The following is a 115,343-nucleotide window of genomic DNA, read 5'->3' as shown; positions in this document are numbered from 1 at the left end:
CATCAAACCTTCGGTACATCATTTATGGTAACCTAAGATACTAAGTTTCTAAGATAAAAAAACTGCTAGCTTCTTAATACAATATTCAAATTCAAAAAACTTAGAATCTTAGCAGCTCAGAAACTTAGCATCTTTTTTAACGCAACCTTTTTCCTGTTAAAGCATCTGATAATAAAACAACCTAACATTTCACTAACCATGAAGAAACTGACTTTTATTATCTATACAATTTGTCTGGCATTTTTTTCGTGTAGCAATGATGATAGTGTTGACAGAGAAAGAGATTATCAAAATTTAGGAAAGATGTATCGCGAAATACTTTCGCTTTCTAAAGTTAATTCAGAGCTTTGCAAAGATTCTGATGAATGGGACTTTACTGCAATTGGTTCTAAAGCATGTGGCGGATCTGCAGGTTATATTGCTTATTCAAAAAAAATCGACAAGACTGAATTTCTCGCTAAGACAAAAGCATATACAGATGCGGAGGCTGCTTTTAATAAAAAATGGAGCGTAGTATCAACTTGCGATGTTGTTGCACCTCCTGCAGGAGTTGAATGTGTCGACGGAAAACCTAAACTTTCTTATATCACAGTATCTGAAAAATAATTTCATCCAGTGAAACCTAAAGCAGTAAAACAATAAATTCTAAAAAAGAAACTTAGTAACTTAGCAACTTAGAATCTTAGTTACTTAAAAAGAATGCCAACAAAATCTAAATTTAAAGAATGGTTTGATCGTTACAAATATGCTGAATTAGCAAGTACAAGTGCCGCACTTACTGCTTCTTTATTTAGTAAAATTTATAATGGGTTAACAACAGCCTATATTATAACTTTTTCAGAATATTTGGCTTTTTACAGTGTCATTTTTATTTCAGCTTATAAAAAACTTGCAAAGCAAAATAAAGCACTAAAAAAAGTAACAGCTTCTAAGGAAATTCTTTTACTGTTGAAAAATTTAGTCTTAGAGTTTGGCTATCCGGCATTTTTAGACTTTTTGGTAATTCGTCCTTTTTGCATGTACTGGATGCCCATTTTATTTGGGAATTATTTTTTTGGAATTATTTTTGGAAAGATAGCAGCCGATTTATGTTTTTACTTTTTTACTATTGTCAATTATGAGCTTATCAAAAAGGGAGAGAATTAAATGTCAAATTCAATCTTAAACTCAGCACCCCTGTTCTTACCTTCACTGGCAGCACTTAAAGTCCCTTTATTTCTTTCAATAATTTTCTTGCATAAATAAAGTCCTATTCCCGTTGAAGATTCATTTGCAGTTCCTAACCGGCTCATTTTGGTGAATTTTTTAAACAATTCTTCAATCTGATTTTTATCAAAACCAATTCCTTTATCTATCACTGTAAATATCAATTTTGAGTCTTCCTTATAGATTCTGGCCTTAATTTCACTGTCAAAATAAGAAAATTTCACCGCATTGCTTATTAGATTGACCATTACCTGAATCAATAAACCTTCATCAATTTTAAGAACTGCCGATTCCGTTTCTAAACTCAGACTTAATTTAATATTCTTATCAATTAAACGCTGCTCTACCTGCTCATTAATAAAAGGTAAAATATTAGGGAATATTATTTCCCGGGGTTCCTGATTAAATTTTGCAACCTGATCTTGTTCTTTTAGCAGTTTTATAAAATTCTCGATATAGCGAAATTGCAAATTGGTAGATTCACAAATTAAATCGGCTAAATGTTTAATTGATTCTGAAGGATTTTCGCTAAGAATCAATTTTGCCAGTCCTTGTGGGTTTCCTGCGAAATTTTTCAAATCATGCGAAAGCATATAAATCAAATCTTGTTTTTCGTTTATAAAACTTTCTGCTTCATATATCGATTCCTGAATATTACACATTAACAAACCTGCCTCATCAGTATATTCAGTAGGCAAAACAGAAAGTTTTCTGCTACTTCTATAATCATCTAATGCTTTTGAAGCTTTTGAAATAGGTTTTATCAATTGATTCAATACCAATAGCGTTATTGCAGTCGCCAACAAAGTCATTGCTAAAGAAAAAATCAAAATAGATGTAGGTGAAACATTATGCGAGTAAAATAGCACAAAAAACAAAATTCCGATTAAAGGAATGTGAATACCTATGAAGGCAACAAACAGAAATTTGAATGCATAACTTTTTTTCAGAAAGTTTATTTGTGAAAGATTGTGATACAAATTCATAAAAACATAACAAAAACGACTGGTTAGAAATGTAGAATTTAGGGATAATACTAAAAACAAAGTTAGCTTTTAAACTTAATTAAACTAATAAATTCAACAATTTGATAAAATATTTTAAAATTTAAATTTATAAAAGTTTACAAACCCTTATTTTTGCGCTATGGGAAGAAAAAATACAGACAAAGTTGTCTTTCATCAAATCCAGGTTCTTGATGCTGGAGCAAAAGGAGTATCAGTAGCTAAGGCTCCAGACGGAAAAGTAATATTTATTCCGAATGTAGTGCCGGGTGATGTAGTTGACGTACAAACTTTCAAAAAAAGAAAAGCCTACTATGAAGGCAAAGCCGTAAAATTTCACGAATTATCAGAACATCGCATTGAACCAATTTGCGAACATTTTGGCGTTTGTGGAGGATGTAAATGGCAAAATATGAAATACAGCCAACAGTTGTATTACAAACAAAATGAAGTAAAAAACCACTTACAGCGTATAGGAAAGGTGGAGCTTCCTGAATTCGAAACTATTTTGGGCTCAGAAAAACAATTTTTCTATAGAAATAAAATGGAATTTTCGTTTTCTAACAGCCGTTGGTTAACCGAAAAAGAAATTGGAAGCACTGAGGATTTAGGTAACCGAAATGCTTTAGGATTTCATATTCCGAAAATGTGGGATAAAATTCTTGACATTAAAAAATGTCATTTACAGGAAGATCCTTCAAATGCTATCAGAAACGAAATCAGAGATTTTGCTAACGAACATAATTTAGCGTTTTTTAACCCTAGAGAGCAATCAGGTTTACTTCGAACTTTCATGATTCGTACTGCTTCAACTGGTGAAATCATGGTTCTGATTCAGTTTTTTGAAAATGACAAGAAAAATCGCGAATTGATTTTAGATCATCTTTACGAGAAATTTCCACAAATTACATCATTGCAATATGTTGTAAATTCAAAACAAAACGACACCATCTACGATCAGGATATTAAACTATATAAAGGCAGAGATTACATTCTTGAAGAAATGGAAGGTTTAAAATTCAGTATCAATGCTAAATCTTTTTACCAGACCAATTCTGACCAGGCTTATGAATTGTACAAAATAACACGTGACTTTGCCGGACTTACAGGTAATGAAACGGTGTACGATTTATATACAGGAACAGGAACAATTGCTCAATTCGTATCTAAAAAAGCAAAAAAAGTAATTGGTGTAGAAAGTGTTCCTGAAGCTATTTTAGATGCTAAAGCAAACGCAGAACGCAATAATATTACCAATTGCGAGTTTTTTGTTGGAGACATGAAAGTAGTATTCAATGAAAGTTTCATTGCACAACACGGAAAACCGGATGTTATCATTACAGATCCGCCAAGAGATGGTATGCATGCAGCTGTTATTGATCAAATCCTTAAAATTGCACCTAAAAAAGTAGTATACGTAAGTTGCAACTCAGCTACACAAGCGAGAGACCTTGCTTTAATGGATGAAAAATATAAAGTTACCCGCGTTCGACCAGTTGATATGTTTCCGCAGACGCACCATGTTGAAAATGTTGTACTTTTAGAACTTAGATAACACTATTTATAAATGAAAAAAATAATTTCTCTTTTATTAGTCTTTACTTTTGGCTTGTCGAGTTGCGAGAAAGATGATATTTGTGATCCAGATACTCCAACAACTCCGCGTTTAGTATTTACATTTTATAAAATCAATAGTCCGAGCGAGCTTCAAAATGTAACTGATTTAATGGTTATTGGTGAAGGTGAAGAGGCCGGAATTATTTTTAATGAAACTGCAACGGATACAACAAAGTATTTAGCTAACGGAAGTACTATTTCTATTCCGTTAAAAACAAATGCACTTTCAACAACTTATACTTTTGTTTTAGATTCGCAAAATGATAATCCTGCTGCCATAAACACTGATGCTATAAAAATCAATTATACGCATAATGATGTATATGTTTCCAGAGCTTGTGGTTTTAAAACCACATTTACGCTAGATCCGCTCTCAACAAGTCCTCCCTTAAGCGTTCCTTTTGTTCAAAGTGATACAGACGGCAACGGACTTTGGATGCAGGAAGTTTTTGTAATAAATCCTAACATTGAAAACGAAAATGAAACACACATTAAAGTATTTTTTTAGTAGTTGTTTATTGTTTTCAATGGTTTTGGTTCAGGCCCAGGAAACATCAACTACAACAGTAACAAAAGAAGCTGTTCCCGCTAAACCGAAAACGGAAAGCATTAAACCAGAACTTCAGGAAACCGTTAAGCCAGATAGTATAAAAACAGATCGCTACGGCCTTCGTGTTGGAGTTGATTTGTATAAATTGACACGTGGTCTTTATGACAAAGATTATAAAGGAATCGAAATTACTGGAGACTTTCGTTTAACTAAAAAATACTACATTGCTGCAGAGCTTGGATTTGAGGATAAAACGACAGACGACGACAGATTAAATTCGACTGCGACAGGAACTTATATTAAAGGAGGTTTTGACTACAATTTGTATCAAAACTGGCTTGACATGGAAAACTTAATCACAATAGGTTTACGAGGAGGTTTTAGTACTTTTAGTCAGGATTTAAACAGTTATAAAATCTATAATTCAAATCCATATTGGGGAGAACAGCCAGCAATTATTGCTGACAAAAAGTATAATGGCCTTACAGCCGGATGGATTGAAGTTGCTATGGGAATAAAAGCGCAAGTTTTTAATAACGTGTTTGTAGGTTTTGGCATTCAACTAAAAATGTTGGTTGCCAATACAAAACCAGATGGTTTCGACAATCTTTATATACCTGGTTTCAATAGAACTTATGACGGAAGTTTCGGAATCGGGTTTAATTATACCGTTTCTTATTTCATTCCAATTTATAAGAAGAAAACAGTTATTCCTGTAATCAAAAAAGAAACTCCTAAAAAGTAATTTTTACAGATAAAACAAAAGCCCCGGATTCATGAATTCGGGGCTTTTTTTATGTTATTTTATTAAATTATGACAACTGGAATTGAACCGCAGCATTTGAATGAATCAAAGTCGTATCAAAAATCGGAACAGAAAGATCTCCTGGCAAAATTACTAATGGAATTTCAGTACAGCCTAAAATTATTCCTTCAGCACCATTTTCAATTAATTGATTGGCAATTTCTAAATAACGTTTTTTAGTTTCCGCTGTTACAAGTCCTCTTCCTAATTCCTCAAAAATTGTAGTGTGAATAAAATCTTTATCTTCCTGGCTTTGCGGAATTATAGCTTCTATTCCCCTTGCTTCCAACTTATCTGTAAAGAAATCGAGTTCCATTGTAAACTTAGTTCCTAACAATCCTACTTTTCTGATTTCCTGTTTCTGAATTTCAACAGCTGTAGCCGTTGCAATATGAATAAGAGGCAAGTCAATAGCTTCTTCCAACCGATCTGCAATAAGATGCATGGTATTAGCACACAAAACAATCGCTTCTGCCCCGCCTGATTTTAAGAATTGACAAGCTTTAAAAAGCATTTCAAAAGTCGAATCCCAATTATTGGTTTCGTTATTCTTTTTTATATCAGAATAATTGAACGAATAAATCAAACATTCTGAGAAGTTCAATCCTCCCATTTTTTCATTTATTCCTTCATTTATAAGTTTGTAATAATCTGCAGTAGAAACCCAGCTAATACCGCCTATAAGTCCAATTTTCCTCATATAAAATAATTAATTACCCAATTTCTCTAATTCCTTTTATAAAAATCCATTTCATGAAAAGCTTCTCGCCATCTTTAGTTTTTACCGCCTGAAATTTAGGGGCAATCAAAGTGGCAACAATAAAAGCCGTCATCGGAATCCAGATTCCGGTTAATTGTGTATAGTTTGCAATTACAAATCGTCCTGCGATAAATAAAATCGCGAAACATCCTAATTGATATAAAAATCCTCTTACTTGTAGTTTTGTCATTTTTTTTAAAGTTGCTAAGGTTCTGAGGTACTAAGGGACTAAGTATTTATTCTCTGAACTTTAATTGTTTTATTGTAAATTCTAATTCTAAAAATTCTAAGACACAAAACTAAAAACCTTAACACCTTAGTATCTTAGTATCTCAGAACCTTAAACTTGAAATTTCGTCCTCTTGCTTCCTTCGTACATTTCGTATTTTACCAAACGTGCTTCTAAACTTGCGTTAAAAAGCTTGATTTTTCTTGAAGGTTTTAGTCCAACAAATTTCAAGGCTTCAAGATTTGCTGTGATAAACCAGGCGTTTGTCCCCGGATAGCTTTTCTTTAAAGTATCTCCAATGTTTTTATAGAATTCCTCCATATGAATATCCAAACGCTCATCGTATGGCGGATTGAAAACCATATGCAGTTTTCCTTCGACTGCTTTTTCAGTGTCAAAAAAGTTATCTTCTGAAATTGTAACGTAATCTTCTAAATTCGCGTTTCTGATATTATCCTTAGCTTTGTTTACAGCACTTGGCGCTTTATCAAAACCTTTTATCGTATAATGAAATTCCTTTGTTTTTTTCATCAAACTGTTTACAATCTGATCAAATAAATCATTGTCCCAGTCTTTCCATTTTTCGAAAGCAAACTCTTTTCTGTTGATGTTTGCCGGAATGTTACAAGCAATCATAGCTGCTTCTGCTAAAAATGTTCCAGATCCGCACATTGGGTCTAAAAAGTGACTTTGACCTTCCCAGCCTGACAACAACAGAATTCCTGCTGCTAAAACTTCGTTGATCGGCGCTATATTTGTAGCCGTTCTGTAACCACGTTGGTGCAATGAATTCCCTGAAGTATCCAATGCAACCGAAACCTGATCTTTATCAATATGAACGTTGATTCTTAAGTCTGGAAAAGCTTTATCAATGCTCGGACGCTGACCTGTTCTTTCTCTAAACTGATCCACAATCGCATCTTTACATTTCTGAGAAACAAACTCAGAGTGATTAAAATAAGTCGAATGCACTGTTGCATCAATTACAAAAGTTTGGTTGGCATTTAGCAATTTAGACCAGTTTACACCTGAAATTCCTTTGTATAATGCCTGCTCGTTGTTTGCTCTGAACGAGTAAATTGGTTTTAAAACTTTAAGTGCCGTACGCAATGATAAATTGGCTTTGTACATAAAACCTTTATCGCCTTTAAAGCTTACCATTCTCACTCCTTTTTCGACATCCTGAGCACCAAGATCACGTAATTCTTTTTCTAATATTTCTTCAAAACCAAAAAAACATTTGGCTATCATTCTAAAATTTTCTTCCATCTTTATTTTTGTTTAAAAAAACAACTCCAATCGCAAATGCATATTACCAATTATATAGGTATCCTTGCGAAATAGTTATTTTTCGGCAAAAATACACTAAATTTGCGGTACTTTGAATTAATTGAAATAGAATAAATGTCTGAAGCACCAAACTCATCAACACCAAATCAGGAGCGTAACACCGAAAACTGGTTCTCTTCATGGTTTGATACTCCGTATTATCACATTCTTTATAAAGACCGAAATTACCGTGAGGCTCAGATTTTTATGGATAATCTTACTCATTACCTAAATCTTCCTGAAAAGGCTAAGGTATTGGATTTAGCGTGTGGAAAAGGACGTCACTCTATTTATTTAAACCAGCTTGGCTTTGATGTTTTAGGCGCCGATTTGTCTGAAAACAGCATTACAGAAGCCAGCAAAAACAGCAACGAAACACTGCATTTCAAAGTGCACGATATGCGTGAGCCATTCGAAGAAAAATTCGATGCTATTTTTAATTTGTTTACCAGTTTTGGTTATTTCGAAAATGATGATGACAATTTGACGACTTTAAAAGCGATCAAAGAGAGTTTATCTGAATATGGTTTTGCCGTAATTGATTTTATGAATGTGGCTCAGGTAATCGAAACTTTGGTTCCCGAAGAAGTAAAAACTGTTGAGGGAATCGATTTTAAAATCAAAAGATATCTTGAAGACGGACATATTTTTAAAGAAATTGATTTTGAAGATCAAGGACATAAATATCATTTTACCGAAAAAGTAAAAGCTTTAACGTTAAAAAATTTTGAAGAATTAATGGCCGAAGCCGGAATTTTTCTTTTGGATATTTTTGGAGATTACAAACTCAAAAAATTCCATAAAACCGAAAGTGAACGATTAATCATGATTTTTAAATAAATTGGTGAATCGTTTAATTGTTTAACCGTTTAAACGCTAAGCAAAAAAACAATTAACCGATTAAACAAATCAACGATTACACAAAATAACAAATGAACTATTTACTACCCTTATTTTCTGTACTTTTAGGTTATGCTGTGGCTTTATTTATAAAACCAAAAAACAAAACCAATCTAAAATTATTGCTTGCTTTTAGCGGTTCATTTTTATTATCGTTAACCGTAATGCATTTGTTGCCTGAAGTTTACGAATCTCACAATCACAATATTGGTTTATTCATAATGGTCGGGATTTTATTCCAGATCATCCTTGAATTTTTCTCAAAAGGAGCCGAACACGGACACGTTCACGGGCACGCACAAATGTCACAGATTCCCTGGTTACTTTTTATCAGTTTGTGTATTCACGCCTTTTTAGAAGGTTTTCCGGTAAGTCATCATCATGGTTTAGCACTCGGAATCGCGATTCATCACTTGCCAATTGCCGTGATTTTAACCACGTTTTTCATCAATGCCAATCTCAACAAAAAAGCGATTTTTGCTTTCATGCTGACTTTCGCCATTATGACGCCGCTTGGTACAATCGCATCCGAATATTTACCCATTTTAAACGCATATTACACTGAAATAACAGCCGTTGTCATCGGAATCCTATTCCATATTTCATCGACTATTATTTTTGAAAGCAGTGAAGGACATAAATTCAATGTTGCCAAAGTTTCCATGATCGTTCTCGGAATTCTATTGGCATTCGTATTATAATTAGGGCGTGCCCAAATTCACAAAAGGCGCTTTTTAACAGACCGCTTATGTGCGCCTTTCGCAAATCTGGTCGGGCTATCCAGTCCGCCGCGGCGGATTCCTCCTATCCCTCACGCAAAAAAACTTCATACTTAAAAAATACCTAACAGGTTTTAAAAACCTGTTAGGATAGTACAAAAATTATCTAATTGACTAATTTTCTAATTATCTAATTTACCTGGCTCTATTCTTTTCTTCTTGATTTCCTAAAGTACGCTCGCTCACATTAATTTTTTTGTTTCCAAAATTGTAAACTATAGATAATCGTGCAAATCGGTTGCTTTCATTTTGAGTATACACTTGTTTAACACCATTTACAATCGAAACATCATCTTTTAAATACGACGTATTAAAAATATCATTTACTAAAAATGCAATCTGCATGGTTTTGTTTAACAAATCTTGTTTAAAACCAATATTCAAACTTGAGGTATATCCTGTTTCATACAAACCGCTTTTATAAGGTGTAGTATAATTAAAATCTATTTGTAATTTACTCGTTTTGCCAAGTGAAAATGTATTGTTGGTCGAAAAATCGACTTCAAGACCATTTACTGGTGTGGCGTTAATATCTTTTATGAATTTAATATTTGAGCCTAAAAAATACAAAGAGTTCTCGCTCTCCCACCAATCTGCAAATGTGGCTGAATACGTTTCTCCAATTCCATAATTAAGGCCTTTAAAGTAATTCTCTCTCGATACCACCTGTGTCAATGTTTCTGGATTTGCAGTAAAAATGACGCCATATCCATCTGATACTGAATTCAAATAAATACTGGTTCTCAATATTTTTTTATACGAATGTACAAACTCAAAATTGTCACTAAAAGAAGGTTTTAAAAACGGATTTCCTTCTGAATAACTGTTACTGCTGATATAAATTCGAAACGGATTTAACAGAGAAAAAGTTGGTCTTTTAATTCTCCTTCCATAATTAAAACTAAAACTATTGTTTTCATTTTTCTGGTAAGAAGTATAAAAAGTTGGAAATAATTTAAAATAATTATTTACAGTTTCCTGATTTAAAGTTTTTGAAAACCCATTTGTCTGTGTATTTTCTAATCGTAGTCCTGCTTGAAAATTCCATTTTTCATTGATTTTTTTATCTGCACTAATATAAACCGCCTGATTATTTTCGGTATATTCAAATTGATTTGATTGATTTGTGTCTAATACCGGAGTTCCTGTAATGGTATTGAAAAAAACCACATCGCTATTGCTTTTTGTAAAACTCATTTTTGCTCCATAAGATAAATTTAATGCTTGAAGCGGATGTTCCATATCAGCCTTGAAACTCAAATTATTAATATCCTGATTCGAAATATTTCGTCCCGACTGATTTATATCAACAAAAGTACCATCTGATGCATAATTGTTTGCTATAAAATCTCTGTCGAATTTCGAATCATAATCAAAATAATCCACATCAAAAGACAATTTTCGGTTTAGAGAATCCAGTTTTGTAATCAAATGTAGATTATAGGTGTGATTACCCGTTTTTCGGTCTAAAAAGCTCTCATTAATTACATAACTTTCTAATTGATTTTGAGTATTAAACTGATCTATTCTAATATCTGAGTCAAAATCAGGATTGCTTTTATCTTTTAAAAATTGAAAACCAATGCTTGTTTTTTCTGAAAAATCATAATCCAAAGCTACTTTTCCAGATAGGTTATCTTCATTTAATTTCGTTACTGCCTTCATTTTCGAAGGTCCTTCAACAAAGTACATATCAAGACCTTCCTTAATATTTCTATAACCTGTTTTTGCATTGATACTGGCTGAAACCCTAAACTTGTTTTTATTGTAAAAGAAATTATTCCTTAAAGCATAAATCCCATATTTATTCTGGTCATACGAAGCTGTGGTTGTATTTTTCCAGGAATTACGAGCTCCTTTTTTCATAATAATATTGATCAGTCCGCCAGTTCCTTCGGCTTCATATTTTGATGAAGGGTTACTTATAATTTCAATATTTTTAATATCACTTGCCGAAATTGATTTCAGGAAATTATTAAGTTCTTCACCCGTTAATTCAATCATTCTTCCGTCAATCATAACACGAGAAGTCCCCTTTCCTAATATGTTAATAGCATTATTTTGTACTACAACGCCTGGCGCTGTATTTATAGCACTCAAAGCATCTCCGCCAACGTTTGTTACATTATTTTCAAGATTATAAACCAAACGATCTGTTTTTTGCTCAATCGTATTTTTTCCGGATTGAATGACAACTTCTCCCAGATTGGTAACATTTTCTTTTAAAATAATCAACCCTAAGTAGGTATCTTTTTCAATTGTAATTTCCCTCTCAAATTCAGAATATCCTTGTGCACTAATTTTTACTTTATAGAATCCTTTGTGCAGGATCATCTCAAAACTGCCATCTTCCTTTGTTGTAGCTCCATTTATAATTTTTCCTTCTTGATTTAAGATTACGACATCTGTCCAGGCTACCGGTGTTTTTTCATCGGCAATTTTCCCATTTAATTTAAAGGATGTTTGTGCTAAACAAAAGAGAGGCAATAGTAAAAAAATAAAGAGGTTAACTTTTTTCATAATTTCTAATTTTAACTTGTTCGATTAATTTGAAGCAAAGTTGTCTTAGAAATTTTGAGAAGGCGACCGACAAAAAAAAGTCGAACCAATTTCTATTTAGGAAATCAGTTCGACTTTATTTAGCATGGCGTACGACTTTTTACAAAACCTTTATTATGAAGCGTTTCGGTATGCTGTAGGCGTTAAATTAGTATATTTTTTAAAAGATGTATTAAAAGACGATTTTGAATTAAAACCTACTTCATAGAGAATTTCTAAAACTGTAAGATCCTTTTTTAAGGGATTTTTCAAAATACCCATGGCTTTTTGAATGCGATATTCGTTTACAAAATCAAAAAAATGCTGATCTATATGATGATTAATCAAAATGGATAAATCACGAACCGGAATATCTATTTGATTTGAGAGTTCCTGAATTGTAAGCGACGGATCAAGAAAAGGTTCTTTCTCGGCCATATATTTTTTTAATGCCGAAATCTGAGTTGTAATTAAATCGTTTTGAAGCTCCTTTGTTTCAACAGCACTTTCATTTTCCTTAGGAAGAATATCTCTTGTTAATTGTAATTTAGAATTTATACCTCTAAAAAGTTCAGGATCATTCAATGCTTTTAACACAAACCAGCAAGTTGCTACTAAGGCTAAAAATTGCATGATTACATTTGCCCAAATCCATAGTACTTCAAAATCAGTAAATCTTAAAATATTCTTAGCTATTGATAAATAATACAAACTAAAAAACACAGTCGATATTTGAAACAGCCACTTAAAAATAGAAGTCTTAGGATTAGTATAATTTTCCCGATATATTTCTTTATACTTTTTTAAAACTAAAAATACTCCAATGCTATACAATACAATTTGCAAAGCCAATATCAACTGCAAAAAGTAAAATTCAGGCATTTGACTGCGCTGCTCATAAAACTGCATTTTATCTACATCATTAAAAAAATAGATGCTGCTTATAAAAACTGCATTTAAAAATACAAACGGAATTGCATGAAGCAAATGCTTGGTTCTTAATCGAAAATCAGCAAAACAAACGGAGATTATATACAGATAGAAAATAGGAAGTACCAAAGCACAAGTAGTCCATCTGAAAAATTCTAAATTAAGATAATCTTTAATGAAAGCTTCACTCATAAAAATTCCAATATCATCAACTACAAAAAATAGTAAATAAGAAGCAAATAGTCTATTTGCTAATTTATTTTGGGTTTTTACAGTGAATAAAAAGAATGCCAGCAATAATGAAACAAAAACTGACATCCGGCCCATAACACTCAAAAAGCTATCTATATCCATTTATTTTTTTGATTACTGATTTATTATACTGCATTTCTATAAGCTGTAGGCGTGAGATTTGTATATTTTTTAAAAGAAGTATTGAATGAGGATTTTGAATTAAAACCAACTTCATATAAAATTTCTAAAACGGTAAGCTCACTTTTAGACTCATCTTTTAAAATATTCATTGCTTTTTGGATTCGATATTCATTTACAAAATCAAAAAAGTGCTGATCCATTTTATGATTAATCAAAACGGATAAATCCCGGACCGGGATATCAATTTGATTTGCCAATTCCTGAATCGTAAGCGACGGATCCAGAAAAGGTTCTTTCTCAGCCATATATTGTTTCAATGTCAAGATTTGAGTATCAACAACTTCATCCTGATGTTCTTTTACTTCAATTGGATTTTCATTTTTTTGGGGAAGAATGTCTTTCGTTAGCTTTAATTTAGAATTAATTCCTCTAAAAAGTTCCGGATGATTTAGTGCTTTCATTACAAACCAGCATATTACACACAACGCCATAATTACCATAAAAACATTGCCCCAAAGAAAAGTCTCTCTTGATGCTGTATAACGCAATAAGTTTTTTGAAGCGGTAATACAATGCATCACTACAAAAACACAATTCATCTGAAAAAGCCATTTATAAGTCGAAGTACTGGGATTCGTATAATTTTCGAGATAAATTTTTCGGTATTTCCTCAAAATTAAAAAAACGCTGATAATATAAAACCAATATTGAATTTCAATTAAAATTTGGAAAAAGTAAATTTCAGGCATTTGGCTATAATTAACCAAAAAATGCTCTTTTTCAATACCTGATTTCAAATAAAACCTTGGCATTAAAACTAAATTCATCACGACAAAAGGAAGTGTGTATATCAGATGCTTCCATTTTAATCGAAAGTCAGAATAACACACCGCTAAAACATACAAATAAATCAAAGGCATTTCCAGTAAGCATGTTGTACTTCTCAAAATCTCAAAATCTACATATTCCTCTGGAAAAGAATAAGCTAAAAGTCCACTGAAATCAATTCCTGAAAAAATAATAAAGCAGGCAAATAATCGATTGGCTAATTTATTTTCCGTTTTTACTGTAAGTAAAAAAAGTGCCAACAGTAATGAAACAAAGACAGCAATCCGAGCAATGCCATCTAAAAAGCCTAATTTATCCATTCCTTCTTTTGATTATTCAACAAATATAATATTTTAGTTGTTTTAAAAAGGTTTTAAAAATTGCAATAAAAATGAGTATTTTTGGGCTATTCTATAACTACGAAAAATGACCTTTACAAAAACTACAGAACAAGCATCAAAATACGAACATTTAGAAAAAATGTCAGTTCATGAACTGCTTACCAATATCAATAATGAAGACAAAACTGTTCCAAATGCAGTTGAAAAAGCGATACCACAAATTGAAGCTTTAGTGGCTCAGGTTGTGGCTAAATTAAAACTAGGTGGACGAATATTTTACATCGGAGCGGGAACTTCAGGTCGTTTAGGCGTTGTTGATGCTTCAGAATGCCCTCCTACTTTTGGCGTTCCATTTGATTTGGTAAACGGAATCATTGCCGGTGGAGATACTGCAATTCGTCGTGCAGTAGAAAACGCAGAAGACAATGCAACACAAGCCTGGATCGATTTACAAGCAAATAATATTGGTGCAAATGATGTTGTAATTGGTATTGCCGCCTCAGGAACTACTCCATATGTTATTGGAGGTTTAGAAACTTGCAATCAAAATAATATCCTTACGGGATGCATCACTAATAATGCTGGAAGCCCATTGGCTTTGACGGCGCAATTTCCAATTGAAGTTGTGGTTGGGCCAGAATTCGTTACCGGAAGCTCCAGAATGAAAGCCGGAACAGCTCAGAAATTAGTTTTAAATATGATTTCGACTGCAGCGATGATTCAACTTGGAAAAGTGAAAGGAAACAAAATGGTCGATATGCAGTTGAGTAACATCAAATTGGTTGATCGTGGCGTGAAAATGATTATGGGAGAAATTCCTGTCTCTTATGAAGAGGCTTCGGAATTGTTGAAAAAATACGGCAGTGTGAGAAATGCTGTGGATAATTATAACGCTTAAAAAAGTTTTACCGCTGTCAAACGCGGGCTGATTTAACCACAAAGTCCGCACAGGTTTTTCGCAAAGTTCACTAAGCTTTAACTTAAAAACAAGTTTTTCAAGATCGCAAAGTTGTTGTCTGTTAATCTTTGTCAAAGGTTTAAACTTTGACAAAGATTAACCCAGCTTGAAACCTGAAACTTGAAAAACTTGAAACTTGAAACAAAAAAAATGGCAACAAATAAAGAATTATTAGGAAAAGGAATTAAGTATTTATCAGGTTCGTTGCCTCTACTATTTATTGGTCCTTCGTTGATTTATAATGCTTTTATGAATCAGCATACGAATTGGCATTATTTGGTTTTGGGAATTGGGATTGTCGCTTGTTTAAGTGCTATGTTTTTGATTTTCTATGGATTGAAAATCATTATGAAAGGTTTGTTTAACGACTAATTTGTATCTTTACTAAAATTCACAATTATGGATATTCAAGCAGAAATAAACTGGATTCATCAAGAAATTGATAAAGTAAAAGACCCTTCTTTTGTAGAAAAGTTAAAACATCTTCTACAATCAATCAACAATGTTACAGTTGATTCAGATGCATCTTATAATTTAGATATCGAAAATGCTTTAGAAAACATTAAAAAAGGAAATTTTCATACTGAAGAAGAAGCTAAAGAAATTGCTAAAAAATGGGGAAGAAAATAATTTGGTCAAAAGATGCTTTAGATCAATTAGAAGACATTCATTTTTATATTTTCTTTGAAAGTAAATCTATTACAATAGCAGATAAAGTAGTTAATACCATTTTTGAAAGCACTGAAATACTAAAAACACAACCTGAAATTTACAAACTCGATAAACAAAAAACTAACAATGATGGAAGTTTTAGAGTTTATAGTGTTTATGATTATAGCATTTCCTATCAAATAAATAACGATTCAATCTACATTCTTCGCGTACGTCACAACGCTCGAAAATCTAAAAAACATTCATGGAAGGTATAATTCATATTCAGAAAACATTCGAGAAAGTCATTTATATTGACAAAAAAATAAACAATCGGGAGTTTGAGGATTGTGTTTTTAAGAACTGTGATTTTTCAAACAGCAATTTTGCCTATAATACTTTTTTAGACTGCGAATTTATTGACTGTAATTTGTCGATGACCAGTTTGGCAGGCACAAATTTGAAGAATGTTACTTTTAAAAACTGTAAACTTTTAGGAATTGCTTTTAACGAATGTGATGACTTTTTATTTCAGGTTTACTTTGAAGAAACAGCCTTAGATTACGCCATTTTCTCCAACAAAAAAATGCCAAAAACCAAATTCATAAATTGTTCTGTACGAGAAGTTACTTTTATAGGAACCAATTTAACAAGTTCGGTTTTTGATAATTGTGATTTGGACGGCGCTATTTTTAATGAAACCCAATTAGCAGCTGTTGATTTTAGAACGGCTTACAATTATAAAATTGATCCCGAATTTAATCCGATGCGAAAAGCACAATTTTCAAATCAGGGAATTGTGGGACTATTAGATAAGTATGACATTAAAATTGTATAAATATGGAAGCTACTGAATCCTATTTAGAAAGCGTTAAAAAGCAGTTTTTATACTATAAAATGCTAGGCGAAAAAGCAATGGATCAATTAGAACCCGAACAGCTTTTTGTGGCAATAAACGAAGACACCAATAGTATTGCAACCATCATAAAACACATTTCCGGCAATATGTTATCGCGTTGGACAGATTTTTTAACTTCTGACGGAGAAAAAGAATGGCGCAATCGTGATGCTGAATTCGAGAATGATTTACAATCAAAAGAAGAAGTTCTTGAAGTTTGGAATAAAGGCTGGGATGTATTTATTAATACATTAAATAGCCTAAAAGCAGAACAGCTTTCAGATATTATTTATATCCGAAATGAAGGCCATACTGTCATTGAAGCTATAAATCGTCAATTGGCACATTATCCGTATCATGTTGGACAAATCGTTTTCTATGCCAAGCAATTGAAAAATAGTGATTGGGAAAGTTTATCAATTCCGAAGAATAAATCCGGAAATTACAATGCCGAAAAGTTTGCCAAAGAAAAAGAAATCAAGAACTTTACAGATGATGAATTAAAAAGACTGAAATGATAGAATTTCATGCATATTTTGGCGGTCTTTGGTGGTGGATTCTGATTCGGTTTTGCAGAACAAAATTAGCTGATGAACAAGCTGATAAAAATCGGAGACGGAATTTATATTTTTTGAGTTTTCTTAATATTCTAATCGCCTTTATTATAACAATATTTCTTGTTTACCCGAGATTCTTCTAGCCCCGATGGGAGGGAAAATCCTTTTGTGCCGGGGTTCGGCACAAAAGATTTGGAAGGACAGCGGGAAACAGCTCCTAAAAAAACAACTTATTTAAAAATGAAAAAAATTATATTCCTTTTACCGTTAATCACATTATTCTCCTGCTATAACGCGGAACACAATTGCAAAGACTTTAAAAACGGAAAGTTCAAATTTGAGTTTGAAGTAAATGGTGTTAAAAAAACAACCGTCTTTGAACGAAAAGATAATATCGAAATCGAGACTTTTGATGGAAAAACGGATACCTCAACAGTACGCTGGGTAAGTGATTGTGAGTATGTTTTGCAGAAGAAACATCCAAAAAACATGGCTGAGGAAAAAGCAATCAGCATGAAGATTTTAACCACTTCTAAAGATTCTTATACTTTTGAATTCGGAATGGTGGGTTCTGAAGAAAAGCAGCGCGGTACAGTTACCAAAATAGACTGATCGTTTATTGAATTAAATAAAATACGTTTTAAAAATGGAAATACTTTTTAATCCTGACGCCTGGATCGCTTTATTGACACTAACTTTTCTTGAAATTGTTTTAGGAATTGACAATATCATTTTTATATCGATTGTAACCGGTAAATTACCCGAAGAAGATCGCAAAAAGGCAACACGAATTGGTTTATTTCTGGCTATGTTTATGCGTATCGGACTTCTAATGGGAATTTCGTATTTGATTGCCATGAAAGCCACCATATTCAGTATTCATTGGGGCTGGTTTGAAGGCGATTTTACAGGTCAGGCTTTGATTTTATTCTTAGGGGGATTATTCTTAATTTATAAAAGTACCAAAGAAATAAGCGAAAAAGTAGATCATCACGGTGAAGAAGAAAAAACGATTAAAGAGGCTGCAAAGAAATCTTTTTCAAATGTTATTGTTCAGATATTGTTGATTGATTTAATTTTTTCTGTCGACTCAATACTAACTGCAGTAGGTATGACAAATGGCGTTCATGGCGCTTTAACGATAATGATTACGGCGGTTATTATTTCTGTTTTAATTATGATGTTATTTGCCGTTCCTGTTGGGAATTTTGTCAATAAAAACCCGTCGATTCAAATATTAGGGCTTTCCTTTTTAATACTTATCGGATTCATGTTAATTACTGAAAGTATGCATTTGTCAGATGCGACACTTGCCGGTGAACATATTGGAGCAGTTCCAAAAGGTTATTTGTACTTTGCTATTACATTTTCACTTGCCGTTGAGTTTGTTAATATGCGAATTCGAAAAAAACAATCACAAAACTAAAAACAGCAAAGTTAGATTCTGCCACAAAGGCACAAAGACACTAAGATTATTAAACTTTGTGGCTTTGTGCCTTTGTGGCTATAAAAAATTAACGTGTTTCTTTTACATTTCTATTTTAAAATAGTATTTTAGAACCTAAATCTCACGCATGAAAAATACCATATCACATAGAGTTGCTGACTTTTTAAAGGACTTCCCTCCTTTTAGTTTTTTACACAAAATGGATTTAGAAAAGCTATCAGAACAAATTTCGATTATCTACAAAGATAAAGATGCTGTTATTTTTGCTGAAAACGAAAAAACACATGATTCTTTTTATGTTGTTCATAAAGGTGCCGTGGCTTTAAAGAAAAACTCCAAAAACACTGTTTTGGACATGTGCGATGAAGGAGATATTTTTGGATTACGCCCGCTTTTGGCGCAGGAAAATTATATTATGGAAGCTGTAGCGCATGAAGAAAGTATTTTATATGCCATTCCGATTGCTGTTTTCAAACCTTATGCATTAGAGAATAGAACAGTTGGTAATTTTCTGATTGAGAGTTATGCTTCAAACACAAAAAATCCTTATTCTGATATCCATAAAGATAAATTATATGGCGATGATTTGGCGCATGACACGATGCAGTCAGACACTAATTCCTTTGATTTAACCCCTATAAAATATTCAAAAAAAATTGTTACTTGTTCGCCATCAACTACCGCGAAAGATGTAGCCAAAATCATGAACAAGAAGAAGGTTGGAGCCATATTAATTGTTGATGAAATGCTTCCGATTGGTATTTTGACTGATAAAGATTTGCGCAATAAAATCGTAACCGGAGAATACTCGATTATGACATCGGCCGAAACCATTATGACGAAACCGGTTATTACTTATCCGAAGAAAATGACCGTTACGGAGGCTCAAATGGCGATGATGAAAAGTAATATTAGTCATTTGTGTTTGACGAAAGACGGCACTATAAATACAAAAGCAGTTGGAATTCTATCCAAACATGATGTAATGGTTGCGTTAGGAAATAATCCTGCAGTTCTGATTAAAGCTTTAAAAAGAGCAAAAAAGATCAAGGAGATTAAACCCATCCGAAACAGAATTATGCAATTGCTTCAGGGATATTTAGATCAAAATATTCCAATGACATTGATTTCTAAAATCATAACCGAATTAAATGAAGCCTGTACAACACGTGTTATTGAAATGTGTATTGAAAAAATGAGCAGTCCCCCACCGGTAAAGTTTGCATGGCTGGCCCTTGGAAGCCAGGGACGAAGTGAGCAAATGCTGCATACTGATCAGGATAATGCAATTGTTTATGAAAATGTTTCTGAAGTTTTTAGGGATGAAACCCGAATATACTTTTTGAAATTTGCCGGCCTTGTCAACAAAGGACTTTTTGAAATTGGTTATGATTATTGCCCGGCAGAAATGATGGCTTCGAACCCAAAATGGTGTATGAGCCTTGATGAATGGAAAAGTCAGGTTCATCATTGGATTACAAATCCGGGGAAAAATGAAGTTTTACTATCATTCATATTTTTTGATTATAGCGTAACTTATGGCGACACGGAGATCGCGAGTCAGCTTTCTGATTCTATTTTTGAAGATGTAAAGGCAAATCCTATTTTTTATGTTCATTTGGTTAGTGGTGCTTTACAAAGTCCGTCACCAACAGGCTTTTTCAGGCAATTTCTAGTAGAACAGGACGGCGCCAACAAAGACAATTTCGATATCAAACGAAGAGCTTTGATGCCTCTGACAGACGCTGCACGTGTCTTGATTCTATCTCATTCTGTTAAAGGAATCAGTAACACAGCGGAACGTTTTGAAAAATTAGCCGAACTGGAACCTACTAATAGTGAATTGTATTTATCCTGTTCCTATTCTTTTAAGGCCCTATTGAAATTCAGAACAAAACAAGGGCTCTTACACCATGATTCAGGGCAATTTATTGCCTTAGAATCTTTATCTAAAATGGAAAAAATAAAGCTCAAAAGAACTTTTAAAACCATAAAAGAGCTTCAGGAATTAATAAGCGTAAGATTTAATGTTTCAAACGTAGTATAATTATGAGCTTACTCAATTTTTGGAAAAAAGAAGAAAATCTGTTCGATGAAAATATCTCGATTGAAGACACTCGTTTTGTAGTTTTAGATACTGAAACGACAGGCTTTGATTATGAAAATGACAGGATCTTATGCATTGGAGCACTTGTTTTACAAAACGGAGTTATTTCGGTTCAAAATAGTCTTGAGGTCTATATTGAGCAAGCTCATTATGATAAATCAACAGCTCAGATTCATGGCATCTTAAAAGCATTTATTCTGAAACGCCCTAGTGAAATAGAGGCTTTACAGCAATTTTTAGCTTTTTTAGGAGATTCTATTATTATCGCTCATCACACTATTTTTGATGTTACCATGATCAACAAGGCTTTACAGCGGAATGGCTTACCTGAATTGAAAAACCATAGATTAGACACCGCTTTTTTGTATAAAAAAACCTTAATAAAATCTCATTTGTTTGAAAGAAAAGATCATTACACGTTAGACGATCTTGCAGACAAATTTGATATTTCTAAAAAAGACAGGCATACCGCTTTAGGAGATGCTTACATAACTGCAATTGCTTTCTTAAAAATTGTAAAAAAACTGAGAGAAAAAAAAGCCGTTAACCTTAATTCATTATTTAAATAATGAAAACTGTTTCTTAAGATTTATTTGTGAGGCTTAAATTTACATTTAGACTACAAAATTTACTTTTTAGTAATACATACCTTATTATTTGTTAGCAATTTTAAAAGATTAGCATAACATGCATTTTGTTTTTGAGAGATAGCTTTGCTCTAATCAAAAAAAACAAAAAACAGTTATGAAACTTAATTTTTTCAAATCAATTGCGTTGTTAGGTATTACAGGTCTTTCTGTAATTAGTTGTCAAAATGATGACAAAGATTCTTCAAAAGATGTTAATGCTGACATTGACTTTACATCACATTCAAAAGTACCTGCTTTTGTTTATCCAATGACGGGGTTCGAAAGCCTAAAAATCAGTACCCTTATTACGAGTGCAGATGTATTGCCTGGTTCTCCTTCATTTGTTTACGGAGCTCAGCCTGACGGAGCCGGACTTATGAAAGACCCAAGTGGAGAAGGTTATATTTTGATTACGAATCATGAAATTTTACAATCTGTTTCAAGAGTTTATCTTGACAAAACATTCAAACCTGTAAAAGGAGATTACTTAGTTGACGGAATTGGCGGATTGACACGTTTGTGTTCTGCAACTTTGGCAACTCCGGCAGTACACGGATTTGGTCCACTTTTCTTAACAGCTGGAGAAAGCGGTCAGGAAAGTATGGTACACGGGATTAATCCTTTAGGTTCATCAGCAGATAAAAGCAAAACAGACAGGGTTTTACCAGCACTAGGGAAAGCAAGTATGGAAAATGCGGTTCCACTTCCAAAAGAAACATATCCGGGGAAAACTGTTATTCTTATTGGAGAAGATCAATCCTATGCAACTTCACACGCAAGTGCTGGACAATTAATTATGTATATGAGTACGGTTGGAGATTTATCTAATGGAAAATTATACGCTTTAAAAAGAACAGACGGAAATCAAGTAGAAACAACTATGAAATTGAACAATTCATATCCTGTTTCATTTGTTGAAATTCCAGATGCCAAAAATTTAACTGGTGCTGTTATTAATACAACTGTAAATTCTTTAGGAGCAATTCGTTTTTCAAGAGTTGAAGATGTTGATTACAGAAAAGGAAGTGCAAGCAATAATAGAGAAATTTACTTCACTGCTACAGGACAAGCAAGTTCAAATGCACCTGTTGAAGGTTACACCATGTGGGGACGCGTTTACAGATTAAAAATGGATGCTAATGATCCTCTTAAAGGGACATTAGAATTAGCTGTAGAAGGAGATAGTACTCCGGGAACAGGAATTATCAATCCAGATAATTTATGTGTAACTGAGAACTACGTTTATATTCAGGAAGATGGTGACAGTTATTATGCTGACGCTAAACACGATTCTTACATTTGGCAATTTAATATCGGTACAAAACAAAATAAGCCATGGTTAAACATGAACCATAAAAGAACGGATACTGCTTGGAATACTTTATATAACCAAACTGGTGAAATGAGATTAGGAAGCTGGGAATTTGGAGCGATGCAGGATATTTCAGATATCATTGGTGTTCCAGATACATTCACAGTAAATATTCACCCACACACCTGGCAAACTGATGCGTTTAAAAATGCTGATGGTTCTGGAATTAACACTAATAAAGAAGGTGGTCAAACTGTAATTATTAGAAACGTACAACGATAATAATTCAGCCAAAATAACATTAAAACAACCCTTATTTATCAATAAGGGTTGTTTCTATTACAATCTATTATGAAATTAAAGCACTTTACTTTTCTGTTTTTAACGCTTTGTTTTTTCTTTTCATGTCAAAAAAATGAAGCTTCAAAAACAACTATTAAACAAGATTTGCTTATTGATTTAACTAAGCTAAATAATGAAATTATTCAGCTTGAAGAGTTGGCAAAGAGCAATTCATCACAAAAAGAAATTTTAACTCAATTTAAGAAGTCTCGATTAGCTTATAAAAAAGTCGAATGGGCTATTGAATATTTTATTCCGGAAACTGCCCGATTTATGAATGGGCCAGCATTGGATGAAATGGAATTAGAAGAGAATAAATCTTTTGAACCTCATGGTTTTCAGGTTATCGAAGAAATGATTTATCCAGAATATCAAATCGAAAATAAGGAAAATATCATTAGAGAACTACATATTTTTCAATCGAATATTAAGCAGATCTCAACCACTTTTGAAGTAATAACGATAAGTGATGATTATATTCTGGATGCGATACAGCAAAATGTTTTCAGAGTTATATCGTTAGGAATTACAGGTTTTGATAGTCCAATTTTGCAATCTTCGATTTTAGAAGCTGGAGAAAGTTTAATTGTGATTCCTGAATCTTTAGAAAAAATCAATTCTAAGAACAAATCATTATTCGACATAAAAAAATTGACACAAAAAGCACAAGCGTACTGTATCGAAAACAATAATTTCAATGCCTTTAACAGAGCATTTTTTATAACTGAATTTTTAAATCCGATATCGAAGAAAATTAAAGCTTTTCAGAAAGAAGAAAATATTAAAAATGTAAAGAAAAACAGTCCGTTAAAGCCAGTTATAGAAACTTTATTTGACAAAGATGCATTTGATGTAAATGGCTTTGTTCTTTCAGATAAATATAATTTTACTCCAGATAAATCCCTTTTAGGAGAAAAATTGTTTTACGACAAAACTCTTTCTAAAAATAATGACAGAAGCTGTGCGACATGCCATCACCCTGAAAAGGCATTTACAGACGGTTTAAAAACGAATGTTTCCTTAACCGGATCCAATCTGGCAAGAAACACTCCTACCCTAACTTACGCTTCATTGCAGAATGCGCAGTTTTGGGATATGCGCCAATTAGATTTAGAAAAACAAAGTGTTGATGTAATTCAGAACAAAGACGAAATGCATGGTTCTATGGAAAATATTCATGCTAAAATCTTAGTAGATCAAGAATATAAAAAACTATTTAAAAAAGCTTTCCCGAAAACTACAAAAACAGAAGCCTGGCAAATTCAAAATGCTATTGCAAGTTACGTGCGGTCTTTGAATACTTTTGACTCTAGATTCGATCTTTATATGAGAGGAGAAAAAAGCACTCTGAATGATCAGGAAATTGAAGGAATGAATCTCTTTATGGGAAAAGCGAAATGTGCAACTTGTCATTTCACGCCAATATTTAATGGAACTGTTCCTCCAAGTTATTCTAAAACCGAGCATGAAGTTATAGGAACTCCGAACGAAGCATCAGGCAAAAAAATTAGTCCTGATTTAGGGAGATATTTATACAACAAAATGCCACAATTGGTTGGTGCGTTCAAAACACCAACAGTTAGAAATATAGCTGTAACTGCTCCATACATGCATAACGGAGTTTTTAAAACGTTAGAAGAAGTTGTTTCCTTTTACAATAAAGGAGGTGGACAAGGTTTAGGTTATCAAGTAGAAAATCAAACACTTCCTTTTGACAAATTGATTTTAACTGTAAAAGAGGAAAAAGCTCTTGTGGCTTTTATGAAAGCTTTGACCGATAAAAAATATCAGTAAAACCAAATAAATCCCAATCAAAAATGCCCAAATTTAAATTCGGGCATTTTTGATTTTAATCTACAAATATTCGATAGGGAAATACATTTGAAGATTTATTTTTGAGATTTTTCAAAAAGCTATCACATAAATAATTCCACTCGTTTTCTGACAAATGCTTGATTTCTTCAGAGTTTCTGGCAAGAAAAATGTCCACCGTTCGGCTAAAACCGGCTTTTACCGATATTTCTTTTCGCGTTCCTTTTTCTATTTTAATATTTGAAATTGAGTTTTTAAAATGATTAAATCCAAATGCTTTAATATCAGCAAAAGTCACGATTCTTCCTCTTGTTAACAGTGCATTTCTGTAAGCTAAAATTCGATCTTTATTATTCTGTTTGTTTAAACCTCCAACAGTATTTGTCATTAATGTAAGTGTCTGACTTATAAAAAATAAATCATCCTTTGAATCTAAAATAGTTCCCGCTTTAATATCATTTCCTTCTTCTGCACAAGTTGACCAATAGCTTATTGTAAATGACTTACCAACGGTTTCATCATTTCTGGGCTTTATCATTAAATAAGGATCATTATTTTTAGAAAAACTATTCTCTTTAACTTGCTGATGAATAGAAGACAGCAATTGATTTATTTGGTTCAAAGAGCTATTCATAAAATCTTTTCCTAGACCAGAAAATGCTGAACTTTCATCTTTTAGCAAATCAAGTACATTTTGCAGGAGTTCGGAAGCACTCCTTGAATCAAATCGTGAAACTCCTCCTGTTCTTAAAACAGCGTTTCCTTCTTCAATAACGTCAGCCTTGAACTCTTTTATTTCATAATGAATATTTAATGAATCAACTACTGAATCTACATCTAGATAAATCTCATTATCTGTATCAAGCGAAACATAAGATAAAAAAGTATCAAATGTTTTACCAGTAGAACGATATTTTTTATTAATTACCGGAAAACAGTTCACAGTAAATGAGATATTATCTATGATTTCAGGAACAAGTGACTCCGGAAAAATCATTTTTATCCAAATAACTTTACTGTCATTATTTGCAGTTATTTTTTTTAAATGAGCATATTCAGAACTATATCCGGTTATTTCTTTATACTTTAAAATACCTTTTAATGTATAAAAATTATCAAAATAAAACTCATTCACCTCCTGCATTATTTCACTTAACTGGCTATAATTACGATTAATAATGTTTTCTACATTCAGTTTGTTTATCGATACATTATATCCCTCTTCAACTTTAATCTCGATATCATCATAAAAACATTTCATTTGTTTTAAGTAGTAATGAAATATTTCTTTTTGATGTGTATTTTTAATATCAATGTAAAGCATTAAATCTTCTATTTCTGCTACATTGGCTTTAAGCTCGATTCCTAAAATAACTTCACCCGAAGGTAAAGTAGTACTATAATCACGAACAACATCTTTATAAAAAAGATTTGAAATTTCGTATAGATTTCTCTCATAAGCAATATACTTAACTTCACAAGCTGACAACTTAACTTCCAAAGTTGGTGATAGGGTAATTTCTTTTGTAATTGGTACTAACGGATTATAAATATTATGAATCCTTTTATTTACCCTCATTTGATTGTAGAACGAAACTTTGAGATTATTTTCAATAGGCAAAGCATGCAAAATTGCTCTTGCAGGTTTGGCTCCCGAAGCTACCTCTGGGAACATGATTTCTAAAACTTTTTCCACAATGCGAGTTTTAGAATCTTCTAATTCATGTGCTACTTTTTCTAATTCGTATGATAGTGCATTCAGCATCATGGCGACTACAGGATCGAAAGACTCAATTTCTAAATCTGAAAAACCCCAAGCTCTTGCCGCTCTCTTTAATACTCTGTCTTTAATTCGTTCTTGTCTCATAGTTCACTTCCTGATTTTCAATTTCTTTATCTTTTATTAAAAAAATCACTTTCTTTATTGTATAAATAAATCCTGTTTTTATCTAAGTTTTTTTTGGAAAATATTCCACAAGAATCAGGTTTTCGCAACACTTTCTTTGCAGCATAATGGTCTCTTTTTAAAAGTATTGTAAAGGCTGAATTTGATTTTACTCTCATATTAAAATATCCAAGGCTATCCGTATGAGTGACATTATCATTAATGTTTATATAAACATTTTTAAGAGGTTTTTCTGTATCATAATCATACACATACCCCTGGAAATTATTATTCGAACAACTATACAATAATAGGATCAAGAAAATGAATTTGATTTTCATTTTGACATAACATTTAATTTAATTCGATCCAATTATTGAAGAATTTTGCATCGCCAAAAGTCAATTCTTTAGTTACTAATTCTAATGTTATTTTCATTGGTACTTCTGTTGTACTTGTAAATTGTTCATCGTAACTGATGCAATATGCTTTCTCAAACGTTAGTTCTTTCATTTTGCTTAAAGCATCTCTCCTATAAAAAACGATTTTACCATCTTTAGTTAAATCTCCGCTTAACATCCATGACAAAAAAAGACTGTTTTGGGTCGCTTCAATTATCATTTTAATAATCCCACCCTTTGCGTTTCCTGTTGGTTTACTTGCTGTATCTATATCTTGTTTAAAACTGATATTAAATTCAAGAACATTATACTCTTCTCCGTCAATATGTAATTTTGATAAAAAACTCATTTTATTTTATTTTTTAGATTATTAAAAAATATGTTTAGAAATAGTAATTCTGCAGTAATGAAATACTCCTAAAAAACAAAAAGGAAGCCCGATTGATGGACTTCCTTTGCTAATTTAAAATTTAATAAAAGCCCTAAATATTATACCCAAGCATTATCAAACTCACCTCCACCCATCGAAATCTTACGAGCAGAAATCATAAAAGTCTCCGTTAACGGATTCTCACTGTTATGATCAAAATTCTCCTTGTATTTCACCATATAAGCCTCTGTAAATTTGAGTTCTTTCAAAGTAGCATTAGAATCACGTTTGATGAATTTCACTGATCCATCCTTTCTTTCAAAGTTGTTAGTCATCCATTCAAATAATTCCGTGCTACCTGTTGACTCTACTTCGATCATAATTCTTCCTCCACGTGTAACTGTAGATGGGCGACCTGAAGCATCTGTTTCCTGAGCTAAATCATAACTTACCTGTAATACTTTGTAGTCCTTTCCGGCTACTGTCAATGATGTTAAAAACGACATAATAAAAATTTTAATTATTAATCTATTTATTTATATCGTAAATATATAAAATAATTCCTACTTATATCACAAGTTTATAAATATTAACTTACAAAATATGCCGTCGCCGTCAATAATGATTTAATGAAGTAAAATCTATTTTATTTATAAGATAGTGGCCCAACAAAAAAATAACCTCTGAAATTAAAGTCCCTATTAGTGCTTTTGATTATACCTTCAATTATTATATCGACTTTCTTTTTTGCTCTGCTTACTTCATCAACAATAAATACAGTTTCAGATAATTCCACTTTTAATTCATTTACTTTAATTCGTCTTTCATGTAGAAATAAAGACTCTTTCATCGTTTTGGAGATTATCTCTTTCAACGTATTTTCATTAATTAATAAATCAAAATCAATCTCCCAAATTTTAGACCCATAGGTTTCATCAAACTTGCATTCTCCAAAGGTTGTTGTAGCCAGCAATATAATCTGCTGCGCTATCGAATGCTCAATAGACGTTTTTTCTATTTCTTTTTTTTGAATAATATCATTAAAATTGATTGGTAGTTTATAAAAAGCTCCTTTCATTTTTCTTTTTTAAATGTAAATCAACCTATTTACTTGTCCCTTTTTATTTGTTTCCATTACTCTTGAAACCTTTTTCCTCCTAACAATATAAAGTTTAACTTTAGGAGTTAGTCGTAAAAATTTCTCCCGATATAAAATATCTCCAATAAATCGCGTTCCTTTTTTCTCATCGACTATTACGAAATAACTTATTCCTTTTTTAATCTGAAGTGCATTTATATCTCCCGCAAAAATTTGAATGTTTTGTACTCCATTCTGAAAGGTATAAGTAAGTTCTTCGTTATTTAGTTTCCTATATTTAGTAATCTCAAAACTTTCTATCTTTTCTATAAAAGGTTCAAAAGGAATATTTTCGAAAAGAAAATTTTTGGGGCCTAAAAAATTTAATCCCAAAAAACTCCACAAACCTTTTTTTACTTTTTGCTCTTTAAAAAAATAAGTATCACGTGTGACTTTATAAACTTCCTTTTCATTGGTTTTATCATCAGTTACAATCATTTGATAGATCGGAATTTCAATCTCTACAGGAACTTCTGTTTTACCTAAATTTGTTTTTAAATTTACAGTTCCTATTTCCAGTTCTGAAATAGTAATACTGATTGTATGTTGTTTTAAAGCTGAATCGGTCTTCACAATCACTTCTCCTTCTCCACTTCCTGCATAAAAAACAGAGCCATTGTTTTCTGTCAGCCCTAAGGATAGATTCAATTCTGGAATTGGCATATATCTATTTTTAAAATGAATTAACTATTAAACACTAATATTCAAGCAACCCTTAACGGTTTTGAACTTTATAGAGCTTCAAACAGTTCAAATAACTTTTAATATTTCGATTATCATCTCCATTTGGATTAAATTCATAATCTTTTTTGAGAGTAAAGAATTTTATAGTATTAATATCATTAGATATCATTTTTTTCACATCTCTACTTCTAAGTTGTATGACTGCAGTTCCATCACAATTCACTATGAAAGAATTTTTTAAAATATACATTTCCCCATTTTTAAAATAAAGTTCTAATGGTTGTTTTTGTTTAACGCATACATTATATGTGAAGATTTTAAAGAATAAAAAGATCTTTCTCTTCCTTTTACCTAATTGAAATACTGCATACTCGAAATCTTCATTATAGACACGCAATAAAATTGGTCTCGCACTAGCAAATTTTTTCCCATTCAGTAATAATTCATTTTGTGAAATGGAACATTTTGAAGTATCTACCGTATTTACTTTCTGCGCAAAAAGTGAAAATGAACTAGAAAACAACACAACTAAAAGTAAATTTTTAAAGGCCTTCATGAATTTGAGTTATTTGGTTTTGATCAATCAAAAGATTAATATTTGGTAAAAAAGGAAACACAAAAAATGTGCTTCCTTTCACATTATTAAAGGTCTACTTTTGTTCGTAATCGGTATCCCATTCCGTTCCCTCATCTCCTTTATGACCATCCATTTTTATAAGGAAATTTTTGGCGGGAAAATAGGGTTTCATATGAATATCCATGTAAATTCTATCTTTTTGAATTGGATCCTGTTCGAATCTTCTAATCTCAAAATTTTCAATTAATTTATCCGGACCTGTAATTCCATCAAGGAAACTTACAATTTGATTCATAATCTCTTTACGAGTTTTGGCTGTAAAATTTTCAAATGCTCTACGATTCAGAAAATCCATTAATACTTTTGTCACATAATCAAAAACACGAACAACAGAATAAGTCTGAAGACCTAAATTGTCGCCATTGAACAATGTTTTAGCTGAAAAAGCCATTACTTTTCCGTATTCATTTACCATTGGAACTAAACCGAGATTTTCAAGATTTGCAATTTCACTTTTCTTAAGATCAAATTTTACTCCATCAACTTCATTTATTCCTCCAAACTTTTTACCCGCAGTAACCTGAGACATTAATGTTTTGTATATTTTTCCTGCCAACGCTCCTGATGGTGCAACATGTAAATCTTCATTTTCACCAATTTGATCAAATCTTCCACGGCCCACTAACCAGTTACAAGTCATAATTACATTTGAACGGTAAGCATCACCACCAGTTAATGAAGCTCCATCAAACATTTCAATTACATCATCCGGTTCATCAAGATGCTCAAAATCGGTAACTAACATTACTTTATTTTCATGCGCAATTTTAGCCCACTTTTCTATCACTTTATTAGATCCTAAATATCCAGGAATAACTAATATTCCGTAGTTATTCTTAAGATCTAAACGATCATAATTATCTACCAATTCTGAGTGAATTGCATCAATGAAACGAGTGTTGTCTAAATCTTTTAATTGTTCTAAATCTGCATTTACAATTGTAACATTTTTAACTTTATCCGTTTCTGTATTTTTGAAAAACAATGCTACAGTTCTATAAGAACCTTCAATTTCTCTCGTATCTTCAACTGCTTTGGCAAGATTCTTTTTTAACAAAGCTTCTGATTCTTTGCATTTATCCTCGCATTGAGCGACCATATCTGTCAGGGCTTCATTATTGCTTAAAACTGCTGACCATAATTCTAAAGTCTTTTTAAGAGTTTCTCTTTCTTTACATTTATTAAGTTCTCCCAGAAAAATTTTTCTTCTTGCTTTTCTTTCAGGATTAAGGTTTTGAATGCCTTCAATCGCCATTTCCAATAAATCAAAACCACCGAATTTAGCCAGTTTTTCAACATTTTTTTCAATTGAACTTCCTGCTTGTTTACGTTCTAAAACTGCAGTATCTAAACTGTCGTTTTTAATTGCTTCTTTATTCGACATATTATATCCTTTTATTTATTTTCTTTTAATTCATTAATTAACGTTGCAAGACTATCTAATAAAGCTTTTTTAGCATCTGGGTCTTCTAGAGCTCCTTTCAAAATTTTATTTGCTTTTAACTGACGAATAATTTTTTGATATTGATCTTTTTCCGTTTCTAAATCAGATAAAAAATTGCTTTGAGCAGTTATCCCCTTTACGCCAAAATCTCCTAAATTTTTAAATTTTAAGGCCTCTACTTTTGTAGTTCCATCTGCAGTTTCAAAATTTACTTTTACTTCCGGCTTAAAATGTTCAAAAGCTTTTTCAACATTTGTTATACCTTCAACCAATTCTGGTTTAATAGGCGAATCGACTGTTAATTTTTGAGCAACTAATGTTCTGTTTTGAGGGATTGCGCTGATTGCTTCATCTGCATCTAGTTTTACTTCATTGCCTCCAATTCCATAATTTGATAACATAATTTTTAATTATTTAATTATTACTATTACTCTTTACTCTTCTAGTTATTGATTCTGATAAATTTGACGACAGACATCTAAATCCCGGCTTACTTTTTCTAATTCTTCTTTATAAGTTTTAGCAGACTGATTCAAACTGTCAATTAAATTTGAATTGTGTGTGAGACTTCTGATCTGCTTTTTATAATCAATAATATTTTTGTATGCTAAAATGATGTTGTTATAAAGTCTCTTATTTTCCGTTGTATCTTTTGGAATCTTCTGATAAATATTGGCTACCATAACATTGGCAAGACGCTGTTGAAAATCATTATCTACTTTTGGAGAGTTAATTGAATCGATTGTCATTCTAACGCTGTCAATTTTTATCGAAAAATTAGTTTGATAATCGTATTCTCTTTTCATCATTTCATTTTCCGCTTTCAACATTTTATTTTCAGCCAAAGGCATATAAAAATTGAAGGAAACAGCCATTAGCATTACTGAAAAAGTGATTATAAATGCTACTAAAAAAGCTATGAAGGCTTTTTGACGTTCTTTTTTGTTTAATACTTCCATAATTAATATTTGATTTATAATTAATCTTTCATGAAGAAACCATGTCTTTTCGGATTGTGAACGATATCTTTTTTCTCTGTTTCTGCAACAAACAATTCTATGTTTTCTTTCTTCTTTCCGATATAATCTAGTTTGCTTAATGTTTCAAAAAGCTTCTCAATTTTAGAAAGAAAATTCATTGTCAGCGTTGCCGTTTGATCTATATGAACATGATCATATCCTGTATTGATAAGAGTTGTAAAAAGTATTTCCAAATCGCCCTGTGAAAGATCACACCACTCTGCAAAATAATTTAGAAGCTCCTCTTTTCCTGCTCCAGACTTAGAATCGATAAAATTCTTCATCACCCTGGCGAATGAAACGACAACGCTCAACATTGAGGCAGGATGTTCATGTAATGAAAACCAGCGGAACTGTGTCAGGCAATTACCCAAATAATAGCCGGCGCTGTCTGCTAATTGCATTACTGTTTGAGGTAAAATCCCATTTTGTTGGCTTCGGTTGATTTTTTGAGAAATCTGTACCGAATAAATTTCTATCTGACCAAAAGAGCGCGCGATCTGCGCCTGCATATCAACTAATTTTGGATGACAAGCAACTGTTATCGATGGTGGAATATAATTTTCATCCAAAGCTGTAGTATCGCCAATCAACACTTTTCCAATTGCCAAATAATATCCACCATAACCTATTCCAGATCTAAACTCTTCGGCTTTTATTAGATGTAGTTTATATTCTGGCTGAGTGTACGGATATCGTGGCGGAACCTCATCTGGATCAGGCTCTCCAAACGGAATCCGTTTCTTCGAATTAACTGATATACAAGCCAACAAAACTAATTGTTCTCCTTCTTTTATCTCATACGTTTCTTCCGGATAAGGAACCTGCAGATCCAACGTATCCGTATTACTTCTACTGATTTCGATTCGTGAACCATTTGGAGTAATGGCATGACATTCTTCCACACGAACGCGAAGCAATTTATGATTATCGATTCCCAAGGTAATTTTTGTCGATTCCTTATTCTGATTTCCAGAATCCAACAGTCCATAACTCATCGGAGTAGCACGGATTCCAATTGCATCATTTACCAATTCAGAAACATTGTCCTGCATTGCCAAAAAATGGCTTTTATTGATCTTCATCCCATCAATCCAGTTTACGGGAAAATGATTTAGTTTTTCTATCATATTTTTTTACTTCTTATAATAATTGTTTAGTTTATTCCATAGCGAAATGCCTCATGTAATTTGATTACATAAGGTTTTTAAGCTTAGTTAGAAGCAGTGCTTATAGTTAGCTTAAGTTGTTTTTGGAAAGTGTTTTATGTGGTATTGTGGAAATATTGATTTCTTTTGTTCTACGAAATCTTCTGCAGAAGTGAGTGAACCGCTCCCTAGAATAATATAAATAAATCGTAAAATATTTTACATTCACACTCAAGATACGCGTTGGCATAAGATTTTTATTTTATATCTTCTTGCTTTGATTGAATTAAATCCCACTGATTATTCTTCTTTAATTGATAAATCATTTTATTTATTTTACAACATCCAACAGGATTCACAGTTATAAGTATTTTCTCTTCTAGATTAATCTTAAAAGGGAAAAGACCATTTTTAAGCGGGAAACTATCATCTTCAAAAAACTCTCCTTGCTTATTTTGAAAAAAATACGAAAATAATATACCTCCATTTCCTCCTATATCCCATATATAAGCAAAATCTTCCAGTCCATCAAAATTATAATCTGCTATTATAAAATTATGATGATTTTCAAGGCCTTCTTCTATGCTTTTTTCCTTTTTAAAGTACGAAATCGCATCACATGGTACATCATTAAATGATAACCATGAACTAGGTTCAAAACGAATCTCTTGAATTTTGGAAGGATTATTTTTTTGAGTTATTATTATTTTTGCTATCAATGGATTTAAATTCTTTTCCTGATTTTCAAAATCAGTTCCTATTATTTTAAAATTAAACTTGGATGAGAGACCATTCATTTCACATATTAACCCTTTAGTGATTTCTTTTTGTTCGCATTTCCTTTTTTTAATCTTATTTAATTTTAGCTTATTCACATACATATCTCTTTGGTAATTATCTAAAATCCATTCAGAAATTCCTTTTTCCTGGTCTATCCATTTAAATCTATAATAAGAAGCTTCTTTTTTATCTAAATATAAATAAGTAATCCCATCTTTTTCCTTTACATGATCAATTTTAAAATCTGAATCCTCCATAGGAGTTTCATTATGTATTGTAGAACTAGTGGCTGTAATTGATTTTGGGATATCAGCACAATACAAGTACTCGTTATTTTCTTTCTCCACAAATAACCATGTTCCAGAATATTGTTTGAAATCTTTTAATTTTATATTAATACTATTTCTTTCATTTAATACATTATCTTTTTTATCTTGAGAATTACATGAACTTAAAGTAAGTACAGATGTTAGTACGAATACAATTATTGAACTTCTCATATTTTAATTTTTTCTAATTTGTGTTACTGTATAAAAATTACCATTATAAACAGTTTTCCCTTTTAGTGAGTTGTCTGAAGTATCTAAATATAGGCGATTATTTTCACTAGTTCCCTTTTTCTCAAAACTAGTACCGACGTCATAAAATGAATAATAAATTTTTCCATCATCACATCCCCTACTAATTATTATAATAAAGTGGTCAGTTGAATGATCAACATTATTATTAATTTTATAATTTAAATCATGATCTACACCAACCTGAACAGGATTTCCTTTATCCAATTCAGAATCTAAATAATCGACAGCTTTTTTAGAAACTTCTTTATCTACAATTAATTTTGTATGTGTTTCATTTTCAATTGCAGTTTGAAACAATCTTGAAAGTGAGGTAGCTTTTAGTCCATTTTTTATTAATATATCATCACAAGTTTTTTTACAAGCTTTATCTTGTAAAGCTTTGTTTCCCCACTTTGAATCATATTGACTCTGCCATTTAACCTTATCAGTAAGGTCAATATGTTTCTTTTTACACGATTTACAATTTTCAGTATCTTGTGATATATTATCATCATTACAGCAATTGTAACCAAACTCTTTAAGAAAGCCTTTCTTTATATATAAATTTGTCATTCCAGCGAGTTCTTCTTTTAAACATCTTTCATATTCTTTTAATGCTCCATCCATTGTTTGAGTTGGTTGTCCATATCGTCCAGGTGGCAAACTTGCCCACTCATAACTTCCATATTTCTCAAGAGCTTCCTTAATTTCATTTTTAATTATTAAATCTAGACTTCCTTTTCTTTTGTGCTTCAAAATTATTACGCACAATTTATCTTGTGATTCATTTTTAAAATCTTTTATATTATATCTTTTTATATAGTCATGATCCTGTTCATAAACTCCGGCTTTTTTATTATTAAGGTCAAGCTTTTCCCCATTTAACCAATAATAGCTATATCCCATAATTTGATAAGCTCCTGCAGCTGATGAGTAGTAATTACCTGAATGTATTATTTTTTGTGGATGATTACTCATGTCAGAAAAACTTCCACCACCAAATTGTTTTGTATATCCATTTTCTCCCTGAGTTCCCTCGCCTTTTCTTAACATTCTCATAAATGCTCGAACACGAGCCTCAGCCACACAAATTCCATTTTTATTATCTTTCTTACTTCCCCAAACGCCTCCCACATTAACCGTCATATAACTGTTAATCTTTTCAATAAACGGATCTTTCCAGATTTCTTTTTTCACAGAAACTTTCTGCTCATGATAATCATGAACTTTATTGTCCGATTTTGCAATTCCTTTTTCTTCTTTTTTAGAAGGGCCTTTTTTCTCCGCAGGAGTTTGCTTTTTAGGAGCTTCTGGTTTATAATCAGGATTGGGGACATTTGCATTTTTACTTGGTACTCGTTTTGAAATTTTTTCAAAGATTTCGGCAGTTACATAGTATTCATGAAATTCTCCTTCGTTTTTGTCGCCTTTAGCTAATTTCGCATTTGCCAGCCAGGCATGACTAGGATTTAGATAAAATTTAGCATAAGCTATTCCGTTTAAAATGTCGCTTTTTTTAGTTTCGATCTTTACATTAGTTGTGTTTTGTTTCGTTTTATCTCCATCGTCTTCCCATAAAGTCACTTTTACAGGCAACAATTCCATATCTACACAATGTACTTTGGCAATTATCCAATCTCCATATGCAAATGATCTTGCAGGTTTATTATAATTATTATCTAATAAATCAACATGTAATATTTTTCCTTGTGTGGCTTTTTCTGTTTTTATATCAAGAACAGCTTTTTCGCCATTTGCCTCGACCAGCATTCGTATTCCTTTTCTGGTCAGGCTTTTTTGAGAAAAAGTATAAGGTACCGTTATTCCTGTCTTGTTATTTTCAGATCTTTTTGACCATGAACTTCCGTTAAATGTCCAAATACTCCATTTAATTTGCTCATCAGATAAACTTTGAAATTGTGATGGATTCAATAAAGCAGAATTAAAGGCTCCAAAAAAATCATTAATTGAGTAATATTCTTTTACACCTACTACAGGATTGGCTTTTCCAAATATTTTTAATTTTGCCATAATCTTATTAATTGTTTAAAAGCAGATCAAATCTTCTTCTAATTCATCAGGATTTAATAATGGATTGATTTGTTTTAATACATCACGATCTGCATTTTTTGTTTGTTGCTTGCCTACTTCGGCTTTTTGCCCGTGCTTGGTAATTTCTATGCAGTCAGAACCGCCAATTGGACAGGTCGCTTTACTATTTTCTACAAGTATTTTGCCTTGATTACTCAATGTTATTTTTTCATAAAAATTACTCCATTTTGTTATTACAGCCTGACACGGTTTATAACTATTGCCTGTTGGCTGAAGCTTGCAATTGCCAAAAGTATTTTTCTCCAATGTTTGCCCTAGATCTTTTGTACTTGCAATCAATTTTTTATCTGCACCCTTATCGTTTGCAAAATGTTTCTTTTGCGATTTAATCTGCAAAATATCAGTTTGAGGTTTTTCGCTAAACTTGCATTTGCAGGTAGCGCCGTGTACAACAACATATTTTTCGCTCATAATTTTTAAAGCTTTATTTCTATACTATACGTGATATTGCTGAATCTAAAATGATTTTACCTTCGTCCAAATTTCTAACACTAATGTTGATCTGTCTAGATACCGCCATTTCCATATTACATTCTAACTCTATCTTTTCAATGATGTAATTATTGGGATTCAAAATGTAATCTGCGCTATAACTTCCATGTCTAAATTCATCCTCAAGTTCTCCTTTCTGCATTACTTCTATCTGATTCAACTCATTTAAATACGGATTGACTGATTGTGTAATCAAAAATTCGATATCTTCAACTTCCGCAATTGCAGGAAAATACAATTTCTTTTCAGTTTCAAATTTTCTTGTGTATACTGTATGTATCCCGTTAAAAAAGACTCTTAAAAACCAATTACCAGCCATAAAATCAATTAGAGATTTATCGTCGGCTATTGCATCTTCAATATTTTTAGCCAGCATTTCGAATATTTTTCCGCCAAACGACTCTTTAATATCTTCTTTTTGGTTTCCCCATCTTTCTTTTAGTTTATCGTAACTATTTAAGTCGATCCACTTTCCGTATTTATTTACTACTATTCTTAACGGATATAAAAGTTGCGCAGTTTTCTCGGCTACTATATAAACTTTATTATCTACAGGTTTTCCATCAATTAATAATTCAGAAATTTTATCTACCTCAATAAAATGATAATCATCTTGTTTGGTATCAGGCCTTAATCTTCTCAAACTAAAATTCTGCTCTAAGCTTTGTATCACTTCTCCTTTCTTAATGGTATACATAACCAAATATTTATGATTGAGTTCAAAAGGGCGAAAAGGCAATATAAAATCCTCACTTATAAAGAGAACTTGATGTCTTTTATTTTCTTCCATTATTTGCCACAATTAAAAGGTTTAAGTCGTTTATTAAATCAATTTTTAAGGCATCTCACTTTCGGATTTTATCAGGAGAATATTGATTTTGAAAATTATAAATTGAACTACTTATTTTAATTATTTTATATTTCTATCTTGAATTTCAGATTCCTTTAGTTCGTCAATTTTTCTCTGTTCTGCACCTTCGTTTAATGTTTCAATACCATAAACTTTTTGATCTATTTTTTTCTCTTTTTTATTCTTTTCATTTTTTTCTATCTCACGCTGACATATCACTACCGAATTTTCAGTAATACCATTTATCCCCACATAATAACCAGCATCTACATACTTTGTTTTTTCATACCATTTAGGCTGTAGATAAAAAACCCAATTATAATTTTGACCATCAGACTGTGTTAATTCTATTATATCATTTTGATTATATCTATTATAACCTGTAATTGTCAAATAAAATAAACGCCCAAAATCAACTTTCAAAGGAGCTTGGGTTCTAATTGAAGCGTACTCTTCATTACTTTCTTCTTTCCTTATTAATAATGTTATCAATAATATATCTTCCATCTCTGTACCTTCAATTGGCTTATAAGAAGCTTTTGGTGTCCATGTAATAAATTTTCGAGGCGGTATCTGCATCATATAATTAAACACCACATAAACTCCAGTTGGCACAATAAAAATTATAAAATGTGAGCACATTAAAAAAGTAAGTTCAATACCGTTTAAAGCTGTGTAAATTATAATGAATAGTAAACTCGAATAAAGCATGATAAGCAACGAAAACAACAATTCAATGCCGACCGATTTCATATTAAACTCTTCAAAATACCATCGATACAGCCAAACATGTAGTATCCCAAATAAGCCCGAAGTTATCTGATAAAATAAAAATTCATCGGAAAGTTCATTGAACAATTTATTATAACCTAAAAAGGCGACTAAAGCATAAATAAGTACGAACGAGAAAATATAGATGTAAAATTTCTTCTTATATGTTATAGCAAAATCTTTTACTTTATCACTGAAAAACATGGTAAGTATCACACTCAAAGCAATAATTACTACTAAAAATACAATGAGCCTAATATCTATAAGCCCTACTAAATGCTTCTTTATCATTTTATATTCTTGTTGTATAACCCAACACTGGCTGTTTACTAAAATTGAAATCTTCTGTTTCTTTGTTCATTAATAAAACTGTTTTAACTTCAACTTCCATCGGAAAAAAGTGTTCATAAAAGCAGTCTATAAACTGTTTGACTTTTCCATTATGAATATAACTTTCAAATGTTTGGTTTATAATTGGGCCTATCTGTATTGTAACATTCATAGAATAATCCATGTAATTATTTCCACATATAAAATCGACTCCCACCCTGTTTTCTCCTAAATATATCTGTTCGCTTTCATCGCTATATTCTTTAAAAGTAGTTGTCGTGTAACTCACTTTTTCTTCCATTATACTTGCCAGACAACGACAAGACAAATCAATATCTCCCACAATCTGATACGCATAAGGCAAAACCTGAATGAACTTTGATACTAATATCGATGGATAATTTTGTGACAAACCCCAAAAATCATAAAAGAAATCAAGTGGTTTACTGCCATTCAGTTTATATAGAAAATCCCTTTCTACACTTTCCACCTTTGTTCTGTAATGAAAAATCTCATTCTCGAACGGCGCAAAAAACTTACGAGCTTCTAATTCTTGTTTTTTCTGATGTTTATGTTCCCTGATCATCTGATCGACAGATTTATCAGTATTATTCTCTGTCAAACTGTGCACAAATCCTTCAGGAAGCATGTCATACAAACCATCTCTAGATAATTCTATATTCAAATATTCTCTTTTTTCATAATTCTCATCTTGAATATTCGCTCCAATAATATCACTACGATATGCTCTTGAGAATTGACCAAGATTAGAAATCGTGAAATCTTCAGAAATTATATCTCCATTATTAATGAGCTCATTGGCAACAATCTCTGCCCTGATGTCATAAGGGATATTCTTAACTTCCTCTACTAGCTCTTCAAGACTTTTTTTACTTTTTCTTTGCATCTTCATTAATCCTTCCTGCTCCTATATATCGTAATTGAAAATATTCATCATTAAAATTGTAGATCCCTAATCCCTTGTCTGTACAGGCCAAAATGCGATCGTTATGTAAATACAGGCCAACATCTGAAATAGGATGATCTTTATCATATCTAAAAAAAACCAAATCCCCTTCTGTCAAAAAAGTTCTTCCGGTGAAAATCTGAATCGATTTTGATTTCCACATTCCTGCAGGATCTTTTGGAAGCGTAACTTTGTAAACATCACTGTACAGAGATTGCAAAAAATAAGAACAGTCAATTCCTTTTTTAGAAAAACTTTTCTCTTTATAAGGTGTATTAATCCACAGATCTATATAATTATACAATTTATAATCTTTGATTTTGCTTGGTATCACGGCTAATACAATCGAGTATTTTTCTTTCAGAGCTAAAATAGCATCACTGAGATTCTCTGAATTATCATTTACAATTGTTCTATTTTTTAATCCTGTCTCTTCCATTTGAGCATCCTTTTTTAATAATTCTAAAGAATAATCATATTTAAATGGAATTTGAGCTATGTACTTTTTATTACTGCATGCGAGCAACAAGTACATTGCCGGCATCAATAAAATTAACTGCCTCATAAAAATTTTGTTTAATTATTTTATTTGTCTTAAAAATGGCTGGCGCAAAATTTTGCTTGTGGATTTTTATCTAAAGCTAATTGCGAAGTGGTATTTTTTTAGCTTAGGACCTTAAACCATTATGTAAACATAATATTACAAACGTAATAAAATTTTCTACAAAATCATAACAATAAAAATAAATTTTATAGTATTTATTTTACAATAATAAAATAAATAAATCTATTTTTGTAATTAAATTCTTAATTAAATTTAAAAAATGAATGGAAAGAATATAGATATTAGAGTTGTTTTCTTCTTTGTTGCTTTACTGCTAATCGGAATAATTTCATTTATAATTCAGTTTTTCAATCATGTCGATTGTGAAGATGCCAAATACTATATTTTTTCAGATCAGTCAAAAAGTGAAGAACCTATCGAATTTTATGACAAAACCCCAAATGCAAAATCATGGAAATGGGATTTTGGAGATGGATCATCTCCTGATAAAAGACGGCATACCTTTCATACCTACAAGGCACCAGGGAACTATTTTATTACGCTCACAATAAATGGAGAATGTGTTCATACATATGAGCTCATTTTGAAGGATAAATATGAAATTGACAAGCTCGCTACGCCACAAATTATTGCTTCTAAAATTATAACTGTTGGACAACCTACCTATTTTAATTCTATTTCAGAAGATGCCAAAACGTGGGAATGGGCATTTGGAGAAAACAGAGGAATTGATGAAACTTCAGCAAATCCAGTATATACGTTCTCCACGCCAGGTGAAAAAACCATTACATTAGTCGTAAATGGTAATTTTAGAAGTGTTGCGAAAAAAATAATTTATGTTCATCCAAAAGTGATAAAAAAGACTAATCCGCTCGATATAACCTCTTATATATATGAAAAAAAAGCTGATGCATTTTACTTGCCAAGAGGGACGGTAAAAAAAGATCCGCTTGAAGATATGTTGCAATATGTGCCCGTCGCCCCAAAAACTAAAACTCAAAAAGATAGCATTGTTGCAATTAAAAAAGCACCTAAAATATCAGAAGACCAATTTGAAATTTTATTAAATAAAGTGGCAGAAGGCAGTAAAGTAAAAGATGATTTCACAGAATATTTATGTGATGATTTAGATATTCCAATTGTGAAAAATGATACCGATTTATTGACTTTCGCGCAATTGTGTTCTGCTATTAAGGGGAAAAAAATCAAGATTGAGTCTATTCGATTAAACAAGGACAAACAGAATAATTGTATTAAGGGTTTAAACATCAATTATAAAGTAAAAAAATACATGATCTGGGTAAAAGATTAAATTATATGGAAGCAGAAAAAAACATATTTAGTGCCGAATTAGTGAGTGCATTTGAAATTGCAAAAAAAATAGCGAAAGCCAATTTAAATAAATATTACTCAGCCTCGCATCTCTTAAAAGCAATTTTGAGCCGAGATCTTTCTCTTTTGAAACGATTGGAAACAATGGGCAAAGATGTCTATTATCTTGATGAATGGGCGGAAGTACGCATGGAAGAAGAGCCAAAAACAACTCCGGTTTTTGATATAGAACCAAGCCATAGTATTGATCAAATTATCAATGAAGCCGAATCAATAAGAGAAATTCTAAATGAAGATGAAATAAGTCTTTATGCGATTATTATTGCTTTAAGTTCACCGGGAGTAGGTTTTAATTTTGATCAGATGAAAACGTATCCAATTTCCAGAAATGAATTATTAGAAGGCCAAGCAAGTATTCTACAAGAAGCAAATTTCTTAAAACAAGAAATAAAAAAAGGCTTTTTAAGTAAATATTGCATTCATAAAAACATTGAGAATAAGCCAAACAAAATTAATGCTGTTGGCAGGGAAATAGAGTTAAACGTGATAAAAGAGATTTTGTGCCGTTTCTCTAAACCAAATGTATTATTAATTGGCGAAAGCGGGGTTGGAAAATCAATCATAATTGAAACTTTGGTTCAAAATGTTATTTCTAATCAAATACCTGACATTTTAAATAAAGTTCAGCTCTTTGAATTGGATTTATCTTCTTTAATTGTTGGTGCATCATACAAGGGTGAGATCGAGGATAGGTTAAAAAACTGTATTCAGGAACTCAAACAATTTCCGAAAGCAATTCTTATTATTGAAGAAATCCATACTTTATTAGATAAAAATGGAATCGATTCTGGCATTTCAAATGTCCTGAAAGGAGAATTAGCAAAGGGATTAAATATTATCGCTACTTCGACTATTGCAGAATACACCAAGCAAATTCAAAAAATTTATGGACTTTCAGGTATGTTTGAAATTGTAAAATTAGAGGAATCCAATGATACAACTTTATTCCGAATGATTCGTGAATCGATTAAAAGTTATCAAGAACATCATAAAATAAAAATTGATGATGAGACCATTTCAGAATCTATAAGATTATCACGAAGGTATTTAAAAGAAAAAAGCCTTCCTGAATCTGCTATTAATTTGATTGATCATACAATGTCAGTTTTAAAAACTTCTGGAGAGACTTTCTTAAAGGAAAAACAATCTCTTTTAAATAAATTAATGCTTTTAAAGCAAAATGAACTAATTTTATCTGAAGAACAATTAATTAAAGAAGCAAAGTGGTTTCTGACAGATTTGATTAATAAGACATCATTTTTATTGATTTGGGAAGACGAATTAGAAAATACCTATAAATCATCAGAATCTTTATTTACACATATTGAAAACTTAATCAGTACCATTGAAAAAAAGGCTCTAGACAAACGCGTTCATATCGAAGGTTTTGATTTATCTATTGTAATTTCAAATAAAACAGGTATACCAGTTGGAAAGCTAAAAAAAGATGAAAAATCAAAGTTAAATAATATTGAAGAAGTTTTAAGCCAAAGAGTCGTTGGCCAGGATCATTGTATAGCCACGGTTGCAGGTTCTATTTTAGAATCAAGATCAGGATTAAGTAAAGCTGGACAACCAATCGCCTCATTCTTTTTCTTAGGCCCAACGGGAACTGGAAAAACAGAATTAGCTAAAAGTCTGGCAGAATTTCTCTTTCAGGATGAAAATGCTATCATACGTTTTGATATGTCTGAATTTAAAGAAGAACATTCGGCTGCATTACTCCTTGGTGCGCCCCCAGGGTATGTGGGTTATATCGAGGGAAGCGTTATTGTAAATAAGATCAGAGAGAAGCCTTACTCGATTGTATTATTCGACGAAATTGAAAAAGCACATCCTTCTGTTTTTGACGTTTTTCTTCAAATTATGGATGAAGGAAAACTACATGACAGACTGGGAAAAGAAGGAGATTTTTCGAATGCAATTATCCTTTTTACTTCGAATATTGGAGCTGATCATATAGTTAAAACTTACAGTAAAGGTGAGATTCCAACATCAACTTCTTTAATAGAAATCATGGCGAATTATTTCAGACCAGAATTCTTAGGCCGTTTGACGGAAATTGTACCTTTCGTCCCTATCGCTAAGGAGAATGCTCTGAAAATCTTCGAAATTCATCTTAAAAAAGAATTTACAGACTTGCTTAGCAACATTAATTTAGAAGTTGAAATTCCAATAGATATTAAACTTTATTTAGCTCAAAATGGCTATAATGCACAATATGGAGCACGCCCTATAAAAAGTATCATAAGAAGTCATTTAAGAAGACCGTTAGCTAAGAAAATCATTTCAGGAGAAGTTAAAGATGGAGATAAAATGATCGTTACAATTGAAAATGACACAATAAAGTGGATTAAAAAAGACGTTTTATCTGAGCAATAAATTTTAAAAAAGCGCTAAGAAATTCTCTTAGCGCTTTTGTTTTATTATTCTAAAACGAGTCCTATTTGTCCATCATCATCTAATTCGGTTTCTACTGAATCATCATCTGAAATTTCTGGTGGTTCTGGGACTTCTTCCACTGGTTCTTCGTATGGTAAAGGTTCTAATAAATTAACTTGTTTTAACTTATCGGCTGTTAATTGATTTCCTAAAGCTTTAAAACCTTTTACGGCTATAAAATCTTCTACATCTATATGTAAATCTTCTTTTTGAACTCCTTTTACTTTGGCAAAAACCAATTGTGCCAACGGACGATAATCTGTCGATACAATTTCTAATTGCGAATTTGGATGATCTGTAATGAAACTTTCTTCTTTTCCTTCACTTTCAACCAAGAAACGTTTTAAGAAATAACGTTCTTTTTCTCCATCATAATAAATTGCCGAAATTGGTTTCTTTGGATTCCATTTTTCCAACACAATCATATCTTCATCAAAGTGAGTCGATAATTCCGGAATTATAACTTTCAGTTTTCCTGTTTGATTGATGATTAAGATTTTATCACTTGGCTTAAATTCTCCAAGCAATTCACCTCTTGCATCAACGTTTAATCGTTTTACAGTATCATCAAACCAAACTTTTCTTGGTAATAAAGTCGAAATTCCTTTCTCTTTTAATTCGATTTTCTTGATTGGATATTTAGTAACTAAATTTCCTTTTGAAGCACGTCCTTTAATGGCCAACTTGGCAAAATCAATATCAAATTTCAACTTTTTGATTGTACCAACCTGACGTAATAAAATGGTAATTACCTCCGCTTCTCCATTTGGATTATGTGAAAAATAAACTACTTGCGAACCAGCCGTTTCATTTGTTAAATCGTATGGCTTATCACGCGTTACACCTGTAACATTGAAACGTTTAATATACGAAGGACCTGATTTACCATCACGATAAATCATATTGTAAATCGTACGCTTATCGCTCTTATCGAAAATCGCAACGTGTATAATATCTTTGCCTACAAATGTCTTGGCGTCGACTTTAGTAATAATCATTTTACCATCTCGCAAGAACACAATTACATCATCAATATCAGAACAGTCGGTAAGATATTCATCTTTTTTCAAGCTGGTTCCTACGAAACCTTCTTCGCGATTTACGTAAAGTTTTGTATTTCTTAAAACTACTTTTGTAGCCTCAACATTATCAAAAACACGAAGTTCTGTCTGACGTTCACGACCTTTTCCGTATTTCTCTTTTAATTTTGTGAAATAAGCAATAGCAAAATCTGTTAGATTCGCCAAATTATGCTCGACTTCTTTCATTTCCTCTTCTAATTTCGAAATAAAATCATCTGCTTTGTCAGAGTCAAAACGAGTGATACGAATCATCGGAATCTGAGTCAATCTTTGTAAATCATCGTCGTTGATTTCTCTGACAAATGATTTTTTGAAAGGCTCAAATCGGTCGTATAAATATTTATAAAGTGACTCTCTATCAGAATACAATTTGAAATCAATGTACATTTCTTCACGAATGAAGATTTTCTCTAAAGTCGAAAAATGCCATTTATTTTTTAATTCTTCTAACTGAATTTCTAATTCCTGACGAAGCAAATCAACTGTTCTGTGCGTCGAAATTTTCAACATCTCAGAAACCCCAATAAATAATGGCTTATTATCTTCAATAACACAACCTAAAGGCGCTACAGATGTCTCACAAGCCGTAAAAGCAAATAATGCATCAATTGTTTTATCTGGAGAAACTCCCGGAAATAAATGAATTAAAATCTCTACGTCAGCCGCAGTATTGTCTTCAATTTTCTTGATTTTGATTTTACCTTTATCATTGGCTTTCAAAATACTGTCAATTAAAGTCGTTGTATTGGTCGAAAACGGAATTTGCGTTATCACCAGTGTATTTTTATCTAATTGTGCAATTTTAGCACGGACACGTACACGTCCGCCACGAAGTCCGTCATTATAATTTGACACATCGGCAATACCTTGTGTCATGAAATCAGGATACAATGTAAAAGGTTTTCCTTTTAAAATTTTAACAGAAGCATCTATTAATTCATTGAAATTATGTGGTAAAACTTTAGTCGAAAGTCCAACTGCAATACCTTCTGCTCCTTGTGCTAACAGCAATGGAAACTTTACAGGAAGATTGTTAGGTTCTGCGCGACGACCATCATAAGAAACTCCCCAATCGGTGATTTTTGGCGAATATAAAACCTCTAAAGCAAATTTAGATAACCGTGCCTCGATATAACGGGAAGCTGCCGCTCCATCGCCTGTTAAGATATTTCCCCAGTTTCCCTGGCAGTCAATTAATAAATCTTTTTGACCTATTTGTACCATGGCATCACCAATACTCGCATCTCCGTGTGGGTGATACTGCATGGTGTGACCTACTACATTGGCAACTTTATTATAACGACCATCATCCAATTCTTTTAAAGAGTGCATAATACGACGCTGAACCGGTTTAAAACCATCTTCGATCGCCGGAACTGCACGTTCCAGAATTACATACGAAGCATAATCCAAAAACCAGTCTTTGTACATACCGGTTACCTTTGTAATTACGTCTTCGCCTTCTTCTTCCTGATTTTCGTAAAAATGCTGTCCCTCAAAATGTTTAGCATCTACATTGATAATTTCTTCAGATTCATCTCCTTCTTGATTTTCATCAATCGGATTTTCATCTGAATTATTTTCGTCGTCGTTTGGAATTATATTATCGTCTTCTTCGTCTTTCATTTTATATGCTGAATTATTTCAGTATTTATATGTATAACTTTATATTATTTAGTCAACTATTTTCTTCTTTGCTTTTAAGCTATCTAAAAATAATATTTCTTTTTTCTCCAATTCTTCGGTATCAACAAAATATTTGATTCCTTCTTTTTTCAAAAAAACTTTTAAATCATCTTTACAATAATCCCAATTTTCTTTCAAATTATTTGAGCTGCTTGATGTTCCACATGTAAAACAAAGTTCAATATGAGCAATTATTTTATTTTTGTTATTATAAAAAAGTATCAAATTTCTGGGCATATAGCATGAAGAATATGGGGCAACATCCCCTTCATTTTTACAATGATTTTTTATTAAATCAAATAATTCTTTGATTTTTGGCTTCTTCAATAATGTTATTTTCTCATTAATCATTGAAGTATCAAAATCAATTTTATTGTTTCTAATAATTTCTTCCCTATGCCTCAGTGTATCCCAAGATAATCTGTCTGGATAAGAAAATATTTCTACCTTTTGAATTTGTTCAAGCTCGAAATCAATATTATCCGAATAATCTATTATTTGGTCAACTTCAACATTTCCCTCAGAATCTTTATTCTTATTACACGAAATTAAACCTAACATTATGATCAAAAACAGTATTCTCTTCATATAGTTATTCAATTTCTAATTATAAAAGCATAAATTTCAAAAACCGCAATCAGAGGATGCGTTTTTTTAATGTTAATTTTTTAAATAACAACATCCTCAACCGCATCCAATTCCACCTTCAAATTCTTTATAATAAACTCTTGTCTATCCGGCGTATTTTTCCCCATATAAAAAGACAATAGCTGCTCGATTGAAGTGTTTTTATCCATCATAATTGGGTCAAGGCGAATCGTTTCTCCAATAAAATTCTTGAACTCATCTGGCGAAATCTCTCCCAAACCTTTAAATCGGGTAATTTCTGGTTTTGGTTTTAGTTTTTCGATCGCATCTTTTCTTTCTTCTTCAGAATAACAATAAATGGTTTCTTTTTTGTTTCGAACCCTGAAAAGTGGCGTTTGTAAAATATACAAATGCCCTTCTTTAATTAATTCCGGGAAAAATTGCAAAAAGAATGTAATTAACAACAAACGAATGTGCATACCATCGACATCGGCATCGGTTGCGATTACGATGTTATTATATCTTAATTTTTCTAAACCATCTTCTATATCTAAAGCGGCTTGAAGTAAATTAAATTCTTCGTTTTCATATACGATTTTCTTCGTCATTCCGTAGGAATTCAAAGGCTTACCGCGCAAACTAAAAACGGCTTGTGTATTTACGTCACGCGACTTTGTAATCGATCCGGAAGCCGAATCTCCCTCGGTAATAAAAAGGGTACTTTCTAAGTTTCTGGGATTCTTAGTATCTGGAAGATGCGCACGGCAATCTCTTAGTTTTTTATTGTGAAGATTGGCTTTTTTAGCACGATCTGTTGCCAGTTTTCTAATTCCTGATAATTCTTTACGCTCTCTTTCAGCCTGTAGAATTTTTCGCAATAAAGCTTCAGCAGTCTGCGGATTTTTATGTAAATAATTGTCTAGTTTATTTTTTACAAAATCATTTACAAAAGTACGGACTGAAACTGCTGGTGTTCCATCATCTGACCCCATATCCGTAGAACCCAGTTTTGTTTTGGTCTGAGATTCAAAAACCGGTTCCATTACTTTAATACTGATTGCGCTCACGATCGATTTACGAACGTCTGATGCCTCAAAATTTTTGTTATAAAACTCACGAATGGTTTTTACAAGCGCTTCTCTGTAAGCAGCTAAGTGCGTTCCGCCTTGTGTCGTATTTTGTCCGTTTACAAAAGAGTGATATTCTTCGCTGTATTGTGTTTTACTGTGCGTTAAAGCGATTTCAATATCATGATCTTTCAGGTGAATGATTGGATATTCTAAATCTTCTTCGCTGATGGTTTCTTCTAATAAATCACGAAGACCATTTTCAGAAATATACTTTTCTCCATTAAAAATAATTGTTAAACCATTGTTTAAGTAACAATAATTTTTAACCATTTTAATGACATATTCCATACGGAATTTATAGTTTTTGAAAATAGTTTCGTCTGGCGTAAAAGTTACTTTTGTTCCTTTTCGCTTTGTCGTTTCGATTACATCTTCTTCTAAAACTAAATTTCCACCTGAAAATTCAGCTGCTTTTTGTTTATCATCACGAACTGATTCTACACGAAAATAATTGGACAAAGCATTTACCGCCTTTGTTCCGACACCGTTCAAACCAACTGATTTCTGGAAAGCTTTAGAATCGTACTTTCCACCCGTGTTCATTTTAGAAACTACATCGACTACTTTTCCTAACGGTATTCCACGTCCGTAATCACGAACCGAAACCGTTTTGTCTTTGATAGTCACTTCAATAGTTTTCCCTGAGCCCATTACGAACTCATCGATACAGTTGTCTAAAACCTCTTTTAAAAGAATATAAATACCGTCATCCGGTGAAGATCCATCTCCCAATTTCCCGATATACATTCCAGGACGCATACGAATATGTTCCTTCCAATCGAGTGATCGTATATTATCTTCGTTATATTGATTTTGCTCTAGCATAAATGAATTGGATTTTTGGCTAATGTACCATTTCTACACAAAAAATAAAAGCGTATTTATTTTTTGTTATGAATAATAACAGCTTTGAATTCTATTTAAATTGATTTTAAAAAAATACAAGCTTTAAAAGTAGAAAAAATCAGTTCTAAAACAAAAAATTACGACTTGATTCCGAGTACTTCTTTTGCCAAAGCAATCATTTCGGGAGTTCCCGTATTTTTGTTTTTTTCATCAGAGAGTTTTACAACGCCTTGCCAATGTGTATTATCTGGTTTTGTATCGGTTAATTTAATAACCATATTCATAGAAGGAAGTCCCACATCATTGGTAAAATTGGTTCCGATGCCAAATGACATTTTGATTTTGTCTTTACAGAAATCAGCTATCGTTTTTACTTTTTCAAAATTTAGCGAATCTGAAAAAACAATAATCTTAGATTTTGGATCTATTCCCATTTTCGTATAGTGCATGATCACTTTTTGGGCAAATTCAATCGGATCGCCGCTATCATGTCGCACGCCGTCAAAAAGTTTGGAATATTTTTTATCAAATTGATTGAAGAAAATTTCAGTCGTGTAAGTATCTGTCAGCGCGATTCCGAGGTCGCCGCCGTACACTTGCGTCCAATGTTCCAGGCTCATTAAATTTGCCATTTTAAAACCATATTGCGCCGCATGAAACATAAACCATTCGTGTGCGTGTGTACCTAAAGGTCTTTTATTATTGACCATGGCAAAATGTACATTGCTTGTACCAATAAAACTTTGGGAGCCATAAGTATTTAAAGTTTCGTTCACCAAAACATGGACATCATAAGAATGGCGGCGTCTTGTGCCGAATTCTAAAATAGAAACTCCAATTTTATTATAATTGTCAATTTTGTTTTTCGTCAGTTCTTTTATCGCTTCATCATTCAAACGAATTAAATGATTTGATTTATAAAAAAGTTCAGAAATTAAGGCCATTAAAGGTACTTCCCATAAAATTGTTCGGTACCAAAAACCTTCTATTGTGACTTTTATTTCAGAACCTTCCTGCGAAATATGAACTTCAGACGGATCATAACTATATCCTTGCAAAAAATCTAAATAAGTGGGATCGAGATAAGGACAATGATGTGATAAATAATGTTTTTCGTCTTTTGTTAATCGTAAATCGGCCATTGCATCTACCGATTTCCGAAGTAAATCTGAAAAACCAGCTGGAAAAATGTGTTTACCACGATTAATGAAACCATAACGAACCTTTGCCTTAGGAAAAAGCCTGATTACAGCATGCTGCATCGTAAATTTATAGAAATCATTATCTAAGATTGATTTCAAAAAAGTTGTTTCCATAAGCCAGTTCTCTTTCATTTTTCAGTGAATGCTAATATACGCCAATTTCACAAAATAATAAAATTGTCTGAGCAAAGATGTGAAGACGATTTATTTCGAAACTACTTTAAAAGAAGCAATACTATTGGTATCCAGAAAAAATGTGATATAATCTCCTATCGTATTGTCAAACGTAATTTGAAATTCCAAACCTCCTCTTTTTTCTTTTGCATTCACAACTCTAACAGCCTGATTTCTTTTGTTCAAATAAAAAAACTGACTAGATTTTGAAATATTTTTTATCTGAAATGTGATTTTCTGACCTTTATTAACTTCAATAATTCCAGATTCAGGAGCAATAATTTTATTATCTCCGGCTATTGTTTTATTATAAATTAAAGGTCCGTCTAGAAAATCATCTTTACTTAATCTATGGCCTAAATAAGAGCCAGAATCCGGAAAATGTTTTGCAAAAAAGTAATCGGGTTCCGTATCGAAATAAGCAGGTTCAAAATCTTTTACCATTCTGCCTTTAGAATTATCATAATAACCTTGCCCCCAGGTAACGTCAACCAAACGCCATTTCCCATCAATTAAAACGGTATTCCAGGCATGATTTGAGGTGGTGTTTTTTCGCCCAATGTCTGCCAGTCTGATTTTGGAATCGCCACGAATAATTTCCGCTTTTATTCCAACTAAGGCTGCCAAATGCTGGTATAAAAGTGTGAACCCTTCGCATACAGCTTTCTGAGATTTGAATGTTTTTTGAAGCATATTATCATTCAATTCTTGTATTTTTCTCTGCTTTTCAGCCTCATTGCGATAAGAAAAGCTTTGTGTTCTTGGAGGATTTAGGTAAGCATTAAAATCATATTTAATATTGAAGGCTATCCAACTGTAAATAGCCCTCGCTTTGTCATAATCTGAATTAAAATCTTTATCGATTCTCTGCGCTAGTTCTTCTGTGGAATCAAAACTTTTTGGATACTTTAAAACAGCCTTATCCACAGCGCTATATTTTTGCGCGTGAGAATACTGGAGGAAAAATAAACTCAAAAAAAGGAACAGAAAAAAAATCTTTTTTATTTTCATGGGATTAGAAACATTCTTTAATAAGGTTTCTGAGTTCTTTATCTAACTCAGCATTTGTGATTTTATTTTGATTTAAATCAAAATTGGCATTAAACGCAGGCAATGAAAAAGTCGCTTTTATATCTGCGCCATATCGCGGCAAAGCGTTACGTCCGATTTCTAAAACAGAAGCACCTCCTCTTGAGCCCGGTGAAGTCGCTAATAACAACATAGGCTTTTGCTGGAAAACTTCTTTCGCAATTCGGGAGCACCAATCGAATAGATTTTTGAATGCTGCCGAATAGTTATTGTTATTCTCTGCCAGAGAAACTACTAAAATATCTGCACTTCCCAGTTTAGCAAGAAATGCTTTTGCAAGATCGTGCTGTCCCACTTCTTTTTCAAGATCAACGCTGAATAATGGCATTGCAAAATCATTTAAATCCAATACTTCAACTTCTGCATTTTCAAATAAACCTGCTGCGTATGTTGCCAAATGTTTATTGATTGACTGCGTACTGTTACTTCCTCCAAAGGCTATTATTTTCATGGTTTCTCTTTTTGTAATGTTACTTCTATTGGTTCTTTTTTTGGTTTGTCGATTTCATAAATCTCTTTAGCAATTTCGACTGAATATTCGTTTGGATAGATTTTCCCTCCGTAAGATTTTGCGTAAACTTTTGTAAATTCTGCTCCAAAATACAGAATTATTGCCGAATAATAGACCCAAACCAAAATAATAATTACAGATCCCGCTGCACCATAAACCGAGGCAACCGTGGAGCTTCCTAAATAAAAGCCGATGGCAAACTTACCAATCATAAAAAGGAGAGCTGTAACTCCTGATCCTATAAAAGCATCCTTCCATCTTATTTTCCCATCAGGCAATGTTCTAAAAATAATCGCAAAGAGAGTTGTAATACTCGCTAGCACAATAACTATATTAACCACATAAAATAAATAAACGGTACTCTCCGGAAAATATACTTTTAAGCGCGAACTAAGCAAGTCTAAAGTTGTACTTATAAAAAGACTGACCAGCATTAAAAATCCAACCGAAGCAATCATAGAAAATGACATTAAACGATTTTGAATAAATTTCTTAACCCCTTTATCTGGTTTTGCACGTAATCCCCAAATAAAATTTATAGAACTTTGTATTTCTGCAAAAACTCCAGACGCTCCAATTAATAGCATAACAACTCCGAATACGGTTGCAAAAACATTATCACCTGATAATTGCACATTTTTTATCGCTTCCTGAATCTGACTCGCCGCGCCGTTGCCTACCAAGCCATTAATTTGCCCGTACAATTCTCCTGTCACAGCTTCTTCTCCAAAAAAGAAACCACAAATTGTAATGATAATAATTAATAAAGGCGGTAGCGCAAATATGGTATAATAAGCCAATGCAGCACTTAGCTTAATAGCATTATCATCGTTAAATTCTAAAAAGGTATTTTTTAGAAGAAACCAAGACTTGGCGAATATGTTTTTAATTCTCATTTACTATATTTTTGATATTCCCTCAAATTTAAGAATTAGTCAAAAATTTTGAATTGTTGCTTTTTGAGCAAATCTTATATTTTTACCATGTTGTTTTTACTCACTTTCATTTTGAAACTTTTGTATATTCGCGATCTACGCCCAAGTTTTTAATTTTTAATATACTTTTGAACTCTTTTCTTGTTGGCTTCATCAAATAGGAAAGCGAATCTAACATTTTCCCTTTTATGGCCGTAACAGAGTCTAATTTCAGCAAGTCTTCTGGTTGATATATGCTCTTAAATCTAAGAACATTGTTTTCTAATGAAACTATTTCAGTCTCCCAAAAAATAGAATCCCTTGTACTTATAACCAAATTTCCGTCAATACGTTTTGCCTTTTGATTATATGATAATCTATATAATACGTCCGTATTTTTTTGAGACAATTCTATAGAATCACCGACTACTTTTATATCAAATTTCTCTTTAGTGTCCTTGGTAATTAATTTTCCATCAACAAGATTATATTCAGATTTTAAAGAATCCATTTTTTTTCTGTGAACCTTAAATTTATAAAAATATTCCCTTAAAATTCTGTCATCATCAATTCTTAAAAAAGTAGAATCTTGAGTCATATACAATCCTTTAAATTTAGAAGGAAAAATATTCAATTCAGAATCATTAATAGGCTGAGGGCTCTCAAAATAAAATGAAAAACTTCCATAAGGTTCGGCTGCTGCTTCTGCTTTTTTACAGGAATTTGATATCATTATTACAATCAGAATTATAAATATCTTTTTCATAGCCGTTCTTATTGATAATGACAAAAAATCCCTTTATCATAAACCGTCCATAAACTTGCTTTTTGATTTGCGGCTTTCAGAGCGCTATTTGCCCAAGTATTGCAAGTATAAAAAAGACTATAACTTCCTTTTGCTTCATAAAAAGCATCTTTTTTACCGTAGCTGTAACCTTGAATCCATTCTGGTCTTGTTGGATTATTGAAGCTTTCAGAAATATAAGAAACTAGTTTTTGATAGTTTTCCTTTGAAATCAGAATGCGTTTGCAATTTTCGTTTTCTGCAAGTCCTTTGTAGAATGACGTATGCATTGCTGATGAACTTACTCCAAAGATTGCTTTTAAAGCTGTACTGGCTTTTAAATCGGACCATTCTGGTGTATGCAAATAAAAACCTTTATCGCCCCAACCGAAAGCTATTAATGTTGCCAATGAATCTTTGGATTGTGTCTGGCTGAATTGTATTTCTTTTCGCCAATCTTTAATTTCATTTGCAACCGGAACAACAATATCTGTATGAACTCCGTTGGAGAGAATGTAAATCGGAATTGCTTCTTTTTCATCCACTTGTGCAATATCTGAGTTTACTGTAATTTTTGAAATCAGATACATGGAAATTAAATAAAGAATAAGGAAAGTAATAATTCCGAGCATTGTCCAGCCGAGAAATTTGAAAGATTTTTTAAGCATATTGGTTGGTTGTTTTTGGATTAATAAATTAGGTTATTTTGTTGTAACCAATTTTTGAGCCAAAAATTAATTCAGGAAAAATATTGAAGAGTAAAGCAGAGAAATGGCACGCGGATGAGACGGATTCGCTAAAGCGAAAACACGGATTTAGACGGATTTTTTATTTTATTTTCTCTCGCAGATTTAGCAGATTTTTTAAAACAAAAAAAACTGCTGAATTTCTCCAGCAGTTTTAGTCTATTTTCTTTATTCTTTATTCTATTCTCTAAAATCTATACGTTAAAACGGAAGTGCATTACATCACCATCCTTAACAATATATTCTTTTCCTTCCACTTTGAATTTTCCTGCTTCTTTTGCTTTTGCTTCAGAACCATATTGAACGTAATCTTCATATGAGATAACTTCTGCACGGATGAAACCTTTTTCGAAATCAGTGTGGATAACTCCAGCCGCCTGAGGCGCAGTTGCTCCAATGTTGATGGTCCAGGCACGAACTTCTTTTACACCAGCAGTAAAATACGTCTGTTGTTTTAATAATTTGTAAGCTGCACGAATTAAAACTGATGCTCCAGGCTCAGTTAATCCCATATCTTCAAGGAAAACCTGACGCTCTTCATAGCTTTCTAATTCTGTAATATCAGCCTCTGCTCCTACTGAAAGGATAATTACTTCAGCATCTTCGTCTTTAACTAATTCACGAACCTGATCTACATATTTGTTTCCGTTTACTGCTGAATTTTCATCAACATTACAAACGTATAATACTGGCTTAGCAGTAATTAACTGGAAAGATTCCATTAAAACTTCTTCGTCATTACCTTGAGGAGTAATAGTACGAGCTGATTTCGCTTGTAATAATGCCTCTCTGATTCTGTCTAAAAGTGCTTTCTCCGTTTGCGCTTCTTTATTTCCGGTTTTAGCAGCACGATTTACTTTCTCTAAACGTTTTTCAACCGTTTCTAAATCTTTTAGCTGTAATTCGATATCGATTGTTTCTTTGTCACGAATGGGGTTTACATTTCCGTCAACGTGAACGATATTGTCATTATCAAAACAACGCAAAACGTGAATGATAGCGTTACACTCTCTAATGTTTCCTAAAAACTGGTTTCCAAGACCTTCACCTTTACTTGCTCCTTTTACCAAACCTGCGATATCAACGATATCAACTGTTGCCATTTGTACGCGTTCTGGTTTTACTAATTCTTCTAATTTGTTGATTCTTGGATCCGGAACGTTTACAACACCAATATTAGGTTCGATTGTACAAAACGGAAAGTTTGCACTTTGCGCTTTTGCATTAGATAAACAATTAAATAATGTTGATTTTCCAACATTTGGTAATCCTACAATTCCTGCTTTCATCTGTTGTTTCTGTTTATTTTTATTTTGATCCTGAAGTTCTCAGGGTTACAGTGATACTACTCTTCTTTAAATTATAAAAGAGTCGTTTTTACTGACTTATATTTTGTATCTCATTTTTTGTTTCTGCCAAAATGATATTTTTTGGCTTTAAAATTTTGCAAATATAAGATTTAATAGCTCGTAAGTGAAGTAAAAATGACGATTAATGTATTTTAAAACATCTTCTTAAAAAAAATTAAACTTTTTATTAAGTTTTTGTTAAAAAATACTACTTTTATCAAATAACAAACAAACAATAAACCAAAATTAAACCAAACCATGAAAAAGATTGTATTATTATTATTTCTACTAAATACGGCATTTCTTTTTGCTCAAAAAGAAATATCGGGAGTTGTAAAAGATAAAACGGGAACTCCACTGCCAGGTGTCAATATTGTCGAAAAAGGAACTACAAATGGAGTTTCTACAGATTTTGAAGGGGGATTTAAAATAAAAGTAAAAGAAGGCGCAAAATTGGTTTTTAGTTACGTTGGATTTTCGAATGTCGAAAAAACAGCAACAGATAAAATGGAAATCAATCTGGACGAAAGCGGCGGACAGGTTTTAAATGATGTTGTCGTTGTGGGTTCGAGAAATACTAAAAGAACTGTTGTAAATTCTGCTGTTCCAATTGATGTTATAAATGTAAAAGATGTTACAACACAAAGTGGAAAATTAGAAATCAACGAGCTTTTACAATATGTCGCCCCATCGTTTAATGCCAACAAACAATCTGGTTCTGATGGAGCCGATCACGTTGACCCTGCTTCATTAAGAGGTATGGGACCTGATCAGACTTTAGTTTTGATCAACGGAAAAAGAAGACACCAATCTTCTTTAATCAATTTATTTGGAACACGTGGACGTGGAAATACAGGAACCGATTTGAATGCGATTCCAGCGGCTTCTATTAAAAGAATTGAAATTTTGAGAGATGGTGCTGCCGCACAATACGGTTCTGATGCTATTGCAGGGGTTATTAATATTGTAACTAATGACAACGTAAATGAACTTACAGGTTCTATAACTTATGGCGTTTTCAATACCAATGCAAAAGGCGATTTCTTACCGGGCACTCCAAATACAAAAGGATTTAGATTAGATCAGGATGGTAACGGAAATTCTTACGGAAAAGACCAGGATTTTGACGGAGGGTCTGTAAAAATAGCAGCCAATTACGGTACATCAATTGGAAGTAAAGGTGGTTATGTAAACGTTACCGGTGAGTTTTTAAACAAAAACAAAACTTTAAGACCTAGCTATGATTTTAGAAAAGGTTTTGGTGATGCTGAAATTCAAGGTGTGAACTTATTTGCTAATATAGCTATTCCGATTTCTGATAAAACAGAATTTTATGCTTTTGGCGGCAGTAACTTTAGAAATACCGACGCCTACGCCTTTACAAGAAATGACGGAGAGAGAGTTGTAGAAGAAATTTACCCAGGTGGTTATACACCAAGAATTACCTCAAAAATAAATGACAATTCGATTGCAGCCGGAATTAGAACAGAAACTTCTGGCGGATGGAAATTAGATTTTAGCAATACTTTAGGGCAAAATAAATTTCAATACGATATTAAAGGAACTTTAAATGCGTCTCTTGAAGAAAATTCTCCAACAGAATTTGATGCAGGAGGACATAGTTTATTGCAAAATACAACCAATTTTGACGTTTCAAAAAACTATACTGATGTAATGAGCGGTTTTAATATCGCTTTTGGAACAGAATTTAGAGTAGAGCAATTCAAAATATTTGCAGGTGAAGAAGGTTCCTACACTACTTACGACACTAACGGGCAGCCAATTACAGACCCAACAACTCAAAGTGCCCCAATTGATCCTATTTCTGGAGAGCCAAGACCTGGAAGCTCTCAGGGTTTCCCTGGATACAGCCCTGCAAATGAGGTAAACGAAAGCCGTAATAACTTCTCTTTATATACAGACGCAGAGCTAGATGTTACTGAAGGTTTTATGGTAAGTGGAGCTGTTCGTTTTGAAAACTACAGCGATTTTGGAAGTACTTTAAACGGAAAATTAGCTTCAAGAGTTAAACTTAGTGACCAAATTAACGCTAGAGGATCTATCAGTACTGGCTTCCGTGCACCTTCATTAGCTCAAATTTATTATAATTTACGTTTCACCAACTTTAATGCAAGTGGTGCAACTGAAGTGCTTTTAGCTCCAAACGACAGTCCTGTAACAAGAGCTTTTGGAATTGAAAAATTAAACGAAGAAAAAGCAGTAAATGCTTCTTTGGGTTTAACTGGTACTTTTGGAGATTTTACAGCAACTGTTGATGGCTATTACATTAAAGTAAAAGATCGTATCGTTCTTACAGGATATTTTGATGCGAGCAGTTTAAATCTTGGTGTTTCTGAAGCTCAATTTTTTGCCAATGGTGTTGATACTAGTACACATGGTTTAGATTTAGTTTTCTCATGGAAAAAAACATATGATTTTGGAAATATTGGAGCAACTTTAGTTGGAAACATCAATGATATGAAAATCGATGAAGTTAAAAATGGTAATTTAGATGCAGATACTTTCTTTGGAAAACGTGAAAAAGCATTCTTATTAGCTTCTGCTCCTGACAGCAAATTTGGTTTAAACCTGACTTACTCGAAAAACAAATTTGATGGAGGCTTAGCTTTTACTCGTTTCAGCAAAGTAGTTTTGGTTGATTATGCTGATGAGGATGATGTTTACAACCCAAGATTGGTAACTGATTTAACATTAGGTTACAGAATTAACAAAAATCTAAAATTGAGTATTGGTAGCAATAACTTATTCAACGTATATCCAACGAAACAAGATGAACAAGGTAATACAGAAGCCGGAGGTTACTGGGATGCCGTTCAAATGGGTTTCAGCGGTGCTTATTACTACGCTAGACTTGGATTTAATTTCTAATCAAAATTTTAAAACACATAGAATCGTAGATCTTCTCTCTTTTATCGAATTAGTATAGGTAAGAACTTATTTCGCATAGTTCTATTCTATGATTTAAAAGTGAAATGCGTTCTTTAGATCGCTAATCTATTCTTCTATGTGTTTCGAAAAAAACTATAAAAACAAAAAAATCCTGAGTGTTGAACTCAGGATTTTTTATTGTTTTCTTTAAAAATTTACAGCTTAAATTCTAATGAAGATATAATTCCTTTTTCTTCCTCAGTAGCAGTAAATCCAGATATATCCCAATACTTGGTTAAAATTTTATTCTGTTTATTAAAAAGAGTTTTCTCTTTAAAAACATCACTTTCTTTATAAGTAAAATTTTGTCTATTGAAATTGGTTGTGATAAAATTATTCCGAACCTGAATATTTTTTTTGGCCTGATCTTTTAAAATCAGATCATATGCGATTTCTTCATTCGCACTCAGTAAATAATAATCTTCGCCATCAATTCTATAAGTTACCTTAACTTGTGATCTGGTAATATTCTTTGACCCCACTTTTGTTTGTTCTTCAATTTGGGCAAGATTTCCGGGTGCAATAAGAATACTAAATTCTACAATTAACTTTTTTACAGGATCATAAATAATCTCAAAAGTATCCAAAGCTCTTTTAGATTTATCCAAAGGCGTAACCGACGTTATATAATAATCTTTATTATTTGGATGTCCTTTTGTTGTGAACTCGTATTCTTTCTTTGTTTTTGAATCAAGAAGAGGATCAAAATATTTTAAATTTGAATAATTCTCCATGATATTATTCAAATTATATCCCATTAAATCGGCACTAACATCTGTTTCCAACAATCCGTAAGACCTATTTTGTTCTACTAATAAGGTTGTAGTTGCCTTTTTTTGGCTTCCTTCAAATTGAAAATTTACCAATCCGTCATTATAATAAGAGTATTTATTATCTAACATAAAAAACTCTCTTACATATACTTTTAATCTATAAGCACTAGCTAGTTTTTCCCTTGAATTAGAAACAATTTTTTGAAGATTTTTTTCCGGTTTTTCTTTTGAAACAACAATTTCCTCTAGTTTATTGTTGTTATTTTTAAGATAAACTACAAATAGATCTGGTTTTAAGGGCCCCCAACGAAGTGTCACTGTTTCATAGTTGGTCTCCGAAACCTGAAGACTAGAGGCGCCGTTCAATTCAAAAGTTACCTTTCCGTCCTGATTACTTATTAATGTCTGTTTCGTTTTCATGATAAACACTATTGCATTTTCTATCGGTAATTGTGTTTCAATATCTTTTATGACAATAGAATATTCCGCTTTTTGAGCAAAAGCAGTAGTGTTAACGAAAATAATTAATAATAGTAGTAATCCTCTCATAGGCAATTCTTAAAATATTATCATCAAATTAACAAAATAAATAATTAAGTAACAGTAAACTACCTCAAAAAAATCAAAAAAAACTTATATTAATAAATAAAAAAAAATCCTGAGTAACTAAACTCAGGATTTTGTTATATAAAATTTTTAATAAACCCTAAAATAAACAGGAAAGCAAACAAGAACAGTATTAATTCATTAAAGTCAATCCAATAATAAAATAGGCTATAAATTTTCGTTTCGTAATTGTTATCCTTATCTTCTAAAACTTTTATTTTTTCGTTTACTTCAAAATTAGTTACTAATCTTAAATCTCCTTGATCACATTTTATTGTATCATTATTTTTGTAATATTCAATTTCAGGAATTTCTCGTCCAATTAATACTGAACCGCGAGCACCTGTAGAGTGACTTTTAACTACTTTATATAATCCAGTTACTTTTCCATCATAAAAATAATAATTATCAAGATTAGTAACCTTCAAATAAATAAACACAATATAGACAAGAAGGAAAGCGATAGTTTTGGCATTATTCCTAATAAACGCTTTACGTTTATTCACCATGTAAAAACGCTTGTCTATTCAACAAGGTTTCTTCATCTTCTACGTGATTATCATCTGGCACACAACAATCCACAGGACATACTGCAGCACATTGAGGTTCGTCATGGAAACCCTTACACTCTGTACATTTTCCAGGTACAATGTAATACACTTCGTCAGAAATTGGAGTTTGAGCATCTTCTGCATCCACTTCAGTTCCGTCAGGTAAAATCACTTTTCCTTTAAGACTAGTTCCATCTTTGTATCTCCAATCATCAGCACCTTCATAAATTGCTGTATTTGGGCACTCTGGTTCACAAGCCCCACAATTGATGCATTCGTCTGTTATAATTATTGCCATTTTTTTCTTAGTTACGAGTTAAAAGTTACAAGTTCAGAAATAATAATGCGAAGATTTTATTCTGCTTTGTCTTATAACTTAATATAGCTTATTTTTGTGCAAAATTACAATCAAAACTATTCATAAACAAACATTATGACATTAGAAACAAAAAAAAGTGTTTTTGTTGAATTAGGAAAATTTCTGAAACAATTTTCCGAAAACGATACAATTCGAAAATCGGATGTTCTGCATAACGATTTATTTTTTGATGATTTCGAAAAGCTGATCTATTTATCGCAATCTCATAATGGTTGGTACACGCCTGAACAAGTGTATTTTGCAATAAAATCCTGGGCAGACGCTTTAACCGAAGAAAATCTTGATAAATGGATTTCAAATTACCGGACCGAGTTTTCTCAAAACAATGAAAACGAAAAAAATGTGGCGCTGATTTTAGCCGGAAATATTCCGTTAGTAGGTTTTCATGATTTTTTATCGGTTTTAATAACAGGAAACAAAGCTTTAATTAAAACATCATCAAACGATCAGCATCTATTGCCATTTTTAGCCAAATATTTAATTGCTGTTGATGAAAATTTAAACGATAAAATCACTTTCGTGGAAGGCAAACTGGAAAACTTTGATGCCGTAATTGCCACTGGTAGTAACAATACATCTCGATATTTCGAATACTATTTCAAAGACAAACCTTCGATTATTCGTAAAAACAGAAATTCGGCAGCTGTTTTAAATGGAAAAGAAAGTAAAGAAGAATTAGAAGCTTTAGGCGAAGATATTTTCCGTTATTTCGGATTAGGATGTCGTAATGTTTCAAAGATTTTTATTCCGAAAGGGTATTCTTTTGATGCCTTTTTCGAAGCTATTTTCAAATATCAGGATGTTATTCATTATGAAAAATACGCTAATAATTACGACTACAACAAAGCCGTATTTTTAATGAGCAATTTCAAATTATTGGATAATGGATTTTTGACTATAAAAGAAGATTCAAGCTACGCCTCACCTATTTCGAGTGTTTTTTATGAATTTTATGAAAATATCGAAGATTTACAGACTCGCCTTAAGGCTGATTCTGAACAAATTCAATGTATTGTTAGCAACGATTTAATCAAAAATAGCATCCCATTCGGCCAAACGCAAAATCCGCAATTGTGGGATTACGCAGATAACGTAGATACTATAACGTTTTTGTTAACAACAAAGTAAAAATATGTTTAATTATTTCGAATAATTTATCGCTTTTTCAGCTCCTATTGCCGAAATTTGCATCTTTAAAATTTTCGACTATTAACAAGAACCATGAAAAAACACAACTACAGCGCAGGTCCAAGTATTTTACCTCAGGAAGTTTTTGAGAAAGCATCAAAAGCAGTTTTAAACTTTAATGATTCAGGATTATCAATCCTTGAAATTTCACACCGAAGCAAAGATTTCGTTGCTGTTATGGATGAAGCTCGCTCCCTTGCTTTAGAGTTATTAGGACTTCAGGGAAAAGGATATCAGGCATTATTTTTACAAGGTGGTGCAAGTACAGCATTCTTAATGGCTCCGTACAACTTAATGAAAGAGAACGGAAAAGCAGCTTATTTAGATTCAGGTACATGGGCAACTGCTGCGATAAAGGAAGCTAAGAATTTTGGAGAAACTGTAGTAGTAGCTTCTTCAAAAGAAGAAAATTACAACCATATTCCAAAAGGATACGCAATACCAAGTGATGCTGATTATTTTCACTGCACAAGTAACAATACCATTTTTGGAACTCAAATGAAAGAATTCCCTGCAACCAATGTTCCTGTTGTTTGCGACATGAGTTCTGATATCTTTTCACGCGAATTAGATTTCTCAAAATTTGATTTAATCTATGCCGGAGCTCAAAAAAATATGGGACCTGCAGGAACTACTTTGGTAGTGGTTAAAGAAGAAATTTTAGAGAAAAGCGGAAGAACAATTCCAAGTATGTTAGATTACGCTAAACATATCAAAGCAGAAAGTATGTACAATACACCACCTGTTTTTGCTGTTTACGTTTCATTACTAACATTACAATGGATCAAAAGTAAAGGTGGAATTGCAGCGGTTGAGAAATTAAACGACGCAAAAGCAGATTTACTTTATAATGAAATCGACAGAAACCCATTATTCAAAGGTGCTGCAGCGGTTGAAGATCGTTCAAACATGAATGTTACTTTCTTATTAAACAACGCTGACCATACAGCAACTTTTGATGCTTTATGGAAAGAAGCAGGAATTTCAGGATTGCCTGGACACCGTTCTGTTGGTGGTTACAGAGCTTCTATTTACAACGCTATGCCTATCGAAAGTGTTCAGGTTTTAGTGGATGTAATGAAAGCTTTGGAGTCTAAGGTTTAATCGTTTTATACGTTTAATCGTTAATTTGTTTAACTGTTTAATCGTAAAAATGCTTCCTTTAAAATATCAAAAAAGAAAAAATTATAATAGTTGGTTCGTCGATTAAACAATCAACCAAATAAACAAAATATACACAATGAAAGTATTAGCGAATGATGGAATTTCAAAAAGTGGAATTCTGGCTTTAGAAAAAGGTGGATTTGAAGTTATAACTACAAAAGTAGCTCAGGAACAAGTAGCTAATTTTGTGAATGAAAACAATGTAGACGTAGTTTTAGTTCGTAGCGCAACTAAAGTTCGTAAAGATATTATTGACGCTTGTCCTGGTCTTAAAATTATTGGACGTGGTGGTGTTGGTATGGATAATATCGATGTTGATTATGCTAAAAGCAAAGGAATCCACGTAATTAACACACCTGCTTCATCATCAGAATCTGTTGCTGAGTTGGTATTTGGACACTTGTTTTCTGGTGTTCGTTTTTTACACGATTCTAACAGAAATATGCCTCTTGAAGGAGATTCAAACTTTGACGGTTTGAAAAAAGCTTATGCAAACGGAACTGAATTAAGAGGAAAAACTCTTGGTATCGTTGGTATCGGTCGTATTGGACAAGCTACTGCAAAAATGGCGCTTGGTTTAGGTATGAAAGTTATCGCCGCAGATAGTTTTATCCCTCAGGTTGACGTAAAAGTAGAATTCTTTGACGGACAATCTATAACTACAACAATCGTTTCTCAATCATTAGAATCTTTATTTAAAGAAGCTGATTTCATCACATTGCACGTTCCTGCTCAGGATGGTTACATCATTGGTGAGAAAGAATTAGCAATTATGAAAGACGGTGTTGGAATCGTAAACTGTGCTCGTGGTGGTGTTATTGACGAAGTTGCTTTAGTAAAAGCTTTAGATTCGGGAAAAGTTGCTTTTGCAGGTCTGGACGTTTTTGAAAGCGAACCGAAACCAGAAATGGCCATTTTAATGCATACTAAAATCTCTTTGACTCCTCATATTGGAGCTGCAACTGGAGAGGCACAAGACAGAATTGGTACTGAATTAGCATCACAAATTATTTCTTTGTTGAGTTAATTAATTATAATTAAATTATTTAGAAGGGATTTATTAACATCGTTTAATAAATCCCTTTCTTTTTTTGATTAAATTTGAGTTTAAATCTAATCTAAATTCTTTAAATCATGTTTGAACAATTAACACAATTAGTACAACAATACGGAGGCGATGCTGTTGTAAACAACACTGCTGTCCCAAATGAGCATAATGAAGCCGTAATTGGTGAGACTAGTAATTCAATATTCGCAGGCTTGCAAAAAATTGCTGCAGAAGGCGGTGCAGAACAATTGGCAGGCTTATTTAACGGAACATCATCAATCGACAGTTCTAATCCGGTTGTGCAGCAACTAACACAACAAGTGAGTGGAAACCTTGGTGAAAAATTTGGATTAAGCAGCGAGGCGTCTTCAGGAGTTGCAGCAAGCATGATTCCACAAATTCTAAGCTCCCTGGTAAATAAAGCAAAAGACCCAAATGACAGCAGTTTTAATATTTCAGATATTATAAGCTCAATTTCCGGCAACAGCGGACAGGCATCCAGCATTATGGACACCATTTCAAAATACGGAACTCAATTTGGTTTAGATCAAAACGCTGATGGAAAACTGGATGTAGCTGATGTTATGGTAGTTGCTAAAACTAAAGGTGGTATAGCTGGTTTTATTGGGAAAATCTTTGGAAGTAAATAAGCAAAGGAGGTTCTAAGATACTAAGGTTCTGAGTTTTCTCAACTTTATAAATATAAAAAGCTGTTAGAAACAGCTTTTTTTTTATGTCTTTAAAAAACCTTAACAACCTAGTATCTCAGAACCTTAGAACCTTTTCCAAAATTTATTCGTAAATTTAAGGTTCAAAAGTAGATCATGAAAAAGATAATTTACATATTGATCTTAATTATTATCGTCGCATGTTCTACGGCTTCGAAAAGTAATGCAGTTGCTTCAACTTCATCTAAATCAAATTCGGGAGTAAATGATACTGTTCGAATTGCAAATGATTCTTTAGAATACGAAGTTATTATAATAGATGTCGGTTTTAATACCTGGCTGGCTTCGCGGGCATATCCAAGAAATTATCATGCTTTGTCTTATCTTGAGCAAAAAAATTATTTGTACGTAACCGAATGGAATAATCGTGTGCTGCAACCACAACGTTTCGATCCAAATTTATACGAAATGTCAATTGATTATAGACCTGACATTCATTATGGTTACGAAGTAAATTACTTGATTTACAACTATATGATTTATTTTCAAAATACTTACAAACAAAAGCTTTGGGGGTATGTTCCATCCAGATAATGTTGCTATATTTGTAATCGTTTTAAATAAAGCATGGATAAATTAAAGAAACGTTGGGGTATTACCTCAAATGTACAAGCCATAATTATACTAATCGTTTTTGCCATCACAGGATCGGCATCTGCGTGGTTGTCTAAACCTTTTTGTGTTTGGCTAGGCATCACCAAAGAAGATTTTGGCGGTTGGTTTACTTTAATTCGTTTGTTAATTATCTTCCCTATTTATCAGGTTCTATTAGTTGCTATTGGAACCATTTTTGGTCAATTCCGCTTCTTTTGGAACTTCGAAAAGAAAATGCTCAAAAATATGGGGCTAGGATTTCTTTTCAAAAACTAAATTTCCTTACTGCTTTTCTGAAAATAGTAAGTATAAATCCACGTAAGTGTAAAAGAGGGAATCACATCTGTAAACGGAACTATCTCTTCGACGAAAGTCAAAATACTCGCCACTTTTCCTACTCTTCCTTTGTACATTCTGGTCATGATAAATGCGGCAATTGGCGCCCAAATTACATCTGAAAACTCACCAATTAAAGGAATACTGAAAGAAATCATTCCAATTCCATCCAAAAGCAAACCTAAAAGGAGTTTTCTCATTTTATCTTCTTCGTTTATTACTTCTAAATCTTGCATTTTCAATTCAATTAGAGATTATTCGAATTTAAAAAGAAATTGGCAAAGTAATTTATTTCTAATGCCTGTTTTTTTCTTTAATTACCACTTATTCAATTTTCAAGCCAATTTTATTTTTCAAATTAGAATTTGGAATTTATCCTTAAACTTAGGGATTGGAATTTGATTCTAATCAGAATCTTTGTTTCTTTGTAGAAACAGTTTCAAAAATGATACACGCAAAAAATATACATAAATTCTACGATCAGCTTGAAGTTTTAAAAGGAGTTGATCTACATATTAAAAAGGGTGAAATTGTTTCTATAGTTGGCGCTTCTGGTGCCGGAAAAACAACTTTATTACAGATTTTAGGAACTTTAGATAAACCGTCAAAATCTGAAACCGAAACTACATTAACTATTAATGGTGAAAATATTTTAGGACTGAATGATAAAACATTATCTAAATTCAGAAATTTAAATTTAGGTTTCATTTTTCAGTTTCACCAGCTTTTACCTGAATTTACAGCCTTGGAAAACGTATGTATTCCGGCTTATATTGCTGGTAAAAAACCATCTGAAACAGAAGCTGAAGCCAAAAAATTATTGACTTTTTTAGGATTATCACATCGTATCAATCATAAACCAAACGAACTTTCAGGCGGAGAACAACAACGTGTTGCTGTTGCGAGAGCTTTAATCAATAAACCTGATGTTATTTTTGCTGATGAACCTTCTGGGAATTTAGACACACATTCTGCAGAAAATTTGCATCAGTTATTTTTCCAGCTTCGTGATGAGTTCGGACAAACCTTTGTGATCGTAACACACAATGAAGAATTAGCTAATATGGCTGATAGAAAATTGATAATGTCTGACGGGCAAATTCTTTCTTAATGATTTTAATTTTAATCAGTTGGATTTACATTTTATTTACAACCATAAATCTGGGATTTGGTTTTGATAAAATTTTAGGTTTAAAAAACAATAATTTTGTAATCACATCCATTCTTGGATTATTTTCAGCAACTATTATTACCTCCATTTGGGCTATTTTTGGCAGGATTAATATTGAATTTCATGCCTTCTTATTACTACTTAATGTTATTTTATTACTTAGATTTCGAAATCAAATTGTTCAAACCTATAAATCATTTCTACTAGAAATCTACGATTTACAAAATATTCTAAAAGTATTTTTAGCGCTTATTTCTTTTTTGATAATCGCACAATGCGCCTCAATTCCCTATGTGATAGATAATGAATCCTATTACATTCAGACTATAAAATGGCTTAATGAATATGGTTTTGTAAAAGGACTTGTAAACCTGCATTTATTTTACGGTCAAATGAGTGGCTGGCATATTGCCCAAAGTGCTTTTAATTTTTCCTTTTTATATCAAAATTTCAATGACTTAAGTGGCTTTTGCTTATTGTTGGGAAATATTTTCGCTATTCAAAAATTAAATGAGTTTTACAAAAATGGAAACAAAAATTTCATCTTAACCGGGCTATTACCTGTCTTTAATATTTTTTTCTTTCAATTTATTAGTGCACCATCACCAGACATCCCTGTGTATATTTTCTCCTTTATTCTCTTTTTCTATTTCTTAGAGAACTTTAAAAAAATAACTGTCGAGAACTTTTATTTAATAATGATATTAGTTTTGTTTTTGCTTTACATTAAAAATACAACCTTAACTTTTTCCATTATTCCTATTATATTGATACTTCTTCATTTTCATTTTTTGTCTAAGAAGCTTTTAATACCGGTTATTTTAGCCACCTTAATACTTTCCCTTTTTGTCATAAAAAACATGATTGTATGCGGGGCACCAATTTTCCCGTCAAAAATAGGAGATTCTTTCTCAACAAATTATGCAATCCCTAATTCGATGGCTCATTTTTACTATGACCAAATCAAATATTATGGCTTTTTTGTTGATATGGACCAATACAATTCTATGTCAGTTTTTGATTTATTCAAAAAATGGATTTCAATGCCAAAGCTAAATGGTATATTCAACAAACTAAGTATTTTATTAATTTTGGCTGTGCCCTTCTTCATTTTTAAATTTCAAAATAAAAAAGCATTATGGATGCTGTATTTCATTATGCTACTACAGCTTTTTTTACTTTTTATAACGTCACCACAATATCGATTTTTCATGAATTTCATATTGTTCTTCTCTTTGTTTTGTTTTATTTCTATTGTTCAGGATAAAAAAATAATCAATTCATTATTAGTGCTTACGCTTATACCAACTATCGTTGTTTTATTTTTACCAATAAATTTAAATCAGTTTTCCAATCATAAATTTATGCTTGAAATCAGTAATTTTTCGGTCAAAAATCTTGTTTCGCCTTATCAAAATACTAAGAATAGCACCGCTTTTGAAACCATTCAGCTTGAAAATCTAAAATATAATTCACCTGTAAAAAATGATTTTTTCTGGGCGAATGGAAATGGTAAACTGCCTTGTGTAAATAAGGAGCAGTTGGAGTATTTTAAAGAATATTTTCATATTATTCCGCAAATGCGCACAAACGATCTAAAAGATGGATTCTATGCAAAAAAGATAGCTAAAAATGAATAAAGCAGAACTCAAAGAATTTCTCGACGAAAAAGTCATTCAATACAATAATCAGGATTTTATTGAGAGTGATCCTGTACAGATTCCTCATTTGTTTACTCAAAAAGAGGATATTGAAATTGCCGGTTTTTTAAGCGCAACAATTGCCTGGGGAAATCGAAAAATGATCATTAAAAACTCGCACCAAATGATGGAATTAATGGGTGACACACCATATGATTTTGTCATGTCGCATTCTGATGAAGATTTAGAAAGATTGGAAAACTTCGTACATCGTACTTTCAACGGAAAAGATTTAGGCGGATTTATAAAAGGATTACAGCATATTTATAAAAATCACAATGGTCTGGAAGCAGTATTTGCAAAAAATCAGGAAGAAAATAGTTTACAGAAAAGCATACATGAATTCAAAAAAATCTTCTTCGAAATTGATCATTTACCTCGAACACAAAAACATATTTCAGATCCGCTAAACAATTCAGCAGCAAAAAGAATTAACATGTATTTACGCTGGATGGTGCGTCAGGACACAAAAGGTGTTGATTTAGGCATTTGGAAAACCATTTCTCCATCTTCTTTATCTTGTCCACTTGACGTCCATTCTGGAAATGTAGCCCGAAAATTAGGTATCCTTTCAAGAAAACAAAATGATGGAAAAGCTTTAGCTGAATTGGATTTTAAGCTTCGCGAAATGGATTCAAAAGATCCCGTAAAATATGATTTTGCACTTTTCGGATTAGGCGTATTTGAAGGCTTTTAAGCTGTAAATCAGACCATATTATTCGAATTTCTCGCTTTTTTTTCGTAATATTACGATATAAAAGCTGCTTATATGGAATATGTTATCCACAACATTAAACATTACTATGTAATTCCGTTTTTTTTAGTTTTAGCTTTAGCGCTTGTTATTTTTCTATTATTGAATAGAATCTATTATCAATATAATTTACCTCACAGATATCATGTTACACTTGAATCACAGCGATTTTTAACTGAAATCACATTATCAAACTATGATAAAAATACGATTAAACAAAAAATAGCCGAATTTAAATCTCAGATTCCAATTCATAAAACATGGTGCAAAGAGATACTCGTAGAGGATCTTATCAAAATAAAAAACAATCTGAAAGGTAAAACAGCCAAAAACATTCTCATAATTTATAAAGCATTAGATTTAAACCATTATTCGGCCAGTTTAATTCGGGACTTTAGAAAATATAAAAAATACGAAGGAATCCGTCATTTTCAGGCTTTAGGTTATAAACCTGGGGTTTCACTTTTACAAAAATACCTATTTCATCCTAACAAGGTGATTCGCTCTAATGTAAATGTTGCTTATTTAGCCCTCTCAAAAGGTGATTGGAAGGCAGTTGGTAAAGTTCCCATTAAACGTTCCATCATTGCTACAATAAAAGTAATGGATGTTTTACACAAAGAAAAAATTCCGCAGCCAATACATCTGGATCTTTGGATTCAGTCTCAAGATCCAATGGTTTTAAAATTAGCGGTCATGACGATGGTTTTTTACAATTATAGAAATAAATCAGCCGAAATAATAAAATTGCTTTATCATGAAAATATAGTCTTGAAAATAGATGTAATTACAGCTGTGCAGGATCTTTTTTTAGAAGAAGCCGAGGATGATTTATTGTTTTTGTTTCCTAATGAACAACTAGTAATTCAGCTGGAAATGTTGGAGGCTCTCGGCGTTATAGGTTCTGAAAAAACAGTAGCTTTTTTAAAAAATGAAATTCCAAAACAAGAAATAAAGGATATTAAATTGAGAATGGTTTGTTCCTTAAACAATTTAGATCCTGTAGGTTTAGATTTATTAGGAAATCAGGATGCTGACACACAAAAAATGATTAATCACACTAGAAAGTTAGCATTATGATATATGAGTTTTTATCTTATCTGGTTCGCATTTATGATATTTTTGTCGCGTCTTTTTCTCTTGCCTACATACTGTTTTATATTTTTTTAGCCATATTATCGTATTTGGCCATTATTAAACATTTAAAAGAACAAAAATATCTGGAAGAAGAGGTTCTCCTTCGTTCTAACCACATCTGGGGTGTGTCGGTGGTAGCACCAGCCTTTAATGAGGGAGTAAATATTGTATACAATGTAAAATCATTGCTTTCCTTAACTTATCCAAAATTCGAAATTATCATTGTAAATGATGGAAGTACTGATGATACACTTGATAAATTAATTACCGAATTTGATTTGGTTAAAATTGACTTTTATTATCAGGAAAAAATTGTAACCCAACCCGTAAAAGGGCATTACAGATCTAAAAACCCTGTATATTCAAAATTACTGGTTGTTGACAAAGTAAACGGAAAAAGTAAGGCTGATGCCTCCAACGCAGGAATAAACACCTCGCAATATCAGTTGTTTTTGTGTACTGATGTCGATTGTATTTTAAAAAGTGATACGATCTTAAAATTGGCAAAACCCTTCATGGAAAACGAAACGAGAGTTATTGCAACCGGTGCAGGAATTCGGATTTCGAACTCCTGTGAAATAAAAGAAGGCTTTTTATTTAAAGTTCATTATCCAAGAGAATGGTATCCCTGTTTTCAGGAATTAGAATATGTTCGTTCTTTTATATTTGGGCGAATGGCATGGAGTCAAATAAACGGGCTTCTTCTTGTGTCTGGCGGATTAGGCATGTTTGATAAAGATATTGTTATAAAAGCAGGTGGCTATTGGCATAAATCATTAGGGGAAGATATGGAGCTCGTAACCCGAATGCGAAAATACATGCATGATACCAATGAAAAATTTTTGATTAAATATATTCCGGAGTCTCTTTGCTGGACAGAAGTTCCGAGTACTAAAACGGTTTTTTTAAGACAACGAATACGCTGGGCAAGAGGATTAGTTCAAACGCTTTATTTGCATCGAAAAATGTTTTTAAATCCAAAATACGGACGAACAGCTTTTCTGGTTTTGCCTTTTTTTTTCACTTTTGAATTTTTAGTTCCAATAATTGAACTTCTGGGCATCTTAACTTTAATCTTCAGTTTTATATTTGGAACTACAGATTTTCAATATCTTTTAATAATTACTACAATAATTTATCTGTTTTATCTTTCGATAACAATAATATCTATTTTGATTGACGAGATATTATATAAAAGTTACGCCCATTATAAAGAATTGATTACACTGATCGGAATGGCAATTATTGAACCTATAGCTTATCATCCTATTAATGTTTATGCCTCATTGAAGGGATATTGGTATTTCTTTGCTCAAAAAGAACAAAAATGGGGCATCATGGTTCGTAAAGGCTATGAAAAGCCCACTAAAAAATAATTTAAAGATGAAAAATATTAAAATAACATACTTGGCTAAGCTGTTTTTTTGTCTGTTTTTATTTTTTAACAACACTATAGAAGCGCAAAAAAAAATGGATACAGACAGTCTTTTAACTGTTATTATCAAAGACATGAAAGCAAGCAAACCAAATTATAAGCTAAACATTCAGAGAGCATTGCTGGGAAAAAAATTAGCCCCGGATTATCTTGATTTTCATTTAGTTTTAGGTCGAAATTATGATTTGACAAAAGTAAAAGACAGCGCACGATACTATTATAATTATGTGATTGATAAAAATCCTGTTTATGAAGATGCTTTTCACTATTTGCTTAATCTGGATATTGAAGAAAAAAAATATGATGAAGGCTTGGTCTTGGTAAACAAAGCCATCGAATTATATCCAGACAGCAGGACTTTCAGGCTTAAAAGAATTGGTATTTACTCCTTGCAAAATGATACAACAAATGAGGAAAAATACCTGAAATCGATTAGGGCAAAATTTCCCGATGATCCTGAAATTGAGCAACTATTATTTGAACTCTATTCTAAAATAAACTTTGACAGAGTTGGTGCTTACTATAATATCACGACAATTGATCGCGACGGAGTTGGGCCCTGGCATTTTGTAAGTACTGATTATGTAAGACAGCGTTCCTGGGGAAGTTTGATTGGCAGGGTCAATTATGCCCGAAGGTTATCTTCAAATGCTGTTATGTCAAGCGGTTTACAGTTTGAAGCAGAATCTTACCTTTTTGCTAAAAAGAACAACTATCATTACATTGATGTGGCCTTTAGTAAGGATGATGCTTTTCCAGAATGGAGATTTGGTTATTCTTATTTTCACACCTTCAAAAAGGGCTGGGAAGCCGATTTGGGAGCCCGTTACATCGTCATGCAGGATAATAGTGACTTAAAAACACTAAATGTTGGTGTTGGAAAATATTTTGGTTCTTACTGGGTCAACTTACGATCTTATATTCAAAAAGACGGAACTTCATTTACCGCAACTTCCCGATATTATTTTAAAACAAAATATGACTATGTTACGCTTATTGCTGGTTACGGAACTTCGCCAGACGACAGGACAAGATCTGCAGAATATGATACCAGAATGTCTTTACGTTCTTATCGTTTAAGTGCAGGCTTTTTTAAATTGATTAAAAGCCACTATATTTTAGGAATTCTAATTACAGATAATGAACAGGAATACACGGCAGATAAATTTCAAACCGAACTTGATTTTGCGTTTTTATTGCAATACAAATTTTAAATATTATGAAAAAAAGGCATTACATCTGTTTAGTTCAACTCTTTTCTTTCTTAATCAGCTTTACGATCATGGCACAATCTAAAATCATTATATCAAACAAAAACAGCATTATTTTAAAGTCTGAAAATGCCGAAAGCGCTGCTTTACTTTTGAAAAAATATCTGGATAAAGCATTTATAAAACCATTTGGAGAGATCTCTGGAAATAGTAGCGACGATTCATCTGCCATAATCTTAGAAATATCAGATCAGGAAAAACTAAAAGCAAACGAATTTATCATCAAAAGTGATTCAAAATCTATCTATTTAATAGCACAAAACTCCAAATATCTTCGTTACGCGGTTTACACCTTACTTGAAATTTGGGAGTTTCGAAAATTTACTGCCACTGAAACCTATATTCCAAAAGTGGAACATCTGACATTTTCGAAAAATTTCAAGAAAACCTATCAGCCAGCATTCGATTACAGAGCCCTTTTTTATCCCGATAGTTATGATGAAGATTTTAGAGACTGGCACAAACTCGATTGGCAGGTAGATGATTTTGGCATATGGGGACATTCGTTTAGTGTCCTGGTTCCGGCAAAAGAATATTTCAAAAATAATCCCAAACTTTTTGCTTTGTACGAAGGAAAAAGAAATGGAGAATCTTTGTGTATGAGCAATGATACTGTCGTGGATTTGGTGGAAAAAAAAATGACTAAAATTATTGCCGACACCCCCAATGCCCAATTTTATTCGGTTAGCCAGAATGATGATGTGGTGTATTGTGAATGTGCTGAATGCAAAAAATTGAATGACAAATATGGTGGGCCTCAGGGATCTTTTTATTATTTCTTAAATAAAATAGCAAAACATTTTCCAAAAACAAAAATCACCACGCTAGCCTATTTACACACGCTAAAACCGCCTGTAAATTTAAAAATAGATGCTAACATTTATACTATTTTTTGTCCGATTGAATTAAATCGCGGAAAAGCAATTACAGCTCAAAATTCGGCTTCATTTATAAAAATGCTGGAAAACTGGAGTGTAATCTCTCCACATTTATTTCTTTGGGATTATACGGTTCAGTTTTCTAATTATATGTCGCCGTTTCCCAATTTCGAACCTTTTCAGAGCAACTATCAACTCTTTAAAAAAAATAAGGTAAAGGGTATGTTTGTGCAGGGGTACGCTGATATTCCCGGGGATTTTTCAGAATTAAGACAATATCTTCTGGCCAAATTACTGTGGGATACTGATATTGATATTAAAGCTGTTACTGCAGATTTTTTGAGAGGTTTTTATGGAAAAGCAGCACCATTTGTTGGAAATTATTTAACTCTTTTATCTGAAAATCAAAACAAAAGCAATACCTATTTAGATATTTATTCAGGACCCGTACAGGCCAGAAATACTTTTTTGACTCCTGAAGCGATGGATCAATATGATAAATTACTCGAGAAAGCATCGATCGCAGTTGAAGACGACAACACGCTAAATCTCAGAATTCAAAAATTACGTTTAGCGTTGGAGTTTGTTTATTTCGAGCAATCTAAATTTTACGGAAAAAACCAACATGGAATGTTTATCGTAAATGATAAAGGAGAAAAAGAAGTAAAAAAAGGTTTAACAGAAAGAGTTTTGAAATTCACAAAGTCCTGCAATGAATTTGGAATTTATGAATTAAGTGAAGGTGGACTTTCACCAGATAACTATTACAAAGAATGGTTGGAAATTTGCAAAAACACTACAACACATTTAGGTGAGGATTTAAAAGTGAGTTTTATAACACCGCCGTCAGATGATTTTAAGGGAAAAGGAGTCGTTGGTTTAGTTGACGGAAACAAAGGCTATAAAGACTTCAATATCAACTGGATTGGGTGGTATAAAACGGAACCTTCTCTTGAAATCGAAACAAAAAAACTAGATTTTAATACGTTGAAATTAAATTTTCTGGAAGATCAGAGGCATTGGATTTTTACACCGAAAAAAATATTGATTTATGGTTATGAGAATCAAAAATGGGTGCTTTTAGAAGAAAAAACTTGTGATAATTTAACTGAAAATGACCAAATTACAACAAAATCATGGGAAATTATAAATCAAAAATTTAGTAGCTTTATAAAAATCAAAATACTTATTAAACCCCAAACTGAACTACCTAGCTGGAGGAAACGAAAAAATAAAAAACCTATGCTAATGATGGACGAAATTGAGTTATATAAAAAATAAAAGCCAACATGGATAGCAGCGAAAAAAAAATTCTGATTATCGATAATGATGAAATGACTATCGAAATTCTTAAATTTATTCTGAAAAAAGAAGGGTATAATGTAAGTATTGCCAATGATGGGGTTAGTGCATTGGAACGGATTCCGATCATAATGCCTGACTTAGTTATTACTACCATAATTATTCCACTAAAATCGGGGATGCAAATTATTAGTGAGATCAAACAAAATTTCAAAAATATTAAGGTTATTGCGCTTTCTTCACTTGGCGAAGAAGAAAGCACTGTTGAAGAAGCTTTTGAATTGGGTGTTGATGATTTTATAGCAAAACCTTTTAATCCAAATGAGCTTTTATTGCGAATAAAACGATTTTTATAGCAATTTAAAGCCTAATTTTGAGAAATACGAATGCCCCAAACTGTTGTAATTTCTAAGAAACATCAATTTTTCAGCTATTTATAGCTATCTTTGCACAAAATTTAATGCAAATGAGCACTTTCGAAAAATTCAATCTTCCAAAATCAGTACAAAAAGCAATCGACGAATTAGGCTTTGTTACGCCTACTCCTATTCAGGAAAAATCTTTTTCAGTGATTATGTCTGGCCGAGATATGATGGGAATTGCACAAACCGGAACCGGTAAAACATTTGCTTATTTATTACCTCTTTTAAAGTTATACAAATTTACCCCAACGAATACACCTAAAATTGTAATTCTGGTTCCTACACGTGAACTAGTTGTTCAGGTTGTAGATGAAATCGAGAAATTGACCAAATACATGTCGGTTAGTACGCTTGGTATTTTTGGTGGTGTAAACATAAATACACAGAAAAAAGCCGTTTACGAAGGAGTGGATATTTTGGTAGGAACACCAGGTAGAATGATGGATTTGGCTTTAGATGCTGTAGTTCGTTTTGATGAAACTCAGAAATTAGTTATCGATGAGTTTGATGAAATGCTGAATCTTGGTTTCCGCACACAATTGACGGCGCTTTTGGCAATGATGAAAACAAAACGTCAAAACATCTTATTCTCTGCAACCATGACTGATGAAGTTGATGCTGTTTTGAATGACTTTTTTGATTTCCCGGAAGAAGTTACCCTTGCCGCTTCAGGAACTCCACTTGAAAATATTACTCAGATTACATATAACGTTCCAAATTTCAATACGAAAGTAAACTTGCTGAAACATCTATTAGAAACAAACGAAAGCATGGAACGTGTTTTGGTTTTTGTGAATAATAAAAAGATTTCGGATATGCTTCACACGCGTATCGAGGAAGATTTTGAAGGTCAGTTTGGGGTAATTCACTCTAACAAATCTCAAAATTACCGTTTGAGCACCATGGCTGAATTCCAGGAAGGAAATCTTCGTGGATTGATTACTACTGATATTATGGCGAGAGGTTTGGATATTTCGAATATCTCTCACGTAATTAACTTCGAGCTTCCTGAGTTTCCTGAATTATACATGCACAGAATTGGTCGTACAGGTCGTGCAGATGCTACAGGAACTGCCATTAGTTTTATCACACCTCGTGAAGAAGAATTTAAAGTGGAAGTAGAAGTTTTAATGAATCAGGAATTAGAAATAGCAGAATTCCCTGAAGAAGTTGAAATTTCGGCCAAATTAATTGAACCTGAAAAAGACAAACAGCCTATTAAGTTTTTAATGAAAAAAGTGAAACTTGATGGCGATGGTGCTTTCCATGATAAAGCAAAAAAGAACAAGAAAGTCAACCTTGGAGGACCTTCTAAAACGAAAAAGAAAACACACGGATCTGTCAATCGAAATATGTTAAAAACGAGAGACAAGAAGAGAAAAGATAAAGATAAATAAGATATAAAATCCCAATAAAAAAATTCCAAATTCCAAACTTAGTAAAGATGGGAATTTGGAATTTTTTATTTAAAATATAGTGTGAATTAAGAGGCCAATACTATTCAAAATAAAAATACTCAACCAAAGCCAGGTTTTTTGATATTTACCAAATTGCAAATAATCTTTTACCTCTCTCATATTCAAAAACCTGAATACAACAATCATAAATGATAAAATAATAATCAAGGCAGCAAAATAAGCTAAATTAATCTGTTCATTTATCTTAAAAGAGATGAACAAACTATTTAACAAATTCAAAAAACTTAATAGTAAGAACGCTTGAGGGAATATCCATGCAGCAATACTTTTTCTAATTAAACCAATTCCTCCTAAAAGTAATAATGTCCAACAAAAAACATTAAAGAGTAGTACATTTTTCTGTGGAATTCCACTTCCAACCATTTTATAGGATTGAAAAGATAGTTCTTTCCAATTGGTCATTAAAAGTTGTAAATCAATTAAAATAAAGACAATTGAACAGATAATCAAAAGAAATCCTAAAGCTCTTGTAACTTTTTCTAAACTGATCATATACTTTACTTAGTAAACACAAGCCCAACTGGCGAACACAATTCAATTCTTTTTCCTGTATCCGTAAGTTTTCCGGTTGCTTTATCTCTTTTAAAGATTACGATATTATTAGTGTATTGATGCCCTACTAATAGATAATTTCCTGTTGGGTCAATTGCAAAATCTCTTGGGCCTTTTCCTAAAGTACTTTGTTGTTCTACTAATTCAATAGTTCCGTTTTTTAGAATTTTATAAACTGTGATATTGTTCGCATCTACTCTGTCGGTTACATACAAAAACTTTCCGTCAGGTGATATTTTGATTGCCGCCGCACCGGTTCCGCCTTTGAAATCTTTTGCCAGAATACTTGTTTCTGCAATCTTTTTTAGGTTTCCGCTTTTATCGTAACTAAAAGTCGTAAGCGTTGCATCTAATTCCTGAATTAGATATACAAATTTACCATCTTTACTAAATGTCAAATGTCTAGGTCCGCTTCCTGGCTTTACATCAACACTTCCTTTTAAGGTTAGTATTTCGTTTTTAGAATGCGGATTGTATTTATAAATAAACACTTTGTCCAAACCTAAGTCATTAGATAAAACAAATTTTTTGTCCGGAGAAAAAACCACCATATGTACATGCGCTTTTTCCTGACGCGCTGCGTTAGGTCCTTTTCCTTCATGCTGAATAACCTGCTGCACTGTAGTAATACTTCCATTTGTCTGTTTCTTAAAAACAACAATATTACCACCAGAATAATTGGCCACAATAACGTTTTTATCATCATTGATCAAGTGACAAGGGTCGGCACCTAAGGCATCATTTTGATTTAAAAAGTTAACCTTTCCTAATTTTGCATTGTATCCAAAAGCACTTACTGTACTCTGATTTCCGTTTTCGTTTACTACATATATAAATTTATTATCTGGCGAAACCGATAAATAACTTGGGCTGATAATACCTTCCGAAGAATTTTTAAACTTAAACTCACCAGAAGAAGCATCGAATTCATAAATATAGATTCCGTTGCTCTGACAAGTATTAGTATAAGTGCCGATTAATAAATTAAATTTATTCTGAGCCTGAGTTGTAAAAGCTAACGCTGAAAAAAGCAGTATATATAATCCTTTCATAGTTTTTTGAGGTTTTTTGAATATGCTAAAATACTCAATAATATCATTAGAAATTACATTTTTAGTTACAAATGAATTATCAAAAGTTACATTTTTCAAATCTCATTGTGCCATTTTAAACCATACAAAAAATATATGCCAATTTAAATTTTCACTATGCTTATAATCTCTTATATTACTTATATGGTTTAACTAAAAATTTGTATTTTTGACCAGTATCTACAAAACGTAGTGAAATAAATCGAAGCCGGAATGCATTTTAAACACCCCGAAATTCTATACTTTCTGTTTTTATTGATTGTTCCAATTTTGGTGCATTTGTTTCAATTACGACGTTTTAAAACTTCTTATTTTACAAACGTCAAATTCTTAAAAGAACTTGCTGTTCAGACGCGTAAAAGTTCTAAAATTAAAAAAAGATTATTATTAGCTACCCGATTATTATTGTTGACTTGCGTTATAGTGGCTTTTGCTCAGCCTTTTTTCGAAGCCAAAGACAGTAAAAATGCCTCAAACGAAATGTATATCGTTCTGGATAATTCTTTCAGTATGCAGGCCAAAGGTAAAAAAGGGGAACTATTAAAACGTGCCGTTCAGGAATTATTAGAAAACACACCGGAAACAGCCCAGTTTTCATTATTAACCAACACTGAAAATTACTGGAATACTGATATAAAATCTTCAAAAAGTGCTTTACAGAATTTAAAATACAGTGCCACACCTTTCGAACTTTCTTCGATAATGGCAAAAATCAAAGCGCATAAATCGGCGCATAAAAAAGATATTGTTATTATTACGGATGCCGTAGGTTTAGCCGAAAAAGACATAAAAAATATCGATTCTGAAGAAAATCCTTATTTTATAGTTCCGGAAGCAGAACAAAAAAACAATGTTGCTATTGATAGTGTATTCATTAATCAGACTTTAGAAAATTTTTATGAAATCGGAATTAATTTATCAGCTTATGGTGATGATTTCAAACCCATTTCAATGGCCTTGTACAATCAAAATAAACTGATTGCCAAAACTATTATTAATTTCGACAAGAAGAAAAAAGAAATCAATTTTACCATTCCAAAAGAAGCTTTCCATGGATATGTAACTATTGAAGATAATGGCCTGACATACGATAACAAACTATATTTCAGCATTTCAAAAGCTAAAAAAACAAACGTTATCAGCATTGGAGACCCTGAAAAAAGTAATTTCTTATCGAGAATTTACACTTCAGCTGAATTCAATTACCATAATTACTCCATCAGCAGTTTAGATTACAATAGTCTTGAAGAACAAAATACTATTATTCTAAATGAATTAATTGAAGTTCCACAAGCACTGCAAACTACTTTAAAAGCATTTGTCTCGAAAGGCGGAAATTTAGTTGTAATTCCTTCTGAAAAAACTTCTGTTTCTAATCTTAATTCTTTTCTTGGAAATTTTGGGAAAGTTCAGTTTGGAAATCTTGAATCTAAAAGCAAGTTAATTACGAAAATTAACTTTGATCATCCTTTATTTTCTGGTGTTTTCGAAAACAAAATCACTAATTTTCAATATCCAAAAACAAATAGCTCGTTTGCTGTTTCAAGTCCGTATCCTGTGGTTTTATCTTATGAAGATCAAAGTGTATTTGTAACTGCGATTCAAAATCCGGTTTCAGGAATTACTGTTTTTTCAGGACCTATAAATGCAGAGAATTCAAACTTTCAGCAATCACCCTTGATTGTACCTCTTTTTTATAAAATGGGACAGAACAATCAAAAAACGGGTGTAAATGCGTTAACAATCGGCAATAATCAACCTTATTTTGTGGATGTTTTATTGACAAAAGATGCCATTTTGGAAGTGAAAGGAAACGAAGATTCTTTCATCCCGATTCAACAGATTTTAAACAATAAAGTAAAATTAACTTTCAACGACTTTCCTGATACGGCCGGAAATTATACTGTTTTTGATAAAAAAGAATCGATTGAAAACCTGAGTTTCAATTACAAACGAAGTGAAAGTGATTTGAGTCAGGTAAATACAAATGCTGTTTCCGATTTTAAAACTGCCGATACAATTTCGACCATATTTAACACCTTACAAACTGAACGAACTGACAGCCAAATTTGGAAATGGTTTGTTATCTTTGCACTGTTATTTTTAGCATTAGAAATGGCAATTATCAAATTTGTAAAGTAAAGCTTAGATTTCTTTAAAGCTTTTTACTTTTTACAAAAATCATTTTACGATTTAAGTACAAAATAAATTTATCTACATATGAAAATAATCATCAGAAGCGCCAAAATTATCGATTCAAAAAGTCCGTTTCATAACCAGACTGTTGATCTTTTAATTGCAGATGGTTTAATAGAAAAAATTGGAACTTCCATTCTTGATATTGAGGATACAACCGAAGTGAAATTTGATAATTTACACGTTTCTCAAGGTTGGTTTGACAGCAGTGTTTCATTTGGAGAACCAGGCTATGAAGACAGAGAGACTATTGCAAACGGTTTAAACGTCGCTGCAAAAAGCGGTTTTACAGGCGTGGCTTTACAACCCAACTCCTTCCCTGTTATCGACAATCAATCGCAGGTAAATTTTGTAAAAAATAAAGCAAACGGTTTTGCTACAGAACTTTTTCCAATTGGAGCTTTAACCAAAGCAAGTGAAGGAAAAGATATGGCTGAATTGTTTGATATGAAGAAATCCGGGGCAATCGCATTTGGAGATTATAATAAAAGTCTTGATAACGCCAATCTTTTAAAAATTGCTTTACAATATGTTCAGGATTTTGATGGTTTGGTAATTGCTTATTCGCAAGATGCAAACATTAAAGGAAATGGCGTTGCCAATGAAGGAATTGTTTCGACAAAACTAGGTTTGAAAGGAATTCCGAATTTAGCCGAAGAATTGCAAGTGGCCCGAAACTTATTTTTATTAGAATATGCTGGAGGAAAACTTCATATTCCGACAATTTCTACAGCAAAATCAGTTGAATTAATTAAAGAAGCTAAAGCCAGAGGATTACAAGTTACCTGTAGTGTAGCTGTACATCATTTAGTTTTAACCGACGAAAAACTTGAAGGTTTTGATACCAGATATAAAGTAACTCCACCATTAAGAACTGAAGTCGACAGAACTGCTCTTATAAAGGCTGTTCTTGACGGAACAATCGACATGATTACTTCAGATCACAATCCGATTGATATTGAGTTCAAGAAAATGGAATTTGATATCGCTAAAAACGGGACAATTGGTTTAGAAAGTGCTTTTGGAGCTTTGTTAACTGTTTTACCTTTAGAAACGGTTATTGAAAAACTAACCTTAGGAAAAGCGGTTTTCGGAATCGAAAACAATTCAATTGCTGAAGGTTCTAAAGCTAATTTTACTTTCTTTACACCTGAAGGAAAATCGACTTTTACGAAAGAAAATATTCTTTCAAAATCTAAAAATTCTGCCTTTTTAGGAACTGAAATCAAAGGTTTAGTTTATGGAATTTTAAATCAAAATAAACTTGTTACCATAAAATAATTAAAATGAATAATTCAATACAAGAGGGAAAATCAATCGCAATAACCAGTTACATTTTGATCATTGGTGTTTTAATTGCGATGTCGATGAACTCTGAAAATAAAAATAGTTTCGCCTCTTTTCATATCCGTCAGGCTTTAGGTTTGTCTTTGACTTTTATTTCTTTTGGAGCTATTATCAGCAACTTTGATAGTTTTATGATTACTTTCCCGATGTGGATCTGTATTTCAATTTTATGGACTTACGGAATTTTTAGTGCTATTCAGGGACAAACAAGACCGATTCCGTTGGTTGGAAATCTTTTTCAGAAATGGTTTAAATCTATCGGATAGTAAAATTCCAATCTTTTTAAATTGCTTCGCCTGTTCGCTAACGCTCAGGTCCAAATTCCAACAATTCACAACTTACCATTCACAATTAAAAATATGAATCTATCTTTAGAATATAAAATACAGGAGCCAAAAGTTATATTAGATAAAAATCCGGTTTTAATTTTATTACACGGATACGGAAGCAACGAAGCTGATTTATTCTCGTTTGCGACTGAACTTCCGGATAATTATTACATTATTTCAGCCAGAGCGCCTTATGATTTACAATACGGAGCTTACGCCTGGTATGCAATCAATTTTGATGCTGATCAGAATAAATTTTCAGATAACGAACAAGCCAAAACTTCACGCGATTTAATTGCGAAATTCATTGACGAATTAGTGGCTAATTATCCAATTGATGCTAATGATGTTACTTTGATTGGTTTCAGTCAAGGTTCTATTTTGAGTTATTCCGTTGCACTTTCTTATCCTGAAAAGGTTCAGAGAGTAGTGGCGATGAGTGGTTACTTTAATGCTGAAATCATAAAAGACGGCTTCGAGAAAAACGACTTTAAAAATCTGAAAATATTTGCTTCACACGGAACTGTAGATCAGGTTATTCCCGTAGATTGGGCAAGGAAAACGCCAGCTGCTTTAGAAAATTTAAATATTCCTATTACTTATAAAGAATATCCTGTGGGACACGGAGTTGCACCTCAAAATTTCTTCGACTTTAAGAATTGGCTGACGTCGTAGTTTACAGTTATAGTCGCAGCTTATAATAATCTAAATCCTTAAAAAATGAGCATTACAAAACTTGAAAATCCGGCATTAGTCTTAATCGATATTCAAAAAGGATTTAATGATGTTTCTTATTGGAATGGCGATCGCAATAATATAAATGCAGAACAAAAAGCTGGTGAACTTCTGGAAATCTGGAGAGCTAAAAAGCTACCTATTTTCCATATTCAACATTGCTCCTCTAATCCGAATTCCATTTTAAACGAAACAAATCCCGGAAACGAATTCCAGGATGTTGTAAAACCGATTGCAGGTGAAACCATCATCAAAAAGAACGTAAACAGTGCTTTTATAGGAACAAATTTAAAAGAGCTACTTGATGATGCAAAAATTACAAATCTTGTGATTGTAGGCTTAACAACAGATCATTGTGTTTCTACAACTACCAGAATGGCTGGAAATTTTGGTTATTCGACGTATTTAGTTGCTGATGCAACGGCAACTTTTAATAAAAAAGGCATAAACGGAGAAGATTTTTCTGCAGAAACAATTCATCAAACCGCTTTAGCAAGTTTAAATGAAGAATTTGCGCAGGTTGTTACTTCTGATTTTATAAAAGAAATAGTTTAATGGAAACTCCTTTAAATATAAAAGGCGAGAATTATTTCTCGCCTTTTTGTATTATATGTAAAGAATGGTTTTTAACTTTTAGAATTGCTATTCTCCTGTATAAATAATCTTCTCTCCTTTTTTCAAAACATAACCTTTCCAGGGAATCAATTGCAAATCATCTTTAATCCAGGAATCGCCTTCTGATTTCCTTACCAGTATAATAGATTCCTTTTGAGTATCTAAGAAAAGTTCCGCTTTATCTCCGTCAAAAATTACGTACGCCACTGTTGTGTATGTTTTTCCGTCTTCAACATGAGATAATTTAGTACTGTTTTCGAAAATTCGGATGCATTCTTTTTTAAGAAGCGACCATGTATAACCTGCGGACGCCTTACATCCATGTTCATCAGAATCTCCTCCAACTACTGAAATCGAAGAGTCAGTTTCTTCTTTTACAGCTTTTGTAGTTTCTTGTAAAGGTTTCTTTTCTTCAGAAACTTTTTTGGCACAAGAAAATGAAAGACCAATAATAATCGAAAATAAAAATATCTTTTTCATAAATCCTATTTTTTAAAAGTGGCAGTAAAAAATAGCATTCTAAATACTATTTTTGATACAACCAGCTTTGATTAACTTCAAAAGTAATATTATCATCGTTATCAACAAAATATTTTAACAAGACTTCTCCCCATAATTCTCCATTACTGTAATCTGCAATGATCCATCTGTGGTTTAGAATTTTTATTTTATTGATGATAAATTTGTTCGGACCAATTTTATCCTGACCTGTATAAGGATTCCCGTTTGGATTAGCATTTAGATCCAATAATTTCTCGGTTACAACTGGAATTAATTTTTCATATAAAATTACTTTTCCACCAGAAGCACTGTTATCAAAGTAATTCTGTGCATTTTCATTGTGTTCTAAAGAAAAATAATTAGCATTCGTTAATTCAGTTTTTACTAAATTTATACTATCTCTAAGCTTCTTAGTTGTTTTATCGTATCGTTCCTGTCCAAATTTTACTTCTCTGCTGTAAAACATATAAGTAAAAATATTCATTAATATCGCGAGGATAAAAAGGTAAAGCATTAAGGATTTTTTCATTTTGTGTATTATATTAAATTGTAATTTCTAAGTTATCATACGCCAGGAAGACGTTTTCAGGAAGTTGTTTTTGTACTTCTTCGTGAAATCCTAAAACATGGCTAATGTGCGTTAAATAAGCTTTCTCTGGTTTGACTAAATTTATAAAATCAAGTGCTTCCTGCAAATTAAAATGCGTATCATGAGGTTCGACACGCAAAGCGTTTACCACTAAAACTTTCAGGTTTTTTAATTTTTCAACTTCCACCTCGTCAATTGTTTTAACATCTGTTAAATAGGCAAAGTCATCAATACGATAACCAAAAACCTGTAAATCGCCGTGCATTACGTTAACCGGAATTGCCCTTTTATCTCCCACAGCAAACGGTTCGTTATTTACAACCTCGATCGTTTTAACGCTTGGGGCTCCCGGATATTTGTTTACGGTTTCAAAAACATATTCAAAACGACGTTTTAGATTGTCGATTACACGTTCGTGTCCGTAAACCGGGATTTCTCCCTGACGGAAATTAAACGGACGAATGTCATCTAAACCAGCCGTGTGATCTGCATGTTCGTGCGTAAAAAGAATGGCGTCGAGTTTTCGACAGCCGCATGAAAGCATTTGCTGCCTAAAATCAGGTCCACAATCGATTACATAGGAGTGCTCGTTCCATGTAATCCAGATGGATACACGAAGCCTTTTGTCCTTAGCATCAGTGCTTTTACAAACGGGATGATCGACCCCAATAATCGGGATACCTTGAGAAGTACCAGTGCCTAAAAAATATACCTTCAATTGAACTTATTTTTTTTACAAAAATAGGATTATTTCTCTTTCATTAGAAGCCTAATTTGCTAACTTTGTAACAAATCTATTTAAAATAAAATGGGTACAGAAATAAAACTCAAAGGTGACAAGGTCATCGAACAGATTCCTTCTATAAAAGACAAAGCGTTACGCATTAATTTAAACGAGAATATTTACGGAACATTTGCTGAAATTGGTGCTGGACAAGAAACGGTTAGGCATTTTTTCAGATCCGGAGGTTCATCGGGAACTATTGCAAAAGCAATGTCTGCCTATGACAAAGATTTTAGTGACGCCGTTTACGGAATTGAAGGCGACGGAAGATACGTGACAGAAAACCGACTCAAAAAAATGTTAACCTTTGAAGGTGAACTTATCGAAGAGCGTTTAAGCAGAGAAAAACACCCTAATAAACTTTTCTTTAGTTATGCCAATACAGTTGCTACTATTGATTTCGCCAAACAATTTAAAGGTCACGGCTGGGTAGGAATAAGATACCAAATTGAACCAGACGAAGCTTATAACGAAATTATTCTTCATATTCGTTTTAAAGAGACTGATGCCCGACTACAACAGGAAACACTTGGTATTTTAGGTGTAAACTTAATTTACGGTGCTTTTTACAAATACAACGATCCAAAACGATTACTTCGTTATTTATATGATCACTTAGATAAAGACCAACTTGAAATCGATACTATTAATTTCTCAGGACCTCGTTTTGCTGATGTTGATAACCGTTTAATGAGTTTACAACTGGTCAAAAATGGAATGACTGATGCCGTAATGTTTAACCCTGAAGGGAAAAACGTATTGCCTGCTGCCGTTTTGTACAAGAAAAACCTTCTTGCCTTTAGAGGAAGTTTCCGTCCGGTTACCAATGTAAATCTTGATATGTATCAGAAATCATTAACAATGTTTCTGGAAGAAAACAAGGTTGAAAAAGATAATACTTTAGTTGTTTTTGAAATTACACTTTCGAATTTACGTTCTGATGGTGAAATTGATGAACGCGATTTCATGGACAGAGCAGAATTGTTATGTTCATTAGGTCAAACTGTAATGATTTCTAATTTCCAGGAATATTATAAAGTTGTTGAATATTTTGCTAATTATACCAAAGCAAGAATGGGATTAGCAATGGGTGTAAACAACTTAGTTGATATTTTTGATGAGAAATACTACCGTCATTTAAGTGGAGGAATTCTGGAAGCTTTCGGAAAATTATTCTACCGTGACATGAAAGTATTCTTATATCCAATGTTGGGTGAAAATGGAGAAATTATTACTTCTGACAATCTAAAAGTACACCCAAGAATGAAAGAATTGTATAAATTCTTTAAATTCAACGGAAAAGTAGTTGACATTAAAGATTACGACCCAAACATATTAAATGTATTCTCGAGAGAAGTTTTGAAAATGATCAGTCAGGGAAAAACAGGCTGGGAACCAATGCTTCCTTCCGGAGTTGCCGAAATTATAAAAGAACATCACCTTTTTGGATATCATCCGGAAAAGGAATTAGAACAGAATACTTAAAAAAATCCCCGAAAGAAAAGTTTGTCTTTCGGGGATTTTTTTTGTTTGCTTCGCCAATTCGACTTTCAGCCTCGGGTCAAGTTTTTTTGTTTCAAGTTTCAAGTTTTCGCTCAGGGTTGTTTAACATTCTTAACCTGAAACCTGAAACCTGAAACCTGAAACCTGAAACCTGAAACCTGAAACCTGAAACCTGAAACCTGAAACCTGAAACCTGAAACTAAACTTCTACTTCAAAATCTGTGAAGCGTGTTCTTTTGTTTTTACTTTTTCGATTACTTCTTCGATAATTCCTTTCTCATCGATTACGAAAGTGGTTCTGTTAATTCCGTCGTATTCTCTTCCCATGAATTTCTTTGGTCCCCAAACGCCAAATGCACTGATAACTGATTTATCTTCATCAGCTAAAAGTGGAAAAGGAAATTCATATTTGTCTTTGAATTTTAATTGTGCTTTTTGACTGTCAGCGCTCACACCTAGAAGCTCATAATTGTTTGCTTTAAAACGCTCAAAATTATCTCTTAGATCACAAGCTTCTGCTGTACATCCAGGTGTACTTGCTTTTGGGTAAAAGAAAACGACTAATTTTTTACCGGCATAATCGGCCAGTTTATGTGTCTTTCCATCCTGATCTACTCCGGAAAAGTTTGGTGCTTTATCGCCTTTTTGTAATGTTATCATATTGCTATTTTAGTTTTTAGTTTTTTTTTTAGAGTAAAGAATATAGAGTATAGAATAAAGATTTTAGTTTTTGGATTTGGCTCAATATCTCTACTACTAACTTATAATTCATAACTTATACTTTATATGTTTTTTGCCCCAGATTGACGTGGAAACCCCGGAGTTGTGGTAGTTTACATTTTTTGCGATAAAAAAGCGACCAACGGAAGCTCTTTTTATTGCTTAAAAATGTTACTAACACAATGAGGAGTTGAAGCAGAAAGCTGGATTAGGCACATCATTAAAATTATACTATTTTTACGAGATTAAAAATACGGAAATGAATAAAGAAGCCCGCGTACAATTTGTTATAAATACGTTAAAAGAACTCTACCCTACTATCCCTGTTCCACTTGATCACAAAGACCCTTATACTTTATTAATTGCAGTTTTGCTATCGGCGCAATGTACAGATGTGCGTGTAAATCAGATTACACCATTGCTTTTTGCGAAGGCTGATAATCCGTATGATATGGTTAAAATGTCGATTGAAGAAATTAAGGAAATCATTCGCCCTTGTGGTTTATCTCCAATGAAATCGAAAGGAATTCATGGTTTATCGCAAATATTGATTGACAAACATAATGGTGAAGTTCCGCAAAGTTTTGAAGCCCTTGAAGAGTTGCCTGCTGTTGGACATAAAACGGCCAGTGTTGTCATGTCTCAGGCTTTTGGCGTTCCTGCATTTCCGGTAGACACTCATATTCATAGGTTGATGTATCGCTGGAATCTTTCGAATGGAAAAAACGTGGTTCAGACAGAGAAAGACGCAAAAAGATTATTCCCGAGAGAAATATGGAACGATTTACATCTTCAGATTATTTGGTACGGGAGAGAATATTCGCCTGCGCGTGGCTGGAGTCTGGAGAAAGATATTATTACCCGAACTGTTGGCAAAAAATCAATAATAGAAGAAGCTGCTAAAAAATAATCTAGCAGCTTCTTTTTATTTTCTACATGCCTCCTTTTAAGGCATTGTATTCATTTGTCATGTCTAATGACCTGTAAATACCTAAAAGTGATTTTGTTGCATCTGTATTTTTAGGCTCTAAAGTAAGCGCTTTTTTAAGATATGGAATTGCACTGCGTGCTATATCATCTTTTTTTGCATTTAACTTATCATATTTTTGCATTTCTGCAGCCGAAGTTCCTAAAGCCGCTATTTCATTAGCTAAATCTTTTTTCTCTTCTAACTTCAAGTAAGCCATATTAATATAGGCATCAACATTATTAGGATCTAACTCTAAAACATAATTATAAATATTTTCTGATTTGGCGTACTCTTTTTTCTCCAGATAAGCATAAGCTAAATTACCATTGATCTCTATTTTTTTAGAAGGAACTGATTCGGTTCTTGGTTTTTCGTAGAATCCTTGTTGAATAGCTGACTCTCTGGCTTTTGGAGAAACAAAAACATCTTCTTCTTTTGTTTTCTTGTTTGTAGCGTAATACAAAACTCCTTTTCCGGAATAATTAATCTTTTTTAGGTGTTCATAATATTTAATGGCTGTATCAAAATCCTTTGCGTTTAAAGAGGAAGATGCTGCATTACAAAGATTTAACGTGTCTTTCTTATCAAACAAATACACTTTATAGCTTTTCTCAGCACTTTCTTTGAACTTACCACTATTAAAATCGGCCATTGCTCCATTAACAAGGCTGGATTTCATTTCTTTTAGTGCTGCATTCGCCTTAATAGTAAATTTGAATTTTCCTGATTCATTCTCGTATAAAAATACATCCTGATACGCCTGCGAAGCCAACGTGAAATTATTAGCAGCGTCTATATTTTTGACAGCTAAATCTTTTAAAACATTTCCTTTTAAGAAATAAAAATCTGATTTAGCTTCATCAGCTGCATTAAGAATGAGATATTCTGTTTTATTTAAAATCGCCAGCGCTTCCTGGCTTTTTCCTTTATCGTACAGAGACTGTGCCTCTTTGATCTGGTCTTGTTGAGCGAATGCTCCAATATTTATCAATAAAAAAAATGATAATATCTGTAGGTTCTTCTTCATTTGGATTTGGTTTGGTTGTTAAATGCTTCTGTTTTTTGAGCAATTTATGCAGAACAAAATTTTAAGAGGAGTTAAGTTCAGCGTAAATTTATTATTACAAACTAAGAATAGCTGGCAAAACGCTCCATTCATTATTGTTTTTTTTTAAAACATTAATACGCTTACAACAAACAAACAAAACAATTCAGTGTAGTTTTTCTTCATAGATTATTGGTTATTGGTTAAACATTTATTATTCGCTATCATTATTAAGTTTCTATTCATTTAATTGTTTTAATACGAAAAAAACCTCATTTACCCCAATTAACAGTATTAAAACCAACTTTTTTAACTAAAATAAAACTAAATACCGAATAAACAAATAAATTTTAACCTAAATATAACATTTTAACTAAAGCACGAGAAAAATCACACAAAAACAGCTGCTATTGCATAAGTGAAAACAAAAAAGAAATAATAATCTTACTTTCAATTTACTTATAAATAAAAAAACTCACTATCTGCATTTATTTGCAAATAGTGAGTTTTTCAAACCAAGAGTTAATTGGTTTTGAAAATAAACATCCGACTAAAATAGTGGGCTGTTTAATTAGCTATAATCTCAAAACTTTTATCTTTAACTTTCACGACTGTCAATGCTTGTGAATAGTTTAATAAGAAAGAAACAACTTCTTTCTTCGGTTTTAGATTTTTAGAAGCTAATTCCTTCTTAGAGTAAATTTTCGCCATACTATAAATATGTTTATATAAAGTATAACGAGCTAATTTTCAAAATAGTATTAGTTGGTTAAAATAATTTGATGTTTATCAATTATTTTTCTCAAATTCATTAGAGCGTAACGCATTCTTCCTAGAGCTGTATTGATGCTAACATCCGTAAGTTCAGAGATTTCCTTAAAACTCATATCCTGATACATACGCATTACCAACACTTCTTTTTGATCTTCTGGAAGTTCTTCGATTAATCTTTTTAGATCAACTTCGACCTGATCAACGATCATTTTTCCTTCGATTGTTAGAGAATCGTCAGACATTACAGAAAAAATAGAAAACTCTTCTGTCTCTCTGTACATTGGCATTTTTTTAGTTTTACGAAAGTGATCTACAATTAAATTGTGAGAAATACGCATAACCCAAGGTAAGAATTTACCTTCTTCGTTATATGAATTGCTTTTTAAGGTTTTGATTACCTTAATAAAAGTGTCTTGAAAAATATCGTTTGAAATATCTCTATCAGCAATCTTTGAATATATAAATCCATATATTTTAGACTCGTGCCTTTTAATTAGTATCGAAAGCGCAGTTTCATTGCCATCGATATAATTTTTTACTAATAGAGCGTCTGGAATATGCAGATCAGCCATAATACTACTTTTTTAGTTTTTATAATTTGGAGTAATTTTTCTAAAAAGTAATTTTATTGTATAGGCGAATCTTTTTTTAGTTTATGTTAATATCGTGACCAAATTTAACAAATAATTATTTTAAAAAGCAAATAAAAGCGAGAATAATTAATAGAAATATACTAAAAAAAATAAACAAAAGTTAAACGTTATCGATAAAGTGCGTTAAAACATTAGTTTTTACAAATAGCGATGCTATAAAAAAATAGATATAAATAACTTACAATTAAACACTTAAGCTATTTATATCTAACTTTTTCATCTTTTATTTACTACTGATATACACGTACATAATCTACATAAAACTTTTGCGGTAACACTTTATCATCTACTTCAGGACCTCCAAAGTTACCTCCTATTGCTAAATTAACGATGATATAAAAAGGTTTATCAAAAGGCCATGTATTTTCATTTTTTTCTATTGGATTAAAAGTATATACCAAGGTAGTATCTACAAAAAAATCAATTTTATCTTTTGTCCATTCAATTGCATAAACATGATACCCTTCTTCAATGTTAGGAGAAGACGTTCTTTTAGTATTAATTGTATTTCCATGACTGTCTTGTGTATGTAAGGTTGTATACACCATGCCCGGATCTCTACCAATATATTCCAGAATATCTATTTCACCTGTTTTTGGCCAATGAACCTCATCTATATTAGCACCCAACATCCAGAATGCCGGCCACAAACCGTGACCAACTGGTAATTTTGCTCTTGCTTCGATTCGGCCGTACATAAACTCTTTTTTACCTTTCGTGGTAATTTTGGTAGAAGTATATTTATTACCTTCTTTTTTAGCCTCTATTATTAAATTTCCATCTTTAAATTCGTGGTTTGTTTTGGTATAAATTTGCCTTTCGTTATTACCGAAGCCACAAAGATTTGGACAACCATCGCCTATTTCGAAATTCCAGTCCTTCTCATTTAAATTTTTGTCAGTGAAATTTTCCTCCCACACCAGTTTTCTTTTTACTTCTTGTGCGAGGCAAAAACTGCTAATCAATAGCAATACCATTATTTTTTTCATAGTATCATTTTAAAATTACAAAAATTAAGAAGGTCAGCCTAAAACTGACCTTCTCATTGATTATTACTAATTAATCTATAATCTATTGATATACTCTAACATAATCAATCTCCAAAGAAGACTGTGTGAAAGCTGCATCAATATTGCCACCCAAATTACCTCCCATTGCGACATTTAAAATTAAGAAAAAGTCGCTATTAAAAGGCAAAGAACCATCATTAGGAACGGAATGAATCTGCACATCATCTACAAATGTTGTAACTGATGCCGGACTCCAAATTGCTTTATAAATATGAAATTCAGTTGAAACATTTGGAATTGTTTTAGAACCTGTATTCCCTTCTCCTCCTGAATGTCCAGGGTAATGAAGTGTACTCAAAATAACATTTTGATTTTTCCCAACATGTTCCATAATATCAATCTCTCCGCAGGCAGGCCACGGTTTAGTCGCATAATTCTGGCCCAGCATCCAGATTGCCGGCCATGTCCCTACACCAATTGGAAGTTTAGCCCTAACCTCAACTTTTCCATAAGTAAAGGCAAATTTAGCATCTGTTTTTAATCTTGCCGAAGAATATTCTGCACCACCAGAAGCTTCTTTTTTAGCTGTAATTTTAAGGTTTCCGCCTTGTACAATTACATTTGTTGCTGAGTTAGTGTAATTCTGTTTTTCATTATTTCCCCAACCATTATCACCTCTGCCTAAATCGTAGTTCCATTTTGTTGCATCAGGAGCTCCATCCGTATTAAACTCATCTGACCAGACTAGTTCTGTAAAATCTGCCGGTGGAGTCTGAGTTGGTTTGGTAGTTGTAAAAATATGGTACCACGCCAAACTTGAGTTTCCGCCCATAACAGCTCTAACCACCATTCTGTTTTCTGTAATTGATAAGATCTCATACGAACTCTGACCAATATAGTAGCCCATAAATCCACCATCAGAAAAGTTTAACATTGTTCCTCTTGTCTGCGTTGCATGATCCGGATTTTTTGTTACAACAGATTCTGACGGACTTAATGAAACTGTTTTAACTCCTGAAGCATCATAAGCCAAACAATCATCTCCATCTCCGCTTCCTCCTGCTACATTTTTGAATGATGCATTAAAGAATGTTGCTCCTCCATTATCCAGTTCGAATTTCAATTGTTCTCCGTCAAGAGAGAATGTCAGTACGTTATCATATAAACAGCTGCTTGTTGGTGAGCCTGCTTTTTCAAAAGGTGCCGCTGAATAATAGTTTGAATAATAGTTTTTGGTAGCATCTCCATCATTCTGACCTACTCCTAAATGTGCTGGCTCTGAGGCTGACCAATACCATTTTTTAGAGGTACCTGCAGTTAAAAACTGCACTGCTTCGTCATCACTAAAATTACTAAGTACCGTTACGTCTAATGTTGTGTTCGTAGCTATACCGCCTTTACCCGATGCAATTACTGTAACAGTATAAGTATTCACTCCTGTTTTGGTAAAACGTTTAGTAAAGATACCACTTGGAGCATTTTCTGATGTTCCATCACTAAATACATATTTATAGGATACCGCATTATCTGCGGTTGCAACCAGTTTTACCATTCCTGAACCATCTCCATCAGGAGCATCGGCCGTTTTTCCGATGATTTCAGCTGTTACTTTAAGATTTGATGGTGCTGACAAATCGCCAAATGCATAATCATCTTTCTGGCAACTTACTGTCAAAAATAGTGACAGTAATGCTATTACATTTATAATTATCTTTTTACTCATGATTTTGTTTTTTTTAATTGGATTGTTTAATGTCATCAAAATAATAGGTCTTTCCTGTGCCGTTAACTCCAAAGTCAAAGAATACTACTAATCGCTGAAATTGATTGGCTGTTGTTGCTCCATTAAAATCAAAAGTTAGCTCTTCCCATCCGTTTGCGATAGTTGTAGTTGCATCTACCTCTTTATTAATTGCACTATCAGACATGTTCTCAAACTTCATTTTAACAATAATTCCTGCCTGAGGTGACCACACTTTCATTTTGATCTTTTTGAAAGTTGAAAAATTAAGCGGACTTGCCAATTCAATGAACGATCCAGCCCAGGTTTCAGAACCACTTCCTTTTGTTAAAGCTCCTACTTTTGTAGATGTATTAATTCCTGTTTTATCCGCATTATCAGCTAATACTGAATTTGCGCCTCCAAAACTGGTAAACCCATAGGTCAATACAGAAGATTCAAAAGTTAACGGTAATTTTAATGTTTCCACACCTGCAGTCAATTCTATATCATCAAAATAGTAATCAGCTCCTGTTCCATTATTTCCAAAATCGAAGAACATTACCAGTCTTTGATAATTGTTAGCATTATCAACTGCTGAGAAATCAAAAGTTAATTCTTCCCAACCGTTAGCGATAGTATTAGTTACATCCACTTCTGTATTAATATCAGGATTTGTAAGGTTCTCTAATTTCATTTTAACTACAATTCCTGCTTTTGGTGACCATGCTTTCAGCTTGATTTTTTTCAATGTTGAAAAATCAATTGGTGCTCCTAATTCTATGAACGAACCGGCCCAAACTTCTGAACCTGCACTTTTATGTAACTTAGCCACTTTTGCGCTTGGATTTTCCTCGTTTACACCTGGATTATTAGCCACAACTGTATTTGCTCCTCCAAAATTATTAAAAGCATAATTTAGCGTTGAAGATTCAAAGTCTACTGGTAATAACACAGGATTCGATATTGTAATTGTTTCTTCATAAGTAGTTGTTGCAACACCTCCACTCAGTGCTACCACTTTTACATTATACTCACCTACATTAGCATAGGTATGTTGAATGGTTTCGCCTTCCATGAAATCTATCGGAGTTTCATCTGGAGTTTCACCAAAATAAACCTGAAAGAAAGTTTCTAAATTTGCTTTTGCAGTAACTGACGCTGACAAATTATCTCCGATAACATGTGCCAAAGTTACCTGCAAATTAGTTGGTGCCAAAAACGAAACGGTTACTTCCTGAGTTACCTCTGTTATTTTTCCATTAATTCCCATAGCCTTAATTTTGGCCTGATAAACTCCTTCCGGATAGGTGTGATCAATCGTGGCTCCGGGAGCCAGAAATTCTGACTCTGAACTTCCGTCTCCAAAATTCACTTTGTACTGCGTAACACCCTCTCCTTTAGGCAAAAAAGTAACCTTACCTGAATTATCTTGTGCTATGGTGGTCAAAGCAGATATATTAGTTGGTGCGCTTACACCATCTAAATCAATATTGCTGCTTTCATCGCTTGAACAACCACTGAAAATTGTTATAACGAAAAGACTTATAATAAAATGTATTTTTTTCATAATAATGTTTTTATTTAGTATCCAGGGTTTTGTTGCCAATTTCCGTTTGCGAATTGAATTTCTTCAATTGGAAGCGGAAATAATTCATTTTTATTAGCAGTAAAACCCGGGATTTTCCCAACTGCTTTTCCTGTTCTAACTAAGTCAAAGAAACGTTGCCCTTCTCCAAAAAGTTCGACCCTTCTTTCAGCCCAGATAAAATCAGTCAGCGCTGCTCCAGAAACTGTAATGTCATGGTTGTTGTCTCCAAAAGCACGTCTTCTTACCTGATTTAGATATTCTCTGGCTTTTGCATCATTATTACCGGCCCGACTATAGGCCTCAGCAGCCATTAATAAAACGTCAGCATAACGAATTGCTCTGTAATTATTTGGATTTGTAAGATTCAAATCTCCCGCTGCATTTGCACTTCTTTTTCTAGGAAGGTATTTTCTGTTGAAGTAACCTGTATCTTCATTTCCTTTTCCGTAGCTCACGCCTTTCCCTCCATCAAATGAAGCATTTGCAGTTGCCCAAGCTTCAATGTCCAATATTGCAACGTCTTTACGTTTATCGCCCACTTCAAAAGCATCGGCACTTTCTTTAGTCGGAATATTAAAACTAAAACCAGATGAAAATAGTGGTCCTGAATAATTACGGATACCGCTAAAACCAACTGCGACGTTACCTTCACTACATTGCAAACATCCGAAACCAGCACCTTCTACGTCTGTATATTGTACTTCAAAAACAGATTCTGTTCCATTTTCTCCATCCAATTCAAACATTGCATTATAATCTGTTTGTAATGAATATTTTCCAGAAGTAATAACACCATCAAGAGCCGTTGCAGCCTGCGCAAATTTATTTTGATACAAATAAGCTTTTCCTAATAATGCCTGTGCCGCACCCTTAGTTGCTCTTCCTTTTTGAGATGCTGTTGGAGATAAATTAGCTACCGCAAAAGCTAAATCTGCCTCAATTGAGGCATAAACATCTTCAACTGATGAACGTGGAACTGTTTTTTCATCTCCAACTTTAAATCGAGCATCTCCTTTCATCGGGATTCCGCCAAACCATTTTACTAATTCAAATTGGTAATACGCTCTTAAAAAACGTGTTTCCGCAATAACCTGGGTTTTTCCTTCAAAATCAGTTTTATTCTGGAATTCAAGTATATAATTAGCTCTCTGAACTCCTGCAAACATCCAGTTCCAGATATCTCTTAAATTGCTGTTTACGGGTGTGTGAATCATATCGTCAACTTGCTGAAAACCAATTACGTCTGTTGGGCTTTCTCCTCCACATAAAGTATTATCTGAGGCAATTTCGCCCAAAAGAACATTTACATAAGAAGACTGAAGCAAATCATAAGCTGCAATTAATGCATTATCATAATCTTCTTTAGAATTGAAATAATTTTCAGAATCAATAGAATATTTTGGTGTAGGATCAACAAACTCATCTGAACAAGAAATACTTATTGTCGAGAACAGAGTTAGTGTTATAATGGTTGTAAATAAATATTTTTTCATTTTAATTGAAATTAAAAATTAATGTTTAAGCCCAATAAATAGGTTCTTGGAACAGGATAAAACCCATAATCGATTCCGGCACCAATTGGAGATTGAGAAACTCCGTCCTGATTTCCAGGACCAAATGAAGCGCTTGGGTCAAATCCTTTGTATTTCGTAAAAGTGTATAAGTTATTTACACCTATATAAAGGCGAAGTCTTGTAATTCCGGCTTTTAGAGATACTTTAGGATTAAGAGTATATCCTAATTGAACATTTTGAATTCTGAAATAAGAGGCATCTTCAACGAAATATTCAGAAAAAACATTATTTGAGGTCGCACTTGTAGTAACTCTCGGAACGGTATTACTTGTTCCTTCACCTGTCCATCTGTCTAAAACATAATCTAAACGATTGGCATCAGAAAGTACTCTTTCGTAATTACGTACCATATCGTTTCCAATTGAAGCATAAGTATACGCTGCAAAATCAAGGTTTTTATAATTTAACTGTAAATTGAATCCCATCGTAACATCAGGAATCGGATCTCCAATATCTGTTTTATCTTTAGAATCAATTACGTTATCTCCGTTTACGTCTACAAATCGAATATCACCAGGAGCTGCATTGGCTCCAAGGGCAAGTTGTGAGGGATGCACATCAACTTCGGCCTGATTCTGAAAAATTCCATCAGTTTTATATCCATAGAAATAACCTAACGCATGACCGGCCTCCATGCGTGCTGCTGTAGGCTGACCAACTCCAAAAGATCCCTGATCGATTATACCTGTTCCATTTTTTACTTCAGTAACTTCATTTTTAATAAAAGTTACGTTGTAACCTAAAGACATTGTAAACGAATCAGAAAATTTCTCTTTATAATCTATTGAAAATTCAAAACCAGAATTTTTGACAGAACCGGCATTCATAGTTGGAGAACTCGCACCTGGAGCACCCGTTCCATTAATTCCGGAAACAGGTATACCTGGTACCAACAAATCTTTTCTGGTATCACTAAAGTAATCTGCTACGATATAAAATTTGTCATTGAATAATTTTGCATCAAAACCAACATCAAATTTTTTGGATTCTTCCCATTTTAAATCCGGGTTAGGAATTTGTCCAGTTGCAATACCGTTAGATAAGTTACCATCAAATACGTAGGTGGCTTCTCCATCTAAAATACTTCTGTATCCATTGTTTTTGATTTGATCATTTCCTAAACTTCCATAACTGGCTCTAAATTTTAAGAAATTAAATGTTTCTGATTTTCCGAAGAATTCTTCATCAGATACAACCCATCCACCTGTAAAAGAAAGAAAGGATGCAGTCTTGTTTCCCGGGCCAAATTTTGTAGAAGAATCACGTCTGTACATAGCAGAAACAAGGTATCTTCCCTGGTAATCATACTGTAGTCTTCCAAAATAAGAAAGCCTTCTTTCATCATAATTACCTGAAATAACATTTACCGCTGTCGGTAAGCCTCTGGCTAGTTTTAAGGTTGCGTTTTCCCATGAATTATTAAGAACATCGAAACCAGTTGCAGAAATATTATTTCCCCATTCTCTATAAATGGTATTTCCAAGAGTTCCGGTTATATTATGACTCTCTCCTATTTTTGTATTATATGTTGCATAAATATCAAATGAATAATTATTATCATTAGAAGAACCTTCTGTTACTGAACTTCGTTGTACGTCAAAAACTTTTCCGCCATAACTTATTTGTTTGGCAAATGATCTGCTTTCCCCATTACCTGTATTAAAACCAATAGAACTTGATAAAACAAAACCTTTAAAAATCTTATAATCCAAGCCAAAATTTCCGTTTATTTTTTTGTAATTACCATCGTTATATGTATTAGCAAGCTGTGCTAAAGGATTGATAATTTCTGTTCCTAAACCAGTAGTACTTGGCACCAATGTAAATTCTCCATTGGCATCATACGGAGTAAGAGTTGCAGGTACATTTAATGCATTGAACAACACAGAGCCTAAACCATTTTCATTGATCGTTCTTCGATTCGTAAAAGTGTAAATAACATTTGTTTTCAACTTAAATTTATCGCTTAAATCAGCAGATAATGCAAGTCTGGCAGTATTTCTCAAAAAACCAGATTTATCCTCACCAACAATACCTTCCTGATCTAAATGTGAACCACTGACTGCATAAGTAATTTTATCTGAGCCTCCTGAAATTGACAAATCATTGCTAATAATTGGAACTCCTGTTTTAAGAACTTCCTTTTGCCAGTTTGTTCCTTTACCTAAGCCACCAGCATTTGGGTATGGCAATACTTTTCCTCCATTTGCATAGCTCTCATTTAATAGTAAGGCATATTCTGTAGCGTCTAACATTGGAATTTTTCTGGATGCTTCCTGAAATCCTGTATAACTATTAAAAGTTACTTTAGTTTTAGAATTCTTTTTACCCATTTTGGTGGTTACCAAAATAATTCCGTTTGCTCCAATTGTTCCGTAAATAGCTGCTTGTGCATCTTTTAAAACAGTAATTGTCTCAATGTCATTTGGATTTAATAATGATAAATCTCCAACATATCCATCGATAATTGCAGTAGGATTATTTTGTCCATTGGTACCAACGCCACGGATACGGATATCCAATCCTGCACCGGGAGCTCCAGATTGAGCAGTTACAACTACACCGGAAATAGTTCCCTGTAAAGCTTGCTCTACCTTAACAGGTTTTATAAGATCAAGTGTTTTGCTGTCAAGTACAGAAACCGCTCCTGTAACTTCTCTTTTCTTTTGGCTACCATAACCAATTACAACGACTTCTTCTAATGATTTAGCATCGTCGTTCATTTTGACAGTAATTTTGGCACCTGAAACAACAACTTCCTGCGTTCGAAAACCAATATAACTTAAAACAATTGTGGTGCCGGTTGAAACACCTGAAAGTTTAAAGGACCCGTCAAAGTCTGTGGTTGTACTTTTTGACGAATTTTTAACTTTTACATTTACGCCAGGTAACGATAACCCAGCGCCATCTAGTACCGTTCCGTTGACATCAAAAGATTGCGAAAACGCAAAAGATGTAAACAGTAATAGTACGGTTAGTAATAATTTTGATTTCATAATTAGTTAGTTTTTATTGAAAGATAAATTTATCTGATCCAATTAGGAAAACGATAAAATTAACCTCAACAAAAAACATACATCACAAAAAAAATATTACTAAATTACATATATATCAAAAAATACCTTGATTTAACTATAAATTACAAATGTTAATTTCTTTAACAAAAACACTATAAAAACACAACAAAACGTTAATGTTGAGGTAATGTATAGTTTTTTGAACGTGATTTTGAATCTCCTATACAGCGAGAATATATTCAACCAACCCAATTTCATGCTGTAAATCCATTTTTTTACGCAAACGATATCTTTTTATTTCTACACTTCGAACAGAAATATTAAATAAAGGTGCTATTTCCTTTGAAGAAAGATTCAGTCGCAGGTAAGCACAAAGTCTCAGATCGTTAGGAGTCAATAAAGGGTGAAGTTGTTTGATTCTTTTCAGAAAATCTTTATCTGCATTATCAAATGCTTCTTTAAAAACATTCCAGGAATCTTCTTCCGTAATATTTTTATTAATAGTACTAATTACAGATTTGATGTTTTTAGTATCGTCCTGACTCGTTTTCTTTAAATCTTCTTTAATAAAAGCCAGTAATTCATTTTTACTGTTTAAACTCATTGTAGAAACCGCTAATTCCCGATTTTTACTGTCGACATCCTGAGAAAGCTGCTCATTTCTTACTTTCATTAGTTGTCGTTCATTTTCTAATTCTTTAATCTCAAGCAAAAGATTATTTTCTTCAATCAATTTCTCTTTTTGTTTATGATAGTAATTTATATAGGCCTTATTGATAAAATAGGCTAACACTAAAAACAACAGAAAATAAACAAACCAGGCCAGATTAGTCAAATACCAGGGTTTTAAAACGATAAATGTGTACGTAGCCGTATTTTGCAGAATTATATTCGCGTATCGTGCTCTTACTTTAAAGATATACTTCCCAGGAGATAAATTTTTAAAATTTACGGTGGCTTTGGTGCTCCACTCGCTCCAGTCATTCTGGAAACCTTCTAATAAGTACTGATATTCTGAATTAATATATTTGTTATATTCCGGAACCGTGTAATTTAAAGTGATATTATTTTCATTAGAATGAAAACTTCCCTCATTTTGAATTACCACGTTTTTAAGCGTTTCGTTTTGTTTGTTAATTGTGATATCCGTTATAAAAACGGTATAATTTTTAAAACTCAAATCGTCTATATTTAAAGTATAATAACCATCTGTTGTACCTATTAAATAAGTCGATTTTGAAATTTGCGTAATATTTTCAAAACCAAGCATTGAATTGGTCAAAGAAGAAGGAATCGGAATGACATTTTGCTTTAACTGACTGCTCAATTTGCTGGCAGAGAAATAATGAATATAGTTCTTAGAAAATAGCCAGATTTTATTTGAATTATCTACAATTAATTTACCTGATGTATATTCGTCTTTTTCAAAAATAGAACTCAGCAAATTATCCTTTTCAAATAATTTTGTATTTGGATTTAGCTTAAAAATCCCACCTTTGTAAGCATAATAAATCTGATTATTAAATTTAGTAAGACTTGCATTTTTTCCTTTAAGAGGAGATTTATAAGTGTAAAAACCACGTGTTTTTAATAATGATTTATCTAATTTCAACCTAAATATCCCTTTGTATTCATGACTTACATAAACATCAAAATTATTTGTTATCTCAAAGTACCTTGACGAATAATCAAAACCTTCAATTTTATTTTTAAAAACCCATTGATTGTTTATTTTTTCAAGGACCGAAATTCCATAATAATTTCCCTGAAGCAATTGATTTTTATTATTTGGTACAGATTCAAACTTCCAGGTTCCGGACGCTGAAAATATGCTTTGGGCAGCATCATTTGTAATGATAAAAGTTCCGGAATCGTGTCCGCAAAAAAGTGTATTATCGTACACAAAAAGCGACCAGACTTGTCCTTTTGTACCATTTATAAATTTAAACTCCGTATTACTCTGATTTGGTTTACAAAATAGCCCCTGATTCGTTCCAACATATAGCATACCATTAAAAGTTGCCGATGCATAAACAGTTCCCAAAACGCCGGAATCGTCTGTAAAACTATGTACTGGAGAATTAATATTAATACAATTGATTCCGTTATCTAATCCTGCCCATAAATTCTGATCTTTATCTTCAAAAAGTGATAATGCGGTATTATTACTTAACCCTTTTCGCTGTGAAATATGATATTTTAATTTTCCTTTCTTCGATAAAATAAAAATTCCATTTGAAACCGTTCCTAAGGCAAAACTTCCATCCTGAAGAAATTGACTGCTATACACAAAACTCGATTTTAATTCAGCATCAACATCGGTAACAAAACGGCTTATTGTATTTCCAACTAACTTATAAATACCATCCAGTTGTGTTTGAATAAGCAATCCATCATCTGTCGTAAAAATATTGACAATTGTAAATTTTTTCAGAATTGGATGATCTGAAACTAATTTTGCTTTACCACTTTCAATTTCAAATAAACCTTCTTTTATAGTTTGAAAATAGATTGCATTTTTTGGTGCAAACGATTTTATAACGCCATTTTTTGGAGCAATGATTTTGAACTTGCCTGTCTTGGTATCGTAAATATAAATTCGGTTTAAGGATTGAAACAGAATCCATTGATCGTACTTGAGAATATTCCAAAACTGTTCATCGTCTAGTATTTTATTTTTGATGGTATCGCTTAGCGAAGTATATTTTAATTTACCATTTGCTTGTCGGGTCCAATACCCAAAATTCATATAACAGCCTGTATAGATTTTTGTTCCGATGACTTTAACGGAGCGAATAATAGTTTCGTTTGGAGCAGGATACAATTGCCAGGTGGTTCCGTTATATTCCAGAAGTCCGTCATTATTGGCAAAATATAAATAGTTTTGATCATCTTGCGAAATCATCCAACTTTGATTTCCTGCACCATACACAGAAGAAGTATATTTTACAATTGGTGGAAACTCCTGCGAAAACAGGAAAAAACTCATCAAAAATAATAGTGTAGCTAGTTTTGTTTTCAAAATTTGGTCAGAATTTAAAATAGTTTTAAAGCAGTTCTAAAATAGGACATTTTGCATTAAAACAATTCATTGCATAAAAATAAATTAAACATACAGAAGTGTGCAAAGCTTTTCACGCAGATTTAAAAAGATCAACTCAGATTATTTATTCAAATTAAATCTGCTCAAATCTGCGTGAAACAAAAAATATCGACAAAATTCATCTTTTTAATAAACTATGCTCTATTGAAATCTGTTAAGATTTGGAACAATCTCATTAACAGAACTCAATTCAAAATTGATTACTTTTGTAAAAATTGACTTTTTTTATGCAAATTGACCTTTCAAAACTCGACCCAAAACATAATATTATCATTAAAGGAGCGCAGGTACACAATCTAAAAAATGTAGATGTCGCTATTCCCCGAAATAAACTTGTTGTCATCACAGGTCTTTCAGGATCAGGAAAATCCAGTTTGGCTTTTGACACTTTATATGCCGAAGGGCAGCGTCGTTATGTTGAAAGTTTATCATCATATGCACGTCAATTTCTTGGCCGTTTAGACAAACCAAAAGTGGAGTACATAAAAGGTATTGCTCCTGCCATTGCTATTGAACAAAAAGTCAATACTACCAATGCGCGTTCGACTGTCGGAACATCAACTGAAATCTACGATTACATTAAACTTTTATTCGCCAGAATTGGTCGTACCTATTCGCCAATTTCAGGACTTGAAGTCAAAAAAAATACGGTTACCGATGTTGTTTCTGATGTAAAAACATTAGAATTAGACAGCAAATGGCTTTTACTTTCTCCTATTCATTTAGAAGAAGGAAGACAGCTGGAAGACAAATTAAAAGTGCTTTTACAGCAAGGTTTTGCCCGTATTTTAGTTGATAACGAAATGGTTCGTTTAGATGAGTTTACACCAACAGAAATTCATAAATTAGATAATAAAGACATTCTACTGATTATTGACAGAATTGTTGTGAAGGAGGAAGAGGAATTCTATAATCGTCTGGCCGATGCTGTACAGACTGCTTTTTTTGAAGGAAAAGGAATCTGTTATTTGCAGGAATTAAATTCAGATAAAAGATTTACCTATTCAAATAATTTTGAATTGGACGGAATTACTTTCTTAGAACCCAATGTTCATTTATTCAGTTTCAATAATCCATATGGTGCATGTCCGGTTTGTGAAGGCTACGGAAATATAATTGGTATTGACGCTGATTTAGTAGTTCCAAACACTTCTTTATCTGTTTTTGAAAGTGCGATTTATCCCTGGAGAGGTGATAGTATGAGCTGGTATAAAGACGAATTGGTGAAACATGCCTACAAATTCGATTTTCCAATCCATAAACCTTACTTCCAATTAACAGAAGATCAAAAAGATTTAGTTTGGAAAGGAAATCAATATTTTCAAGGGTTAAATGATTTCTTTAGAGAATTAGAGGAAAAAAATTATAAAATTCAAAACCGGGTAATGTTATCACGTTACCGCGGAAAAACAAAATGTCACGCTTGTCGCGGAAAACGTTTACGCGAAGAAGCTTCTTATGTAAAAATAGGCGGAAGAACAGTTTCAGATTTAGTCGATCTTCCAATTAAACATTTGGTTACGTTTTTCAAAGATCTTCAATTAGATAAATACGAACAGCAAATCGCTAAACGTTTGATGGTTGAAATCAACAATCGTCTATCTTTTTTGACAGAAGTTGGATTGGATTATCTTACATTAAACAGAAATTCTTCGACACTTTCCGGAGGAGAATCACAACGTATTAATTTGGCCACTTCACTTGGAAGTAGTTTGGTTGGTTCGATGTATATTCTGGATGAACCAAGTATAGGTTTACATCCAAAAGACTCAGAACGATTGATCAAAGTATTACTTTCCCTTCGTGATTTAGGTAATACGGTTATTGTAGTGGAACACGATGAAGACATCATGAAAGCTGCTGATATGATTATTGATATTGGTCCCGAAGCAGGAACTTTTGGAGGGAATTTAGTAGCTCAGGGAACTTATGACGAAATCCTGAAATCAGAATCACTTACAGCTAAATATTTAAATGGAGATTTAGAAATTTCTGTTCCGAAGAAGAGAAGAAAATTCAAAAATCACATTGATATTGTTGGCGCAAGAGAAAACAACTTAAAAAATATTAATGTAACGTTTCCTTTAGATGTTCTAACTGTTGTTACAGGAGTTTCTGGAAGCGGAAAAAGTACCTTAATAAAGAAAATTTTATTTCCTGCTATGCAGAAAAAACTGGAAAACGCTGCTGAAAAAGCGGGTCAGTTTACCGAAATAAAAGGTTCTTTTTCTCAGATCAAACATATTGAATATGTAGATCAAAATCCTATTGGAAGAAGCTCCAGATCAAATCCCGTAACTTATATTAAAGCTTACGATGATATACGTGATTTGTATGCCAAAGAAAAATTATCTAAAATAAGAGGTTATCAGGCAAAACATTTTTCTTTTAATGTTGATGGAGGCCGCTGCGAAACTTGTAAAGGAGAAGGCTCAATAAACGTTGAGATGGTCTTTATGGCCGATGTTTCTTTACCGTGTGAAACTTGCGGTGGAAAACGTTTCAAAAAAGAAATCCTGGAAATCAATTTTGACGAAAAAAACATCAATGATATTCTTACCATGACTATTGATGATGCCATTGCTTTTTTCGAAAAAAACAAACAGACTAAAATCACCCAGAAATTACAGCCATTGCAGGATGTTGGTTTAGGGTATGTACAGTTAGGACAATCTTCTTCGACATTATCAGGTGGTGAAGCACAACGTATTAAACTGGCCTCCTTTTTAGTAAAAGGAGCTACAAAAGATAAGGCCTTGTTTGTTTTCGATGAGCCAACAACGGGATTGCACTTTCACGATATTAAAAAATTATTAGCATCATTTGATGCCTTAATAGAAAAAGGGCATTCAATAATTGTAATAGAACACAATCTCGATCTAATAAAATGTGCGGACTGGATTATTGATCTTGGCCCTGAAGGCGGAGAAAATGGAGGACACTTATTAGCAGTTGGAACACCTGAAGATATTGTAAAAGTAAAAGAATCTGTTACCGGAATTTATTTAAAGGATAAACTTTAAGTAAAAAAATTCCAAATTAAAAATTCCAAATTCCAATAGCGATTATCCTATTGGAATTTGGAATTTTTAATTTGGAATTTAAATTATTAAGCAACTAAACACTTTTCTTCAAATGGATAACCGTCTTCATCGATAGCTACCAATATTTTTTTCTTTTTAGATGCGTGTACGGTGAGATATAACCAGGCAAATGACCATAATCCTAAGGTTAAGCAAAAAATGGTGAAATTTAAACCATGATTAACAACCTTTCCTCCCTTAGAAAGAACCGCAAAAAGTAATTTGTCATTTCTTTCTTCTAGCGTAAATCCTTTGTGAACCTTACTGGATATCATATTCGAAAATACTTGCAAACTTTGTTCCTGACTCAGTTGATTCTTTTTCATAACCCTCCTTTTTTAAAATTAATAAACACTTTTTTAACTTTAACAATTCTAGTAGGTAAACAATTCAGATAAAAACTTTATAATTCGATTTTTATTGCATTTTATAAGATATTCTATATCTAATCAAATAAAACGCTGTCAAAAATTGAACATAAAGTTAATTTTAATAAATTAAACTACAAAGCGAATAACTGTTAAATTTTAACATATTAACAACACTATATCAATACCTTATCATTTTATTAATCATTCTTCTTAAAACTAAACGACGGGGATTTGTAGTCAGGTTTTAAATAATTTTCAGGAATAGTTGTAGTATTTCCGTCACGTAGCGCATTATAGTGTGGTGACATAATTTCGATTCCGGCCGCATTAAACGAGTCCTGAATATTTTGATGCAGTGATGAATAAATTCTCGGCTGTTTCGTAGGTTCTTTCGTATAAACATTTATTTGATAAGACACATAAAAATCATCCAGACTTGTTTGTAAGACAAAAGGCTCTGGTGTTTTCTCTGTCATGTCCGTCTTTAAAGCTGCATCAATTAGTGCTTTATGAATATCCTTCCATGGCACATCATAACCAATAGTAACGGTAGTATGAATTAATAATCCATTTGTTGCCTGTTTCGTATTGGCAGAAAAGTTGGTTGAAGTACTGGATAAAACTGTCGCATTTGGAATAGTAATATCTTCAAATTTAGGCGTTCTGATACGTGTAACTAATGCTGTTTTTTCTATTACTTCGCCACTTACATCTCCAATCTTAATAAAATCGCCAATTTTAAACGGACGCATATACGTAATTACCAAACCCGCTACCATATTAGCAATCGCATTGGAGGAACCTAATGAAAATAAAACCCCAACAAATACGGAAACACCTTTAAAAATAGGAGAATCAGAACCTGGTAAATAGGGAAAAATAATTACCAGCATAAAAGCGTACATTAACAATCTGATAATATTAAATGTTGGCATGGCCCAATCATTATAAAATCCATCAATTTTTATGTTTTCTTTCTTTATCTCATCAAAGAAGAATTTGATAATTTTTATACTATATCTAAAAATGACAATAATAACAATAATCGTGATCAGACTAGGCAAAAAGTCTACAAAGCCTATTATGGCCAATTTCGCAGGAGTCAATATCCAACGTAATAAAGTAGTTGTATAAGCCTCTGTTGCCGGAAATATGCTAAACAAAACTGGTAATGACAGGTAAACAATAAAAATAAGTGTAATGATTTTAATAACCCCAAATAATCGCATCAACAAAAACTGCTGTTTGTGAGGAGACAAAATATTGATATTGTTATAATTGAAACCTTTAAAATATTTATCGCTCTTTTTTAAAATTCGGTATTTTATCCAATTAAAAATTTTACTAACAAAGTATAAAACCAAACCAATTATTAAAATCAATAAAGCCGTGTACCCAAGGCGCTTCGGAAGTTGGGAATAATTTGCATTTTGATAAACAACAGCATTTTTTATTAAAGATAAATTACGTTTTGCAATAAATGCAGGGGTTTCATTTTCAACCTTGGCATCAATATCCAAAACGGACATTATAACAAAATCTCCTTTATAAGTGATGTCCTGAGAAATATCTGAAGGAACAACAACAATCGAATCACTTTCAAAAAAAGAATCATGATAAAGTTTCCTGATTTTTTCAGTAATAGCGTTTGCTCTGTTTTCTGCAGAAAAAGAACCTACCTTATTATAAACGTAAAAAAGAGTGTCTTTAAAAGGAACTATTGGATATCCTTTTAATTTCAAATCAGGAATAGTGGTTTGTCCCGTTTTTAAAGTGTCTTTTTGAGCGGAGACTACCGAAGAAAATAAAACAACCAACAATAGTAAAAAACAAAGTAATTTCTTTTTCATAGAATGCTAGAAATAAATTGATTATCCTTTCTAACAAATATAAAAACAAAATAGCTTCGAAATTTAATTACGTCCTACTTTCTCAATAAAATCGTGTTAAATTCTAATTTTTGCCTTTTTCAATAAATTGTTTAGCACCTCATTAATATCGGGAGAGATATTAAATTTATAATTTAGATAAACATATACAATGGTAACCAAAATAGATTTTAATGCAATTCCAACTAAAGGATAAACTGGAAATTCCCAAAAGTAAAAAATCAAAAACAGTAGCGTGGTTATTGCAAGAGAATATAAGTTTTGTTTTGTAAAAGGATATAAATCAAGCTTTTTTACCACAAAAAGTAATTTAGCCAAACTATAACAAGTTATAGATAATAACGTAGCAAATGCAGAACCCATAATACCAAAAATTGGTATAAAAATTACATTTAAAACAAAAGTCAAAACAACCAGTCCTAATCCTAAAAATAATACGGTGCGGTAATATTTTGTATTAAAAATAATAGCATTATTATTCCCTAAAATCAGATCAAAATATTTTGATAAACCAATCATAAAAACTACAGGAATACCACCTCTATAATCCTCAGGGACAATCTCATACAATTGATTAATATTCACGAATATACACAACATTACAAAACCACCTACAATTTGAAGATTTATAGACGTTTTTTTATACAAGCTATTAAGTTCATCATGTTTATTTTCATGCATTAATTTAGCAGTGATTGGATACACAATTTGATGCATTGCACGACTTGGAACTGAAATGACCAAAGCAATATAAGTCGCAACCGAATAATAGGCAATATTTTCGATTTCCATATATTGATTCAATATTAATTTATCACCATCTAAAAGCAAATTAGCCACACTTCCCGATAAAATAATGTAAAAAGTATATTCCATAACACTTTTTACATTAGCAGGTATTGCTATTTGAAAATTAGGTTTTTTAATATAGAAAGCATAAAACATTGTAATCAAAAATGCTACAAAATAAATCGCTGCAGTAAAGTAAACGAACTGAATTAAAGTCATCCAATTAAAATACAAACCGATTAATGCAACAGTAGATACTAAGCGTAAACCAACCTCCTTTATAAAATTTCCAAAAACAGAATGCATGTGAACTCTTGCCCAAGCGTAAAAAATTTCAAAGTAAGCCATGCATAATCCAACGAACGGAATTAAAAGCATAAACTCTCTAACTACGGGGTTTTCCTTAGAAACAAAAGCAGTAATATCATCAAAGAAAAAAATACCGATTACACCTAACGGAATACACATTAAGATTGGAAATAATGCAGTAAAAGACAAAAACTGCTCTCGCTCTTCTTCGGTTTTATATTGTGAATAAAACTTGACAAGGGTATTTTGCATTCCAATGGCAAACAATGGCATGATCACATTTGCGGCAGACAATATGTAATTAGTAAGGGCATAATAGGTTGCACCTAAATAAATTGGGTATAAATAAAGTGTATTGATAGCTCCAATTCCGAAGCCTATATAAGTAATAATTGTATTTTTGAAAGACTGATTTAAAACAATACCCATGTTTTTTGATTGCTGAATTTAGATTTTAGATTTTAGATTATTGTAATCTTATGATTCATTAATCAATTGTGCTAATTGTTTGGTAAGGTTTTTTCTTGAATACTGCTGTAAACCAACACCATTAGCTTGTAAATTCCCTTCCAAAAATTGATTATAAAAGTCCAAAATTACACTTTTTAACTTCGCTTTTTCAGAATAATCAAAAAATACTCCTGTATTGGTTTCTTTTATAATATCTGCAAAATCAGAACCTTGTGGACCAATAGCGATTATTGGACGGTGAGACACCATATATTCAAACAATTTACCCGGAATAATACTTTTAGTATCTTCCGAATTAATTTCGATTAGAAGTAAAACCTGAGATTTCTTTTGATGTGCAATGGCTTCATGATGCGAAACATAACCCAGAAGATTTAGATAAGAATTTAAATCGAACTCCTGAATAGAATCAAGAACCTCCTGACTTACTGCTCCAATCAATTTGATTTCTAAATGCGATTTAAAATCCGGTATTTCCTGAAGCAATTCTACCAGACACTCCCATAAAAACTTAGGATTTCTGTCTGACAAAAACGAGCCGATATGAGCTAAAGTAAATTTAGCATCTAAAGTTTGTTTTTCAACATTCTCAATATCGTAACCGTTCGTAATTACCGAAATTGGCTTACTGGTAATAGCCTGGAATTCGGTTTTAGTCGTTTTACTGGTTACAATAACCGTATCAGCACTATTTAATACTTTATGCTCTAACTTTTTATGTTTTTTAGCAGCGTAAGTAGACAAACGTAATGCTTTGTGATAGCCAATTGTGGTCCAGGGATCACGGAAATCTGCAAACCATTTTACGTTTAATTTTTCTTGTAATTCCAGACCAATCAAATGCAAACTATGCGGCGGTCCAGATGTAACAATTGTATCGATATTGTTTTCTTTAATATATTTCTCAAGGTAAGTTACAGAAGGCTTCACCCAAAATACACGGGCGTCCGGAATAAAAAGATTACCACGAACCCAAAGAAAAGTTTTATCTAAAAAAGTTTGCTTTTTTTGATGTGGAAAAATTCCGGAACTGATTTTCTTGGTTTTCTTTTTTGAAAAAATGGAAGCCAGTTGATAAGGCTCCCAAATTTTATTTTTAAGAACAATTACTTTATCTGATATTTCACTTACCAAACCTTCATCAATAATTGGATAGGTCGGATTTTCAGGAACATAAACAATTGGCTGAACATTAAATTCAGGTAGATACTTTACAAATTTTAGCCATCGCTGTACGCCAGGACCTCCAGCAGGGGGAAAATAATAAGTAATAATTAAGAGTTTTTTTTGTTCCATTAGATTGAATTGGTTTCACAGAGAAACAAAGCTCTCGCAAAGTTTTTCAAAGATTATTTAAAATTACTTTTGAGTATCTCCGTGATTTCTTTGTGAATCTTTACGAAAGAATTTTTCAAAATAAATTCCACCAATCAAAAGCAATAACATTACTATAGAACTTATTAAAGTAATTGTACCTCCGGTTTTTACAACTTGTGGTTCAAATTTAAACTCAATAGTATGTTTTCCACCTGGAACTTCCATAGCTCTTAAAACGTAATCTACAGGAAAATGATCAGTCAATTTACCATCAACGTAAGCATTCCATCCATTTTTATAGTACATTTCAGAGAAAACAGCTAAACCATCTTTTCCATTATCTGATTGATATTTAATGTAGTTTGGTTTATATTCTACTACTTTAATTGTTCCAGTGGTATCCCATTGTTTTTTGGCTCGTGCATTTTCAAATTTACTTTCATAATCATGAACATTAAAAACAGCCACCTTCTTTGTGTCAATGTTATTCAAAGCTTTCATAACATCGTCCGGTTTGTTAACCAGCTTTACTGCACTTACAAACCATGCATTTCCGTTTGCTTCAGGATTTGCAACAGGAACTTCATTTCCTTCTTTATCTGTTTGAATTACATACTTAACATTTAACATATTAAGCACTTCAATATTTCCTTTTTGAATTTGATAATCCATTAACTGCTGCATTCTTCTCGGGCGTACAGCACTATAACCACCAATGGTTTTATGAAAGTAAGAAGATCTTCCCTGTAACTGTCCCTGTACATCAAAAACACGATAAATCGATTTATCTTCTAAAATTTTAGCGTCAACAGGCGTTTCCTGAAACGGAGCCGCAATTTGCACCGGACTCACAAAATCTTTAGCAGAAACGTATCTTTTATCAACAAAAAACAAGTCGAAAATCATTAAAATTCCAACAATAATTAAGGTTGTATTTTGCGAAAATTTATTTTTGATAAATAGCCATAAAATTCCAAATGTAATCACAATAAAAAATCCAGAACGCAATAAATCTGCAGAATATAAACTCATCCTGTCTTCTTTTAAAGCATCTACAAATGCAGGCCCATAACTTTGCAAGTAAGCATTGTCACTCATTCCAGTAAAGTGGAACATCCCCTTAGCAATAACTAAAATCAATAAAACCCCAAGTCCAAAAACTCCTGTTTGAATTAAAGCTTTTTGCTGTAATTTTGGTTCGTCTTTAGCTTTGAAAAACGATTGTAATCCCATCACTGCAAGTACAGGAATACATAATTCTAATATAACCTGAATCGAAGATACTGCTCTAAATTTATCGTACATCGGAACGTATTCGATAAAAAAGTTAGTCAGCAATGAGAAATTTTTCCCCCAGGAAAGCATCAACGTAAATAAAGCTCCACCAAGAAATACATATTTTATTTTTCTTTCATCAATAAACATCGCCAGAACCGCCAAAAAGAAAACCACCACACCAATATATGCTGGTGCTGATACAATAGGCTGATCTCCCCAATATGTTGGCATTCCCGAAACAAAATCCTGTGCCTGATCTGAAGGAACTCCCTGCTCGATCATAAACGAATACATTCGACTGTCTGTCCCTACATTTTCGTGGCTTGAACCACCGAAGATTCTTGGTGCAATTAAATTTAAACTTTCTGCAATTCCATAACTATATTCCGTAATATAGTCCGTTGTCATTGAAGCAGTTGTTTCATTTTTAGATCCGTCAGGATTAAAAGTCAATTCACTTTTATCACGAATACTGTACTTTGCATATTCACTCGTTGCTAATAAATTTCCGGCATTGGCACCAATTGCAAAAATTCCAGCCACAGTTAAAGCTCCAATAGC

The 115,343-nt window shown here is 32.5% G+C and carries 105 protein-coding genes (2 of these 105 cut by a window edge); 46 read left to right on the top strand and 59 right to left on the bottom strand.

The window, feature by feature from the left end:
- The 3 genes from AC3ITQ_RS13200 to AC3ITQ_RS13190 form a co-directional block, all read left to right on the top strand.
- Positions 1 to 31, top strand: the end of a protein-coding gene (locus tag AC3ITQ_RS13200; RefSeq protein WP_489234678.1) for an aldo/keto reductase. Its footprint begins 956 nt before the window's first position; only the last 31 of its 987 coding nucleotides appear in the window; its start codon lies beyond the left edge, outside the window; its stop codon occupies positions 29 to 31.
- Between the two features lie 167 nt (positions 32 to 198).
- Positions 199 to 606 (top strand): hypothetical protein, encoded by a 408-nt coding sequence (locus tag AC3ITQ_RS13195; protein ID WP_489234677.1) that lies wholly within the window; start codon positions 199 to 201, stop codon positions 604 to 606.
- Between the two features lie 93 nt (positions 607 to 699).
- Positions 700 to 1,146 carry a hypothetical protein gene (locus AC3ITQ_RS13190; RefSeq protein ID WP_489234676.1) on the top strand — a complete coding sequence of 149 codons (447 nt, stop codon included), beginning with the start codon at positions 700 to 702 and terminating at the stop codon, positions 1,144 to 1,146.
- On the opposite strand, the gene AC3ITQ_RS13185 is transcribed toward AC3ITQ_RS13190, so the two are convergent.
- A complete protein-coding gene (locus tag AC3ITQ_RS13185) occupies positions 1,143 to 2,036 on the bottom strand; it encodes a sensor histidine kinase (RefSeq protein WP_489234675.1) in 894 nt (297 codons plus the stop codon). The genes AC3ITQ_RS13190 and AC3ITQ_RS13185 overlap by 4 nt on opposite strands.
- Before the next feature lie 316 nt (positions 2,037 to 2,352).
- On the opposite strand from AC3ITQ_RS13185, the gene rlmD reads away from it, so the two are divergent.
- From rlmD to AC3ITQ_RS13170, 3 genes are read left to right on the top strand one after another with little or no spacing between them, the layout of a single operon-like run.
- Entirely contained in the window at positions 2,353 to 3,765 is a 1,413-nt protein-coding gene (gene rlmD / locus AC3ITQ_RS13180) for a 23S rRNA (uracil(1939)-C(5))-methyltransferase RlmD (protein ID WP_489234674.1), read from the top strand.
- A 12-nt stretch (positions 3,766 to 3,777) separates the two neighbouring features.
- Positions 3,778 to 4,335, top strand: coding sequence for a DUF6452 family protein (locus tag AC3ITQ_RS13175; protein ID WP_489234673.1), 558 nt, complete (start codon positions 3,778 to 3,780; stop codon positions 4,333 to 4,335).
- Entirely contained in the window at positions 4,307 to 5,122 is an 816-nt protein-coding gene (locus AC3ITQ_RS13170) for a DUF6048 family protein (RefSeq protein ID WP_489234672.1), read from the top strand. The genes AC3ITQ_RS13175 and AC3ITQ_RS13170 overlap by 29 nt, the downstream gene beginning before the upstream one ends.
- 67 nt (positions 5,123 to 5,189) lie before the next feature.
- On the opposite strand, the gene AC3ITQ_RS13165 is transcribed toward AC3ITQ_RS13170, so the two are convergent.
- The 3 genes from AC3ITQ_RS13165 to AC3ITQ_RS13155 all read right to left on the bottom strand — a co-directional run bounded on the left by AC3ITQ_RS13165 (position 5,190) and on the right by AC3ITQ_RS13155 (position 7,440).
- The gene (locus tag AC3ITQ_RS13165; RefSeq protein ID WP_489234671.1) at positions 5,190 to 5,882 is read right to left on the bottom strand and encodes an aspartate/glutamate racemase family protein; all 693 of its coding nucleotides are present in this window, start codon (positions 5,880 to 5,882) and stop codon (positions 5,190 to 5,192) included.
- Positions 5,883 to 5,895: 13 nt separating this feature from the next.
- Positions 5,896 to 6,132 carry a hypothetical protein gene (locus tag AC3ITQ_RS13160; RefSeq protein WP_056185923.1) on the bottom strand — a complete coding sequence of 79 codons (237 nt, stop codon included), beginning with the start codon at positions 6,130 to 6,132 and terminating at the stop codon, positions 5,896 to 5,898.
- 150 nt (positions 6,133 to 6,282) lie between these two features.
- Positions 6,283 to 7,440, bottom strand: coding sequence for a THUMP domain-containing class I SAM-dependent RNA methyltransferase (locus tag AC3ITQ_RS13155; protein ID WP_489234670.1), 1,158 nt, complete (start codon positions 7,438 to 7,440; stop codon positions 6,283 to 6,285).
- Positions 7,441 to 7,575: 135 nt separating this feature from the next.
- Here AC3ITQ_RS13155 and AC3ITQ_RS13150 point away from each other — a divergent pair, with 135 nt between their 5' ends.
- Both AC3ITQ_RS13150 and AC3ITQ_RS13145 read left to right on the top strand, forming a co-directional pair.
- Positions 7,576 to 8,340 (top strand): class I SAM-dependent methyltransferase, encoded by a 765-nt coding sequence (locus AC3ITQ_RS13150; protein WP_489234669.1) that lies wholly within the window; start codon positions 7,576 to 7,578, stop codon positions 8,338 to 8,340.
- Positions 8,341 to 8,432: 92 nt separating this feature from the next.
- The gene (locus tag AC3ITQ_RS13145; RefSeq protein ID WP_489234668.1) at positions 8,433 to 9,101 is read left to right on the top strand and encodes a ZIP family metal transporter; all 669 of its coding nucleotides are present in this window, start codon (positions 8,433 to 8,435) and stop codon (positions 9,099 to 9,101) included.
- 213 nt (positions 9,102 to 9,314) lie between these two features.
- Here AC3ITQ_RS13145 and AC3ITQ_RS13140 read toward each other — a convergent pair whose 3' ends face one another.
- The 3 genes from AC3ITQ_RS13140 to AC3ITQ_RS13130 form a co-directional block, all read right to left on the bottom strand.
- Positions 9,315 to 11,699, bottom strand: coding sequence for a TonB-dependent receptor domain-containing protein (locus AC3ITQ_RS13140; RefSeq protein WP_489234667.1), 2,385 nt, complete (start codon positions 11,697 to 11,699; stop codon positions 9,315 to 9,317).
- A gap of 153 nt (positions 11,700 to 11,852) precedes the next feature.
- A complete protein-coding gene (locus AC3ITQ_RS13135) occupies positions 11,853 to 13,001 on the bottom strand; it encodes a helix-turn-helix domain-containing protein (protein WP_489234666.1) in 1,149 nt (382 codons plus the stop codon).
- A 23-nt stretch (positions 13,002 to 13,024) separates the two neighbouring features.
- Complete coding sequence (locus AC3ITQ_RS13130) at positions 13,025 to 14,170, bottom strand: helix-turn-helix domain-containing protein (protein ID WP_489234665.1); 1,146 nt, start codon at positions 14,168 to 14,170, stop codon at positions 13,025 to 13,027.
- A 106-nt stretch (positions 14,171 to 14,276) separates the two neighbouring features.
- Here AC3ITQ_RS13130 and murQ point away from each other — a divergent pair, with 106 nt between their 5' ends.
- From murQ to AC3ITQ_RS13070, 12 genes are all read left to right on the top strand, one after another.
- Complete coding sequence (gene murQ, locus AC3ITQ_RS13125; protein WP_072971304.1) at positions 14,277 to 15,089, top strand: N-acetylmuramic acid 6-phosphate etherase; 813 nt, start codon at positions 14,277 to 14,279, stop codon at positions 15,087 to 15,089.
- Between the two features lie 210 nt (positions 15,090 to 15,299).
- Positions 15,300 to 15,521 (top strand): DUF6095 family protein, encoded by a 222-nt coding sequence (locus AC3ITQ_RS13120; RefSeq protein WP_017498392.1) that lies wholly within the window; start codon positions 15,300 to 15,302, stop codon positions 15,519 to 15,521.
- 27 nt (positions 15,522 to 15,548) lie between these two features.
- Positions 15,549 to 15,779 carry a hypothetical protein gene (locus tag AC3ITQ_RS13115; RefSeq protein WP_489234664.1) on the top strand — a complete coding sequence of 77 codons (231 nt, stop codon included), beginning with the start codon at positions 15,549 to 15,551 and terminating at the stop codon, positions 15,777 to 15,779.
- A complete protein-coding gene (locus AC3ITQ_RS13110) occupies positions 15,764 to 16,078 on the top strand; it encodes a type II toxin-antitoxin system RelE/ParE family toxin (protein WP_026982107.1) in 315 nt (104 codons plus the stop codon). The genes AC3ITQ_RS13115 and AC3ITQ_RS13110 overlap by 16 nt, the downstream gene beginning before the upstream one ends.
- On the top strand, positions 16,066 to 16,638 hold the full coding sequence (locus tag AC3ITQ_RS13105; RefSeq protein ID WP_375031974.1) for a pentapeptide repeat-containing protein: 573 nt from the start codon (positions 16,066 to 16,068) through the stop codon (positions 16,636 to 16,638). Before AC3ITQ_RS13110 ends, AC3ITQ_RS13105 begins: the two co-directional genes overlap by 13 nt.
- A 2-nt stretch (positions 16,639 to 16,640) precedes the next feature.
- On the top strand, positions 16,641 to 17,216 hold the full coding sequence (locus AC3ITQ_RS13100; protein WP_489234663.1) for a DUF1572 family protein: 576 nt from the start codon (positions 16,641 to 16,643) through the stop codon (positions 17,214 to 17,216).
- Between the two features lie 279 nt (positions 17,217 to 17,495).
- Positions 17,496 to 17,867 carry a DNA topoisomerase IV gene (locus tag AC3ITQ_RS13095; protein ID WP_072971907.1) on the top strand — a complete coding sequence of 124 codons (372 nt, stop codon included), beginning with the start codon at positions 17,496 to 17,498 and terminating at the stop codon, positions 17,865 to 17,867.
- 34 nt (positions 17,868 to 17,901) lie between these two features.
- On the top strand, positions 17,902 to 18,681 hold the full coding sequence (locus tag AC3ITQ_RS13090) for a TerC family protein (protein WP_489234662.1): 780 nt from the start codon (positions 17,902 to 17,904) through the stop codon (positions 18,679 to 18,681).
- 148 nt (positions 18,682 to 18,829) lie between these two features.
- Positions 18,830 to 20,749, top strand: coding sequence for a DUF294 nucleotidyltransferase-like domain-containing protein (locus AC3ITQ_RS13085; protein ID WP_489234661.1), 1,920 nt, complete (start codon positions 18,830 to 18,832; stop codon positions 20,747 to 20,749).
- Positions 20,750 to 20,751: 2 nt separating this feature from the next.
- Positions 20,752 to 21,378, top strand: a complete 627-nt coding sequence (locus tag AC3ITQ_RS13080) for a 3'-5' exonuclease (RefSeq protein WP_489234660.1) — start codon at positions 20,752 to 20,754, stop codon at positions 21,376 to 21,378.
- A gap of 175 nt (positions 21,379 to 21,553) precedes the next feature.
- Entirely contained in the window at positions 21,554 to 23,032 is a 1,479-nt protein-coding gene (locus AC3ITQ_RS13075) for an alkaline phosphatase PhoX (protein WP_489234659.1), read from the top strand.
- Positions 23,033 to 23,101: 69 nt separating this feature from the next.
- On the top strand, positions 23,102 to 24,886 hold the full coding sequence (locus AC3ITQ_RS13070; protein ID WP_489234658.1) for a cytochrome-c peroxidase: 1,785 nt from the start codon (positions 23,102 to 23,104) through the stop codon (positions 24,884 to 24,886).
- Between the two features lie 55 nt (positions 24,887 to 24,941).
- Here AC3ITQ_RS13070 and AC3ITQ_RS13065 read toward each other — a convergent pair whose 3' ends face one another.
- The 18 genes from AC3ITQ_RS13065 to AC3ITQ_RS12980 form a co-directional block, all read right to left on the bottom strand.
- Positions 24,942 to 26,771: a type VI secretion system baseplate subunit TssF gene (locus AC3ITQ_RS13065; RefSeq protein WP_489234657.1), complete on the bottom strand. Its 1,830-nt coding sequence runs from the start codon at positions 26,769 to 26,771 to the stop codon at positions 24,942 to 24,944.
- A gap of 26 nt (positions 26,772 to 26,797) precedes the next feature.
- Positions 26,798 to 27,130, bottom strand: coding sequence for a hypothetical protein (locus tag AC3ITQ_RS13060; RefSeq protein ID WP_489234656.1), 333 nt, complete (start codon positions 27,128 to 27,130; stop codon positions 26,798 to 26,800).
- Positions 27,131 to 27,143: 13 nt separating this feature from the next.
- Positions 27,144 to 27,539 (bottom strand): type VI secretion system tube protein TssD, encoded by a 396-nt coding sequence (gene tssD, locus AC3ITQ_RS13055; RefSeq protein WP_489234655.1) that lies wholly within the window; start codon positions 27,537 to 27,539, stop codon positions 27,144 to 27,146.
- A 140-nt stretch (positions 27,540 to 27,679) separates the two neighbouring features.
- Positions 27,680 to 28,066 carry a type VI secretion system tube protein TssD gene (gene tssD / locus AC3ITQ_RS13050; protein ID WP_489234654.1) on the bottom strand — a complete coding sequence of 129 codons (387 nt, stop codon included), beginning with the start codon at positions 28,064 to 28,066 and terminating at the stop codon, positions 27,680 to 27,682.
- 140 nt (positions 28,067 to 28,206) lie between these two features.
- Positions 28,207 to 28,638: a GPW/gp25 family protein gene (locus AC3ITQ_RS13045; RefSeq protein ID WP_489234653.1), complete on the bottom strand. Its 432-nt coding sequence runs from the start codon at positions 28,636 to 28,638 to the stop codon at positions 28,207 to 28,209.
- Between the two features lie 9 nt (positions 28,639 to 28,647).
- Entirely contained in the window at positions 28,648 to 29,361 is a 714-nt protein-coding gene (locus AC3ITQ_RS13040; RefSeq protein ID WP_489234652.1) for a hypothetical protein, read from the bottom strand.
- A 52-nt stretch (positions 29,362 to 29,413) separates the two neighbouring features.
- Positions 29,414 to 29,938 (bottom strand): hypothetical protein, encoded by a 525-nt coding sequence (locus tag AC3ITQ_RS13035; RefSeq protein ID WP_489234651.1) that lies wholly within the window; start codon positions 29,936 to 29,938, stop codon positions 29,414 to 29,416.
- A 94-nt stretch (positions 29,939 to 30,032) separates the two neighbouring features.
- Positions 30,033 to 31,403: a DUF5458 family protein gene (locus AC3ITQ_RS13030; RefSeq protein WP_489234650.1), complete on the bottom strand. Its 1,371-nt coding sequence runs from the start codon at positions 31,401 to 31,403 to the stop codon at positions 30,033 to 30,035.
- 11 nt (positions 31,404 to 31,414) lie between these two features.
- On the bottom strand, positions 31,415 to 31,864 hold the full coding sequence (locus AC3ITQ_RS13025) for a hypothetical protein (RefSeq protein WP_489234649.1): 450 nt from the start codon (positions 31,862 to 31,864) through the stop codon (positions 31,415 to 31,417).
- A 45-nt stretch (positions 31,865 to 31,909) separates the two neighbouring features.
- Complete coding sequence (gene tssO / locus AC3ITQ_RS13020; protein ID WP_489234648.1) at positions 31,910 to 32,422, bottom strand: type VI secretion system TssO; 513 nt, start codon at positions 32,420 to 32,422, stop codon at positions 31,910 to 31,912.
- A 20-nt stretch (positions 32,423 to 32,442) separates the two neighbouring features.
- Entirely contained in the window at positions 32,443 to 33,612 is a 1,170-nt protein-coding gene (locus AC3ITQ_RS13015) for a hypothetical protein (RefSeq protein ID WP_489234647.1), read from the bottom strand.
- Between the two features lie 275 nt (positions 33,613 to 33,887).
- A complete protein-coding gene (locus AC3ITQ_RS13010; protein WP_489234646.1) occupies positions 33,888 to 34,910 on the bottom strand; it encodes an XAC2610-related protein in 1,023 nt (340 codons plus the stop codon).
- Positions 34,911 to 34,913: 3 nt separating this feature from the next.
- The gene (locus AC3ITQ_RS13005; RefSeq protein WP_489234645.1) at positions 34,914 to 37,001 is read right to left on the bottom strand and encodes a glycoside hydrolase family 24 protein; all 2,088 of its coding nucleotides are present in this window, start codon (positions 36,999 to 37,001) and stop codon (positions 34,914 to 34,916) included.
- Positions 37,002 to 37,016: 15 nt separating this feature from the next.
- The gene (locus AC3ITQ_RS13000; protein ID WP_489234644.1) at positions 37,017 to 37,493 is read right to left on the bottom strand and encodes a DUF4280 domain-containing protein; all 477 of its coding nucleotides are present in this window, start codon (positions 37,491 to 37,493) and stop codon (positions 37,017 to 37,019) included.
- Between the two features lie 19 nt (positions 37,494 to 37,512).
- Positions 37,513 to 38,271, bottom strand: coding sequence for a hypothetical protein (locus AC3ITQ_RS12995; RefSeq protein WP_489234643.1), 759 nt, complete (start codon positions 38,269 to 38,271; stop codon positions 37,513 to 37,515).
- 213 nt (positions 38,272 to 38,484) lie between these two features.
- Positions 38,485 to 39,486, bottom strand: a complete 1,002-nt coding sequence (locus tag AC3ITQ_RS12990) for a TssN family type VI secretion system protein (RefSeq protein ID WP_489234642.1) — start codon at positions 39,484 to 39,486, stop codon at positions 38,485 to 38,487.
- A 1-nt stretch (position 39,487) separates the two neighbouring features.
- Positions 39,488 to 40,432: a hypothetical protein gene (locus tag AC3ITQ_RS12985; protein ID WP_489234641.1), complete on the bottom strand. Its 945-nt coding sequence runs from the start codon at positions 40,430 to 40,432 to the stop codon at positions 39,488 to 39,490.
- Complete coding sequence (locus tag AC3ITQ_RS12980) at positions 40,416 to 41,057, bottom strand: C40 family peptidase (protein ID WP_489234640.1); 642 nt, start codon at positions 41,055 to 41,057, stop codon at positions 40,416 to 40,418. The genes AC3ITQ_RS12985 and AC3ITQ_RS12980 overlap by 17 nt, the downstream gene beginning before the upstream one ends.
- Before the next feature lie 259 nt (positions 41,058 to 41,316).
- Between AC3ITQ_RS12980 and AC3ITQ_RS12975 the strand changes: the two genes are divergently transcribed.
- Positions 41,317 to 42,369: a PKD domain-containing protein gene (locus tag AC3ITQ_RS12975; protein WP_489234639.1), complete on the top strand. Its 1,053-nt coding sequence runs from the start codon at positions 41,317 to 41,319 to the stop codon at positions 42,367 to 42,369.
- Positions 42,370 to 42,374: 5 nt separating this feature from the next.
- The gene (locus AC3ITQ_RS12970) at positions 42,375 to 44,831 is read left to right on the top strand and encodes an AAA family ATPase (RefSeq protein WP_489234638.1); all 2,457 of its coding nucleotides are present in this window, start codon (positions 42,375 to 42,377) and stop codon (positions 44,829 to 44,831) included.
- Between the two features lie 44 nt (positions 44,832 to 44,875).
- On the opposite strand, the gene AC3ITQ_RS12965 is transcribed toward AC3ITQ_RS12970, so the two are convergent.
- The 10 genes from AC3ITQ_RS12965 to ychF all read right to left on the bottom strand — a co-directional run bounded on the left by AC3ITQ_RS12965 (position 44,876) and on the right by ychF (position 56,932).
- Positions 44,876 to 47,599 (bottom strand): DNA gyrase/topoisomerase IV subunit A, encoded by a 2,724-nt coding sequence (locus tag AC3ITQ_RS12965; protein ID WP_489234637.1) that lies wholly within the window; start codon positions 47,597 to 47,599, stop codon positions 44,876 to 44,878.
- Positions 47,600 to 47,647: 48 nt separating this feature from the next.
- A complete protein-coding gene (locus tag AC3ITQ_RS12960; RefSeq protein ID WP_489234636.1) occupies positions 47,648 to 48,247 on the bottom strand; it encodes a hypothetical protein in 600 nt (199 codons plus the stop codon).
- Positions 48,248 to 48,327: 80 nt separating this feature from the next.
- Entirely contained in the window at positions 48,328 to 50,202 is a 1,875-nt protein-coding gene (locus AC3ITQ_RS12955) for a DNA topoisomerase IV subunit B (protein ID WP_489234635.1), read from the bottom strand.
- Positions 50,203 to 50,360: 158 nt separating this feature from the next.
- Positions 50,361 to 51,539, bottom strand: a complete 1,179-nt coding sequence (pncB, locus tag AC3ITQ_RS12950; protein WP_489238937.1) for a nicotinate phosphoribosyltransferase — start codon at positions 51,537 to 51,539, stop codon at positions 50,361 to 50,363.
- A gap of 90 nt (positions 51,540 to 51,629) precedes the next feature.
- Positions 51,630 to 52,526 (bottom strand): transglutaminase domain-containing protein, encoded by an 897-nt coding sequence (locus tag AC3ITQ_RS12945; protein WP_489234634.1) that lies wholly within the window; start codon positions 52,524 to 52,526, stop codon positions 51,630 to 51,632.
- Positions 52,527 to 52,614: 88 nt separating this feature from the next.
- Complete coding sequence (locus AC3ITQ_RS12940; protein WP_489234633.1) at positions 52,615 to 53,139, bottom strand: NADPH-dependent FMN reductase; 525 nt, start codon at positions 53,137 to 53,139, stop codon at positions 52,615 to 52,617.
- Positions 53,136 to 54,095 (bottom strand): YihY/virulence factor BrkB family protein, encoded by a 960-nt coding sequence (locus AC3ITQ_RS12935; RefSeq protein WP_489234632.1) that lies wholly within the window; start codon positions 54,093 to 54,095, stop codon positions 53,136 to 53,138. Before AC3ITQ_RS12935 ends, AC3ITQ_RS12940 begins: the two co-directional genes overlap by 4 nt.
- Positions 54,096 to 54,201: 106 nt before the next feature.
- Positions 54,202 to 54,879, bottom strand: a complete 678-nt coding sequence (locus AC3ITQ_RS12930; RefSeq protein WP_489234631.1) for a hypothetical protein — start codon at positions 54,877 to 54,879, stop codon at positions 54,202 to 54,204.
- Positions 54,880 to 54,887: 8 nt separating this feature from the next.
- Positions 54,888 to 55,565 carry a TIGR02117 family protein gene (locus AC3ITQ_RS12925; protein WP_489234630.1) on the bottom strand — a complete coding sequence of 226 codons (678 nt, stop codon included), beginning with the start codon at positions 55,563 to 55,565 and terminating at the stop codon, positions 54,888 to 54,890.
- A gap of 272 nt (positions 55,566 to 55,837) precedes the next feature.
- Positions 55,838 to 56,932: a redox-regulated ATPase YchF gene (gene ychF, locus AC3ITQ_RS12920; protein ID WP_026982091.1), complete on the bottom strand. Its 1,095-nt coding sequence runs from the start codon at positions 56,930 to 56,932 to the stop codon at positions 55,838 to 55,840.
- Between the two features lie 318 nt (positions 56,933 to 57,250).
- Here ychF and AC3ITQ_RS12915 point away from each other — a divergent pair, with 318 nt between their 5' ends.
- Complete coding sequence (locus AC3ITQ_RS12915) at positions 57,251 to 59,881, top strand: TonB-dependent receptor (protein WP_489234629.1); 2,631 nt, start codon at positions 57,251 to 57,253, stop codon at positions 59,879 to 59,881.
- A 215-nt stretch (positions 59,882 to 60,096) separates the two neighbouring features.
- On the opposite strand, the gene AC3ITQ_RS12910 is transcribed toward AC3ITQ_RS12915, so the two are convergent.
- The 3 genes from AC3ITQ_RS12910 to AC3ITQ_RS12900 all read right to left on the bottom strand — a co-directional run bounded on the left by AC3ITQ_RS12910 (position 60,097) and on the right by AC3ITQ_RS12900 (position 62,169).
- Positions 60,097 to 61,263 (bottom strand): hypothetical protein, encoded by a 1,167-nt coding sequence (locus tag AC3ITQ_RS12910; protein WP_489234628.1) that lies wholly within the window; start codon positions 61,261 to 61,263, stop codon positions 60,097 to 60,099.
- Positions 61,264 to 61,397: 134 nt separating this feature from the next.
- Entirely contained in the window at positions 61,398 to 61,829 is a 432-nt protein-coding gene (locus AC3ITQ_RS12905; protein ID WP_489234627.1) for a hypothetical protein, read from the bottom strand.
- Positions 61,819 to 62,169, bottom strand: a complete 351-nt coding sequence (locus AC3ITQ_RS12900) for a 4Fe-4S dicluster domain-containing protein (protein WP_173972650.1) — start codon at positions 62,167 to 62,169, stop codon at positions 61,819 to 61,821. Before AC3ITQ_RS12900 ends, AC3ITQ_RS12905 begins: the two co-directional genes overlap by 11 nt.
- Positions 62,170 to 62,304: 135 nt before the next feature.
- Here AC3ITQ_RS12900 and AC3ITQ_RS12895 point away from each other — a divergent pair, with 135 nt between their 5' ends.
- The 6 genes from AC3ITQ_RS12895 to AC3ITQ_RS12870 all read left to right on the top strand — a co-directional run bounded on the left by AC3ITQ_RS12895 (position 62,305) and on the right by AC3ITQ_RS12870 (position 67,248).
- A complete protein-coding gene (locus AC3ITQ_RS12895) occupies positions 62,305 to 63,378 on the top strand; it encodes an acyl-CoA reductase (RefSeq protein WP_489234626.1) in 1,074 nt (357 codons plus the stop codon).
- A gap of 93 nt (positions 63,379 to 63,471) precedes the next feature.
- Entirely contained in the window at positions 63,472 to 64,542 is a 1,071-nt protein-coding gene (serC, locus tag AC3ITQ_RS12890; RefSeq protein ID WP_489234625.1) for a 3-phosphoserine/phosphohydroxythreonine transaminase, read from the top strand.
- 136 nt (positions 64,543 to 64,678) lie between these two features.
- Complete coding sequence (locus AC3ITQ_RS12885) at positions 64,679 to 65,629, top strand: D-2-hydroxyacid dehydrogenase (RefSeq protein WP_074656980.1); 951 nt, start codon at positions 64,679 to 64,681, stop codon at positions 65,627 to 65,629.
- Between the two features lie 107 nt (positions 65,630 to 65,736).
- Positions 65,737 to 66,300, top strand: coding sequence for a hypothetical protein (locus AC3ITQ_RS12880; RefSeq protein ID WP_489234624.1), 564 nt, complete (start codon positions 65,737 to 65,739; stop codon positions 66,298 to 66,300).
- Positions 66,301 to 66,474: 174 nt separating this feature from the next.
- Complete coding sequence (locus tag AC3ITQ_RS12875) at positions 66,475 to 66,912, top strand: DUF6146 family protein (RefSeq protein ID WP_489234623.1); 438 nt, start codon at positions 66,475 to 66,477, stop codon at positions 66,910 to 66,912.
- Positions 66,913 to 66,945: 33 nt separating this feature from the next.
- Entirely contained in the window at positions 66,946 to 67,248 is a 303-nt protein-coding gene (locus AC3ITQ_RS12870) for a DUF6787 family protein (RefSeq protein ID WP_375032002.1), read from the top strand.
- On the opposite strand, the gene AC3ITQ_RS12865 is transcribed toward AC3ITQ_RS12870, so the two are convergent.
- Positions 67,245 to 67,544 (bottom strand): hypothetical protein, encoded by a 300-nt coding sequence (locus AC3ITQ_RS12865; protein WP_489234622.1) that lies wholly within the window; start codon positions 67,542 to 67,544, stop codon positions 67,245 to 67,247. The two genes, AC3ITQ_RS12870 and AC3ITQ_RS12865, sit on opposite strands and share 4 nt — an antisense overlap.
- Before the next feature lie 209 nt (positions 67,545 to 67,753).
- On the opposite strand from AC3ITQ_RS12865, the gene AC3ITQ_RS12860 reads away from it, so the two are divergent.
- The 9 genes from AC3ITQ_RS12860 to AC3ITQ_RS12820 all read left to right on the top strand — a co-directional run bounded on the left by AC3ITQ_RS12860 (position 67,754) and on the right by AC3ITQ_RS12820 (position 78,775).
- Positions 67,754 to 68,419 (top strand): ABC transporter ATP-binding protein, encoded by a 666-nt coding sequence (locus tag AC3ITQ_RS12860; protein ID WP_489234621.1) that lies wholly within the window; start codon positions 67,754 to 67,756, stop codon positions 68,417 to 68,419.
- The gene (locus tag AC3ITQ_RS12855) at positions 68,419 to 70,119 is read left to right on the top strand and encodes an LIC_10190 family membrane protein (protein ID WP_489234620.1); all 1,701 of its coding nucleotides are present in this window, start codon (positions 68,419 to 68,421) and stop codon (positions 70,117 to 70,119) included. The genes AC3ITQ_RS12860 and AC3ITQ_RS12855 overlap by 1 nt, the downstream gene beginning before the upstream one ends.
- On the top strand, positions 70,112 to 70,876 hold the full coding sequence (locus AC3ITQ_RS12850) for a TIGR02757 family protein (protein WP_489234619.1): 765 nt from the start codon (positions 70,112 to 70,114) through the stop codon (positions 70,874 to 70,876). The genes AC3ITQ_RS12855 and AC3ITQ_RS12850 overlap by 8 nt, the downstream gene beginning before the upstream one ends.
- 72 nt (positions 70,877 to 70,948) lie before the next feature.
- Positions 70,949 to 72,013 (top strand): hypothetical protein, encoded by a 1,065-nt coding sequence (locus AC3ITQ_RS12845; RefSeq protein ID WP_489234618.1) that lies wholly within the window; start codon positions 70,949 to 70,951, stop codon positions 72,011 to 72,013.
- Positions 72,010 to 73,446 carry a glycosyltransferase family 2 protein gene (locus AC3ITQ_RS12840; RefSeq protein ID WP_489234617.1) on the top strand — a complete coding sequence of 479 codons (1,437 nt, stop codon included), beginning with the start codon at positions 72,010 to 72,012 and terminating at the stop codon, positions 73,444 to 73,446. The genes AC3ITQ_RS12845 and AC3ITQ_RS12840 overlap by 4 nt, the downstream gene beginning before the upstream one ends.
- Positions 73,447 to 73,540: 94 nt before the next feature.
- Positions 73,541 to 74,719 carry a YaiO family outer membrane beta-barrel protein gene (locus tag AC3ITQ_RS12835; RefSeq protein WP_489234616.1) on the top strand — a complete coding sequence of 393 codons (1,179 nt, stop codon included), beginning with the start codon at positions 73,541 to 73,543 and terminating at the stop codon, positions 74,717 to 74,719.
- A gap of 5 nt (positions 74,720 to 74,724) precedes the next feature.
- The gene (locus AC3ITQ_RS12830; protein WP_489234615.1) at positions 74,725 to 76,935 is read left to right on the top strand and encodes a glycoside hydrolase family 20 protein; all 2,211 of its coding nucleotides are present in this window, start codon (positions 74,725 to 74,727) and stop codon (positions 76,933 to 76,935) included.
- Positions 76,936 to 76,943: 8 nt separating this feature from the next.
- Positions 76,944 to 77,312 (top strand): response regulator transcription factor, encoded by a 369-nt coding sequence (locus AC3ITQ_RS12825; protein WP_375032011.1) that lies wholly within the window; start codon positions 76,944 to 76,946, stop codon positions 77,310 to 77,312.
- A 110-nt stretch (positions 77,313 to 77,422) separates the two neighbouring features.
- A complete protein-coding gene (locus AC3ITQ_RS12820; RefSeq protein ID WP_489234614.1) occupies positions 77,423 to 78,775 on the top strand; it encodes a DEAD/DEAH box helicase in 1,353 nt (450 codons plus the stop codon).
- 69 nt (positions 78,776 to 78,844) lie between these two features.
- Here the strand turns inward: AC3ITQ_RS12820 and AC3ITQ_RS12815 are convergent, their stop codons facing one another.
- Together AC3ITQ_RS12815 and AC3ITQ_RS12810 are read right to left on the bottom strand one after the other, a co-directional pair.
- On the bottom strand, positions 78,845 to 79,348 hold the full coding sequence (locus tag AC3ITQ_RS12815) for a hypothetical protein (RefSeq protein WP_489234613.1): 504 nt from the start codon (positions 79,346 to 79,348) through the stop codon (positions 78,845 to 78,847).
- Positions 79,349 to 79,353: 5 nt separating this feature from the next.
- The gene (locus AC3ITQ_RS12810; protein WP_489238935.1) at positions 79,354 to 80,460 is read right to left on the bottom strand and encodes a lactonase family protein; all 1,107 of its coding nucleotides are present in this window, start codon (positions 80,458 to 80,460) and stop codon (positions 79,354 to 79,356) included.
- A gap of 252 nt (positions 80,461 to 80,712) precedes the next feature.
- On the opposite strand from AC3ITQ_RS12810, the gene AC3ITQ_RS12805 reads away from it, so the two are divergent.
- The 5 genes from AC3ITQ_RS12805 (at position 80,713) to AC3ITQ_RS12785 (ending at position 85,661) form a co-directional block, all read left to right on the top strand.
- Positions 80,713 to 82,641 (top strand): BatA domain-containing protein, encoded by a 1,929-nt coding sequence (locus AC3ITQ_RS12805; RefSeq protein ID WP_489234612.1) that lies wholly within the window; start codon positions 80,713 to 80,715, stop codon positions 82,639 to 82,641.
- Between the two features lie 78 nt (positions 82,642 to 82,719).
- The gene (locus tag AC3ITQ_RS12800) at positions 82,720 to 83,976 is read left to right on the top strand and encodes a dihydroorotase (protein ID WP_489234611.1); all 1,257 of its coding nucleotides are present in this window, start codon (positions 82,720 to 82,722) and stop codon (positions 83,974 to 83,976) included.
- Positions 83,977 to 83,981: 5 nt separating this feature from the next.
- Complete coding sequence (locus tag AC3ITQ_RS12795; protein ID WP_056186039.1) at positions 83,982 to 84,308, top strand: hypothetical protein; 327 nt, start codon at positions 83,982 to 83,984, stop codon at positions 84,306 to 84,308.
- Positions 84,309 to 84,401: 93 nt separating this feature from the next.
- A complete protein-coding gene (locus AC3ITQ_RS12790; protein ID WP_489234610.1) occupies positions 84,402 to 85,046 on the top strand; it encodes an alpha/beta hydrolase in 645 nt (214 codons plus the stop codon).
- 45 nt (positions 85,047 to 85,091) lie between these two features.
- Positions 85,092 to 85,661, top strand: coding sequence for a cysteine hydrolase family protein (locus AC3ITQ_RS12785; RefSeq protein ID WP_489234609.1), 570 nt, complete (start codon positions 85,092 to 85,094; stop codon positions 85,659 to 85,661).
- Positions 85,662 to 85,748: 87 nt separating this feature from the next.
- On the opposite strand, the gene AC3ITQ_RS12780 is transcribed toward AC3ITQ_RS12785, so the two are convergent.
- Genes AC3ITQ_RS12780 through AC3ITQ_RS12770 form a run of 3 tightly spaced genes read right to left on the bottom strand, consistent with a single transcriptional unit; the run spans position 85,749 to position 87,529 of the window.
- Complete coding sequence (locus tag AC3ITQ_RS12780) at positions 85,749 to 86,201, bottom strand: hypothetical protein (protein WP_489234608.1); 453 nt, start codon at positions 86,199 to 86,201, stop codon at positions 85,749 to 85,751.
- Positions 86,202 to 86,247: 46 nt separating this feature from the next.
- Positions 86,248 to 86,751: a hypothetical protein gene (locus AC3ITQ_RS12775; protein ID WP_489234607.1), complete on the bottom strand. Its 504-nt coding sequence runs from the start codon at positions 86,749 to 86,751 to the stop codon at positions 86,248 to 86,250.
- A 13-nt stretch (positions 86,752 to 86,764) separates the two neighbouring features.
- The gene (locus AC3ITQ_RS12770; RefSeq protein WP_489234606.1) at positions 86,765 to 87,529 is read right to left on the bottom strand and encodes an MBL fold metallo-hydrolase; all 765 of its coding nucleotides are present in this window, start codon (positions 87,527 to 87,529) and stop codon (positions 86,765 to 86,767) included.
- Between the two features lie 90 nt (positions 87,530 to 87,619).
- On the opposite strand from AC3ITQ_RS12770, the gene AC3ITQ_RS12765 reads away from it, so the two are divergent.
- Positions 87,620 to 89,080: a TonB-dependent receptor gene (locus AC3ITQ_RS12765; protein ID WP_375032021.1), complete on the top strand. Its 1,461-nt coding sequence runs from the start codon at positions 87,620 to 87,622 to the stop codon at positions 89,078 to 89,080.
- A gap of 225 nt (positions 89,081 to 89,305) precedes the next feature.
- On the opposite strand, the gene bcp is transcribed toward AC3ITQ_RS12765, so the two are convergent.
- A complete protein-coding gene (gene bcp / locus AC3ITQ_RS12760) occupies positions 89,306 to 89,758 on the bottom strand; it encodes a thioredoxin-dependent thiol peroxidase (protein WP_489234605.1) in 453 nt (150 codons plus the stop codon).
- Positions 89,759 to 90,077: 319 nt separating this feature from the next.
- Here bcp and AC3ITQ_RS12755 point away from each other — a divergent pair, with 319 nt between their 5' ends.
- Positions 90,078 to 90,728: an endonuclease III domain-containing protein gene (locus AC3ITQ_RS12755; protein WP_489234604.1), complete on the top strand. Its 651-nt coding sequence runs from the start codon at positions 90,078 to 90,080 to the stop codon at positions 90,726 to 90,728.
- A gap of 22 nt (positions 90,729 to 90,750) precedes the next feature.
- Here the strand turns inward: AC3ITQ_RS12755 and AC3ITQ_RS12750 are convergent, their stop codons facing one another.
- From AC3ITQ_RS12750 to AC3ITQ_RS12710, 9 genes are all read right to left on the bottom strand, one after another.
- On the bottom strand, positions 90,751 to 91,815 hold the full coding sequence (locus AC3ITQ_RS12750; protein ID WP_489234602.1) for a tetratricopeptide repeat protein: 1,065 nt from the start codon (positions 91,813 to 91,815) through the stop codon (positions 90,751 to 90,753).
- A gap of 585 nt (positions 91,816 to 92,400) precedes the next feature.
- Positions 92,401 to 92,544, bottom strand: a complete 144-nt coding sequence (locus AC3ITQ_RS12745) for a hypothetical protein (RefSeq protein WP_167547713.1) — start codon at positions 92,542 to 92,544, stop codon at positions 92,401 to 92,403.
- A 50-nt stretch (positions 92,545 to 92,594) separates the two neighbouring features.
- Complete coding sequence (locus AC3ITQ_RS12740) at positions 92,595 to 93,179, bottom strand: RNA polymerase sigma factor (RefSeq protein ID WP_489234601.1); 585 nt, start codon at positions 93,177 to 93,179, stop codon at positions 92,595 to 92,597.
- Positions 93,180 to 93,490: 311 nt separating this feature from the next.
- Complete coding sequence (locus tag AC3ITQ_RS12735; RefSeq protein WP_489234600.1) at positions 93,491 to 94,249, bottom strand: glycoside hydrolase family 16 protein; 759 nt, start codon at positions 94,247 to 94,249, stop codon at positions 93,491 to 93,493.
- 82 nt (positions 94,250 to 94,331) lie between these two features.
- Positions 94,332 to 95,993, bottom strand: a complete 1,662-nt coding sequence (locus AC3ITQ_RS12730; protein ID WP_489234599.1) for a family 16 glycosylhydrolase — start codon at positions 95,991 to 95,993, stop codon at positions 94,332 to 94,334.
- Between the two features lie 13 nt (positions 95,994 to 96,006).
- Positions 96,007 to 97,560: a hypothetical protein gene (locus AC3ITQ_RS12725; protein WP_489234598.1), complete on the bottom strand. Its 1,554-nt coding sequence runs from the start codon at positions 97,558 to 97,560 to the stop codon at positions 96,007 to 96,009.
- Positions 97,561 to 97,574: 14 nt separating this feature from the next.
- A complete protein-coding gene (locus AC3ITQ_RS12720; protein WP_489234597.1) occupies positions 97,575 to 99,074 on the bottom strand; it encodes a RagB/SusD family nutrient uptake outer membrane protein in 1,500 nt (499 codons plus the stop codon).
- An 11-nt stretch (positions 99,075 to 99,085) separates the two neighbouring features.
- Positions 99,086 to 102,151 carry a SusC/RagA family TonB-linked outer membrane protein gene (locus tag AC3ITQ_RS12715; protein ID WP_489234596.1) on the bottom strand — a complete coding sequence of 1,022 codons (3,066 nt, stop codon included), beginning with the start codon at positions 102,149 to 102,151 and terminating at the stop codon, positions 99,086 to 99,088.
- A gap of 241 nt (positions 102,152 to 102,392) precedes the next feature.
- Complete coding sequence (locus tag AC3ITQ_RS12710) at positions 102,393 to 105,194, bottom strand: triple tyrosine motif-containing protein (protein WP_489234595.1); 2,802 nt, start codon at positions 105,192 to 105,194, stop codon at positions 102,393 to 102,395.
- A gap of 308 nt (positions 105,195 to 105,502) precedes the next feature.
- Between AC3ITQ_RS12710 and uvrA the strand changes: the two genes are divergently transcribed.
- Positions 105,503 to 108,298 (top strand): excinuclease ABC subunit UvrA, encoded by a 2,796-nt coding sequence (gene uvrA, locus AC3ITQ_RS12705; RefSeq protein ID WP_489234594.1) that lies wholly within the window; start codon positions 105,503 to 105,505, stop codon positions 108,296 to 108,298.
- An 86-nt stretch (positions 108,299 to 108,384) separates the two neighbouring features.
- On the opposite strand, the gene AC3ITQ_RS12700 is transcribed toward uvrA, so the two are convergent.
- From AC3ITQ_RS12700 to AC3ITQ_RS12680, 5 genes are all read right to left on the bottom strand, one after another.
- A complete protein-coding gene (locus tag AC3ITQ_RS12700) occupies positions 108,385 to 108,684 on the bottom strand; it encodes a hypothetical protein (protein ID WP_194655462.1) in 300 nt (99 codons plus the stop codon).
- Positions 108,685 to 108,926: 242 nt separating this feature from the next.
- Entirely contained in the window at positions 108,927 to 110,579 is a 1,653-nt protein-coding gene (locus tag AC3ITQ_RS12695; protein WP_489234593.1) for a mechanosensitive ion channel family protein, read from the bottom strand.
- Positions 110,580 to 110,675: 96 nt separating this feature from the next.
- Positions 110,676 to 112,145 carry an oligosaccharide flippase family protein gene (locus AC3ITQ_RS12690; RefSeq protein WP_489234592.1) on the bottom strand — a complete coding sequence of 490 codons (1,470 nt, stop codon included), beginning with the start codon at positions 112,143 to 112,145 and terminating at the stop codon, positions 110,676 to 110,678.
- Between the two features lie 48 nt (positions 112,146 to 112,193).
- Positions 112,194 to 113,483, bottom strand: a complete 1,290-nt coding sequence (locus AC3ITQ_RS12685; RefSeq protein ID WP_489234591.1) for a glycosyltransferase family 4 protein — start codon at positions 113,481 to 113,483, stop codon at positions 112,194 to 112,196.
- A 63-nt stretch (positions 113,484 to 113,546) separates the two neighbouring features.
- Positions 113,547 to 115,343, bottom strand: partial view of a YfhO family protein gene (locus AC3ITQ_RS12680; RefSeq protein WP_489234590.1) — the 3' portion only. Its footprint extends 660 nt past the window's final position; only the last 1,797 of its 2,457 coding nucleotides appear in the window; its start codon lies beyond the right edge, outside the window; it ends in the stop codon at positions 113,547 to 113,549.

The sequence above is a fragment of the Flavobacterium sp. KH_001 genome (genome assembly GCF_057840745.1).
The sequence above is the reverse complement of the archived record's forward strand: the minus strand, read 5'-3'. Positions and strand labels throughout refer to the sequence as shown.

Excerpts from the sequence above, each read along its gene's own strand:
- AC3ITQ_RS12930 (WP_489234631.1), bottom strand. The coding sequence starts at position 54,879 with ATGAAAAAGATATTTATAATTCTGATTGTAATAATGATATCAAATTCC.
- AC3ITQ_RS12855 (WP_489234620.1), top strand. The coding sequence starts at position 68,419 with ATGATTTTAATTTTAATCAGTTGGATTTACATTTTATTTACAACCATA.
- AC3ITQ_RS12790 (WP_489234610.1), top strand. The coding sequence starts at position 84,402 with ATGAATCTATCTTTAGAATATAAAATACAGGAGCCAAAAGTTATATTA.
- AC3ITQ_RS12980 (WP_489234640.1), bottom strand. The coding sequence starts at position 41,057 with ATGAGGCAGTTAATTTTATTGATGCCGGCAATGTACTTGTTGCTCGCA.
- AC3ITQ_RS12685 (WP_489234591.1), bottom strand. The coding sequence starts at position 113,483 with ATGGAACAAAAAAAACTCTTAATTATTACTTATTATTTTCCCCCTGCT.
- AC3ITQ_RS12725 (WP_489234598.1), bottom strand. The coding sequence starts at position 97,560 with ATGAAAAAAATACATTTTATTATAAGTCTTTTCGTTATAACAATTTTC.
- AC3ITQ_RS13100 (WP_489234663.1), top strand. The coding sequence starts at position 16,641 with ATGGAAGCTACTGAATCCTATTTAGAAAGCGTTAAAAAGCAGTTTTTA.
- AC3ITQ_RS12820 (WP_489234614.1), top strand. The coding sequence starts at position 77,423 with ATGAGCACTTTCGAAAAATTCAATCTTCCAAAATCAGTACAAAAAGCA.
- AC3ITQ_RS12900 (WP_173972650.1), bottom strand. The coding sequence starts at position 62,169 with ATGGCAATAATTATAACAGACGAATGCATCAATTGTGGGGCTTGTGAA.
- murQ (WP_072971304.1), top strand. The coding sequence starts at position 14,277 with ATGACCTTTACAAAAACTACAGAACAAGCATCAAAATACGAACATTTA.
- AC3ITQ_RS12700 (WP_194655462.1), bottom strand. The coding sequence starts at position 108,684 with ATGAAAAAGAATCAACTGAGTCAGGAACAAAGTTTGCAAGTATTTTCG.
- AC3ITQ_RS12910 (WP_489234628.1), bottom strand. The coding sequence starts at position 61,263 with ATGAGAGGATTACTACTATTATTAATTATTTTCGTTAACACTACTGCT.
- ychF (WP_026982091.1), bottom strand. The coding sequence starts at position 56,932 with ATGAAAGCAGGAATTGTAGGATTACCAAATGTTGGAAAATCAACATTA.
- AC3ITQ_RS12785 (WP_489234609.1), top strand. The coding sequence starts at position 85,092 with ATGAGCATTACAAAACTTGAAAATCCGGCATTAGTCTTAATCGATATT.
- AC3ITQ_RS13070 (WP_489234658.1), top strand. The coding sequence starts at position 23,102 with ATGAAATTAAAGCACTTTACTTTTCTGTTTTTAACGCTTTGTTTTTTC.
- AC3ITQ_RS12845 (WP_489234618.1), top strand. The coding sequence starts at position 70,949 with ATGGAATATGTTATCCACAACATTAAACATTACTATGTAATTCCGTTT.
- AC3ITQ_RS12905 (WP_489234627.1), bottom strand. The coding sequence starts at position 61,829 with ATGGTGAATAAACGTAAAGCGTTTATTAGGAATAATGCCAAAACTATC.
- AC3ITQ_RS12825 (WP_375032011.1), top strand. The coding sequence starts at position 76,944 with ATGGATAGCAGCGAAAAAAAAATTCTGATTATCGATAATGATGAAATG.
- bcp (WP_489234605.1), bottom strand. The coding sequence starts at position 89,758 with ATGATAACATTACAAAAAGGCGATAAAGCACCAAACTTTTCCGGAGTA.
- AC3ITQ_RS12940 (WP_489234633.1), bottom strand. The coding sequence starts at position 53,139 with ATGAAAATAATAGCCTTTGGAGGAAGTAACAGTACGCAGTCAATCAAT.
- AC3ITQ_RS12795 (WP_056186039.1), top strand. The coding sequence starts at position 83,982 with ATGAATAATTCAATACAAGAGGGAAAATCAATCGCAATAACCAGTTAC.
- AC3ITQ_RS12995 (WP_489234643.1), bottom strand. The coding sequence starts at position 38,271 with ATGTATACCATTAAGAAAGGAGAAGTGATACAAAGCTTAGAGCAGAAT.
- AC3ITQ_RS13065 (WP_489234657.1), bottom strand. The coding sequence starts at position 26,771 with ATGAGACAAGAACGAATTAAAGACAGAGTATTAAAGAGAGCGGCAAGA.
- AC3ITQ_RS13115 (WP_489234664.1), top strand. The coding sequence starts at position 15,549 with ATGGATATTCAAGCAGAAATAAACTGGATTCATCAAGAAATTGATAAA.
- AC3ITQ_RS12875 (WP_489234623.1), top strand. The coding sequence starts at position 66,475 with ATGAAAAAGATAATTTACATATTGATCTTAATTATTATCGTCGCATGT.
- tssO (WP_489234648.1), bottom strand. The coding sequence starts at position 32,422 with ATGGAAGTATTAAACAAAAAAGAACGTCAAAAAGCCTTCATAGCTTTT.
- AC3ITQ_RS12975 (WP_489234639.1), top strand. The coding sequence starts at position 41,317 with ATGAATGGAAAGAATATAGATATTAGAGTTGTTTTCTTCTTTGTTGCT.
- serC (WP_489234625.1), top strand. The coding sequence starts at position 63,472 with ATGAAAAAACACAACTACAGCGCAGGTCCAAGTATTTTACCTCAGGAA.
- AC3ITQ_RS13090 (WP_489234662.1), top strand. The coding sequence starts at position 17,902 with ATGGAAATACTTTTTAATCCTGACGCCTGGATCGCTTTATTGACACTA.
- AC3ITQ_RS13005 (WP_489234645.1), bottom strand. The coding sequence starts at position 37,001 with ATGGCAAAATTAAAAATATTTGGAAAAGCCAATCCTGTAGTAGGTGTA.
- AC3ITQ_RS12775 (WP_489234607.1), bottom strand. The coding sequence starts at position 86,751 with ATGAAAAAATCCTTAATGCTTTACCTTTTTATCCTCGCGATATTAATG.
- AC3ITQ_RS13110 (WP_026982107.1), top strand. The coding sequence starts at position 15,764 with ATGGGGAAGAAAATAATTTGGTCAAAAGATGCTTTAGATCAATTAGAA.
- AC3ITQ_RS13140 (WP_489234667.1), bottom strand. The coding sequence starts at position 11,699 with ATGAAAAAAGTTAACCTCTTTATTTTTTTACTATTGCCTCTCTTTTGT.
- AC3ITQ_RS12810 (WP_489238935.1), bottom strand. The coding sequence starts at position 80,460 with ATGAAAGGATTATATATACTGCTTTTTTCAGCGTTAGCTTTTACAACT.
- AC3ITQ_RS13015 (WP_489234647.1), bottom strand. The coding sequence starts at position 33,612 with ATGATAGAAAAACTAAATCATTTTCCCGTAAACTGGATTGATGGGATG.
- AC3ITQ_RS12865 (WP_489234622.1), bottom strand. The coding sequence starts at position 67,544 with ATGCAAGATTTAGAAGTAATAAACGAAGAAGATAAAATGAGAAAACTC.
- AC3ITQ_RS12715 (WP_489234596.1), bottom strand. The coding sequence starts at position 102,151 with ATGAAATCAAAATTATTACTAACCGTACTATTACTGTTTACATCTTTT.
- AC3ITQ_RS13085 (WP_489234661.1), top strand. The coding sequence starts at position 18,830 with ATGAAAAATACCATATCACATAGAGTTGCTGACTTTTTAAAGGACTTC.
- AC3ITQ_RS12965 (WP_489234637.1), bottom strand. The coding sequence starts at position 47,599 with ATGAAAGACGAAGAAGACGATAATATAATTCCAAACGACGACGAAAAT.
- AC3ITQ_RS13000 (WP_489234644.1), bottom strand. The coding sequence starts at position 37,493 with ATGAGCGAAAAATATGTTGTTGTACACGGCGCTACCTGCAAATGCAAG.
- AC3ITQ_RS12850 (WP_489234619.1), top strand. The coding sequence starts at position 70,112 with ATGAATAAAGCAGAACTCAAAGAATTTCTCGACGAAAAAGTCATTCAA.
- AC3ITQ_RS12880 (WP_489234624.1), top strand. The coding sequence starts at position 65,737 with ATGTTTGAACAATTAACACAATTAGTACAACAATACGGAGGCGATGCT.
- AC3ITQ_RS13155 (WP_489234670.1), bottom strand. The coding sequence starts at position 7,440 with ATGGAAGAAAATTTTAGAATGATAGCCAAATGTTTTTTTGGTTTTGAA.
- AC3ITQ_RS13175 (WP_489234673.1), top strand. The coding sequence starts at position 3,778 with ATGAAAAAAATAATTTCTCTTTTATTAGTCTTTACTTTTGGCTTGTCG.
- AC3ITQ_RS13190 (WP_489234676.1), top strand. The coding sequence starts at position 700 with ATGCCAACAAAATCTAAATTTAAAGAATGGTTTGATCGTTACAAATAT.
- AC3ITQ_RS12830 (WP_489234615.1), top strand. The coding sequence starts at position 74,725 with ATGAAAAAAAGGCATTACATCTGTTTAGTTCAACTCTTTTCTTTCTTA.
- AC3ITQ_RS12720 (WP_489234597.1), bottom strand. The coding sequence starts at position 99,074 with ATGAAAAAATATTTATTTACAACCATTATAACACTAACTCTGTTCTCG.
- AC3ITQ_RS12885 (WP_074656980.1), top strand. The coding sequence starts at position 64,679 with ATGAAAGTATTAGCGAATGATGGAATTTCAAAAAGTGGAATTCTGGCT.
- AC3ITQ_RS12755 (WP_489234604.1), top strand. The coding sequence starts at position 90,078 with ATGAATAAAGAAGCCCGCGTACAATTTGTTATAAATACGTTAAAAGAA.
- AC3ITQ_RS13025 (WP_489234649.1), bottom strand. The coding sequence starts at position 31,864 with ATGTTATCAAATTATGGAATTGGAGGCAATGAAGTAAAACTAGATGCA.
- AC3ITQ_RS12935 (WP_489234632.1), bottom strand. The coding sequence starts at position 54,095 with ATGAGAATTAAAAACATATTCGCCAAGTCTTGGTTTCTTCTAAAAAAT.
- AC3ITQ_RS13035 (WP_489234651.1), bottom strand. The coding sequence starts at position 29,938 with ATGAAGGCCTTTAAAAATTTACTTTTAGTTGTGTTGTTTTCTAGTTCA.
- AC3ITQ_RS12835 (WP_489234616.1), top strand. The coding sequence starts at position 73,541 with ATGGATACAGACAGTCTTTTAACTGTTATTATCAAAGACATGAAAGCA.
- rlmD (WP_489234674.1), top strand. The coding sequence starts at position 2,353 with ATGGGAAGAAAAAATACAGACAAAGTTGTCTTTCATCAAATCCAGGTT.
- AC3ITQ_RS13040 (WP_489234652.1), bottom strand. The coding sequence starts at position 29,361 with ATGCCAATTCCAGAATTGAATCTATCCTTAGGGCTGACAGAAAACAAT.
- AC3ITQ_RS12750 (WP_489234602.1), bottom strand. The coding sequence starts at position 91,815 with ATGAAGAAGAACCTACAGATATTATCATTTTTTTTATTGATAAATATT.
- AC3ITQ_RS13080 (WP_489234660.1), top strand. The coding sequence starts at position 20,752 with ATGAGCTTACTCAATTTTTGGAAAAAAGAAGAAAATCTGTTCGATGAA.
- AC3ITQ_RS12745 (WP_167547713.1), bottom strand. The coding sequence starts at position 92,544 with ATGGCGAAAATTTACTCTAAGAAGGAATTAGCTTCTAAAAATCTAAAA.
- AC3ITQ_RS13120 (WP_017498392.1), top strand. The coding sequence starts at position 15,300 with ATGGCAACAAATAAAGAATTATTAGGAAAAGGAATTAAGTATTTATCA.
- AC3ITQ_RS12925 (WP_489234630.1), bottom strand. The coding sequence starts at position 55,565 with ATGCTTAAAAAATCTTTCAAATTTCTCGGCTGGACAATGCTCGGAATT.
- AC3ITQ_RS12915 (WP_489234629.1), top strand. The coding sequence starts at position 57,251 with ATGAAAAAGATTGTATTATTATTATTTCTACTAAATACGGCATTTCTT.
- tssD (WP_489234655.1), bottom strand. The coding sequence starts at position 27,539 with ATGAGTTTTTTATCAAAATTACATATTGACGGAGAAGAGTATAATGTT.
- AC3ITQ_RS12860 (WP_489234621.1), top strand. The coding sequence starts at position 67,754 with ATGATACACGCAAAAAATATACATAAATTCTACGATCAGCTTGAAGTT.
- AC3ITQ_RS12765 (WP_375032021.1), top strand. The coding sequence starts at position 87,620 with ATGGGTACAGAAATAAAACTCAAAGGTGACAAGGTCATCGAACAGATT.
- AC3ITQ_RS13135 (WP_489234666.1), bottom strand. The coding sequence starts at position 13,001 with ATGGATATAGATAGCTTTTTGAGTGTTATGGGCCGGATGTCAGTTTTT.
- AC3ITQ_RS13160 (WP_056185923.1), bottom strand. The coding sequence starts at position 6,132 with ATGACAAAACTACAAGTAAGAGGATTTTTATATCAATTAGGATGTTTC.
- AC3ITQ_RS13075 (WP_489234659.1), top strand. The coding sequence starts at position 21,554 with ATGAAACTTAATTTTTTCAAATCAATTGCGTTGTTAGGTATTACAGGT.
- AC3ITQ_RS13165 (WP_489234671.1), bottom strand. The coding sequence starts at position 5,882 with ATGAGGAAAATTGGACTTATAGGCGGTATTAGCTGGGTTTCTACTGCA.
- AC3ITQ_RS13145 (WP_489234668.1), top strand. The coding sequence starts at position 8,433 with ATGAACTATTTACTACCCTTATTTTCTGTACTTTTAGGTTATGCTGTG.
- AC3ITQ_RS13130 (WP_489234665.1), bottom strand. The coding sequence starts at position 14,170 with ATGGATAAATTAGGCTTTTTAGATGGCATTGCTCGGATTGCTGTCTTT.
- AC3ITQ_RS12690 (WP_489234592.1), bottom strand. The coding sequence starts at position 112,145 with ATGGGTATTGTTTTAAATCAGTCTTTCAAAAATACAATTATTACTTAT.
- AC3ITQ_RS12780 (WP_489234608.1), bottom strand. The coding sequence starts at position 86,201 with ATGAAAAAGATATTTTTATTTTCGATTATTATTGGTCTTTCATTTTCT.
- AC3ITQ_RS13105 (WP_375031974.1), top strand. The coding sequence starts at position 16,066 with ATGGAAGGTATAATTCATATTCAGAAAACATTCGAGAAAGTCATTTAT.
- AC3ITQ_RS12800 (WP_489234611.1), top strand. The coding sequence starts at position 82,720 with ATGAAAATAATCATCAGAAGCGCCAAAATTATCGATTCAAAAAGTCCG.
- AC3ITQ_RS12840 (WP_489234617.1), top strand. The coding sequence starts at position 72,010 with ATGATATATGAGTTTTTATCTTATCTGGTTCGCATTTATGATATTTTT.
- uvrA (WP_489234594.1), top strand. The coding sequence starts at position 105,503 with ATGCAAATTGACCTTTCAAAACTCGACCCAAAACATAATATTATCATT.
- AC3ITQ_RS12870 (WP_375032002.1), top strand. The coding sequence starts at position 66,946 with ATGGATAAATTAAAGAAACGTTGGGGTATTACCTCAAATGTACAAGCC.
- AC3ITQ_RS12895 (WP_489234626.1), top strand. The coding sequence starts at position 62,305 with ATGACATTAGAAACAAAAAAAAGTGTTTTTGTTGAATTAGGAAAATTT.
- pncB (WP_489238937.1), bottom strand. The coding sequence starts at position 51,539 with ATGGAAACAACTTTTTTGAAATCAATCTTAGATAATGATTTCTATAAA.
- AC3ITQ_RS12960 (WP_489234636.1), bottom strand. The coding sequence starts at position 48,247 with ATGAAGAGAATACTGTTTTTGATCATAATGTTAGGTTTAATTTCGTGT.
- AC3ITQ_RS13150 (WP_489234669.1), top strand. The coding sequence starts at position 7,576 with ATGTCTGAAGCACCAAACTCATCAACACCAAATCAGGAGCGTAACACC.
- AC3ITQ_RS13045 (WP_489234653.1), bottom strand. The coding sequence starts at position 28,638 with ATGAAAGGAGCTTTTTATAAACTACCAATCAATTTTAATGATATTATT.
- AC3ITQ_RS13095 (WP_072971907.1), top strand. The coding sequence starts at position 17,496 with ATGAAAAAAATTATATTCCTTTTACCGTTAATCACATTATTCTCCTGC.
- tssD (WP_489234654.1), bottom strand. The coding sequence starts at position 28,066 with ATGTCGTTTTTAACATCATTGACAGTAGCCGGAAAGGACTACAAAGTA.
- AC3ITQ_RS12735 (WP_489234600.1), bottom strand. The coding sequence starts at position 94,249 with ATGAAAAAAATAATGGTATTGCTATTGATTAGCAGTTTTTGCCTCGCA.
- AC3ITQ_RS12815 (WP_489234613.1), bottom strand. The coding sequence starts at position 79,348 with ATGATCAGTTTAGAAAAAGTTACAAGAGCTTTAGGATTTCTTTTGATT.
- AC3ITQ_RS12730 (WP_489234599.1), bottom strand. The coding sequence starts at position 95,993 with ATGAGTAAAAAGATAATTATAAATGTAATAGCATTACTGTCACTATTT.
- AC3ITQ_RS12695 (WP_489234593.1), bottom strand. The coding sequence starts at position 110,579 with ATGAAAAAGAAATTACTTTGTTTTTTACTATTGTTGGTTGTTTTATTT.
- AC3ITQ_RS13195 (WP_489234677.1), top strand. The coding sequence starts at position 199 with ATGAAGAAACTGACTTTTATTATCTATACAATTTGTCTGGCATTTTTT.
- AC3ITQ_RS13060 (WP_489234656.1), bottom strand. The coding sequence starts at position 27,130 with ATGAAAATCAAATTCATTTTCTTGATCCTATTATTGTATAGTTGTTCG.
- AC3ITQ_RS12955 (WP_489234635.1), bottom strand. The coding sequence starts at position 50,202 with ATGCTAGAGCAAAATCAATATAACGAAGATAATATACGATCACTCGAT.
- AC3ITQ_RS13010 (WP_489234646.1), bottom strand. The coding sequence starts at position 34,910 with ATGAGAAGTTCAATAATTGTATTCGTACTAACATCTGTACTTACTTTA.
- AC3ITQ_RS12985 (WP_489234641.1), bottom strand. The coding sequence starts at position 40,432 with ATGCAAAGAAAAAGTAAAAAAAGTCTTGAAGAGCTAGTAGAGGAAGTT.
- AC3ITQ_RS13170 (WP_489234672.1), top strand. The coding sequence starts at position 4,307 with ATGAAACACACATTAAAGTATTTTTTTAGTAGTTGTTTATTGTTTTCA.
- AC3ITQ_RS13030 (WP_489234650.1), bottom strand. The coding sequence starts at position 31,403 with ATGTCGAATAAAGAAGCAATTAAAAACGACAGTTTAGATACTGCAGTT.
- AC3ITQ_RS12990 (WP_489234642.1), bottom strand. The coding sequence starts at position 39,486 with ATGATAAAGAAGCATTTAGTAGGGCTTATAGATATTAGGCTCATTGTA.
- AC3ITQ_RS12970 (WP_489234638.1), top strand. The coding sequence starts at position 42,375 with ATGGAAGCAGAAAAAAACATATTTAGTGCCGAATTAGTGAGTGCATTT.
- AC3ITQ_RS12805 (WP_489234612.1), top strand. The coding sequence starts at position 80,713 with ATGCATTTTAAACACCCCGAAATTCTATACTTTCTGTTTTTATTGATT.
- AC3ITQ_RS12740 (WP_489234601.1), bottom strand. The coding sequence starts at position 93,179 with ATGGCTGATCTGCATATTCCAGACGCTCTATTAGTAAAAAATTATATC.